The following is a 90,607-nucleotide window of genomic DNA, read 5'->3' as shown; positions in this document are numbered from 1 at the left end:
CTGGCTCTGGCTCTGGCTCTGGCTCTGGCTCTGGCTCTGGCTCTGGCTCTGGCTCTGGCTCTGGCTCTGGCTCTGGCGAAAGCGTAGCGGCGCTTTCTACTTCTTCAAGCGACCATGGCGGCGGCGCATCATTGTTCACTTCAGGGCCATACTGATCAGCCACCTCAACGGCATTATCGTCGGGTGGCGCTGCTGCCTGCACCTCAGCAGGCGCAGGAGGCTTAACCTCGGCGGCTACGGGTGCAGGCTCAGGCTTTTTTGCGCTTGATTCATCCACAGAAGCAGCGGTTTCTGCTGGAGTTTCAGGTGAGGCGTTTGCACCAGAGGCCGGTTCACGGCGCAACGGTAAAGGCGTTGCAGGCGGTTTTGGTACGCCCTGGGGGCGGAAGGCCAGCATACGCAGCAGCGTCATTTCCAAGGCGCTGCGTAAATCCGGCGCGTGGACCATATCGCCGCGCCCCTGAATGCCAATCTGGTAATAGAGCTGAATATCTTCGGCGGTAAATCGACTGGCCAGCTGCTGGATTTGCGCGCGGTCTCCATGGCTGTTATCCACGGCATCAGGCACCATTTGCGCAACGGCTAAGCGGTGCAGGATGGCCGTAAGCTCATCCAATACGGCAGCAAAATCCGGGCCCTGCTCGGCAAGCTGAGCCACTTCTGCCAACAGTGTTTGAACATCGACGTCTGCTAACGCTTCCACTAGGGCCAGCACATGACGATGGTCCAACGTGCCAAGCATGGCGGCCACATCAGCATGGCGAACGGCCCCTTGGCCAAACGCGATGGCTTGATCGGTCAAGCTCATCGCGTCACGCATGGAACCTTCGGCCGCTTTACCTAATAGCCACAGCGCGCTTTCATCATACTCAACGCCCTCTTGCCCCAGCACATAGGTCAAATGCTCCACCACACGCTCAGGTGGCATATGCTTCAAGGTGAACTGAAGGCAGCGAGAAAGCACCGTCGCGGGTAGTTTTTGCGGGTCGGTGGTCGCTAGCAGGAATTTTACGTGGGGAGGCGGCTCTTCCAGCGTTTTCAGCAGCGCATTAAAACTGCTGGTGGAGAGCATGTGCACCTCATCAATGAGATACACCTTATAGCGCCCTTGGGTGGGGGCGTACTGAACGTTATCAAGCAGCTCGCGGGTATCTTCTACTTTGGTACGCGAGGCGGCATCGACCTCAATGAGATCCACGAAGCGGCCTTCATCAATGGCTTGGCAGCTGTCGCACTGGCCGCAAGGGGTCGAGGTAATCCCCTCATCTCCACGCCCTTTGGCGGTGCAGTTAAGGCATTTTGCTAAAATACGCGCAAGCGTGGTTTTACCAACGCCGCGGGTACCGGTAAATAAGTAGGCATGGTGTAAGCGACCCTGATCGAGGGCGTTTACTAAGGCACGTTGAACATGGGCCTGGCCCACGAGCTCATGGAATGTACGTGGCCGCCATTTGCGGGCCAGAACCTGATAGCTCATTGAGCAAAACTTCCTTAGGCGGGCTGACAGTCGATGCTAAACGGCCAAACGATCACCGTTAATGCTAAGTGTTGGTGTTTAATCATGCACCATTCTAGCGGCTGCACCGCAGCCCGCCAACCGCCCGGCCACTGCCGGGCGGCACAAGGCGTTACGCTTAAGCGTTGTCGCCACCTTCAGCAGCAGCGGCACGCTGGGCAGCTTCTTTCACCAGCATTTCCAGTTCGCCGTTTTGATGCATTTCCATCACGATATCGCAACCGCCTACCAACTCGCCCTCTACCCACAGCTGGGGAAAGGTCGGCCAGTTAGCAATTTTCGGCAGCTCTGCGCGGATATCGGGATTATCCAGGATGTTGACGAACGCAAAACGCTCGCCACAGCTCATCAGCGCCTGAACCGTTTGCGAAGAAAATCCGCACTGAGGAAGCTGCGGCGTGCCTTTCATGTAAATCAAAATCGGGTTTTCGCTGATTTGGCGCTGAATATTTTCGGCAGTCGTGCTCATGATGTGCTCCTAAACAAGTGATGTGATCCAAGCCAGTTTACGCAATTCGTCAACTCGCTTTAACCCCACGACCCAGCAATGCCTTGGCATGGCGCTACACCAATACCTGAGCAAGTTACTCGGCCTTAACGCGTGGGCGCCATTCTACGCATGCTGCCCGCGTTGCGCATCCCCCGCCGCATCGCTAGGATGGTGTTTTTGCGCGGAGAGAAGTCATCATGGCGACACGCCATTTCCTTACCCTGCTGGATTTAAGCCCAGATGAGTTGGCGTACTTGATCCAACGTGCCATTAAGATCAAAACCGATCTAAAAGCCACTGGCCCGGTCTACACACCGCTACCCAACCGCACGCTGGCGATGATTTTTGAAAAATCCTCCACCCGAACCCGCGTCTCCTTTGAAACAGGCATGGCACAGTTTGGTGGTCACGCGCTGTTCCTTTCTCCTCGCGACACCCAGTTAGGCCGCGGCGAGCCCATTGAAGACACCGCACGCGTACTGTCTGAAATGGTCGATGCGGTGATGATTCGTACTTTCTCTCATCAGGGTTTGGAAACTTACGCCAGTGCCAGTAGCGTTCCGGTGATTAACGCCTTAAGCGACGACTACCACCCCTGCCAACTGCTGGCAGACGTGATGACCTGGACAGAACTACGCGGCAATATTAAAGGCCGTACCGCGGTGTGGATTGGCGATGGCAACAACATGTGCCACTCCTGGATTAACGCCGCACGCCAGTTTGGCTTCAACTTGCGGGTATGCTGCCCGAAAGGCTATGAGCCCCGCGAAGACATCATGGCCGCGGCGGGTGACTGCGTCAGCCTGCTCCACGACCCGCAAGAAGCCGCTAAAGGCGCTGACTTAATCACTACCGACGTATGGGCATCGATGGGTCAGGAAGAGGAACAGGCGAAGCGAGAAGCGGACTTTGCAGGCTTCCAGGTCACCGAGGCCATGCTGGATACCGCACAGCCTGATGCCTTATTCCTGCACTGCTTACCTGCGCACCGTGGTGAAGAGATCAGCCATACCTTGTTAGACGACCCACGATCAGTGGTGTGGCAAGAAGCAGGCAACCGCCTGCACGCCCAGAAAGCATTGATTGAGTTTTTGCTGCTAGGCAAAATCGACGCGTAACGCCGCAACCGCCCTGCGGGTTACTGCAGGGCGGAGCTTGACCTTAAAACTAGCGCGACCAAATTCCAAACAGCATAAAAAAACGCCACGTTACGAGTAACGTGGCGTTTTTGAAATAATGGTGGAGCCTAGCGGGATCGAACCGCTGACCTCAACACTGCCAGTGTTGCGCTCTCCCAGCTGAGCTAAGGCCCCACAGGCTGCATTTGCGTGCAGCGGTGCGAATACTAAGTGACAACGTGTATTAGGTCAAGGTTTAAAGCAAACAAGCAACTACTAATTCTCCTTCGCCAAGAGCTGTGGCACTCTATAGGTTCGCAGCGTGCGTATCGCCCGAGTCCACGATGATTACCTGCAGGAGCCAGACCTTTGATCAACGTTTTAATTGCCGATGATCACCACCTGGTGAGAACCAGTATCGCTCACCTGCTGAACGAAGAGTGCGACATTAAAATCGTAGGTGAAGTCGATGATGGGGAAAGTGCGGTAGCCCAATGTCGGCAGCTGAAACCCGACATCGTTCTTATGGATATTCGTATGCCCGGCATTGGAGGCCTGGAAGCCACTCGCCGCATCCATCGCACGCTGGCCGACGTTAAAGTCATTATCCTCACTGCCCACTTAGAAGACAGCGTCTTGAGGCGAATGCTGGAGGCGGGTGCATCAGGCTTTCTCAGCAAAGGGGCTGACGCAGTCGAAATGACTGAGGCGATCCGCCAGGTCTTTCATGGCCGTCGATATGTCAGCCAAGAAATTGCCCAACGCTTGGCGCTGGCGCACTTCACAGACGAAGATAACCCCTTTAGCCACCTCTCCCATCGAGAGCTACAAATTGCTTTGATGATTGTTAACTGTCAGCGCGTCCAGGATATCTCTGACCGTTTACACTTAAGTCCCAAAACGGTTAACACCTATCGTTATCGCCTGTTTGACAAGCTTCAAGTGGCCACGGATGTTGAGCTAACCCATCTCGCACTCCGCCATGGACTTGTCGAGGGCTTTGACGCCATCCTGGGATAGACCTACCATCGCAGCTTCTTGCCGTTTGAGAGCGCCGATGCCCAGCTATGACTTTTGATGCCAAGCAGTTTCTAAGCTCCGTAAGCTCTTCACCGGGCGTCTACCGCATGCTGGATGAAGAGCAAAACACGCTCTACGTCGGCAAAGCCAAACGTTTAAAGGCGCGGCTGGCAAGCTATTTCCGAGGCCAGCTCAACACCAAAACCCAGGCGATGGTGGCACGCATTGCCGATATTCAAATCACCGTCACCCGCAGCGAAACAGAAGCCCTGCTGCTTGAACAAACGCTGATTAAGGAGCTTCGTCCGCCTTACAATATTTTGCTGCGGGACGATAAATCCTATCCGTTTGTGTTTGTGACTGATCGGCACCCCTACCCCGCTTTGGAATATAAACGCGCTCGCCAGCGTCGCGATGACGGACGCTATTTAGGCCCCTATCCTAGCAGCGGCGCGGTGAAAGAGAGCCTAACGTTAATGCAGAAAATCTTTCGCATCCGCAACTGCGAAGATAGCGTTTTCGCCCACCGCTCTCGCCCCTGCTTGCAGTATCAAATCCAGCGCTGCAGCGCTCCTTGCGTCGACTACATCTCCGAAGAGGAGTACCGCCAGGATGTTGAGCATGCGGTGATGTGCTTAGAGGGCAAAAGCGAACACGTGACTCAACTCTTAACACAAGAGATGGAAACAGCCAGCCAAGCGCTAGACTTTGAAGAGGCCGCTCGCCTGCGCGACCAGGTTCAACAGCTGCGACAGCTCCAACAGCGCCAATTTGTAGACAACGAAAGCGGCGATGCCGATGTATTTGCCTTGGCCCAGCGCCCGGGGGCTATCGGCATATCCATTTTAAGTGTTCGAGATGGCCGTCTGCTGGGCGCTCGACACCACACCCCCAAAAACGATCTCGACTTGCCACTGGAACTGCTGCTGACCGAAGTGGTCAGCCAATACTATTTTGGCCAGCCCCACAACGTGCCTGGGGAAATCATTACCAGCCACCCGTTGGAAGACAGCTCGCTGATTGCCAGCGCACTGTCTCAGCAGGCAGGCAAAAAAGTCAGAGTGGCAAGCCAGGTGCGCGGGCATCGCGCTCAGTGGCAGCACCTCGCCGTGACCAATGCCGAGCAGCAGCTTGCCTCCCAACTGGCCAACAAAACCCAGCTCACTCAGCGCTTTGAAGCCCTGCAAAAAGCGCTTGGCCTGGAGAAAGTGCCAGAGCGCCTTGAGTGCTTTGACATCAGCCACAGCCAAGGTGAAGCCACAGTGGCCTCCTGCGTGGTTTTTGACCACCAAGGCCCGCGCAAAAGTGACTATCGACACTTTCGTATTGAAGGCGTCGCAGCAGGGGATGATTACGCGGCCATGCAACAAGCACTGACGCGTCGTCTGAAGCGGGTAAAAAGTGGAGAAGCGGTAGCGCCTGATATTTTGATTGTGGATGGCGGGAAAGGTCAGCTCAACATGGCACGCGGCGTATTAAACGATTTAGCCGTCACCAATATCATTTTATTGGGCGTTGCCAAAGGCACCACCCGCAAAGCAGGGCTGGAAACGCTGTTCTTAGAGACCAGCGATAATCCTCTGCCATTAGATCCGGCCTCTCCAGCACTGCACTTAATCCAGCACATACGCGATGAGTCTCACCGCTTTGCCATTGCTGGCCACCGCGCAGCACGAGACAAAGCGCGAAGAACGTCAACGCTGCAGGACATACCCGGCATAGGCCCCAAACGGCGACGTGAACTTTTACGCTTCTTTGGCGGCCTACAGGGCGTGCAAAAAGCCAGCCGCGACGAGCTAGCCAGAGTTCCGGGCATTAACGCGGCCCTAGCAGAGACCATTTATACGGCACTCAATCGATAAACCTGTTCTTAACATGGATGCAATGCGCTAAGGGGGATAGAATGACCCAGCACATTACACTCCGACTTTCATGATTCTCCGGCAAGGATCGCGCCCTGCGATGAACATACCCAACATACTCACACTGGCAAGAATCGTCTTTATCCCGCTATTGGTAGTGCTGTTTTACCTACCATTTAACTGGAGCATGCCAGTGGCTGCCGGGCTATTTGCCCTAGCATCAGTCACCGACTGGCTTGACGGCTATCTTGCTCGCCGCTGGAATCAGTCCACGCCTTTTGGCGCGTTCTTGGACCCCGTTGCCGATAAGCTAATGGTTGCTGTGGCACTGGCCCTGCTAATTGAGCGTTTCGACACACTCGTTCTTACCTTGCCTGCCCTAGTGATCATTGGTCGTGAGATTGTGATTTCGGCTCTTAGAGAGTGGATGGCCGAAATGGGAAAACGCGGCATGGTGGCAGTGTCTTGGGTTGGCAAACTTAAAACCACGCTGCAGATGATTGCCATTTTGGTGCTACTGGCCTTCCCGCCCGGGCATGAGATTGCGCTACTGGGCGTGGTGATTCTTTATGCGGCAGCGGCCCTTACGCTGTGGTCGATGATTCAGTACCTGAAAGCTGCCTGGCCGCACCTCAGCCGCTCCATGTAGTACAAGTAGAGAGCAAACCCAGAGTAAGTAAACAAAGCAAGACAGTGGGTATCACAGTAGCTTCTTGAACCCATTAGGAAATTGATTGTTTGACAAGCGCGAAACGATGCGTATAATTCGCCCTCGAGTCGAGCGGGAATAGCTCAGTGGTAGAGCATCGCCTTGCCAAGGCGAGGGTCGAGAGTTCGAATCTCTTTTCCCGCTCCATTTGGTTCACACCAATGACTTGTTAGGCTGGATGGCAGAGTGGTTATGCAGCGGACTGCAACTCCGTGTACGCCGGTTCGATTCCGACTCCAGCCTCCATTTTCAGTGTAGCGATCGCTAATACAGCGCCGATACACTGCCCGGATGGCGAAATTGGTAGACGCAAGAGACTTAAAATCTCTCGGAGGTAACTCCGTGCCGGTTCAAGTCCGGCTCCGGGCACCATTCAATCATTAATTATTTAATGATCACGCTGCGAGATGTCACCATCTACGCGGCTTTTTGTATGTGTATTTCCCTTCTTTAGCACCCTTCTCTACCCTTCCGATTTTTTGTCTGAACGCATCGCTTAGCATCAGCGGTCACGCTATGATGCCCTTCTTATTGTATTAACGGTTTGAAGGAGCGGGCTGAATGAGCACGCCAACATCTGACATTTTGATTATTGGCGGCGGCGTTGCTGGCCTCACCCTAGCGCTCGACGTTGCTGATCACCTGTCAGTTACCTTGGTACGCCCAGCGCTAGATGACCAGGGCGCCAGCCGCTGGGCTCAAGGCGGGATTGCTGCCGTGCTATCGCCAGACGACCATCTTGACGATCATGTGAATGACACTCTGATTGCGGGTGACGGCTTGTGTGACGAACAGGCGGTTCGCTTTACCGTTACCCATGGGCCTGAAGCCATTCAGTGGCTGATTGATAATGGCGTTCCCTTTACACCAGACCCCGACCCTAATGCTCGCTACCCATATCACTTAACGCGAGAAGGCGGTCACAACGCACGGCGTATTATTCACGCCGATGATGCAACAGGCCGCGCCGTGGTCGAAGCCCTAGTGAATAAGGTGGCTGCCCACCCTCGCATCACACAGCGCAGCGACCTCACGGTACTTACTCTCTTAGCCGACCCATCTGGCCGCTGCATTGGTGCGCAGGGTGTCGATAGAGAGCAACGCCTGCAAACACTTTTCGCCCATCACACGGTGGTCGCCACCGGGGGAGCTAGCGGGCTCTATCGGCATACCACCACCCCCGCGCCCAGCAGCGGAGAAGGCATGATGATGGCAGCCGAGCTAGGGGCAACGCTGTGCAATCTTGAATTTCAGCAGTTCCACCCTACTTGCCTCTTCGACCCAAACGGCCCCGCGTTTTTAATTAGCGAAGCCGTAAGAGGAGAAGGCGGACACCTGCTCAACGAAGCAGGTCAGCGTTTTATGCTCGACCTAGACCCACGTGGGGAGCTAGCACCTAGGGATATCGTCGCCAGAGCCATTGATGCGAACATCCAACAAGGCACTTTAGGGCATGTATGGTTGGATATTCGTCATTTGGGCGAAACCGCTATTCGTCACCACTTCCCCACTATCGAGGCTCACTGCGCCTCACGGGGAATAGACATTACGCGCCAGCCCATTCCCGTCGTACCAGCTGCTCATTACAGCTGTGGCGGGGTCGCCACCAATCATGTAGGCGCCACCGATGTGGCCAATCTCTATGTGATTGGAGAAACAGCCTATACCGGCTTGCACGGAGCGAATCGCATGGCCAGCAATTCGCTGCTGGAATGCTTGGTCTACGCCCGAAGCTGCGCTCAGTACCTGCTCTCGCTCCCCCAACCGCTGAACCAGCCGGCAAACGCAAACAACCACCCAGCGCTCGCTATTCAGCCGACCCTTCACGTTGATCTAGAAACACTCAGCGCACTGCGCCGTGACATGCGTCGCGTGATGAGCCAATACGTATCCATTGTCAGAAGTAATCAGGGACTTGCCGATGCCAGAGAAGCACTCATCGGCATTCGAGCAGAATTGAAGCGTGTCGATAACACGCTGTCACACCCAGAAAGCGTGCGACTCAAGCAGGCGATTACACTTGCTCAACTCACCGTGCTAGCGGCCGAGCAGCGCCATGAGTCACGAGGCCTGCACTACTCGATTGACTGGCCAAACCACCTTCCCTCTTCTAGCCCTTCTCGGCTAACGCTAAAAAACCTAGCCCAACCCGCCTAACGTTAGCGCCCTGGCCGATGGAAACATCGTCGCAGGGCGCGCTGGCTAGTAGTGGAAAGGCTGTCTGGCCACACCCACAGCCGCTGTGAACCGATACGTAACCCCACCAGCCACGGCCCAAGGTAGTCGCAGCCCACACCGAATGAAGGCCCACTCTCTCCCGTACTCAGCAGCCAGCCACCCTCAAACTGACTGCCCGTATCGGTAATCTGTAACACGCCGCATGGTTGGGCGCCATAAGCGCGATATACAAGCCACAACCCACCGATCAGTACAATCCCACCCACCCAGAGGCCCGCCACCCAACCAGTGGTGGCAGCCAGCCCCAGGGTCAACACACCTTGCAACCCACCGCTAAGCTTAGAGCGTGCGATAAGCAGAGTTATCGGTGGTTTCAGCATGCTCAACAATCATTTGTACAAGATGGCGTAGCTCAGGATCCTCAGGCCACTCCCTGTGCATGAGCCAAACAAACAGATCCTGATCCTCTTCTTCGATCAGGCGCTGATAGGACAACTGCTCCTGTTCGCTCAGCGTGTCGAAGCGTTTTTCTAGAAACGGAATTAACAGTAAATCCAGCTCCCACATACCGCGCCGGGAGTGCCAATAAAGCCGCTTACGAAGTACCGCAGCAGGGGAAGTATCGTCGTTCAACGTTAGCCTCTCCGAGTAAATGAAATGAAATGTCAGTATACCGAAGCTGTGGGGTCGCGCCAGCGCCGAGCTTCGCCTATGCTGTTACTCAGCTTCGTACTAACTTGCCTAGTACCTTGTTTTATCTGAATTGTTTTATGCGGTTATGCGCAGTATGCTGATTTCGAAGTTATCGAGGTCGCATGTGCGTTACGGCCTTTAAAGTTCGCAGGGAGCCAACCGATGACCAAATCTGAACTAATCGAACAAATCGCGATGCGTCAACCGGAGCTATCCGCCAAAGAAGTCGAAACGGCGGTGCGTATTATCTTAGATGATATGACGGACGCCCTGGCCAGTGGAGGGCGAGTGGAAATCCGTGGTTTTGGCAGTTTCTCGCTGCATTACCGTGAGCCGCGAACAGGGCGCAACCCTAAAACCGGCGACCCGGTAGACTTAGATGGCAAGTACGTGCCACATTTTAAACCGGGTAAAGAGCTACGCGAGCAGGTGGATGCAAGTCGCGCATTAGGTTATTAAATGCGTTAATAGCACCATCCGACCTTCTGCGGGATGACGTCGCGCCCAGACTCAGACACAATAGCATCACCGTGAACGTCACTGACTAGGAAACTCTCATGCGTTGGATCAAAGGGCTGATTCTGGCCGTCATTTTATTGGTAGTGCTGCTGGTCGGCATTCTGTTTGCTGTGAACAACCAGCAGGCGATTGCCTTGAACTTGATTTGGGCAGAACTGCCTGCCGCGTCACTCTCCGTATGGCTTCTGGCCACATTGACGGTAGGCGTCATCGTCGGAATGCTGGCCATGCTAGGTGTTTATGTTCGCCTGAAGGCCCGGCTGGCACGCAGCGAGCGCCACAATAAGCAGCAGCGCAAAGAGCTTGACCAGTTACGCACCCAGGGGTTGAAGGAACTGGCGTAAATGCATGACGCGGTACTGCTAGGCGTACTCATGGCAGCGATTGCCATCGGTTTTGGCCTGGGTGCGCGCTTCGCTTACCGTCGCCAGCAAAGCCTTCCCACAACGCGCTCTCCCGGCCCATCGCGAGAGTACTTCGTCGGGCTCAACTATTTACTGAATGAGCAGCCCGACGAAGCCATCAATACCTTTATTCATGCCCTAGATGTGAATAGCGACACTGTCGATACCCACATCGCCCTAGGCAAGCTCTTTCGTGCACGGGGAGAGGCTGATAAAGCGGTTAGCATTCATCAAAACCTGCTAGCGCGCCCGGCACTGTCTACCGCCACTAATGATACCGTTCAGCTTGAGCTCGCCCGCGACTTCATGGCGCTGGGCGTACATGACCGTGCGCAGCGACTGCTACGTAGCTTGCTTGAGAACGCAGCCGATGAAGCGCTGCGCTTAGAAGTAAAGCGACTGCTCATTGATCTGCTGGAGCGAGAAAAAGAGTGGCAGGACGCATTAGAGATTGTGCAACCGCTGATTAAACAGCAGCCCGCCATGCGTCGCCCTGCCTCTCACTGGCTGTGTGAGCTGGCACAGCAAGAGATTAACCAATCGAGTCGCGCACTGGCACGCAAACACCTTAAAAAAGCACTGCAATTAGATGAGCGCTGTGTCCGCGCCACCCTGATGCTGGCAGAGCTTGAAATGGATAATGGCCACTACGGCAAAGCCATTGAGCGACTTAGCCATATCCCACAGCAGGATGTCGCCCACGTCCCCACCATGCTACCCGCGCTACAGCGCGCTTATATGCGCAGTGACGATTTACCTGGTCTGGAAAACCATCTGCAAAACCTGCTGAGCCAAGCCCCCTACACCAGCGTGATTGTGGCGCTGGGGGCGCTCGTTCATCAAAGAGACGGCGTGGACAGCGCAATTGAACGAACGGGTGCCTGGCTAAGTGAAGCTCCAAGCCTCGGAGGGCTTGATTACTTAGTGGACCTTTACTTAGAAAGTGAGCGGCTGGCGGGTAAAACTACCCCTGACACCCGCCTGATGCTGCTCAAACATCATACGGGCGCACTGTTGACAGGCAGGCCTCGCCATCGCTGCCGTCGCTGCGGTTTCAGCAGCGACAATCTTGCATGGCAGTGCCCTAGCTGCCGCCGCTGGGGCACCATCAAACCCATTACCGGCGTGGAAGGCGAGTAGCGTCACACACCCGCTAATTCAGCCTCAATGGCCGCTAAAGCGACCATAGGGTCTTCTGCCTGAGTCACTGGGCGACCTATCACTAAGTGGGTGCTGCCCGCTAGCATCGCATCCGCCGGCGTCATAATACGCTGCTGGTCGTTTGCCGCTGCAAAGCTTGGGCGAATCCCCGGAGTCACCTTCAAAAAATCGCTGCCACAGTGCGCTCTGATCTGCCCGGCTTCCTGGGCAGAGCATACAACGCCGCCTAATCCACTTTGTTGAGTCAACGCTGCCAAACGCATCACCTGCTCAGCCGGGGTGGCGTTCACACCCGCTTCTTGAAGGTCCTCAGCCTGCATACTGGTTAACACGGTTACGGCTATTAGGTGGGTGGTCAGCTGATGGTCTGACAGACGCTTAGCGGCAGCTTCCATCATTTTACGCCCACCCGAGGCGTGAACATTCACCATCCACACGCCCTGCTCTGCGGCCGCCTGCACGGCACTCGCAACGGTATTGGGAATATCGTGAAATTTGAGATCAAGAAACACGTCGAAACCACGACCATGGAGCGCCTCTAACACCGCAGGACCGCTACGAGTAAAAAGCTCTTTACCCACTTTGACACGGCAACGTGCTGGATCAAGCTGGTCAGCCATGCATAGCGCTGCATCAAGCGAAGGGTAATCCAAAGCGATAATCAGAGGGGAATCGGGGGACACGCGCTTACTCCGTGTTCGTAAAGGCTTAAAAAGGCTCATGTAAGGGCCGGACAGCTCCGTGAAGAAGACTGCACCGCTGGTACCTCAAGGTCGCTAGTGTACCAGCCCTACTCGGCTTGCAGTGTAAGCGATTCACCATTTACCTATAGCCAAATGCTTACAAAAAGTATCGTTAATTGCTTACAGAACTTACGGTTTGAAACGATTAAGTTTACTAAGGCGCCGACCAAGAAGGTGGTCGCAACCATCAGCCACCACGCTGAGCAAACCGGTGGTTCAATAGAAATGCAGAAGGGATATTCACCATGCAGACAAAATTTAAATGTTTTGTAGCCGCTTTACTGATTAGCCTGAGCCTTGGTTTATCAGGCACAGCGATGGCTCAAGCCGTTGCGCCTATCAACGTCAACAGTGCAGACGCAGAGCTTCTTGCCGAACTGCCGGGTATTGGCCCCAGCCGCGCGGCAGCCATCATTGAAGAGCGTGAAACGAATGGCGCCTTTACAGATGCCGACGACATGACGCGTGTCAGCGGCATTGGGCCCGCTACCGTTGACCGCATGCGCGATCAGATCACATTTGACGAGTAAACGTCACAAGTAAACCCCAGCAGCACGATGTGTTCGGCCACCGCGCGACACACGCCGACGGTGGCCATTCCCATACACCGCTTACATTGTATCGCCAGGCACTCGTACTCGTCCTTCCATTAAGATGCGCGCACTGCGGCTCATCACTGCCTGATCAATCTGCCAGCGCCCGTCTACTAGGCTGGCTTTCGCCCCAACCCGAAGTGACCCTGAAGGATGCCCAAACGTCACCGCTTCACGCTCAATGCCACCGGCCGCTAAATTCACCAACGTGCCCTGAATCGCTGCAGCAGCACCAATCGCCACCGCCGCTGTGCCCATCATGGCGTGGTGTAGCTTGCCCATCGAGAGCGCCCGCACCACCAGGTCAATACTCTCTGCATTAACAGCTTTCCCACTCGATGCCGTATAGCTAGCCGCAGGGGCCACAAAGGCCACTTTGGGAGTATGCTGGCGGCTGGCGGCCTCATCCACGTGGTTAATCAACCCCATGCTGACGGCCCCGTGGGCGCGAATCGTTTCAAACATCTCCAGCACACGGGAATCCCCGTTAATCGCCTCTTGCAGCTCACACCCGGTGTAACCCAGCGCCTCAGCATTGACGAACACCGTTGGGATACCGGCGTTAATCAGCGTTGCTTTCAGCACACCAACGCCCGGCACATCCAGGTCATCGACCACGTTGCCGGTGGGAAAAATCGCGCCCTCGCCATCGGCGGGGTCCATAAACGCGACGGGGATTTCTGCTGCTGGAAAGGTCACGCCATCCAACTCAAAATCACCGGTTTCTTGCACCTCACCATCCGTAATGGGCACTTGGGCAACAATGGTTTTCTGAATATTGACCTGCCAAATACGCACTTCTGCGATGCCGTTGTGCGGCACCTTCGCGGGGTCCACTAAGCCGTTGGCGATAGCGTAAGGCCCTACCGCCGCAGATAGATTGCCGCAGTTACCGCTCCAGTCCACGAAGGGCTTATCGATGGAGACTTGGCCAAATAGGTAATCCACATCGTGATCGGGAGAGTCACTCTTCGAGAGGATCACCGTTTTGCTGGTGCTTGAGGTTGCTCCGCCCATACCGTCAATCTGCTTTTCATAGGGGTCGGGGCTACCAATTACCCGCAGCAGCAGCTTATCCCGCGCCTCACCGGGCACCTGAGCGGCGGGGGGTAGGTCGCCCAGAGTGAAAAACACCCCTTTACTGGTGCCGCCCCGCATATAGGTGGCGGGAATACTGATTTGTGCTTTATGAGCCATGACGCACCTCTTAAAAAATAGCCTGGCAACTGCCAGGCTATTCGCTATCAATCACACCCTTACCATTGCGCTGAGACCACTAGGCAACGGAGGATTCCAAAAAGTCCTGGGCAAACCGCTGCAGCACGCCACCGGCTGAATAGATGGTCACTTCTTCAGCCGTATCCAATCGGCAAACCACTGGCACGCGCTCGGTGCTGCCACTGGTGCGGTGAATGACCAGCGTGAGCATGGCGCGCGGATCGGGCGTGCCCTCCACATCGAAGACTTCCGTGCCGTCCAACCCAAGCGTTTGTCGCGTGGTGCCCGCTTCAAACTGCAGGGGCATCACACCCATGCCGATCAGGTTCGTGCGGTGGATGCGCTCAAAGCCTTCGGCGACAATGGCCTCTACACCTGCGAGCGCGACGCCTTTGGCCGCCCAGTCACGGGATGAGCCTTGGCCGTAATCCGCGCCGGCAATAATAATCAGCGGCTGCTTACGCGCCATATAGGTCTCGATGGCTTCCCACATGCGCGTCACTGTTCCCTCTGGCTCGATACGCGCTAGCGACCCCTGCAGCACCTTGCCCTGCTCGTCGTGGACCATTTCGTTGAACAGTTTCGGGTTCGCCAACGTTGCCCGCTGGGCGGTCAGGTGATCCCCGCGGTGGGTGGCGTAGGAGTTAAAGTCCTCCTCCGGCAGGCCCATTTTGTCTAGGTACTCCCCCGCCGCGCTATCGAGCATGATGGCGTTGGACGGCGAGAGGTGGTCGGTGGTGATGTTGTCCGGCAGAATCGCCAGCGGGCGCATGCCCTTCAGCCCGCGCTCTTTCGCCATGTTGCCTTCCCAGTAGGGCGGGCGGCGAATGTACGTGCTCTGGGGCCGCCATTCGTAAAGCGGGCTTACCTGCGTGCGCGCACTCTTATCCAGATCAAACATCGGGATATAAGTTTGGCGGAACTGCTCGGGCTTCACCGACGACTTCACGATGGCGTCGATTTCGCTATCGTCGGGCCAGATATCCTTAAGCGTGACCGGATTGCCCTGCTGGTCATACCCCAGCACGTCTTTTTCGATATCAAAGCGAATGGTGCCCGCGATGGCGTAAGCCACTACCAGCGGCGGTGAGGCTAGAAACGCCTGTTTGGCGTAGGGGTGAATACGGCCATCAAAGTTACGGTTGCCGGAGAGCACTGCCGTGGCATACAGGTCACGGTCAATAATTTCCTGCTGAATTTTTGGTTCCAGCGCGCCAGACATCCCGTTACAGGTGGTACAGGCGTAGGCCACCACACCAAAGCCGAGGTTTTCCAACTCATCCATCAAGTGTGCTTCTTCTAAGTACATCTTGACGGTTTTTGAGCCAGGGGCCAGCGACGACTTCACCCACGGTTTGCGGGTCAGCCCTAACCGGTTGGCGTTGCGAGCAATCAACCCAGCCGCCACCATATTGCGCGGGTTAGACGTGTTGGTGCAGCTGGTGATGGCGGCAATAATCACCGCACCATCCGGCATTCTGCCTGCCTGCTCATCGGCCCGGGCTTTATCCAAGTCGATGGCGATACCCCGCTTTGCCAGCTCGGAAGTAGGCAGATGGGCATGGGGGTTAGAGGGGCCAGCCAACGTGCGCGCCACGCTTGAGAGATCAAACGTTAGCACTCGCTCGTAGTAGGCACTCTTGAGATCATCTGCCCACAGCCCAGTATGCTTGGCGTACGCTTCCACCAGCGCGACTTGCTCATCTTCACGTCCAGTGAGCTTGAGATACTCAATGGTTTGGTTATCGATGTAGAACATCGCCGCCGTGGCACCATACTCCGGCGTCATATTGGAAATCGTGGCGCGGTCGCCCACGGTCAGCGCGTCAGCCCCCTCGCCGTAGAACTCTAAGTAAGCGCCCACTACCCGCTCTTTACGCAGAAACTCGGTAATCGCCAGCACCATATCTGTGCCGGTAATGCCCGGCTGCAGTTTGCCGGTAAGCTCGACTCCGACAATATCCGGCAGGCGCATCATGGAAGCGCGGCCAAGCATGACGCTTTCCGCTTCCAAGCCGCCGACCCCCACGGAGATTACCCCTAATGCATCCACCATCGGCGTATGGCTATCGGTGCCCACACAGGTGTCCGGGTAGGCGATGCGCATACCCTGCTCGTCGGGGCGGCACTGCACCACTGGGGACATCTTCTCCAGGTTGATCTGGTGCATGATGCCGTTGCCGGGGGGAATAACGTCGACGTTTTCAAACGCAAGCTTGGTCCAGTTAATAAAGTGGAAGCGGTCATCGTTACGACGATCCTCCACTTGGCGGTTTTTCTCGAAGGCATCCTTCTCGAACCCCGCATGTTCGACGGCCAACGAGTGGTCGACGATCAACTGAGTGGGCACGACCGGGTTGACTTTGGCCGGGTCACCGCCTTTGTCAGCAATGGCGTCACGCAGGCCGGCTAAATCTACCAGCGCGGTCTGGCCAAGAATGTCGTGACATACCACCCGCGCCGGGTACCAGGGAAAATCTAAATCCTGCTTGCGCTCAATGAGCTGTTTTAGAGCATCGGTGAGCAGCTCAGGGTCACAGCGACGCACCAGCTGTTCGGCCAATACGCGCGAGATGTAGGGCAGTTTGGCATAGGCGCCGTGCTGGATATCCTCGACCGCTTGGCGTGCATCGAAGAACTCTACCGGCTCGCCCTCTACCAGAACGCCCGGTAGCGGCTTGCGATAATTCGTGTTCATAACGCCTCTCACTTAGTCACCACGCAACCGATTAGTCACGCGCTTCGATGGGTACCCATTCGCTCTTCTCAGGACCGATGTAATCGGCGCTGGGGCGAATAATGCGGTTGTTGGCACGCTGCTCAAACACATGCGCAGCCCAGCCCGTCAGCCGAGACATCACAAAAATCGGCGTAAACAGCTTGGTCGGAATATCCATGAAGTGGTAGGCGCTGGCATGGAAGAAGTCTGCGTTGCAGAACAGCTTCTTCTCCCGCCACATTACCTCTTCACAGCGAACAGAGACGGGATAGAGCACGGTGTCACCGACGTCATCCGCCAACTTTTTCGACCACTCTTTAATAATGGCGTTGCGCGGGTCCGACTCCCGATAGATCGCGTGGCCAAAACCCATGATTTTCTCTTTACGCTCTAGCATGCCCAGCATTTCACGCTCTGCTTCCTCTGGCGATGCCCAGTTCTCGATCATCGCCATGGCCGCTTCGTTGGCACCGCCATGCAAAGGGCCACGCAGCGAACCGATCGCACCGGTGACGCAGGAGTGCATGTCGGACAACGTCGAAGCGCACACCCGGGCAGTAAAGGTCGAGGCGTTGAACTCATGCTCGGCATAGAGAATCAGCGAGACGTTCATCACGCGGGCATGCAGCTCGGAGGCTGGCTCGCCGCGCAGCATATGCAGGAAATGGCCGCCTACCGAGGCATCATCAGTTTCGGTATCAATACGCACGCCGTCATGGCTGAACCGGTACCAGTAGCAAATAATCGAGGGCAGCACGGCTAATAAGCGGTCCGCAACATCCTGCTGCTCGTCAAAGCTCTCTTCGGTTTCCAGGTTGCCTAGCATGGAGGCCCCCGTGCGCATCACATCCATCGGGTGAGCGTCTTTAGGAATCTGCTCCAGCACGGTTTTCAGCGCATCAGGCAGGCCACGCAGGCCTTTTAGCTTGGCAATGTAGTGGTCAAGCTCGGCTTGGTTAGGCAACTTACCTTTCAGCAGCAGGTAAGCGACTTCTTCAAATTTGGCCTTTTCAGCCAGCTCTTTGATATCGAAACCGCGATAGGTAAGGCCAGAACCGGTTTTACCCACCGTACATAGCGCGGTGGCTCCCGCGCTCTGCCCTCGTAATCCTGCACCTGCTAACGGTTTATCAGCCATGTGATGTCTCCTGACGTACTTATTTATAAGAGTTGTTGGTCAATGTCGTTGATCAATGTCATTACAAAGGAACGCGCGGCTTAAACGTCTTTCTGCTCGGCAAACAGCGCGTCGAGCTTCTGCTCAAAGTCGTGGTAGTTCAAAAAGTCATACAGCTCATCGCGGGTCTGCATGGTGTCGACCACGTCACGCTGATGGCCATTCTCTAGAATGCTCTGGTACACCTTCAGCGCGGCGGCGTTCATGGCGCGGAAAGCCGAAAGCGGGTAGAGCACCATGCGGCAGCCCACTTCACCCAGCTCTTGCTGAGTAAACAGCGGCGTCGCGCCGAACTCGGTAATGTTGGCCAGAATGGGGGCATTCACTCGCTGGCAGAACGCCTGATAGTCATCTAACGTATGTACCGCTTCAGCGAAGATAGCGTCGGCACCCGCTTCCACGCAGGCATTCGCCCGCTCAATGGCCGCATCCAGCCCCTCTTTTTGGAACGCATCGGTGCGGGCAATCAGGTAAAAATCCGGGTCTAGCTTGGCATCGGCAGCGGCTTTGATGCGGTCTACCATCTCTTGTTGCGAAACAATGGCTTTGTTCGGCCGGTGGCCGCAGCGCTTTTGCGCGACTTGGTCTTCCAGGTGAACGGCGGCCACACCCGCCCGCTGCATCTCTTTCACGGTTCGGGCAATGTTAAACGCACCGCCCCAGCCGGTATCGATATCTACCAGTAGCGGCAGGTCAGTGGCGCCGCAAATACGGTGCGCATCTTCCACCACATCGTTCATCGTGGTCATGCCCAGATCCGGTAGGCCAAACGACGCGTTCGCCACACCGCCACCTGACAGGTAAATGGCTTGATGCCCTACCCGCTCAGCCATCATGGCCGTATAGGCGTTGATGGTGCCTAAAATCGGCAGCGGGCGATTGGCTTCCAGCGCAGCACGAAACCGTGCCCCAGGGGTAAGCTTGGATGATGGTGTGGTAGACATGGGCGTTAGCTCCTTTAGTCGGCAGATGTTGTTGATTGTTGTTCGAGAATAGCGGCGTAGCGGTCAGCCACATTGGCACGGGAAGCGCTGACATGGCGGCGCATTAACAGCTCGGCCAGTTCGGCGTCACCGGCTTCAATGGCATCGACAATACGGTGGTGTTCGACAAACGCCCGCTGGGGGCGTGTGCCGCTGGCGCTAAACTGAGTTCGGTAGAGGCGCACCAGGTAGTAAAGGTCATCGCAAAGCAGGTTCATGAGCATTTTGTTGTGGCTGCCTTGAACAATGCGATAATGGAAGTCCAAGTCGCCTTCGCGCTGGTAGTAGGCTTCACCGCGTTTTAAATCGCCCTGGCTTTCATGCAGTGCCAGCACGTCGCGCAGCCCCTGTATCTCCTCTGGCGACATATGCTCGGCGGCCAATCGGGCAGCCATGCTTTCTAGCGCTTCGCGAACGTCAAACAGCTCCAATAGCTCTTTCATCGAGAGTTTGACCACCCGAGCTCCCACATGGGGCACGCGCTCAATAAGGCGATGAGCTTCAAGGCGACGCATGGCTTCACGCAGCGGTCCACGGGAAATACCGTAGGTTTTAGATAGCCCAGGCTCAGTGATTTTGCTGCCCGGCGCTAGCTCACCGCGCACAATGGCGCTTTGTAACTGATGAAAGACACGTTCAGCGAGCGTACGCACCTCAGGTGACACAGGCTCTTGAAGAGTTTCATCGGTAGGTGCGGAAGTTGTAGCAAGTAACGTCATGGCAAATTGTCGACAATTAGGGAATAGAGGAACTTTAGCCCGCCCTATTTCTCTAGTCAACCATGTAAAATAGGCGTTTTTATTCGCCTTTCGTTGCAATAGCGCTACCAACAACAAAGCAAGTGTCAACAATCAGCCGAGCGTGAGAAAGCCGTCGACGGCTTCTGCTGGTGTGATAGTGGCCAGACCTCTAAAATATGCCGCCCCCACTGGCTAGGCGTTTGCTTCATGACAACGGCGTTGACGATTACAGCCCTGCCCTACTCTTCTGATCCTTTGGCACTTTTTGCCAAACTTAGGCAACGCCCCGGCGCGGTGTTGCTCGATAGTGGCCGCCCTAAAGCCACCAACGGGCGCTATGACATCCTGACCAGCGACCCGCTCGCCACGTTGGAAATAGGGCCTAACGGTCAAACAACGTTTGAGTCTGAAACGCTCACGCTACCCGCTTCCCTTAAGAGCGACACAACGGCACAGCAGCAGTGGCTGCTCGAACAGCTACCCCGCGCAACTCTAGAGAGCGAGCTGCCTTTTCTCGGTGGCCTGATGGGCTACTGGAGCTATGATCTTGGCCGCAATCAGGCCTATATCCCAAGCCAGCACTCATCCGTCACTCAGCTCCCCTTAGCACGCTTAGGGCTATTTGATTGGTGCATCACCCTCGATCACATCAAAGAGCAGGCGTGGTTCATCGGCAGTGAGGCACGCCACCAGCAAGTAATGGCATGGTTAAGCGGCCCCTCTGCACCTAGGGTGCCGTTCAAACTCACTCAGCCATTTTCGGCAGAACTGAGCCAGGCAGCCTATACCGAGCGCTTTAACGCCGTTCAGCGCTACATTCGCGCGGGGGATTGCTATCAAATCAACCTCGCGCAGCGTTTTTCGGCGCGTTATGAAGGCGATGAGTGGCAGGCCTATCTCCAGCTTCGTGAAGCAACTCCTACGCCGTTTTCCGGCTTTATGGCCTGGGGCCATCAAGCCGTGCTGTCACTCTCTCCCGAGCGTTTCATCCAAAGCCGTGACGGCTTGGTGGAGACACGCCCCATCAAAGGCACCCGGCCACGGGGCAAAACGCCCGAAGAGGACCGCGCACTGGCCGATGACCTGCTCAGCAGCACCAAAGACCGGGCCGAAAACGTGATGATCGTGGATCTATTGCGTAACGATTTAGGGCGTGTGTGTGTACCTGGCTCCATTCGTGTGCCGCAGCTGTGCCAGCTTGAGAGCTACCCTAATGTGCATCACTTAGTCAGCGTGGTGCAGGGCCAGCTAGCCTCTCAACATACACCCCTCTCGCTACTCACCGCTGCCTTTCCCGGCGGCTCAATTACCGGCGCACCCAAAATTCGGGCGATGCAGATTATTGATGAGCTGGAACCCTGCCAGCGCAGCGTTTACTGCGGCAGCCTGGGTTATATCGATGTGCGTGGCAGCATGGATACGTCGATCGCCATACGCACGATGGTGGCTGACGGCGGCGACCTGCATGTATGGGGCGGCGGCGGGCTGGTGGCGGATTCCCAAGCAGACGAGGAGTACACCGAGACGCTGGATAAGATTCGCCATTTGATTGGTGCTTTGGAATAAGCGACCAGCGTTCTTACATCAAAAAGAAATATAAAAGCCTAACCAAACGGTATTGGGGAGAAGCCCCCCGCCTTTGGTAGCCTAGGGGCATTGCACGCTTTTTCACATAGGAGGCCGCATGCCCTCAACGCTGGAACAGATCAATCGCGACTTTGCCAACAACCCTCAAGCACTGATTGAGTGGGCGTTCAGTCAGGGTGAGCGCCCTATCTGCACCACCAACTTCCGCCCCTTCGAAGCGGTTATTCTGCACATGGTGACGCAGGTACGTCCTGACATCCCCATTGTATGGATGGATAGCGGCTATAACACTGAGGCAACTTACCAGTTTGCCGATGCGCTGATCCAGCGCCTCAACTTGAACATCGTCAGCTTTTTGCCAAAGCGTACTCGCGCCCATCGCGAAGCGCTGGAAGGCCCCATGCCCGGCATCGATGACCCGCGCCATGACGCCTTTACACAAGAGGTGAAACTGGAGCCTTTCGAGCGCGCTCTGCGTGAGATGAAGCCCGATGTATGGTTTACCGCGCTGCGCGCCGAAGATACGTCCGAACGGGCAAAAATGCAGGTAGTTAGCCGCAACAGCGACGGCTTACTGAAAGTGGCGCCACTGCTGCAGTGGACGGCCAAGGATATGTACTACTACTTAGAGGCTCACGACCTACCCAACAATTTCGACTACTTCGACCCCACCAAAGTGGAAGAGAAACGCGAATGTGGGCTGCATCTACAGCACTAATTCAGCCATGATGAACAAGCCACCTGCTCTGACGTAGCGTCAGAGCAGGTTTTTTTAGCTCAGTACTCAGGCAGTTCAACACCCTCAAACAGCGCCTGCTCAAAGCGTGGCCCGGCCATCAACGCTTCATCTACCCGATCGCGAGTCAAGTGCGGCGCAAAGCGCGCCAGGAAGTCGTACATGTAGCCGCGCATAAAGGTCCCGCGACGAATACCGATTTTCGTCGTCGAGCTGGCAAACAAATGACTGGCATCGAGCGCGACCAAATCACTGTCCAGCGCCGGGTCAACCGCCATGTGTGCGACGATTCCAACGCCCATACCCAAGCGCACGTAGGTTTTAATCACGTCGGCATCGGCGGCGGTCAGCACCACATTCGGTGTTAACCCTTTCGCTTTGAACGCATCATCCAGTTGGGAGCGCCCGGTAAAACCAAAGACATAAGTCACCAGCGGATGCTCGGCCAACGCCTCCAGAGTCAACGGCCCATCCAAGGTAGCCAGAGGGTGCTCTTTCGGCACTAATACACAGCGGTTCCAGCGGTAGCAGGGCAGCAATACCAAATCGGTAAATAGCTCCAATGACTCCGTCGCAATGGCAAAATCTGCCTGCCCTTCACTCACCATCTGGGCGATTTGCTTGGGTGTACCTTGCTGCATATGCAGCGCCACTTCAGGATACTTCAGCGTAAATTCACTGATGATGGGCGGTAGTGCGTAGCGAGCTTGGGTATGGGTAGTGGCAATCGCCAAGCTGCCGCGTCGCTCATCGCTGTGCTCTTGTGCTACCTGCTTGATATTTTCTGTCAGCTTAAGCACCTGCCCCGCTAACTCAATAATCGAGAGGCCAGCAGGCGTCACACGGGTGAGATGCTTGCCGCTTCGGGCAAAAATCTCAACGCCTAGCTCATCCTCCAGCAAACGGATCTGCTTTGAGATACCTGGCTGGGAGGTAAATAGACTCTGCGCCGTTGCCGAGACATTCAGGTTATGTCGATTGACTTCCCAGATATAGCGAAGTTGCTGTAGCTTCATATCCTCACCTTATTATCTATGCAGGAAGCACGTAAAAGCGCATCCTCGCGCTGCCACTGTATGCTTAACCAATTTGTGCTTAACCAAGCGCCCGGTTCTCATCGTTCAATGAGCACGTTTTTGAATAAAAAAACGTCTTATAATTCACTTATAGTATAAAAAATAGAGACTATGAGCATCTATTAATTTTTTCTATTTAAGGATAAATCGCATCAGGAATTTGCCAGCACCCGCCGCGCCCGCTAACATCTGGCAACTTGGCGCGGTGAAAGTGCGCTAGTATATCGCGTAATGACCGTTGCTCCATTTGAGGCAACGAAACAGCAAGAGCAACGCAAACGGGAGAAGCAAATGGCTACCAATGTTGATGTCACCAACGCCAATTTTGAGCAAGAAGTCCTCAACGCCGAACAGCCTGTCCTGCTGAAATTCTGGGCCCCTTGGTGCGGCCCATGTAAAGTCATGGCACCTGTTGTTGATGAAGTCGCTGCTGAGCGTGGCGACAACCTGAAAGTGGTCAGCGTGAATGTTGACGACGCTCCGGAAATCGCTGCTGAACAGGGCGTGCGCGGTGTTCCCACCGTGATGCTGTTCAAGTCTGGCACCAAAGTCGCTTCACTGGTAGGCGCGCAGTCTAAGTCGCAGCTGACTCAGTTTATCGACCAGAACGCTTAAGCTATATACGTTACCGCTGGTGCTGCCAGCGGTAACGCTCTTGTCAGTCCTTTCTGCTTCACTCCTTCCTGCCCTGCACTACCCTCTCTCTAAACGTCGCGCCCTTCCCGTTTTAACCACTCCCCGCGCTTCCATGGCGGTCGCCGCGCATCTCCAGAGCGTTTAAGCTGCACATTACGTTGCCTTCCTGGGCCTAATAAGTGGGCGATCCAACGGGTTTGAGGATGGCTATCCAACGCAATTTTAAGCGTCATGGTAAGAACCACCGAGAGCAGCATACCCGCCGCACCAAAAATCCACCCCCACACCACCAGTGAAAGAAACGCCACAAAGGTGGATAACCCCAGCGCCTGCCCCATCACCCTTGGCTCAATCAGATTGCCCAAAATAAAGTTGATGACCAAGTAGGCCGATGCCAGCAACAGCGCCTGTAACACTCCTCCATCTTGAGACACTAACAGCAGCAGTACCGGCGGAATGGCGGCCAACGCAGAGCCAATATTGGGAATAAAGTTAAGCGCAAAGGCCAAGACACCCCACAGCAGCGGAAACTCAACGCCGACCATCAGACACGAGAGCCACACCAGTACGCCGGTTGCCAGGCTAATGACTGTTTTAACCGCCAAGTAACGCTTGAGGGTCAGGCTAAACTCACTAAACCGCTTCAGGCTGGGCGCTGGATTTTCAAGCGCACGAGACACTTTATCGCGAAAATTTAGCGTCTCAAACAGCATGAAAATGACCAACAGCGCGACGATGCTGCCCTGCATAAACAGCGAACCAATCTCCCCCAGCAAAGTGGCTACCCAGGAGCCATCATCCTCCATGGCAAACATAGAGCTAAGCTGGTCGGGGTCGATGGCCAACCCACGAGAGGCTAGCGCATTGAGCAAGTCCCAATAGTGCTCGTAGAGCCTGGATTCAATATCCGGCAACGCTTCAACAAAGGTGCTGAAACTATTCACCACCAGCAAGCCAATCAGCGAAATAAACCCAACCAGTACCAGCAGGGTAATCAGAGCCGATATCCGTCTGCTCAAGCCACAATGATGCAGCCACTGCACAGGAGACGTGCACACTACCGCAATAAACACGGCCAGTAGCAGCGGCACCAGCAGGTCAGCCCCCACTTTCATGCCCGCAATAATGACGACCAGCGCGGCAAGCGCTAACGTGGCATTCAGCGGAATACTTCGATAATCCTCATCAGACAGCTTGGACATAGCCTTTTCCTTAGCATGGTATCTATACATGATGGCCGCTTGCTTGGTATTGCACAAACCATGCAAACATTAAGTAACTGTTTTTCGTCTACGCTTAGCCTGTGAACTTTATGACCAGGCTCCCTTCAAAGCAGCGACAACTAACCGTCGTCAGTTCATTTAACGCATGGCTCTCAGCAAGGAAGTGACCTATGAAGACAGCAACTCACCCTCTCAAACGACTGCGCCACGGCGTACTGGGCGGTGCATTACTTGCCCTGATGGTAGCGCCTAGCGTGCACGCAGCCCCTCCTGCTCCCCCTAGTTTGCATGTACAAGCGCAGTCATGGGTGGAAGTCGAACCCGATAAAGCCACACTCTCCGCACGCTTGTGGGAAAACACCCCGGCCGTTTCCACACTGGAAGAGACCGATAGCGAAGCGCTTAGTAGCGCCCGTGAGCGGCTGGAACAGCGCGCCAGCGAACTGATCGCTGCCATGGAAGAGATTGGCATTGAACAGCGTGCCATCAACGCCGGCTCACTCAACGTTTATCCTGAACACGTCGCGGGCCCGCGCAATGATAGCGGCGAGCAAGACACCCTGATGCGCACCCGTTTAGAGCGCCCCTTCAGCGTTGAACTCACTAATATAGACCAATTAGGCGATGTACTGGACGCGATGATTGGCGCTGGTGTGAATGCTTTGGATGGCGTGCAGTTTGACCTGCAAGATCGCGACGCCGCCACCGACGAAGCCTTGACCAAAGCATTAGAAAAAGCACGCCACAAAGCCGACCTGATGGCCAGTACGCTGGGCGTCACGCTGGGCACCGTTCAACGTATTGAAGAGACCCAGGCGCCGATTTTTCAGCCCCGCATGATGTCCATGCGTGCTGAAAGCAACGCCATGGGTAGCGGCTCAGCCAGCGACTACCGCCCCGGCACCATTCGCATTGATGCCGGAGTGAATGTTGAGTGGACGCTTAGAGGGCAAGACGCTCGAGGCCGCCCAGGTAGGGTTGCAGGGGAGCAGGAATAGTAATTGACCCATCTGCCTGCTGGTGGTTTTCAAGTACTGCCAGCAGGCAACGCCCTACCGCTAAGCCTGAACCGTTCAAGGTATGCAGCAGCTGCGGCTTTTTAGCATCCGGATGGCGATAACGAGCCTGCATCCGACGCGCCTGGAAATCTTCGCAGTTAGAGACAGACGAGATTTCCCGGAAGGTGTCTTGGCTTGGTAGCCACACTTCTAAGTCATAGGTTTTGGTAGCGCCAAAGCCCATATCACCGGTACACAGCGTGACCACCCGATACGGCAGCTCAAGCGCCTGCAGAATAGCTTCTGCATGGCCGCGCATCTCTTCTAGCGCTTCGTAGCTCTTCTCAGGCTCAACAATCTGCACCATTTCGACTTTATCGAACTGATGCTGACGAATCATGCCACGAGTATCGCGCCCATGTGAGCCGGCCTCAGAGCGGAAACACGGCGTGTGGGCGGTCAGCTTCATCGGCAGCGCCGCTAATTCCACAATCTCATCGCGCACAAAATTCGTCAGCGGGACTTCTGAGGTGGGAATCAGGTGATACTCACGCTCATCGTCCAGCTTGAAAAGGTCTTCACCAAACTTGGGCAGCTGGCCAGTGCCCATGAGCGAATCACGATTCACCATGTAAGGCACATAGCACTCTTCATAGCCGTGCTGCTGAGTTTGGGTATCCAGCATAAACTGCGCCAGCGCACGGTGCAGGCGGGCAATAGGACCACGCATCACTGCAAAGCGCGCGCCGGTCAGCTTGGCTGCTAGCTCGAAATCGAGATAACCAGACTTCTTACCCAAATCCACATGGTCCAGCACCTCGAAGTCGAATTCACGCGGCGTTCCCCAGCGGTGCAGCTCCACGTTATCGTCTTCGCTCTTGCCTTCCGGCACACTCTCATGGGGCAGATTGGGAATACCGCTAATCGCGTCATCCCACTCGGCCTGAACTTCCGCCAGCTCGCGCTTGGCAGCGTCCAAACGGTCGCCTAGGTCGCTCACCTCATCCAGCAGCGGCTGGATATCTTCGCCACTGGCTTTAGCCTTACCAATCGCCTTGGAGCGCGTCTTCCGCTCGTTCTGCAACTGCTCGGTTTGGATTTGCAACTCACGACGGCGCGACTCAAGCGCCTGCAGTGCCGCTTTATCGAGTACGAAGCCCCGCCGGGCCAGTTGTTGCGCAGTTGCATCAAGATCACCGCGCAGCAGTTTCGGATCGAGCATGAGTTATCCCTTGGCCAGAATTCTGTGAAACACGGCACGCAAAGGCCGTGGCAAAGGGGCCTATTGTAGGCAAAAGCGTGAGTTGGGGCTATGGCAGCGCACTACCATGCTGAACTTAACCGTTGGTAGGTATACACCATGACCCTTACGCATATCCCTCCCCGCTTATTAGCCAAAAGTGATAGAGTGCCCGCCGCTTCATAGCAAGAACCACTAATAACGGGTTTTAAAAAAGGAGAAAAGTTGTGCAGGAAACCGCAACGCAAGGAAAATTGGGTTGGTGGCGGCGCATTGCCCTGTGGAAGAAAATCCTGGCTGGTTTGGCACTGGGTGTCTTGGCAGGCGCACTGCTCGGCGAGACAGCGAGTGTATTTAAGCCACTGGGCGACATTTTCATCAACGCCATTATGATGCTGATTGTGCCACTGGTCTTTTCGACGCTGGTGGTGGGTATTACCTCCATGCGCGACCCACAGAAGATGGGCCGCATTGGCGCTCGCACCATCACCCTTTACTTAGTGACTACCGCCTTTGCCATCAGCATTGGCCTTGTGCTCTCTACCCTGCTGCAGCCTGGAGTGGGCGTCGGGCTAAGCTTTGACTCTGAAGTCTCGGCTAGCGAAGCGCCATCGCTGATGTCGATTCTAATTAATCTCGTGCCGCGCAACCCAATCGATGCCCTGGCTAATGGCAACATTATGCAGATCATTGTGTTTGCCATTGGCTTGGGCATCTCGCTAACGCTCATCGGTGAGAAGGGCGAGCCGGTGATGAAGGTCTTCGATAGCTTCGCGGAAGCCATGTACAAACTCACTGGCCTCGTAATGGCGTTTGCGCCATTCGGGGTGTTTGGTTTGATTGCCCATGTCTCGGGCCAGTACGGTTTGGAGATTTTGCTTCCACTCGCCAAGCTGATCGGCGTGGTCTATCTCGCCAGCATTTTGCATGTGCTCGTGGTCTATTCTGGCTTTATTTCCCTGATGGGACGTTTAAACCCGGTGCGCTACTTAAAAGGCAGCCTGGATGCCATTGTGGTGGCGTTTTCGTCTGCTTCCTCAGCAGGCACCCTGCCCGTCTCAATCCGCTGTGCGCAGAAAAACCTGGGCGTCTCAGAAGGGGTGTCCGGCTTTGTACTGCCCGTGGGCGCGACCATCAATATGGACGGCACCGCACTGTATCAAGGCGTGGTGGTGCTGTTTATAGCCCAGATGACCGGTACCGATTTAAGCATGATGGATTACGGCATGATTGTTGCCACCGGCACGCTGGCCTCAATTGGTACCGCAGGTGTTCCTGGTGCAGGCCTGATTATGCTCTCCATCGTGATGGCACAAATTGGCTTGCCCTTGGAAGCCATCGCCGTGGTGGCGGGTATTGACCGTATTCTGGACATGGCGCGCACCAGCGTTAACGTGGCGGGCGATCTGATGGTCACCACCCTGGTAGGTAAAAGCGAAGGTGAGCTTAACGAAGAGATTTATAACACCAGCCGCCCTTAATTGGTTAGCCATGCAGTTCCGCGCCCGCTGCCTCTGGCTGCGGGCGTTTTTTATGCGCATCGGCAAGCTGCTAGGATGCTCTTATCCTTCATTTATCATCCTGACTTTATCAAGCGAGCCATTATGCCTTCCGCCTTAGAAAACACTCTTGCCGATATCGATGAACTGCATGCCCAGGACCCGCAGCATGCCGACCTTGCGGATGGCACCTCTCAGCCCCAAGAGCTGGTGTATGCCCAGCGCATGAGCCACTGGCTGGAGCAGCTGCACAACGCTCCCAGCGATCTGCTGCGCATTGCCGTACGCGCCCAGCATCTGCAGCGCTGGCAACAGCCGCGAAGCGATTACCCAGAAGGCCGTATTGGCTATTTAACCTGGCGCCGTGACCAAAGTGCCCAGGCAGGTGATACCGCGGCGGCGATCATAGAAGAAGCGGGCTATTCCCAAGAGGAGGCCAAACGCGTCGCCAGCATGATTCGCAAGCAGGGCCTGGGCCGCGATAGCGATGTGCAAGCCCTGGAAGACTGCGCCTGCTTAGTGTTCTTGGAAAACTACTTCGCCGATTTCTCCCGCAAGGTGGAGCACGAGCACATGGTGCGTATTGTACAAAAGACCTGGGGCAAGATGTCGCCGCAGGCGCATGCGCTGGCCCTGACGCTGCCCATGAACGACGCCTGTTCAGCGCTCGTCAAAGAGGCGTTAGGCAGCCACTGAGACGCCACCTCAAGATGCACCGGCGCAGTAGCTGCGGTAAAGTAGCGCTATCCCCTATCCGCTTCCAGCAGTGACGGCTCAACCTCCTATGATTGCATCCTTGGATTCTCGCACGGCCCCTTTCGAACGTATTGGCAGCCACTACGTGCGTTTTATCGAAGCCCTCCGCGCGCGTGGGTTCGAAGGTGAAATAGCGCCGGATTACGCCAACCGCACCGTGCTGGCGACGGATAACTCGATTTACCAACGTCTGCCCCAGGCGGCGGTGTTTCCCAAACACGCCGAAGACCTAGAGCGCCTTGCCAAGCTCGCCTCCGAGCTGCCCCACCGGGATATCGTCCTGACCCCACGGGGCGGCGGCACCGGCACCAACGGCCAGTCGCTGACCGATGGCATCGTGGTGGATGTCTCCCGCCACATGAACCAAATTCTTGAGATCGATGTGGCTGCCCGCCGGGTGCGGGTACAGGCAGGCGTGGTCAAAGACCAGTTAAACGCCGCGCTAAAGCCCCATGGGCTGTTTTTCGCCCCTGAGCTTTCGACATCCAATCGCGCCACCATTGGCGGCATGATCTCCACCGATGCCAGCGGGCAAGGTAGCTGCCAGTTCGGCAAAACCCGCCACCACGTGTTAGAGCTGGATACGATTCTGCTCGGCGGGCAGCATTTACACAGCCGCTCACTCAGTGCGGAAGAGGAGCAGCAGGCGCTGGCTCAAGCAGGCGTGCTGGGTAAAGTACACCAAACCGCCGCTGCGATTATCGATCAGCAGCGCGAATTGATTGAGGCGACGTTCCCGCCGCTCAACCGTTGTCTGACCGGCTACGATCTGGCCCACCTGCGCGAGGATGGCCAGCTTAACCTGAATAGCCTGCTGTGCGGTTCGGAAGGCTCCCTGGGCTTTTTAAACGAAGCCGTGCTCAACGTCTTGCCGATCCCCAAGCACTCCACGCTGGTCAACGTGCGCTACCCGAGCTTTATGGATGCCTTGCGGGATGCCAAAGCGTTGATGGCCAGCAGCGCGAAGCCAACGTCCATTGAAACCGTGGACGACACCGTGCTGCAACTGGCGATGGAAGACTTCGTTTGGGACAGCGTGGCGGAATTTTTCCCGGCGGGCAGCACGCCCATTCAGGGCATCAACCTGATCGAGTTCAACGACGATGACCCCGAACAGCTGGCAGCGCGTGTAACGGCGTTTACCCAGCACCTGAGCCAGGATGCCACCGTAGAGCGATTGGGCTACACCCTGGCGGAAGGCCGCCCGCAGATCCAAAAAGTCTACGCCATGCGCAAACGCTCGGTAGGTCTGCTGGGTAACGTTCAGGGGGAGAAGCGTCCGCTGCCGTTCGTGGAGGACACCGCTGTTCCGCCGGAACACTTGGCCGACTTCATTACCGAGTTCCGCGCCGCGCTGGATGCGCGCCAGCTCTCCTACGGCATGTTTGGCCATGTGGATGCGGGGGTACTGCACGTGCGCCCGGCGCTGGATATGAAAGACCCCGCCCAGGAAGCGCTGATTCGCGAGATTTCTGATGAAGTCGCTGCGCTCACCCAGAAGTACGGCGGGCTGCTGTGGGGCGAACACGGTAAAGGCGTGCGCTCCGAGTACGGGCCTAAGTTCTTCGGTGAGCTTTACCCCTGCCTGCAGCAGGTCAAGGCGGCATTCGACCCGCACAACCAGCTCAACCCCGGCAAGATCGCGTCACCTTCTGAAAGTACCACGCTGATTGCGAAAGAGAGCGACCCGGAGCTGCTCACCGTTGACGGCGTGCCCATGCGCGGCCAACTAGACCGCACGATTGATGAGCGGGCCTGGCAGGCCTATGACGCAGCGGTGTACTGCAACGGCAACGGCGCTTGCTACAACTACGATGTGGACGACCCCATGTGCCCATCGTGGAAGGCCACCCGCGACCGCCGCCACTCCCCTAAAGGCCGCGCCAGCCTGATTCGTGAGTGGCTGCGCTTGCAGTCGCAAGCGGGCATCGACGTGGTGGAAGAGTCGCGCAAAAAGAAAGCCGAGCGCAGCTGGGGTTTTATCAAAAGCTTCCCCAAGCGGGTGATGAACACACTGAGCCGTCAGCAGCACCACGACTACTCCCACGAAGTCTACGACGCCATGGCGGGCTGCTTGGCGTGTAAATCCTGCGCGGGCCAGTGCCCGATCAAAGTCAACGTACCGCAGTTCCGCTCGCAGTTTTTAGAGGTGTATCACGGCCGCTACCTGCGCCCGCTGCGGGATTACGTGATTGGCGGCACCGAATTTATGCTGCCTGCGTTAACCAAGATGGCCCCGCTATATAACGCTGTCCTTGGCCAGCGCTGGGTCGAGCAGCTGATGCAGAAGGGGCTCGGTATTAGCGACTCCCCCGCGCTATCTCGCGCTAGCGTGAAAAAACAGCTGCGCGCCTGGGGCGTTGCGGAAGCCACGCCCACATCGCTTGCGCTACTCACCGAGCAGCAGCGGGCCAACAGCGTCGTGATTGTGCAAGATGCCTTCACCACCCACTTTGAAGCCAAGCTGGTGATGGATGTGGTAGAGCTGCTATCGCGGCTGAACCTGCGCGTGTTTGTCATGCTGTTTTCCGCCAACGGCAAGCCGCTGCACGTACAGGGCTTTTTAGGTGCTTTTGAGCGCACGGCAGAAAAGCAGGCCAAACGCCTTCGCGCGCTTAGTGAGTTCGAGGTACCCATGGTAGGCATCGACCCTGCCATGACGCTGACCTACCGCCAGGAGTACGTCAAAGCGCTGGGCCCTGAGCAAGTGCCGAACGTACTGATGCTGCAGGAGTGGCTAGCCACCCGCGTCAACACCCTCGCCCCCGGCCAGCTAACGCTCAAAGACCCAGGCTTTAAGCTGCTTTCCCACTGCACCGAAAAAACCAACGCGCCGGGCAGCCCAAAAGCGTGGCAGCAGGTATTTGCAGCGTTTGGTTTGCAGCTAGAGCTGGCCACCACGGGCTGCTGCGGCATGTCCGGCACCTACGGCCACGAGACCCGTAACGTCGCTACCTCGAAAACGATCTACGCTCAGTCGTGGCAGCCACAGGTGGAAGCCGAAGAGAACAGCGGTAAGCTACTGGCCACCGGCTACTCCTGCCGCAGCCAGGTGAAACGCTACTCGGCGCAAACCCTGCCCCACCCTCTGCAAGCTCTGCTGACCAGTATCAAACAGGCCAGCCGCTAACGCGGCTGGCCTGCTGGGGCTTGCTGATATCCGTGTGGGCGTTTAGAAAAACAGCCGCTTGAGGGCCAAACCAGGGTCCTCTTCGCGCATAAACGCTTCACCCACCAAAAAGCCATTGACCTCGTGGTCACGCATTAGCTCTACGTCATCACGCGTGTGAATGCCTGACTCGGTAATCACGGTCACGCCTTCAGGGATACGCGGCAGCAGGTCCAAGGTGGTATTCAGGCTGGTATCAAAGGTGTGTAGGTTGCGGTTGTTAATACCTACCAGCTTTAGATCCAGCGCCAGGGCGCGCTCTAGCTCCTCTGCATCGTGAACTTCCACCAGCACGTCCATCCCCAACGCGTTGGCCTGCTGGTGCAGGTCGCGCAGCTGAGCGTCATTGAGCGCCGCCACAATCAATAGGATGCAGTCCGCACCGATGGCGCGCGCTTCAGTGACCTGATAGCCGTGGGTAATAAAGTCTTTACGGATCACCGGCAGGTCGCAGGCATCGCGAGCGGCAATGAGGTAATCCTCATGGCCCTGGAAGAAGTCGGCATCGGTGAGCACGGAAAGGCAAGCTGCGCCGCCCTGGGCGTAGCTTTTGGCGATATCCGCTGGGTGAAACTCTTCACGCATCACGCCTTTAGAGGGCGAGGCTTTTTTCACCTCGGCGATGACTGCCGCGTCGCCTGCCGCAATACGCTGATTCAATGCATCAATAAAGCCACGGGGCGCACTCTGCTTCTCCGCTAGCGCTAGCAGATCCGCTTCAGAAACTGCTTGCTGACGCTCAGCGACTTCCTGGTCTTTACGGGCCAAAATGCGCGTTAAAATAGTCGGCGTTGCATGGTCACTCATTGGAAGTTTTACCCTTTAAAGACGCTAGTGAAGTGCGAAAGCTCTCTGAGCTTCTCAAGCGGTAGTTTGGAGGCCTGGGCATCCTGGGCCACCATCACGCCCTCTTTCAAACTATCGGCCACGCCCGCGCAGTAAAGCGCAGCCCCGGCGTTGAGTGCCACCATATCTGCCGCCGCTCCTTCACCGCTAAGTGCGGCTTTCACCAAACGCAGGCTATCTTCCGCGCTGGACGCTTTAAGGGTGGCGAGGCTTTGGCGCTCGATGCCCAGGGATTCCGGCGTAATGATGTACTGGGTAATCTCGCCCTCTTTTAGCTCTGCCACCAGAGTGGGTGCTGCCAGGGAGATTTCATCCAGGCCATCTTCAGAATGCACCACCAGGACATGGCGGCTACCCAGCTTGCGCAATACTTCGGCCATCAGCGGCACCAGCTCCGCAGAATACACGCCCAGCACTTGATTGGGCGCACTGGCGGGGTTGGTGAGCGGGCCAAGAATATTGAACAGCGTACGCACGCCCATTTCCCGCCGTGGCCCAATGGCATAGCGCATGGCTGGATGGTGGTTAGGTGCGAACATAAAGCCAACGCCTACCTGCTCAATGCAGCGCGCCACTTGTTCAGGCTTGAGGTCGAGATAGATGCCGGCAATATCGAATAAATCGGCGCTGCCAGAAGAAGAGGAGACGCTGCGATTGCCATGTTTAGCCACATGGGCACCGCCAGCGGCGGCCACAAAACTAGACGCCGTGGACACATTAAACAGGTTCGCGCCATCGCCGCCGGTGCCGACGATATCCACCACGTTCTCGGTGTGTAGCTCGACGCGTTTCATTAAATCGCGCATCACCTGGGCGGCGGCGCTGATCTCTTCAGCGCTTTCGCCTTTCATGGCCAGCCCCACCAGCAGGCCGCCAATTTGCGCGTCGGAAGCTTCGCCGGTCATGATCTGGCGCATCAGTGCGTGCATCGCATTGAAAGAGAGGTCTTCGCGGCGCATCACCGCGTTAATTGCGTCTCGCATTTGCATGAGCAGGAAAGCCCCTAAAGCGTATGAATTTGGCGATCAGCCGCGTTGTAAAAAATTGGCCAATAACGCATGGCCCTGGCGCGTGAGTATCGACTCAGGATGAAACTGCACGCCTTCTATATCAAAGGTTCGGTGCCTAAACCCCATAATGAGCCCAGGGGTAACATCGTCATCCGCCGTCCAGGCGGTCACTTCCAGGCAGTCGGGCAGGCTCTCCTGCTCAACGACTAATGAGTGATAGCGCGTCACTTCCAGCGGGTTTTCCAGCCCGCTGAACACCCCCTGCCCACGGTGTACAACGGCCGAGGTTTTGCCGTGCATCACCTGGGGTGCCCGCACCACTTTGCCGCCGTACACTTGGCCGATGGCCTGATGCCCCAGGCAAACGCCCAAAATAGGCAGTTTGCCCGCAAAGTACTCGATGGCCGCCAGCGAAATGCCCGCTTCGTTGGGCGTACACGGGCCGGGCGAAATCACCAGATGGGTAGGCGCCAGGGCGCACATCTGCTCCAGGGTAATCTCATCGTTGCGATAGGTCATCACCTCGGCATCCAGCTCACCCAGGTACTGGACGATGTTAAACGTGAAGCTGTCGTAGTTATCCAGCATCAATACCCGTTGCACTGCCTGCGCTTGCGCCATCGCCCCGCTTACTCCATTACATAAATAAAACCGCATTACCAGGATGATACCCCAACCGAGGGGCTCATTGCAGGGCTTGCCAGCGCTTAGGAAACTAAGGCTGGCTCTGCCTTGCTTAAGCGGCAAGCGGCGTACTTGAACTCGGGTATTTTGCCGTAGGGGTCCAGGGCCGGGTTGGTGAGCAGATTGGCGGCGGCCTCGGCGTAGGCAAACGGCACAAACACCATCCCATCGGGGATTTTATCGTCCACTCTGGCGGTCAGCGTAATCGTTCCACGCCGCGTGGTAATGGTGAGCTTCTCGCCCGGTGCTACCCCCAGGCGATGAAGTTCACCCGGTGAAAGGCTGGCGACCGCTTCTGGCTCAAGGGCGTCGAGCACCTGGGCACGCCGCGTCATCGAACCCGTATGCCAATGCTCCAACTGACGGCCCGTGGTGAGCACCGTCGGGTACGCGTCATCCACCGGCTCATCCGGCGGTAGCGGGCGCGTGGGGGCGAATTTCGCCAGCCCGCCAGCGCGCGGAAAGGCGTCGCTAAAGACCACGTCCTGGCCGGGGGCATCCTCGGCTGGGCAGGGGTACGTGACGGAGTTCTCTCGCGCCAGCCGCTCCCAGCTAATGTGGTTGAACGAGTGCATGCCCCGCTGCATTTCGGCAAACACTTCTTGCGGGTGCTGATAGCGCCAGCCCAGCCCAAAGCGATTAGCGATCTCTTGGATGATCCACCAGTCCGGCTTAGCTTCTCCTGGCAGCGGTAAGGCCGCCCTGCCCAGCTGTACTTGGCGGTTAGTGTTGATCACGGTGCCGTCTTTTTCGGGCCACGCGGATGCAGGCAGAATCACGTCCGCGAACTGAGCGGTTTCGGTGATAAACAGATCCTGCACCACCAAATGCTCAAGCTTACCCAGCGCGGCGCGGGCGTGGGTAAGATCCGGGTCAGACATCGCTGGGTTTTCACCCAAAATGTACATACCGCGCACCTCGCCTGCGTGAATCGCATTCATCACTTCCACCACCGTCAGCCCAGGCTCATCGCTCAGCGGTGTGTTCCATAGCTCTTCAAACGCGGCGCGCAGCTGGTTATCGCCCACAGGCTGGTAGTCCGGCAGCACCATAGGAATCAGCCCCGCATCCGAGGCACCCTGCACGTTATTCTGGCCGCGCAGCGGGTGCAGGCCCGTGCCGGGGCGACCGGTATGGCCGCAGGCCAGTGCCAGCGAAATCAGGCAGCGGGCGTTGTCGGTGCCATGGGTATGCTGAGAAATACCCATGCCCCAGAAAATCATCGCTTTCTCGGCGTTGGCGTAGCGGCGCGCCACCTCACAGATGGTGTCGGGGGCTACGCCGCACAGCGTGCTCATGGCGTCCGGTGTACTGTGAGCCACGCTCTGCTTGAGCGCTTCAAAGCCTTCGGTATGGGCGTCGATGTAGGTTTGGTTATACAGGCCTTCCGCAATGATCACGTGGAGCAGCGCGTTGAACAGCGATACATCTGCCCCCGGTGTAAAGCGCACGCTCATGCTGGCATAAGCATCCAACGCCTGCCCGCGAGGGTCGAGAATAATGATCTCGGTACCCCGCTTGGCTGCCTGCTTGAAGAATGTTGCCGCTACGGGGTGATTCACCGCCGGGTTGCAGCCGGTGAGGATCACCACGTCAGCTTCCAGCGCCTGCATAAACGAAGCGGTCACCGCGCCAGAGCCTAAGCACTCCATCAGCGCCGCGACGGAGCTGGCATGGCAAAGCCGCGTGCAGTGGTCCACGTTATTGCTGCCAAAGCCGGTACGCACCAGCTTCTGAAACAGCCACGCCTCTTCGTTAGAGCACTTGGCACTGCCAAAGCCCGCCAGCGCTTTTGGGCCTTGCGCCTGCTTAACTGCCATCAGGCCGCCCGCCGCGATTTCCAGCGCTTCGTCCCAGTTGGCCTCACGGAAGTGGCTGAAAGGATTGGCGGGGTCAAAGGTAGGGTCGAGCGCCTTGGGAATCCCAGGCAAGCGTATCAGTGGCTTGGTCAGGCGTGCGGGATGGCTCACGTAATCAAACCCAAACCGGCCTTTCACGCACAGGCGGTTCTGGTTAGCGGGGCCGTTGCGCCCTTCCACATAGGCCAGGGCATCGTCGTTAATATGGTACGTCAGCTGGCAGCCCACCCCGCAGTAGGGGCACACGGAATCCACCTGCCGCTGGCTTTGAGAATCGCCCTGACCTTGGGTATTGACCACGGTGGCAGGCATTAGCGCGCCGGTGGGGCACGCCTGCACGCACTCGCCGCAGCCCACGCAGGTGCTCTGGCCCATCGGGTCGGCAAAATCAAACACGACGGTGGCGGCAGCGCCCCGCTGCGCCATGCCGATCACATCGTTACTCTGCACCTCGCGGCAAGCGCGCACGCACAGGTTGCAGGTAATGCAGGCGTCCAAGTTGACATGCATCGCTGGGTGGCTGATGTCTGGCTGTTGCACCTGTGGTGCAGCCGCCGCATGGCTGACGGCTGCTTTGCGGCGTGGTGGTAGCCACGTTTTGACAGCAGCCTCATCCACCGCCAACTGCTCGGCTACTTCCCAGAAGTGGCTGGAGCGGTCAGGGCTTTGGGCGCGGCTGGGCTGGTCGGCCATCAGCAGTTCCAATACCGTTTCACGCGCTTGTATGGCGCGAGGCGAATGGGCGCTGCGTACCACCATGCCGGGTTTGGCCTCGCGGATACAGCTTGCCGCCAGCACTCGCTCGCCTTCCACTTCCACCATACAGGCCCGGCAGTTGCCGTCGGCGCGGTAGCCGGGGGCGTCTTTAAAACAGAGGTGGGGAATGGTCTCTCCAGCGCGCTTGGCCACCTGCCAAAGGGATTCTCCGGGGTAGGCAGTGACTTCTTTATCATCCAAGACAATAGTGAACGAAGCGGTCATGGTGCACTCCCTTCAGCGGCATCGCTGACGATAATCTGCTGCTGGGCGAGCGCAGGGCGGAAATCCTTGAGTAGTCCTAACACGGGGTTCGGTGCCGCTTGCCCCAGGCCGCAAATCGAGGCGTCCTGCATCACCTGTGCCAGTCGAGTGAGCGCCTGCACATCCCATGTGGGTTGCTCTAGCAAGCTGAGCATTTTCTCGGTGCCTACCCGGCAAGGCGTGCACTGCCCACAGGATTCATCGGCAAAAAAAGCCAGCAGGTTGGTGGCCACCGCCTGAAGATTGTCTTGCTCAGAGAGCACGATAATCGCCGCTGACCCAATAAAACTGCCGTACGCCTGCAGCGTGTCAAAATCCAGCGGCACATCGGCTTTGCTGGCGGGCAGAATGCCACCCGAGGCGCCGCCGGGCAGGTAAGCGGCAAGCTTATGCCCTTCCGCCATGCCGCCGGCATACTCCTCTATCAACTCGCGCAGCGTGATGCCTGCTGGCGCCAAGTACACGCCGGGCTTTTTCACTCGCCCGGAGACGGAAAAACTGCGTAAACCGCGCCTACCGTTGCGCCCATGTCCGGCAAACCATTCAGCGCCTTTATGCCAAATGGGCGCAATCCAATAGACGGTTTCAACGTTATTGACCAGCGTGGGGCGGCCAAAAAGCCCTTGTTGGGCTACGTAAGGCGGGCGGTGGCGCGGCTTACCCGGCTGGCCTTCCAAGGATTCAATCAGCGCCGACTCCTCGCCACAGATATAAGCGCCCGCGCCCCGGCGCATGATGATGAATCCAGGTGCGACGATGCCCGCCTGCTCAAGCTCCGCAATCGCCTCATGGAGCACGCGGTGCAGGCCGGGGTATTCGTCGCGCAGATAGATATAGAGCGCCTCGGCCTCTATCGCCCAAGCGCTAATCAGCGCGCCCTCAAGAAACTGATGCGGCGCACGCTCTAAGTGATAGCGGTCTTTAAACGTCCCCGGCTCGCCCTCATCAGCGTTAATCACACAGTAGCGCGGCCCGGCGGCTTGGCGCACCGCCTGCCACTTTTTAAACGTAGGGAAGCCCGCGCCCCCCAAGCCTCGCAGGCCTGAGACTTCAAGCGCCTGCAGCACATCATCAATGCTGACCTTACCGCTGCGGACATTGGCCAGTAACTGGTAACCGCCAGCCTGCTGATAGGCGTCAAGCCGCTGCCACAAAATCGCTTCAGGATGAAAGTGGCCGGTATCCACTACGGCTTCGACGCCTTCTGCGGTGGCATACAGCACATGGTGATGGCCCACCTCGGCCACCGGCGCGGTATCGCAGCGCCCCATACAGGGTGCACGGATCACCCGCACACAGTCAGGATCGACGCGGTCCTCTAATGCTTTGTGCAGCGCACTGGCCCCCGCTAATTGGCAGGAAAGAGAATCACAGACGCGAATCGTGGTATCCGGCGGGGGCGCTTGGTGGTCGTGCACCACATCGAAATGGGCATAGAACGTCGCCGTCTCGTACACCGCTGCCATGGGCAGGTTCATATAGGCTGCCAGGGCGCGCAGTTCCACAAGCGATAAGTAGCCATGGGCATCCTGAATAGCGTGTAGATGCTCAATCAGTAGATCACGCTGTTGCAAACGTGCATTAAGGCGTTCATCGCCTAATAGACTGCGCAGTGCCGCCAGCGCAACAGGAGCCACATCGCGCCCTTTCGGGTAACCGCGACGACGGCGAGAGGACGTACCAGTTTGAGAGGTCATGACGCGCTATCCAGAGCTAGGCCAAAGAACGTTACAAGCACCGTCGTCAAAGCCGCTATGCTCAATTAAGCGTCTAAACGTTGAGATAGCGACTTAATGAAGCAGACCGCCACGAGCGATGCCTGCGTTGACGGCTTTTTCATAGCATAGAGGTTAAGCGTCAGCGGGGAAACCATCGCGCCCTTCAGTCTCTTGCCACTTGCCACAGCAGCTCGCCCAGCAGAGCAAGACTGGCAACGGGACCAGACTCTCTTTATGATTTGCCGTCATTTTAATAGGTTAGGAGTGTGGCATGGATAAGCGAACACCCTGGATAATCACGCTCTTGTTAGCAGCAATACTTACCTCTTCCCAAGCGTTGGCCGCCTCGTCACTGAAGGTCATCGCTTCTTTTTCAGTGATTGAAGACCTAGTTAAGCGTGTTGCGGGCGACGATATCAGTATTACGACCATTGTACCGGTGGGCCAGGACGTTCACCGCTGGGAGCTCACGCCGCCTAACGTGCTGGCCGTAGAAGAAGCCGACATCGTATTTTTTAACGGCCACGGGTTAGAGCCCTGGATTAGACACTTAGAAGCGATGGCCAGCGATACGTTGACATTGATGGCACTGGCCGAAACCGCCAATTACGCGCCGCTTACCATTCCAGTGGGCCAACATAAAGGCAACCCTGACCCGCATATGTGGATGGACCCTAAAGGGGCGTCTGCCTATATCGACGTGATTGCCCGAACGCTGAGCGCCCGCTACCCCGATAAAGCCTCTTTATTTCAAGCACGGGCAGCGGACACTAAAGAAGCCCTAGCGCTACTAGATCAGCAGCTTAAAGAGCGCCTAGAGGGGGTTCCGCAAACCAATCGCCTGCTCACCACCAGCGAGGCTTCTTTTAGCTACTTTGCCCACGCTTACGGCTTTGACGTCGCCGCTATTTGGGGGCTAAACAGCGAAACGTTGGGCAGTGCCCAAGCCATGGAAACCATGAGCAAGCACTTAGCCGACAAGCGCCCGCCTGCGCTGTTTTATGAGAGCACGACACCTTATATCCATATGGATGCCTTAGCGCGAGAAACCGGCCTGACACTGGCAGGCCCGCTCTATGTCGATACGCTCAGTGATACTGATGGCCCTGCCTACAACTACCCCGCCATGCTGCGCCATAATGCTGAGCTGTTGCATGAAGCGCTGGGGGGCGCGAGGGCCGAAGAGTAGTGTTAGCTCACCAGCTCGCGAAGAGATGCCACTAGCAGGTCAGGGTGGCTCTGTTCGATGGGGTCGCCGTGGTTATAGCCATACGGCAGCGCCACCGTTGTAAAGCCTGCCGCCTTACCTGCCGCGATATCATGGCGAGAGTCCCCCACCATCACGCTCGCCGAGGGGGCAATATCCAACGTATGGGCAACATGTAAAAGCGGCAGCGGGCTGGGCTTTTTCTCGGCCAGCGAGTCGCCGCCCACGGTAGACGTAAACAGCGCCAGCACACCAAAGTGGCTTAAAATAGGCGCAATAAACCGCTCAGGTTTATTAGTAATCAAGGCCAACACAAACCCCGCCTTATGCAGTGCATGCAGCGCTTCAGACGCGCCCGGGTAGAGTTTGGTTAATGCATTGGGCGCGGCCCCGTAATGGCGCATAAACGCTTCGTAGGCGTTTTGTTGCAACGCTGCCTCGGGTGCGGCATTGAGTGCCCAGTTCAGCGCTCGCTCCACCAGCACCTGCGCGCCATTGCCCACCCAATCGCGTACTTGCACTTCACTCGGCTGAGCCAGCCCAACCTCTTGCAGCGCCCGCTGCACGCCAACGGCCAAATCCGGCACTGAGTCGATTAACGTGCCGTCTAAATCAAAGGCGATTAACCGCTTTCCTTGCAAAATGGTATGCACGCTGTGCCCTCACTGGTTCCGTTAATACTGTTGTCTAGCCACAATAGTGATGGATTTGATTATCTTACCTGCTTAGACCTTCGTCAGACACCGCAGAAAGTTCTATGCTGTGGCTATATTTGCCAAGGAGAGAGTAATGGCCATTCCCCGAATTGTGATTGTGGGCGGCGGCGCGGGCGGGCTAGCCCTAGCCACGCGTCTTGGACATACGCTAGGTAAAAAAAAGCGCGCCGAGATCGTGTTGCTTGACCGCAACGCCACCCACGTATGGAAGCCGCTGCTGCATGAGCTAGCCACCGGGGTGCTGAACTCCAGCATGGATGAAGTGGATTATCGTGGGCACTCCTCGGCCCACTACTACCGCTACCAGCGCGGCTCCCTCAACGGCCTGGATAGGGAACAAAAGGTCATTCACCTGGCGCCCATTGAAGACGAAGATGGCGTGGAGGTGCTGCCCGCCCGCCAGCTCACCTACGACTACTTGGTGATATCGCTGGGCAGTGTTTCCAATGATTTTGGCACCCAAGGCGTTGCAGAGCACTGCCACTTTATTGACTCGCCCCAGCAGGCCAAAGCCTTCCAGCGGGACATGATCAATACCTTTCTGCGCTATACCGACCCCAAGCTGCGTCAGAATACCCAGCTCACCATTGGGATTGTCGGCGGCGGTGCCACAGGAGTGGAGCTTTCGGCGGAATTGTTAGACGCCTCGCGCCTGCTCAATGCCTATGGCGTCACGGCTGTTGATCACCAAACAATCAGCGTTCATTTGATTGAAGCGGCACCGCGTCTGCTCCCCGGTTTATCTGAGCGCATCAGCCAAACCGTTCAGCAAGAGCTGGAGAGCATGGGGGTCACCGTGCATGTAGGCACGGCCATTCAAGAAGCCCAGGAGTACCAGCTGGTGACAGGCGATGGGGAGGTGATTGAAACCGATCTCAACGTATGGGCCGCAGGCATTAAAGCGCCGCCGTTTTTGACCGAGCTGGGCTTAAGCACCAACAAGCGCAACCAGATCAACGTCAAGCAGACGCTGCAAAGCGTGGACGACCCGCATATTTTTGCGATGGGCGACTGCGCTTGCTGCCCCCAAGGCGATGATGCAACGGTGCCGCCTCGTGCTCAGGCCGCCCATCAGCAGGCCAAGCTATTGGCGAAGAACCTTGAGCGCTGTCTGACCAAAAAGCCGCTGCAAGACTTCATTTACCATGACCACGGCTCACTGGTGTCGCTAGCCCGCTACGATGCCGTAGGGAATTTGATGCGCAGCTCAGCATCGCGGGGTCTGTTTTTGGAGGGCTGGTTGGCGCGCCAAGCCTATGCATCGCTCTACCGCATGCATCAGCTCTCGATTCACGGTGCGCCAAAAACCGGGCTTGCATGGCTAGTGGATAAATTAAACCGCTACCTCAAGCCACGTATGAAACTGCACTAAAGACATGCAAAGGGCGGGAGATCTACCCTAATACCATTCAGTTAAGCATAGTTAGCGGTTATGGGAGGGAGCTTCAGCTCGCGACGGGGGCTCGCTAAGGCGCCTAGCGGCGCCATTCGCCCGCTAAAGCGGCCTCCCACTCAGGCTTACTCAGCATAATGGGTAGGTAAACCCGTTAACTATCAGCGAACCTTGGCCAGCTCCGCGCGCATCTGCTGAATTACGCTGTCGTAGCCGTGGGGGTCGCTTGCCTGGTGGGCGTTAAAGATCGCTGAACCCGCTACAAAGGTATCGGCACCGGCGGCGGCGATATCCGCGATATTGTCGACTTTCACGCCACCATCGATCTCCAAGCGAATGGGCAAGCCTGAAGCGTCGATACGCGCACGTGCCTCACGCAGCTTGTTCAGCGTGCCGGGGATAAACGACTGGCCGCCAAAGCCGGGGTTGACGCTCATCAGCAGCACCATATCGACCTTATCCATCACGTAATCAAGATACGAAAGCGGCGTTGCCGGGTTAAACACCAGCCCCGCTTTACAACCACCATCACGAATCAGCTGCAGCGAGCGGTCGACATGCTCAGAGGCTTCAGGGTGGAAAGTAATATAGCTGGCACCCGCCTCAATAAAGTCGCTAATCATGCGATCCACCGGCTTCACCATCAGGTGCACATCAATGGGTGCCGTCACGCCGTGGTCGCGCAGCGCCTTACATACCATCGGCCCAATGGTCAGGTTCGGCACGTAATGGTTGTCCATAACGTCGAAATGAACCACATCGGCGCCGGCCGCCAGCACGTTGTCGACCTCCTCACCCAGCCGCGCAAAGTTAGCGGAGAGTATCGAAGGGGCAATCAAGAAATCCTGTGCAGCGCTCATGAAGGGGTCCTCAGGTAATAAAAATAAAGGCGCCATCTTACCAGAGCCACACACGAAGCCCTATTACACGTGACGGTCATGCAGCACGCTTGCCGTCAATGCATATCCTTAAACAGATATTTCCAAATAGAATATAAAACACAATTGTAATTCCACAATCCTAGGTTTAACCTTAGCGTCATCGCGACTAAATCGCCCCCAGAATCAAGGAGTCTATAATGACGCTATCCTCTTCTTTCCGCACCGGCCTGCGCCGCAGCCTGCTTGCTGTTGCCGTTGGCACCGCCGTTTCTGGCATGACCTTCTCCAGCGCCGCCGTCGCTCAAGAGCGCGAGCTGCTGAACTCCTCTTACGACATCGCCCGCGAGCTGTTCGCCGCGATTAACCCGGAATTCCAGGCGTGGTGGGAAGAGGAGCATGGCGAAGAGATTGCTATCAGCCAGTCCCACGGCGGCTCCTCTGCTCAAGCGCGCGCCATTATGCAGGGCCTGCGAGCGGACGTAGTGACGTTTAACCAAGTGACCGACGTTCAGGTACTGGCCGATGCTGGCTTGGTGGCAGAAGATTGGCAGGATGCGTTTGAGAACAACGCTTCGCCCTACTACTCCACCACGGCCTTCTTGGTACGCAAGGGCAACCCGAAAGGCATCGAAAGCTGGGATGACCTCGTTAAAGAAGACGTGCAGATGGTCTTCCCGAACCCGAAAACCTCCGGTAACGGCCGCTACACCTATCTCGCCGCCTGGGGCTTCGCTGATAATGAGTTCGACGGCGATGAAGAGCAGATTCAAGACTTTATGCGCACCTTCCTGCGCAACGTAGCGGTGTTCGACACCGGCGGTCGCGGTGCCACGACCAGCTTTATCGAGCGCGGCATTGGCGATGTGCTGATTAGCTTTGAGTCTGAAGTGAACAACATCCGCAGCGAATACGGCAGCGATGACTACGAAGTGATCGTGCCGCCGGTCAGCATTCTGGCCGAGTTCCCGGTCGCGGTAGTGGGTGAAAACGCCGAACGTAACGGCAACAGCGACCTAGCCCAAAGCTACTTAGAGTACCTCTACAGCGAAGATGCCCAGCGTCAACTGGCAGGCTTTAACTACCGTGTCCATAACGACACCGTGGTAGAAGAGTTTGCCGACCAGTTCCCCGACACCGAGCTGTTTGAAGTAGAAGAGGTGTTCGGCAGCTGGGAAGAAGCGATGGAGAACCACTTCGAAGGCGGTGCTCTGCTTGATCAACTGCAACGTCGTTAACGGAACCCCATGAGCCAATTAGCATTTTGGCGATCCGGCAGCACGCGCGTGCTGCCGGGTTTTGGCCTATCTATGGGTATCAGCGTGCTATTTATTTCGCTGGTATTGCTTCTCCCCATTACCGGGCTGTTTGGCCAGCTTTCTGAACTAAGCCTGGCCGAGTACTTTGCCATCATCACCGAAGGCCGCGTCGTCGCCAGCTATATGGTCACCATCGGCGCGGCAGCAGTGGCGGCGCTGGTGAACGCAGTGTTTGGCCTACTGCTGGCGTGGGTACTAGTGCGCTATGAATTCCCTGGCAAACGCCTGCTCGATGCTTTGATGGATCTGCCTTTTGCCCTGCCCACCGCCGTTGCGGGCATCACCCTAGCAACGCTCTATGCAGGCAACGGCTGGGTGGGCAACATCATTGAGCCCATGGGGTTTCAAGTGGCTTACACCTGGGTAGGCATTGCCCTGGCGATGGCCTTCACCAGTATTCCCTTTGTGGTACGCACGGTGCAGCCGGTGCTAGAAGATTTGCCTGCCGAGGTGGACGAAGCCGCGATGTCCCTGGGCGCCACCGATGGCGTGGCGTTTCGCCGAGTGATCATGCCGCATCTTTGGCCCGCGCTCGTCACCGGTACCGGGCTTGCCTTCGTGCGCTCATTAGGTGAGTTCGGCGCGATCATTTTTATCGCCGGCAATATGCCCTACGAAACCGAAATCACCGCGCTGATGATCTTCGTCAAACTGCAGGAGTATGACTACGCGGGGGCGTCTGCCATTGCCTCGGTAGTGCTGTTTGTCTCGCTGGCGCTGCTGCTCGCCATCAATATCTGGCAGGGCCGCTTTGTGCGTCGTCTGCATGGAGGTAAAGGATAATGCGCCGGATTGGTGATGCGCCTTTAATGCGGCGCTTATTAATTGGCGCAGCTCTAATGCTGTCTGCGCTATTTTTGCTGCTGCCGCTGGTGGCTATTTTTGCTCAGGCGTTCTCCCAGGGCGTCATGGTATTTTGGGAGAACGTGAGCAATACGTTCACCCTGCACGCCATTGGTCTCACGCTGGTCATAGCGTTAATGACCATCCCCATCTGCTTGGTGTTTGGCGTCGCGCTGGCATGGCTAGTAACGCGCTTTAGCTTTCCTGGGCGGCGCATTCTGCAAACGCTGATTGATATTCCGTTCGCCGTCTCCCCTGTCGTCGCTGGCTTAATTTATCTACTGCTGTATGGCCGCAACGGCTGGATTGGCGGATGGTTAGATAGCCACGATATTCAGCTGATGTTTGCCTGGCCGGGCATTTTGATGGTCACCATCTTCGTCACCTGCCCGTTTGTGGCGCGTGAATTAATCCCGCTTATGCAGGCCCAAGGCTCAAGGGAAGAAGAAGCCGCCGTGACGCTGGGCGCTTCTGGCTGGACAACGTTTTGGCGGGTCACGCTGCCCAACATTCGCTGGGCACTGCTCTACGGCATCATCCTTACCAACGCCCGCGCGGTGGGTGAATTTGGCGCGGTCTCGGTTGTCTCAGGGGCCATTCGTGGGCAAACCAACACGCTACCGCTGCACCTTGAGCAGCTCTATCAGGATTACAACGCCGTGGGCGCGTTTGCGAGCGCCGCCCTGCTGGCCCTGATTGCCCTGTTAACTCTTGCGGCCAAGGCAGGCCTGGAATGGCGCGCATCGCGCCGGGAGGCATACTCATGAGTATTCGCTTACAGAATATTGCCAAGCACTTTGCCAACACCCAGGCGCTTGAACCCATCAACCTGGATATTCACGAAGGTGAATTGGTGGGCTTGCTAGGTCCTTCCGGTTCGGGCAAAACCACCCTGCTGCGTATCATTGCTGGCTTAGAGAACGCCGATAGCTCGCCACAGCCGGGTAAAATTCTTTTTGGCGACCGCGACGTGACCAATGTGCATGTGCGCGACCGCCGCATCGGCTTTGTCTTTCAGCACTACGCCCTGTTTCGTCATATGAGCGTTTATGACAACGTGGCGTTTGGCCTTACGGTGATGCCGAAAAAGCGCCGCCCCTCCAACGGTGAAATTCGGGCGCGCGTCTTCAGGCTGCTTGAGATGGTGCAGCTACAGCACTTAGCCAACCGCTTGCCTGCCCAGCTCTCAGGTGGGCAACAGCAGCGCGTATCGCTGGCGCGCGCGCTTGCTGTAGAGCCTGACGTCCTGCTGTTAGACGAGCCGTTTGGCGCCCTGGATGCCAAGGTTCGCCAAGACCTTCGCCGCTGGCTGCGCCGCTTGCATGACGAACTGAACTTTACCAGCGTGTTCGTCACCCACGACCAGGAAGAAGCGCTGGAGCTTTCCGACCGTGTGGTGGTGATGAGCAACGGCCGGATCGAGCAAATCGACACACCAGACAGCCTCTACCGCGCGCCGAAGAACCGCTTTGTATTTGAGTTTTTGGGTGATGTGAACCACTTAGAGGGCCGCGTGCGCAATGGCGTGCTGACCTGCGGCGATGCGCATCTCAACGTGGACTTACCCGATGGCGATGAAGAGCTGCTGCTGCGCCCGCATGAAGTGCGGCTGTCGGAAGAGCCTAGCGCTGAAAGCCACCTGCCGGTGACGATTACCGCTATTTCCCCGGTCGGTGCCGAAGTGCGTGTGGAGCTAGAGGCCGACTGGCTGGCAAAACCGTGGCTGGCCACCGTTCGCCACGCTGATTTCGAACGCCTGCACATGCGCCGGGGGCAGCGCTTGTTTGCTCATCCGCGCCAATGGCACCGCTTTAACGATGACGCCAAAACCCTTGAACAGCAGGCACGCGTGGCTTAGCCGTTGCTGGCTTCACGCGTCAGCACAAGGCTATACTGGTGCTTTAACCCACAGGGCTACCACCCTTAATGCCTTGTTGCGACAGGTATTTATCCCGTTCAACCACGATGATTGCGGAGAGTTTTATGCGTCGGCGTCACTTTTTACGCGCGTCTGGTGCGCTGCTAGCTACGGTGCTACTGGCAGGCTGCGCAAGCCCCCAATATTTACAGTTAAACCCCACCCGTAGTGCCAACGTGCCGCAAACAGGCTCAGGCCAACAGGTCACCGTGGTGGCCGTTGATGCTCGGCCGAGCGAAGTGATTGGTACGCGCACAGGCGGCAACATGTCGACCGCGCAAATCACCGTTAGCAGCCATGAGCTAATCCCCCGCCTGCAAGAGGAAGCTGAGCGTGCCGCACGGGATATGGGCTTTACTCCCACTCGTGAAGCCGCCCAAGGCCGCCCAAGCCTGACGTTAGAGCTTGCCAGCCTGGATTACGGCCGTGGTGATAGCGGGCAGCCACTGATTGACGAAGCGCGTATTGAAGGGGTTTTCCGGGCCATCGCTCAGAACCAGGGCACGACGTATACCGGTACTTATACATCTCGCCGCACCCAAGGCTATGCGCTCAAACCAGGTGAAGATGCCAATACACGCATGCTGAACGATCTACTGAGCGATGGCTTAAATCGGGCGTTCAACGACCCAGAGCTTGGTCGACTACTCGCTCGTTAAACTCGTGGCCCGCGGCGCTCAAGCGCCCAAATGCTCTCACTGCGGCCACGGGAGTCAGCAGGTAAATACGCCAAACGCTCTATGCGAAAATTGGGCGCCATCAGGCGCTCAATTTCGCTATCCGGCACGCAAAAGGGTGGGCCTGCCTCGCCATCGCCGTGAGTCAGCCCCACCAAAAGCCCTTTTGCCCCCGGCGGCACTAGCTGCGCCAAGTGGAACGCATAGCGTTCACGCGTCGCTGGCGGCAGGGCAATCAACGATGCACGATCGTAAAAAGCCTCTACTTCCGCCGCCTGCTGAATATGCAGATGAAAGAAGTCACCGCACCATAGCTCTACGCTGCCTTGGCGGGACACATCGAAGCCCGCCTGGGTATAACGAGACACGCCGCCGCTGCGCTGGGCTAAAAACTGCTCAATGGCTTCTGGCGCAAGCTCAATACCCAGCACCGGATGCCCTTGATCCGCTAGCCAGCGCATATCCAGGCTTTTCCCACACAGCGGCACCAGCACTTTAGTGCCAACGGCTACCTCCAGCGTTGGCCAGTACTTCACCAATGCAGGGTGGGTCTCTTGCAGGTGGAAGCCGATCCGGCCCTCCTGCCAACGCTGTCGCCAGGGATTATCCATCGTTAAAACCAGCGATCGCGTTTTTTACGGCGACGCGGCAAATGCGGCACGATTAAACCCACCAGCAGGCCTGCGCCCGCCACGCCACCGCCATACATAAAGTAGCGCATCAGCAGATCTTCCTCTTGGGTATCTAAGCGTGCCTGCAACGCACGAACCTGCTGGCGAGACTGCTCTGCCTCGTTATCCAACTCGAGATTTCTCGCTTCTAGGTCGGCGATACGCTGCTCGCGAACATCGAGCGTTTCGGTCATGGAAGAGACCCGCTGTTCCCAGGTATCGTTGATACCGTCAAGCTCTTGGGTCAGCTCTTCCACCTGAGCCTGAAGCTCAGGTAACTGCTGACGGGCGCTGGGGGTTTGCTGAATCTCATTACTCAGCACCCAGACGGTATCACCGCTATTACTGCGTACCCGAGTGTAGTCACCGCTGGTTTCCAGCACGTCTACCTGCTCGCCTGCGTTCAGCGTACCCACAATGCGATAGCCATCTGTCGGCCCGCTGCGCACGTAGGTGCTTAGCTCATCGCTGACCCAGGCTTGACTATCGGATTGAGCAAACGCCGCTTGCCCACTCACACTTAACAGCACACCAAAAGCGGCGGCGTAACAATTACTGCGAATTTTTTCTGCTTGCATGACGTCATGTCCTGATCGTAAAAACGCGCGTGGCCGACGAAGCCACCGCGCGTATCGCTCAAAGCGTTGCGCATGTCTAGGCGCTTACCCTTCCCCACGGGGCGGTAACGGGAAGGGACGAGGAAACTCTGCGACGCGGGCATCACTTTTAACAGCCTTTAATGGGCCTTCACGCTCCACCTCATCAATCCGCACAATGGCATTAAGAGGCAGGTAGCTGCGCTTGACGCCTTCAAAGGTTCGCTGCAGTTTTTCCGCACCTGGATCCACCACCAACCGCGACGCATCGTCAAAGACAAACTCCTCGACTTCAATAAAGCCCCAGAGTTCGCTTTGAAAGATCTCACGAACGTATAAATCCCAAATTTCACCCTGCTGGTGAACCACCACACGGTAGATCGGCTTGGCCGCCATCTTGGCCTATTCCTCTTGCCATTTGAACGTAACGTTAAGAAGCAAGCCTACCATATTCGCGGGTTGCCCTTTAGCAGACATCGCCAAAGCGAGCGAATTCCCGCTATTTTCGGTTCAGAAGCTGCTAATTAGCCCAGGATGGCCCGGGTCGTGTATGGTAAAGAGAGTATTTGGCAAGACCATTCATCACCCCATAGGAGTCAACACCATGCAAAAGGATCCCAATAAGGGTTATATCGCCCTCTTAGGCTGGAGCCTCAATGCGATCGAAGCGGCGGAAAATTTTGACCGTCGATATATCGTGGTGGCACCCGACTGGGCAGAAGAGTACTGCCAAAAGCACGACATCCCCTACGTTCCCTGGAACTTCGAGCGTCTCAATGACCGCTCCATAGAGATCGCTGAAACGCTGAAAGAGAAAGGCGTCGATGTGGCGATCCCCCTATTTGAGGAAACCGTTGAGTGGGCCGGTGCGATTAACTCGGTACTACTGGACAATCCGCGCCTATACGGCCAATCACTGTTACTGCGTGATAAGGCGTTAATGAAGCGCCGCGCCCAGCTAGGCGGTATTCGTGTCGGCATTTTTGAAGAAGCTCACGATAAAGAAGATGTCGTTCGCTTCCTCAAACGGGTAAACCAAACGCTGCTGAAGTTAGATGGCGACCCCAACGACCCGATTCACCTCAAAGCGTTTGATAAAGCAGGCTGCCTGGGCCACCGGGTTATTCGTACGCCCGATGAAGTCGATACCATCCCGGATGAGGAGTTTCCGGTACTGATGGAGTCGCACCTGGATGGCTGGGAGTTCGCGGTAGAAGCGTGGATTCACGATGGCAAAATCGCCTTCCTGAACATTTCAGAGTACGTCACGCTGGGCTACTCGGTATTTGTGCCTGCCTCGCCAGAGCTTGAAAAGTACCGCGAGCAGATCACCGCACAGATCGAAAAACTGATTAAAGCGTTCGATATCGAGTTTGGCCTGATCCACCCCGAGTACTTCGTCACTAGCGACGGTGAGATGTACTTCGGTGAGGTTGCCTATCGTCCGCCGGGCTTCAAGGTCTTTGAACTACTAGAGCGCGTTTACGGCTTCAATGCCTATCAGGCCTCTATGCTAGTGTTCGACCCGAAAAGCACCAAAGAAGAAGTGGCCGAGTTCTTCCCGAAAGAGATCGTTGATGCCAACGGCTTCGCTGGCTGCTTTGGCGTGTACCCGCGTCGCCGAGTGGTAAGCCGCCTGGAAATTCCAGAAGAGACCGAAGACCATCCGTACTTCGAGTCCCACGAGCTGACCTCGCCCGTCGAAGAAACGGTCACAAAACGGACAGCGTTTGGTACTCACTGGGGGTTGATTTACTTTAAAGGCGAGGATGCGCATACCATTCGCGATCTGCTGAAACGCCAAGAAGATCTCGACTTCTATGTATAATCCCTGCCAAGGCTGGGATAAGGAGTCACCGTGACGACCAAGCAAGAGGCCTCTTCCACTGAAGACGGCAAGCTCAATGGATTACTGAGCAAATTTGATGATGCTGTGCGCCTGCTTTCGCAGGCGCCCGCCTTTTCTAAACCCGCAAAGCTGCCCCGCGTATTTGATACCGCTAGGCGCGTACTCATGCAAGCGGGCGGCTGCGCCGCTCTTGAGGCGCGGGCGGCGGATTTTGAATCCGCTGGCATCTTTGCCGGATCGGATTGGGAGACTCCACAATACCTAATCCCCACATTGACGACCTACTCGCTTAAAAGCGCCGATGCCAATGTGGTCGTCATTGAAGCATTGAGCGAGCTGCGACTACTGGCCGTAGCCAAAGGCGATTACCCCCACACCCTTATTTCCCAAGAGCAGGCTCACCACTACCTCACCCAGGTAATGGCAATCAATCTGTGGCTGCTCTTTAATGCGCCCAGCGAAGCCGAGCGAGAAACTCAGGGGCGCCTGGCCAACATATCCCGACAGCTGTTCCAACATCTGGCCGAGCGCATCGGCTATGAGTACGTAATCGACCAGCTGATCGATGAGATTTGGCGCATCCTCAAGCAGCGCCCTATCCAAGTCGATGCCATTAAACAAATGATCACACAGATCGCCCTGTGCCAAGCCAACCCGGATATTGACCTGGGTGCTAGCGGCCACGGCGCCGACAGGCTGGTCAGCTCGCTTTATGGCCCTACTCAGGCCTGCCGGGAAGACCCAGGCATTGATGTATACCGCGCGCGCCTTGAGCGGATGGATAACGCCACCCTACAGGCAGAATCCACCGGCTTTGCCCGCGCCATGCACGACACTGGTTTAGTCTCCCCGTATCACGCAGTGCTGCTGCGCTACTTACTAGAGGAAGGCGACCATCTTCTTTCAGAAGCCCTGGGGCTCTCCTCCACTGGCCGCGACTGCCTGCTGTGCTACCGCGAGCTGGTACATGCGCTGATCCGCAGCGGTGTCTACCCGGCCACCGCTCAAGCGGTGTATGGGCTGGCTCTGCTGTTGGAGCGAGGTATCCTCTATCAGCCGCCGGTGGCACCGGCCATGTGGCGTCAGCTCAATCTTCAGCTCTCCGAGTGGGCGGAAGACCGTCTTACGTTAGCCTATGGCGACGTTGCCTCCCCCCGCGCCCGGCTCATTGAAGGCGTGCTGTGCATGCTGGGTCTGCCGCTGGGCGTTGGCCAGGGCAACAACCCTACTTGCCAATCGGCACGGGCGCTCTCCATGTGGGCCTACAACGACCCAGACTACCTGCTGCAGATGGTCACCTGGGCGGCGCGAGATGACGAAATCATCATGCATTTTGAGGGCCAGCCGATCTCCTCTAACGAGAGCGTATCTGGCGTGGCCGCCCACCTGCCAATGGACCTTGATCCGGTATCGCTGATCGTGGTGCCTCACCTGGACCGCATTTACGCAGAGATGGGCAGACGCTGTATCGGCCGGGAAGGCGACCCCCACCGCTGGGTGAACCCCGAATTTCACGGCTGGTGGTCTGGCCGCGGGTTCAGTATTAACGTGGATGTCGCCACCGGTAAGCTCTGCGAAGTGGATACGTTTATTCGCCACTTCTACGCCAGCTACCACCCCTACTACAACGGCAACCAGCCGCTGATTCATCCCCAGCCTGCTGGAATCGCGGTAACCGATAGCGCCGCGCGGTTTATTGGCTGGCACGCGATTACGATTTTGCGCGCCTCCCTAGATCCTAACGACGTGATGAGGGTCTACTTCTACAACCCCAATAACGACAGCGGTCAGGATTGGGGCGATGGCGTCAAGGTCAGCACCTCCGGCAACGGTGAGCGCTTTGGCGAGGCCTCGCTGCCTTTTGAGCAGTTCACCTCCCGGCTCTATATCTATCACTATGATCCACTGGAAAGTGGCGAACTCGCCACGGTGACCGATGAAGAGCTAGAGCGCGTCAAAGGCTTTCTCCATCGCAGCTGGGGGGCCACACGCCTACCTCCTACCGAACTACAGGCCGATCAAGGGCCCCAGTAATACGGGGCCTTCCAATCACTACAGACACGACCCAGATGATACGACTCGATCAACTGCTGGTCAGCCAAGGGCTGGCCAGTTCTCGTACCCGTGCCCAACGGCTGATTAAAAACGGGCGCGTTTTTTTAAACGACGGTACGCTCCTGAGCAAACCCTCTGAAAAATGGCCGCCCGATGCCCCGCTCCGCGTGGAAGAGGACCCAGAAGAGCGCTACGCCTCACGCGCTGGGCTGAAGCTAGAAGGTGTGCTGCAGGCGTTAACGATGCGCTTAGAGGATAAAGGCGTATTGGACATTGGCCAATCCACCGGCGGGTTTACCGACTGCGCGCTACAGTTTGGCGCGCGTCACGTGGTCGGCGTGGAAGTTGGTCACGACCAGCTTGCCAGCCACTTACGCAGCGACCCACGGGTGACCTGTCTGGAAGGGCTCAATGCTCGCCATATGAGCACCTCAGAGGCACTGTTGAGCACGCTGGCCGAACGGCCGATTGATTTTGCCGTGATGGATGTATCGTTTATCTCCCAGACGCTGATTCTGCCTGAGATTGCTGCCCTACTGCCGCCTAGCGGGCAGCTGCTGTCACTGGTGAAACCGCAGTTTGAGCTCGACCCCGGTGCGCTGGATAAGCGCGGTGTCGTGCGAGACCCTCGTCGCTACGCAGAGGTCGAGCAAAAAATACGCACAGCATGCGAGCAGTGCGGGCTCGCCATCAGCCACTGGCAGGAGAGCCCGATTACCGGCAGCGACGGTAATCGGGAGTTTCTTCTTCTCGCTAGCAAGCGCTAAGCGGTCAGCTCAAGGTAGCAGGCGGGAGAGTGGGGTTGGACTGCACTTTCACTGACTCCCCCTGTTCAGGATGCAGCCACACATCCAACTGCTCGAAGGCAATCCGCACGCCCGCCTCTTTAAACAGCTCATCCACGCGGCAATTCACCTCATCGGCCGCAAACAGACGGTCTAACAAGTCGTTGACGAAAATACGCAGCTCGAAGTTCAAGCTATGAGGCCCGTAACTTAGGCAGAACACCTGAGGTTCAGGGTCATCCAGCACCCGGGCATTTTCGTCGGCGGCTTGACGCAGAAGCCTGTGCACCAACGGCAAGTCTGAGCCATGGGAGACCCCGTAAGTGAGCACCACGCGGGTCACATTATCGGAGAGCGACCAGTTAATGAGCTGATCCGTGACGAAGGTCTTGTTGGGAATAATGATCTCTTTACGGTCGAAATCGGTCACCGTGGTGGCCCGAATACGAATCTGGCTCACCGTGCCGTGCAGGTTGCCTATGGTAATGGTGTCACCAATACGAATAGGCCGCTCAAACAGAATAATCAGGCCGGAAATAAAGTTGGCAAAAATTTCCTGCAAACCAAAGCCTAACCCGACGCTCAACGCTGCCACCAGCCACTGCAACTTATCCCAGGACACGCCTAAGGTCGCCAGCGACATCACGATACCGGTTCCCACAATGGTGTAGGAGAGCAGCGAGCTAATCGCATAGGCACTCCCCTGCTTGAGCGCCAGGCGCGATAACACCATCACCTCCAGCAGGCCCGGCAGGTTGCGCGCCGAAATAAAGGTGATGGCTACCACCAGTAGCGCCGTGACAAAGTCCGAGATCGATAGCGCGTTGTCGACCAAATCGCCTTCAGCCGCATTCCAAAGCGACACCTGATCTAAATACCCCAATACAGCGAGCAGGTCCGACCACACCAAATAGAGCAGCGCGCTAAAACCGATCAGCAAAATGAGCTTGGAAAGGCGCAGCGACTGGGCGTTGATTTTTTCCATATCCAACGGCGGCTCTTCGACCACTTCCAGCCCACCTTCTGCGCCTTCTTGTACCTGGGCGCGGCGGCGGGCTAGCGCACGGCGATAAGCTAACCGACGTGCCGCCACCGCCAAGCTGCGCACCACGGTGGCTTCCACAACTACCCAAAGCCCCAATAAATAGAGCGTAATGGCAAAACGAGCCACCAGCCTGAGCGCCGTATACTCGTACCCCCAGGCCACCAGCCCCAGCAGTACCAGGGGCACTGAGGCCATGGCGAGCCCCAGTACTAACCTGAAAAGCCGCACACCAAAAATTGGCACATGAGCGAGAATAAGCTGCGCCAGCCACCAGGCCATCGCAAGCAGCCCACCCATGAACAGCGCCATCGCCACCGGGCGCTGAGCCAGCGGTGTTTCCATCTGCTCGGACATGGCAGCAATGGCAACCACTGGCACCAGGGCAATACCCAGGCCGATCAACAGGTGGCGCAGCCGAGCATTGTAAGCGGGCGCCCAGGTGAAGTGGCGCTCTGCGACACCATCAGGCACCAGTAACCGCCGCCCTAGCGCAATCACGAACCAGCTAAGCCCAAGTTGCAATAGTGCAGGCGCAAGCCCCAGCGCTAGGCCGCCTTCCGCAGTGCGCAGGGCGACCCCCGTCCCTGCCAGCGCCAGCGGCCCGGGCAGCGCCAGCAGCGCATTGTGCAGGACCGCTTTGGGGGTGTGTAGCTGGGTATCGCTCTTCAAGCGACCAATTTGCGAATGAATCAGCGCTAGTTGCTTCTTAATACGCCCGCGCAGCGCAACCAATGCCACGCTAAGCAGCAGCAGCGGCGCGCCCACTAGCATATCCCAAGAGAGCCCCTGCCAGCGGGTAGGCAGCACCGCGCGCCACTCCCCTTCATACCACTCCTGCTTTAAGTAATTGGGCAGTTGACGTAGCCAGTTCACGTCCAACGGGCGGCTGTTGGCTACCCAAAACAGCTGCTCATCAATGGTGGCGCGTAGGTCGTGGGTAGTAGTGAGCAGCTGCTGCTGATTGAGCTGTAGTTCTATGGCTGAACTCAACAGGTTACCGTAGGCCTGCTCAAGTTGCTCCACCAGCTCGCGGCGGGACTGGTAAAGGCGCGTTAGCGAGTCCACCAGCCCAGGGGTTACATCGACCCCCGCCTCCTCAAGGCGCTGAGCGGCCAGCCGCTCTCCTTGGCGGAGTTGATCGCGCTGGCGAATCAGATCGAACTGCTTCAAACGCAGGTCGGCAATCTCATCCTGCAAATCGCGCCGGGGCACCACGGCAGGCAGCGACTGGCGCTGCTCGCGGAGAATACGAGAGAGCAACTGGCTGCCGCGAATGGCTTCCATCTGCTCATTAAGGCTACGCTGAAGCTGGCGTACATGCTCTAACTGGCGCTGGGCTTCGATGTTCTCCCGCACGATGCCATTGGCACGGTCCGTCGCCCGCAGCAGCTCCAAGCTTAGCGTTTGATTAAGCTGCTGAGCATTCAGTACGACGGGATGACCTTCGGCGATCAGCGGGTCATTTTTGGCGGCGTCGGCGATGGCCTGCTCAGACTGAAGACGTCGCTGGCGGTCGATCACGCCCTGCAACAAGCTAAGCTGCTGCTCCTGCTGATCGATCTGCAAAGCCAATAAGTCACGACGCTGTTGAGCCAGCTCGCGCAGGCGGCTGTTGGCACTCAACTCGCGCTGGTTCAAGCTGACTTCCTGCTCAGCAAGCGCTCGCTCAAGCCGCCACTGGATCAGTTGGGCATCTTCACGGGCCGAGATCTGGCGATCTGCTAGTAGCGCCGCTCGGGTATCGTGCTCGCGGCGCAGCGTTTCAGCACGCTGCAGTGCATCGGAAATCGCTTGCTGCGCCCGCTCTGGCAACGTTTGGGCAGCCAGCAGTTGGGAGTTCACTTCCGCCATCTGGCTCTGCAATTGCTGGAGCTCAATCACAGCGTCACCCTGCTCGGCTTCTAGTGCCTCTAGCGGCATATCGCTAAGATTGTCTACTGACAGCTGTAAGCTTTCCTCTTCTGCCTCGTTCAGCTCACGCTCTAAACGCAGCAGCAGCTCAGGGGCTTGGCTTACCCGCTGCTCCAACGCCTGCTGACGCTCTTCAATGGCCTTCAGACGGTCATAAGCTTCCAACGCAGCAGACAACGCCGCCTGGTCACGCTGCTGTTCAGCCGTTAATTCAGTCTCTAACGACTCAATGGCCGCTAAACGTTCGCTCAGCTCAGATTGGGGAGGGACGCGCTCAACCGGTGTACTTTGCGCAGCGGCGGTTCCGGCCAACATCGTGACCAGCCACAGGCAGCAGAGGGCGGCTTTAAGGGCATTTCTAACCACGTGACTTATGCCTCATTGACATGTCAGCCCGCTAAGCCGGGCAGGATGCCTATTGTCATGGGTAAGACATCGTTACGCAATCTGGTAAGCGTCTACTGACATCGACAGTTGACTTACACCTGCCGCATGTATAGAAACAACGCTGGTACCCTTACTCTTAATTTGCGAGCCACGTTGATGGTTACCCGAAAACTGCTGTTCACCGGTTTGGCGGCCTTGATAGGCGCTAATATTCTCAGCACAACGGCCATGGCCGAGACCCGAGACGAGATTGAAGCGCGGATTCAAGCGCTCAATACCGAACTCTATCAACTGCGCCAGCAACTGCAGCAAATTGAGGCGCCTGAAGAAGCGGCACAAGGCGTTGAACCTGCACCACTGCCGGTCGAAGTTGCCCTTGAAGACTTAAGTGAACGGCGACAGCTAGAACAAGAGTCCTCTCGTAACCCGTTTGCGATTACCACACACCGCACCAATTACTTGTTCCCTATCAGCTACAACACCAATCAAAATGCTGAAAATTTCCGCAGCATTTCTGAAGAGGTTGAGCCTGATAACGGGGAAGTCAAATTCCAGTTTTCTGCCAAATTCAATTTGGCAGAAAACGTCTTTGGTGATATCGGCGACGTCTACTTCGCCTACACTCAGAAAAGTTGGTGGCAGGCCTACAACACCGATGCCTCCTCCCCTTTCCGGGAAACCAACTACGAGCCTGAAGTCTTTATCGACTTCGACAACGCCTGGAGCGCGCTTGGCTGGGTGAATACCCGTAACCGTTTCTCCTTTATCCACCAGTCAAACGGTCGCTCAGATCCGCTGTCGCGCAGCTGGAACCGGGTATATTTAGAAAGCACGTTCCAAAGTGGCGACTGGGCACTCACCCTAGCACCTCACTGGCGTGTTCCCGAGTCTGAGGGCGACGACGATAACCCTGATATCGAGCGCTTTATGGGCTACGGCGATATTCGCCTTGCCAAGCGTCTGCAAAACAACCATGAGTTTGCTGGGCAACTGCGTGGCAATCCCAGTGCAGGCAACTACGGCACACAAATTGATTACAGCTGGCCTGCGTTTAACGGTGTCCGAGCGCACGTGCAGTATTACTACGGCTACGGGGAAAGCATGATTGACTACAACAATCGCGTACATCGCCTAAGCCTTGGTTTTAGTCTCAACCCGCTATTCAGTGCCACCGGGCTGAACCGTTAACCCGACAGGGTTGTCTATATGGTGGCGGCTGCTATGCTGAAGCCGTCACTTATCTACTCGTCAAAGGAAGACATCATGGCAAAACGTAATACAGATACCTCCGCACGCGCTGACCAACTGAAAGAAGATCTGCGTCACTTGAGCGAAACGGTCGAAGAGCTGATGAACGCGACGTCAAAAGACGCCAGCGGTGAAATGCGCGACCTGCGTGAGCGTGCCGAACGACGTTTGAAGGATACTCGTGCCCGCCTAGAGGCTCGCGGTGAACGTTTTTACGAAGACACCCGTGAAACGCTTTCCGAGCAGGTTGACTGCTGCGATCGTTACGTCCGTGAAAACCCCTGGACCAGCATTGGCATTGGTGCCGCTGCCGGCCTAGTTGTGGGTATGCTGTTCGGACGTCGCTAATGGCTTTGGGTCCTACCCAACGCGTCTTTTCTGCCGCCAAACGCCTGCTGAAATCACTGGTTGCTAACAGTGAAACCCGCCTGCGTTTGGCGGTTTTAGAGTTAGAAGAGGAACGCGCACGTTTATTGGTGCTGCTGCTACTGGCAGGTGCCAGCTTACTGCTTCTACTGCTAGGCGTTGCAACGCTGACTGCCTTAGTAGTGGTGCTCTTCTGGGATACGTACCGATTAACGGCCATTAGTGTCAGCGCGGGTGTACTGATAGCTCTCAGTATTCTGCTGGCAGTTATTGCCCTGCGTCAGGCCAAGCGCCACACGCTGCTGAAAGAGACGTTAAAGCAGCTGGCCGCCGACCGCGCACTGCTAGAGGTGAATGAGGATGACTCGTCACAACAGCGTCGTTAAGCCGCCTAGCCGAGCAGAGCGAAAAGCCGCCCTGCTAGCGGAATTAGAGCAACAGCGGATCGATATCCTAGTCGATAGCGACACGCTACAACGAGCATCATCACCGCTGGATAACAGCTGGCGAAGCTTTAAGCTGCCCATTTATGCCATCGGTGGCGTTGCTGCCCTGCGTATTCTGCGCCATCCAGGCGGAGCCATGGCAGTAGGCAGAAAGGCCCTGGCAGGGTACATGCTGTTCCGTAAGCTAAAACTGCTGGCTAAGGTCGCTACCTAGCACCCCGATTCAACTGCTATTCGCCGTTAATGTGCATTAGAAATGTAAGCACTAGGATTAGGCGTTAGCCATTGAAAAAGCCGTTACGGGATCACCGTAACGGCTTTTTTGGCGATGCTTGTTGTGTGGTGCTTGTTGTGAGGTGCTTATTCAGTAGCGCTTACTCAGCGCTCTAGCACGCCTGACCACAGGCCACACCGCTGGCCCACGCCCACTGAAAGTTATAGCCGCCAAGCTGCCCTGTCACATCCAACACCTCACCAATGAAGCGCAGTTGCGGCAGATCTTTGACCTCGAAGGTTTTCGATGAGATGGCATCGGTGTTAATACCGCCCATGGTCACTTCTGCTGTACGCCAACCTTCCGTGCCCGCCGGTTTTAGCTGCCACTGATTGAGTCGCTGCGCCCAAGCATCGAGCGCCTCGTTACTGTATTGCGCCAGCGGGCTAGTTAAATGCTGATCGGGATACCACTCTAATAGCGCCTGAGCAAAGCGCTTGGGGAAACGCTCGCCTAGCCAGGTCGACAGCAGCCGCTTAGGGGTTTCCTGGCGAGCATGGCGCAACGCGCCAGCCGCGTCTTCACCCGGCAAGAGGTCGATGGAGATTGCGCTGCCCGGCTCCCACACGCTGGAAATTTGTAGCATAGAAGGGCCGGATAGACCCCGATGGGTAAACAGCATCGGCTCGACAAAGCGCTTCTCTTTACAGCTCACCGCCGTGGGCACGCTGACCCCAGACAGCCCAGCCGCCCGCTCTTTCCAGCTATCGCTTAGGGTAAACGGCACCAAGCCTGGGCGAGTGGGCAGTACTTCTAAGCCAAACTGGCGGGCAATATCGTACCCAAAGCCTGTCGCCCCCATGGTAGGAATAGAGAGCCCGCCTGTCGCCACCACCACCACGCCTGCATCAATCGTGCCTAGGGAGGTGGTCAGCCGCATGCCTTCGCCCTGCCGCTCTAGCCGCGAAATGGAGGTATTCAGTTTCACCTCTGCCCCGGCCCACTCACACTCGGTCAAGAGTACCCGTACGATCTCTTTGGCGGAGTCGGCGCAAAATAGCTGCCCAGGGGCTTTCTCCACATACTCAACGCCGTGGGTCTCCACCAGCGATACAAAATGTTCCGGGCGGTAACGTTTTAATGCAGAAATGCAAAAATAAGGATTTTCAGAGTAAAAGTGTCCAGGTGCTGTATCAAGATTGGTAAAGTTACAGCGGCCTCCCCCAGACATGAGGATTTTCTTGCCTGCTTTGTTTGCATGGTCGACCACCAGGACGCGTCGCCCGGCATAGCCAGCCTGTGCCGCGCACATTAAACCAGCGGCACCTGCGCCAATGACCACGACGTCGTAGACCATAACTGAGGCTCCCAAGATGAAAAGTCGGGCATTTTAACAGGTAAGAAGCACCAAACTACTGTACATTTTAAAAACTCGTGTACAAGAAATGCACAAGATAACGCCTGTTCGCCTCAACACCGCTGCGCGTAATGGCTTACTATCACCCCCATTGCGGAACACTGCGCACCCTATTCAATAACATAGAGACACCTATGCTCGCTTTTAAACGCTCCTTTTGCTGCCTCTTGCTACTTCTTGGATGGGCCTCTTTTGCCAGCGCGCAATCACAGCCGCCGGTCATTGGTTACCAGGTAAAGACCGAAACATGGTCCGATCCACTGGAAGCGCTGGGCACCCTGAGCGCAGATGAAAGCGTCACATTATCCGCCACCGTGACCGACACCATCGCTGAGATCAACTTTGATGACGGTGAACAGGTAGAGCGCGGCCGTTTGCTAATTCGTTTAGAAGATGCCGAAGAGCAGGCGCTATTAAGAGCTGCCCAGGCGATTACCGATGAGCGGAGCAATGCTTCTGGCCGCGCGTCGCAATTACAGCAGCGCAATTTAGCCGCACGGGCCGACGTAGAAGACACCCAATCCCGGCTGCGCCAAGCACAAGCCGATGCCCAAGCCTTAGAAGCGCGGCTGGAGAATTATCGCGTGCATGCGCCGTTCAGCGGCCGAGTCGGCTTTCGCAACGTGAGTATCGGCACCCTCGTCACTCCAGGAATGGCGCTGGTCACTTTGGATAAGCTCGATGTCATGAAGCTAGACTTCACCGTTCCCGAGGTGTTTTTGGGTCGGCTATCGGCAGGCTTAAACCTGAGCGCTACCACGGCGGCCTATCCCGACGACGTATTTCGCGGAGAGATATCCAGCATTGGCACCCGCATCGACCCTGTCTCCCGCAGCGTTAACGTGCGCGCCGAGCTGGCCAACCCTGATTTAAAGCTGCGCCCTGGTATGCTGATGGAAGTCATTGTTCAGCAGCGCGTGCGCGATGCGTTAGTGCTGCCCGAAGCGGCGATTCAACCTAGCGGCAACCGCCACTTTGTGATGGTGATTCAGCAACAGGAGGAAACCCCACGCTTAGAGCGCCGTGAAGTCGCTATTGGCGAGCGGCGCATCGGCGAGGTTGAAGTGCTGGAAGGTATTAGTGAAGGCGATTTGGTGGTTATTCACGGCTTACAGCTCGCTCGCGAAGGCCAGGAAGTGCGCATATTAGGCATTGCCGACGACAGCACGGACATTCGCTCGCTGTTGGAGGCTGACCGCTAATGCGTTTATCCGATATTTCCGTTCAGCGGCCAGTGCTGGCCATGGTCATCGCCGCGCTGATTATTGCTTTTGGCTTGCTGGCCCTTAACCGCTTGCCGCTGCAAGAGTACCCCACGGTTGACCCACCTATTGTCAGTATTGATACCCGCTACCCCGGTGCCTCTGCCAGCGTAGTAGAAACACGCATCACACAAGTATTAGAAGACCGCATTGCCGGGGTAGAAGGCATCGAGCTGATCACTTCGCAAAGCGAAGATGGCCGCTCGCGTATCGAGATTGAGTTCGCCATCACCATGGATATCAACGCTGCGGCGAACGATATTCGTGATCGCATTTCAGGCGCACTGCGCAACCTGCCAGACGATGCCGACAATCCGGAAGTGACCAAAGCCGACAGCAGCGAAGAGATTGTGGTTTGGCTCAGCCTGTCCGGCGCAGATTACTCGATTGCAGAACTCACCGATTACGCCAACCGCTTTCTCGTCGATAGCCTCTCGGTACAGCCTGGCGTTGCGCGGGTGCGCGTGGGCGGCGGTCAGGATTACGCCATGCGCGTCTGGCTTGACCGTAACGCCTTGGCGGCCCGCGGCCTTACTGTCGGCGATGTGGAAGACGCCCTGCGCGCCGAAAACGTGGAGTTACCGGCAGGCTCGATTGAATCTGATGACCGTCAGTTTATTGTTCGTCTGCCCCGCAGCTTTGCCACCGCCGATGATTTTCAGCGCCTAGCCATCACCCAAAGCGACAACGGCTACCTGATTCGCCTCTCCGATGTTGCTCGGGTGGAAGTTGGCTCAGTGGAAGACCGCTCTGTTTTCCGCGCCAACGGCGTACCCATGGTGGGGCTGGGGATGATCATGCAGTCCACCGCCAACGTGATTGAGCTTTCTGAGGCGGTTCAAGAAGAGTTGGGGCGGCTTCAGGGCACTCTGCCTGAAGGCATGTCGCTTGCCCTGAATTACGATGCCTCGGTGTTCGTGTCCGGGGCCATTGAGCAGGTGGTGATGACCCTCTTTATCGCCATGGGGCTCGTAGTGGTGGTGATTTTCCTGTTCCTGGGCAATCTGCGCACCACCATTGTGCCCGCCGTGACGGTGCCGATTGCCGTGATTGGTGCTTTTACAGCACTGGCAGCCATGAACTTCTCGATCAACCTATTGACACTACTGGCACTCGTGCTGGCGATTGGGTTGATTGTCGATGATGCCATTGTGGTGCTTGAAAACATCAACCGACGCATGCACGACTACGGCGAAACGCCGCTGGTTGCCGCCTTTCGCGGCACGCGGCAAATCGCCTTTGCGGTCATTGCCACTACCCTAGTGCTGGTCGCCGTGTTTGTACCGCTCAGCATGCTGCAAGGCGATATCGGCCGGCTATTCTCTGAATTTGCCCTGACCATGGCCGCTGCCGTCATTGTGTCTACGCTACTGGCACTCACCTTAACGCCTATGATGGCGTCTAAAATCCTCAAGCCCGGCATGCACGACAGCCGCATTGGGCAAGGCGTGCAGTGGCTGCTAGACGGCACCAAACGCCGGTACCAGAGAGCCCTGGAAGCCGTACTGGCGGCCAAGTGGCTGGTGGTCGCCCTGTTTGCCCTGCTGATCGCCGGTACGGCCTGGCTGGCGTCAGAGCTGCCCAATGAATACACCCCGCAGGAAGATCGCGGTAACTTTATCGTGCTGGTCAACGGCCCGGAAGGAGCCACTTTCGACTACATGATGGACTACATGGATGAGATCGAAGCGCGGCTAACGCCCTTTGTAGAGAGCGGTGAGCTGGAGCGCGTGGTGGTGCGTGCCCCGCGTGGCTTCGGCAATATCGAAAACTTCAACAGCGGTTTCATCATCGTCAATATGGCGGACTGGGGTAGCCGCCGCAGCGCCTGGGAGATTATGGCCGACGTGCGCCAGCAGCTCAGCTCGCTCCCTGGCGTGCAGGCCTTCCCGGTGATGCGCCAGGGCTTCGGTCAGCGCACCCAAAAGCCGGTGCAGTTTGTGTTAGGTGGCGGCACCTACGAAGACCTAGCCCGCTGGCGCGACCGGTTGATTAACCACGTGAGGGAAAACAACCCACGCCTAACCGCCATTGAGAGCAACTACGACGAAACTCAGCCGCAGCTGCGTGTGGACATCAACTACGAACGCGCCGCCTCGTTAGGCGTTACCGTGACCGAGATTGGCCGCACGCTGGAAGTGCTGCTGGGTGGCCGTAACGTTACCCGCTATGTGGACGACGGCGAAGAGTACGACGTGATTGTGGAAGGCGACCGTAGCCGCCAAAACAGCCCGCGAGCGCTGGATAATATCCAGGTACGCTCAGCACGTACGGGAGAGCTGATTCCGCTGGCAAGCCTGGTGACGCTGTCTGATTTTGCCGGTGCCAGCACGCTGAACCGCTTTGACCGTGTGCGCGCCATTACCATTGAAGCCAACCTCGCCGACGGCTATCCGCTGGGCGAGGCGCTGGCCTACCTGCAAGACACCGCCGACACCATCCTGCCGGAAGAGGTGCAAACCAACGTGGCGGGGCCATCTCGGGATTTCCAGCAGGCAAGCGGCGCGACGATGTTCCTGCTAGTGCTGGGTGCCGTCGTAGTATTCCTGGTACTGGCCGCCCAGTTCGAAAGCCTCATCCACCCGTTTGTGATTATGCTCACGGTGCCGCTGGCCATGAGTGGTGCACTGCTCGCGCTGCTGCTTAGCGGTCAGTCGCTGAATATTTATAGCCAGGTGGGCTTGGTACTGCTGATTGGTTTGGCGGCGAAAAACGGTATTTTGATCGTCGAGTTTGCCAACCAGCTGCGCGATGAGGGGCAAGCATTTCGCTCAGCGCTGATTGAGGCCTCGGTGACCCGCCTAAGGCCCATTTTGATGACCGCCGTGACCACCATGGCCGGTGCTATTCCGCTGATCATCTCCAGCGGCCCCGGGGCGGAATCGCGGTTGGTGATTGGTACGGTCATTATGGCCGGGGTTGGGGCTGCCACCGTCTTTACGCTGTTTGTGGTACCGGTGGCATACGACCTGCTGGCCCGCTACTCCGGCTCGCCTGGAGCGGTGAAGCGCCAGTTAGAAGAAGAGATCGCCAACGCGCCCACAGCTCAACACACGCCGCTTGATACGCCAGAGCGATAAAGTATCGCGATAAAGCATCACCACCAGAAACACTCAGGGCGCCCATTAGGCGCCCTGAGTGTTTAAACGTCACTACGGCTGTGCTTATTCGCAGTCGCCGATACGCTCGCCTTCAATCGCGGTGTTCATGGTCAGCTCACCCATGGGAGACTGAGTCAGAATATCCACGGTGCCTTCAATCTGCTCGCCCATAAAGCGCATTTCACCGTCGATCGTGGCTTCGCCACCTTCAGCGCGGCATACCATGCTGTAGGAGAGGCCGTCGGCATTCATATCCTGGTTGAGCAGCTCGCAGCCCTCTTCCTCTTCGATGAAGCCAAAGTCAGCGCCTTCCAGCTCTTCCTGAGTGATGCACTGACGCTCGGTTTCCGTTTGATCCGGAATCTGCATATCGCCGCTAACGCTGGTCACGCTGACGAATTCCCACTCGCCGGGCGCCACGTTGGGTGTTTCCGCCTGGGCGACCATCGGGAAGGCCGCAAGGGCCGCAACTGCCATGTATCGTTTCATCATCGCTTTCATCTCGCTTGGTAATTCAGGGAAATCCGCCATTATCCTACCTGATTCATTCATCAGGTGCCTGCTTGCAAACAGCACTGCTACACTAAGAAGCCATCATGCTGATGGCGACATTGAGTGTAACGCTAAAAAGGGCAAACACCATGCACGACGACGCGCTAGTCAATCACGATTTCCACTGCCCTTACTGTGACACACCGCTCACCTTTGTGATCGACACTTCCCAGGGTAGCCACGACACCTGGGAAGATTGCCACCAGTGCTGCGCGCCCATTCAGCTCCAGGTCATTGTGTCGCCCATCACCGGTGAGCTAGACGCCGTCATCACAGGGCGTGACGACGACGTGCTATAGCGTAGGGCTTCTGATTAAGCGCCTTCGACTTGCTGAATCGCCGCCAAACGCTTGGACTCACTACGGCGCATGAAGTACCACGCCAACAGCGTCGCTAGCGAAACGGTCAGTATAATCAATGTCGCCAGCGCATTGATTTTTGGTGATACGCCCATGCGCACCGATGAGAACACCACCATCGGTAGCGTGTTAGCACCCGGCCCCGAGACAAAGCTGGCGATCACCAAGTCATCCAGCGATAGGGTAAACGCCAGCAGCCAGCCAGCGGCCAGCGCGGGCGAGATCACCGGCAGCGTCACAAAGAAGAAGGTTTTGACCGGCGGTGAGCCTAAATCCATCGCCGCCTCTTCAATCGAGCGGTCCACTTCCCGCAACCTAGCCGCCACCACAACCGCCACGTAGGCGCTACAGAACGTGGTGTGGGCAATCCAAATCGTGGCCATCCCCCGGTCGGCAGGCCAGCCGATCAGCTGCGCCATTTGCACAAACAGCAGCAGCAGCGAAAGGCCGGTGATCACTTCCGGCATTACCAACGGTGCTGTCACCATGCTGGAAAGCGCCGTTTTGCCACGGAAATGGCCATAGCGCGTCATTACAAACGCAGCCACCGTCCCTAGACACACCGCCATACTGGCGGCAAAGAAGGCGATCTCCAGACTGGTCCATACCGCCGACAGAATCTGCTGGTCGCGGAACAGCTCGCCATACCACTGGGTGGAGAACCCGGCCCACACCGTTACCAGTCGAGATTCGTTAAACGAATACACCACCAGCACCACCATGGGCAGGTACAAAAACAGCAGTCCCAGCACCAGCATCACGGTGGTAAAACTTGGGCGTCGACGCGATCTCATCATTCTTCAAGCTCCCGTGACTGGTAACGGTGAAACCACACAATGGGGACAAGCAACAGCAGCAGCATGACCATGGCAAGTGCCGAGGCCACGGGCCAATCCCGGTTCAGGAAGAACTCTTCCCACAACACCTTACCAATCATCAAGGTATCCGGGCCGCCCAGCAGATCAGGAATGACAAACTCCCCAACCGCAGGAATAAACACCAGCATCGAACCTGCGATGATGCCCCCCATGGAGAGCGGAAGCGTCACCTTCAAGAAAGTGTTGAGTTTGCGTGACCCGAGATCCGATGCTGCTTCCAGCAGCGAGTTATCCAGCCGCGTTAAATGGGCATACAGCGGCAGCACCATAAACGGCAGATAGGCGTAAACAATACCTATCGTTACCGAGAACTGGGTATTCATCATCCGCAGCGGTGAATCAATCACGCCTAACCCCAGCAGCAGGTTATTGATCAGCCCACTATTGCTGAGAATGCCCATCCAGGCGTACACCCGAATCAGGAATGACGTCCACGACGGCAACATGACTAACAGCAGTAGAATCAGCTGCCAGCGGCCCGGCGCACGCGCCATGGCATAAGCCATTGGGTAGCCAATCAGTAAACACACCGATGTAGCGACAAACGCGGTTTTAATCGACCCCCAGTACGCCGCCACATAGAGTGAATCGGACAACAGAAACAGATAGTTGCCCAGATTCAGAAAAATATTCAGCGTTTGGTCGGCATACTCTACCAGTGGCCCATAGGGCGGTATGGCAATCGCTGACTCCGACAGACTGATTTTCAGCACCAGCGCAAACGGGAGCAGGAAAAACAGCGTGAGCCATACCAGCGGAAATGCAATCACAGCGCGTCGGCCTAACTGCATCCGCTTGATCACGCCTGCAATGCGAGATGGCATCATAATAGGCAATCTCCTCTCAGCCGCCCGGGCATTAGCGGTTCAGCACGATAGCGCTATGGTCTTCCCAATAAACGTACACGCTATCCTCCCAGGTGGGGCGGTCGCCGCGACGCTCGGTGTTGGCCATGCTCACCTTGATCATCTTTCCGGAGGCAGTGCGCACGTAGTAAAGCGAATAGCCGCCCAAGTAGGCGATATCGTCCACTTTGCCCGCTTCCCAGTTGTACTCACACGTCGGCTGCTCACGAGTCAGCCAGATTTTTTCAGGCCGCAGCGCCGCCCACACGCGGCGGTCGACCGCTTGAGTGGTGATACCGTGATCAATGTAGATCGGCCGCGACAGCGACGGTGATTCGATACGGCAGTGGTCAGCGGCATCTTCGATGATTTCACCTTCAAACAGGTTCACCGTGCCCACGAACTCAGCCACCATACGGCTGGCGGGGCTTTCGTAGATATCCACGGGCGAACCCACCTGCTCGATCCAGCCGTCAGCCATGATCGCCACGCGGTCGGCCATGGTCATGGCCTCTTCCTGGTCGTGGGTCACCATGATGCAGGTTACGCCTACCTGCTCGATGATCTCGACCACTTCCAGCTGCATTTCGGTGCGCAGCTTTTTATCCAGCGCGCCCATGGGCTCATCAAGCAATAACAGCTTGGGCCGCTTAGCGAGGGAACGCGCCAAGGCCACACGCTGGCGCTGGCCGCCAGAGAGCTGATGGGGCTTACGCTTGGCAAAACGCTCCATGTGCACCAGCTTAAGCATCTGGGCAACCCGCGCTTCAATTTCAGCTTTCGGCAGCTTGTCCTGCTTCAGGCCGAAGGCAATATTTTGTGCCACGGTCATATGCGGAAAAAGCGCATAGGACTGAAACATCATGTTAATGGGGCGTTTGTGCGGCGGCATCTCGGTAATATTTTCGCCGCTCAGCAAAATGCTCCCTTCGCTGGGCGTTTCAAACCCGGCGAGCATGCGTAGCAAGGTAGACTTACCTGAGCCAGACCCGCCTAACAGCGCAAAAATCTCGCCGCGCTTCACCTGTAAATTTACGTCATCCACAGCAAGCGCATCGTCGAAACGCTTGCTCAAGCGCTTAACCTCTAAAACGATATCTTCAGCAAATCGAGGTGCTTTCCCCTGCGCCCGTGCAGACGGAGGAATAGCAGACGAAGCCGTTGAGGAATCGTTCGACAGGGGCGTAGTGACCATTCGCCACTCCCATCAAAAGGCCCGGTTAACCGGGCGATAAAAGACAAACAGCGAGCCGGGCAGTGCCCGGCTCGCTGTCAGGCGATGAGTAGAATTAACGGCCAGATTTGACGCGGTTCCACGTACGCGTACGGGCACGCAGCAGTTCCTGGGGCTTTTCTACTTGGACATACAGGTTCTGCATCACCTCGGTCTCTGGGTAGATGGCCGGATCATTGATCAGCTCATCAGAGAGGTATTCGTTCGCCGCCAAGTTGGGGTTGGCGTAACGCACGTACTCGCTGATCTCAGCAGCAATTTCAGGGTCGAGGATGAAGTTGATAAACGCGTGGGCGTTTTCAGCATTCGGCGCATCCGCCGGCACTGCCATCATATCGAACCACAGCGCAGCGCCCTCTTTCGGGATGCTGTAGCCAATGGTGAAGTCGCGGTCTGCTTCCTCGGCGCGTGCTGCGGCCTGGAAGATATCGCCTGAGTAACCTGCCGCTACGCAAATATCGCCGTTCGCAAGGTCAGAGACATAGCGTGAGGAGTGGAAGTAAGTGATGTTATCGCGAACGTTGGCAATCAGCTCGCCGGCGGCTTCAATGTCTTCGACGGTCTCGTTCAGCGGGTCCAAACCAAGGTAGACCATGGCCGGCGACAGCATTTCATCGCCCGAATCCATCATCGCCAAGCCACAGCCTGCTTCGCTCAGTTTGGTGGTAATTTCCGGGTCAAACAGCAGCGCCCAGCTATCTAACGGTGCGTCGTCACCTAGAATTTCAGTCACGCGCTCAACGTTATAGCCGATGCCGTTGGTGCCCCACATATAAGGAACAGAGTATTCGCTACCTGGATCGATGGACTCAAGGTTGGCCATCAGCTCAGGATCAAGGTTGCCTAAATTGGGCAGCAGCTCATGGTTCAGCGGCTGAAACACGCCTGCTTTCATTTGGCGAGTAAGGTAATAAGTGGACGGCACCACCACGTCGTAGCCAGAACGGCCCGACAGCAGCGCTGCATCCAGAATTTCGTTACTATCGTAAACATCGTAGGTCACTTCAATGCCGGTACGCTCAGTAAATTTTTCCAGCGTTTCCGGGGCAATATAGTCAGACCAGTTATATACCCGCACTTCATCAGCGTGGGCAGCAGCGGCCGCTACGGCAAAAGAGATGGCCGTAACGGCCCCTGAAAGTTTTTGGATGTTCCCCATTTACCTACTCCTTAAATGTAAAGTCCACATCACCAAAAAGCCCATGTGCTACCACCGGCTGCCGCTGGCGGATTCACCGTTTGTGCAAACCCTATCCAGCTGAAAACAGCTTAGGCGATTATCTCAACCGTGCGAATTTTGCGGTGCAGTGCCGTCTATCGCAAGAGTATGTGAAAAATTCTTGTATTAAATCTTAAATGCCCCCACCTCATAGGTCGCTGACGGTAGCAAAACCAACCAATAGCCAAAATGCATTGGAAAGATTCATTTTTCCAATTTTAGCTATTAGTCGTAGTCCGCTACCATTGGTAACAACTTTTTCAACTACCATTCACCTTTTATGGAGACGTTCTGAATGTCTTTGATCAACACCGAAGTAAAACCGTTTAAAGCCACTGCCTACTTAAATGGCGAGTTTGTTGATGTAACTGAAGCGGATATGAAAGGCCAGTGGTCTATCTTCTTCTTCTACCCGGCCGACTTCACCTTTGTTTGCCCGACTGAGCTGGGCGACCTGGCAGACAACTACGAAGCCTTCAAGAAGCTGGGCGTCGAGATTTACAGCGTATCTACCGACACTCACTTCACTCACAAAGCATGGCACGACAGCTCTGAAACCATCGGCAAACTGCAGTATCCGATGATTGCTGACCCGACCCTGAAAATTTCTCGCAACTTCGAAGTACTGATCGAAGAAGCAGGCTTGGCTGAGCGCGGCACGTTCGTCGTTGACCCGGATGGCAAAATCCAGATCGTCGAAATCAACGCTGGCAACATCGGCCGTAACGCTGAAGAGCTGCTGCGTAAAGTGAAGGCTGCTCAGTACGTTCGTGAAAACCCGAACGAAGTATGCCCGGCGAAATGGAAAGAAGGCGAAGAGACTCTAGCTCCGTCTCTGGACCTCGTAGGCAAAATCTAAATCGCCTACTGCTGCCGTCTGAGGTTCAAATTGCTTCAAGTTGAATCTCAATAGGCAGCACAACACCCGGGCACTTTTGGCCCGGGTGTTTCGTTTAAGCACCCGTGTAACCGCATACCGGTTTTCCCTAGCGCTTTTACCGCCTGCCCTACTGACTCGGCAGCGGGCGTTTTAGGTTGAGAACAATTTACTGCTGACTGCGAGGAAACCACTGTCATGCTGGACGCCAATTTAAAAAATCAGTTGAAAGCTTACCTGGAAAAAGTGACTCAACCGTTCGAGATCGTTGCGTCCCTCGATGACGGTGCCAAGTCACGTGAATTGCTGGGCCTGCTGGAAGATATCAGCAGCCTCACCGATAAAATCACCCTGCACAGCGACGGACAAGACAGCCGTACCCCGTCGTTTGCGATTAACCGCCCCGGCGAAGAGACCGGCGTGGTGTTTGCAGGCATCCCCATGGGCCACGAGTTCACCTCGCTGGTACTGGCGCTGCTGCAAGTGGGTGGCCATCCGCCCAAGACCTCCCAAGAGCTGCTGGATCAAATTAAAGACCTCGACGGCGAGATGCTATTTGAGACCTACTACTCGCTCTCCTGCCAGAACTGCCCGGATGTAGTTCAGGCTCTGAACCTGATGGCGATCTTCAACCCGAACGTGCGTCACGTCGCCATCGACGGCGCGCTGTTCCAGGATGAAGTCGAATCGCGTGAAATCATGTCAGTGCCCAGCATCTACTTGAACGGCAAGCCGTTCGACCAGGGCCGCATGACCCTGGAACAGATTCTGGCCAAAGTGGACACCGGCGCTGCCGAGCGCGAAGCGAAGAAGCTGAGCGAAAAAGCCGCCTTCGATACGCTGGTGATTGGTGGTGGTCCAGCAGGCGCGTCAGCCGCTATCTACTCTGCCCGTAAAGGCATCAACACAGGCGTTGCCGCCGAGCGCTTTGGCGGCCAAGTAGCCGACACCATGGGCATTGAGAACTTTATCTCCGTGTCTCATACCGAAGGCCCCAAGCTGGTCAGCGCCCTTGAAGAGCACGTCAAAGAGTACGAAGTCGACGTGATGAACCTGCAGCTTGCGACGTCGTTCAAGGCAGCGGAAGCCGAAGGCGGCCTGCATGAAGTGACGTTTGAGTCCGGCGCGAAGCTAAAGAGCAAAACCCTGGTGCTGGCCACCGGTGCCCGCTGGCGTGAAATGAACGTGCCCGGCGAGCAGCAGTACCGCAACAAGGGCGTTGCCTACTGCCCCCACTGCGACGGCCCGCTGTTTAAAGGCAAGCGCGTTGCGGTAATTGGTGGCGGTAACTCCGGCGTTGAAGCGGCTATCGACCTGGCTGGTATCGTCGGCCACGTCACGCTGGTTGAGTTTATGGGTGAAATGCGCGCCGACGCAGTGCTGCAGAAGAAGCTGAAGAGCCTGCCCAACGTGGATATCGTGCTGAATGCTCAAACCACGGAAGTGACTGGCGACGGCAGCCGCGTAAACGGCCTGACCTACAAAGACCGCAACACCGATGAGATTAAAAATATCGCGTTGGAAGGCATCTTTGTACAGATTGGCCTGGTGCCCAACACCGAGTGGCTAAAAGGCTCGCCCATTGAAATGACACCCCGTGGCGAGATCATCGTCGATGCCCACGGCATGACCTCGGTGCCCGGCGTGTTCGCCGCTGGCGATGTCACTACCGTGCCCTACAAGCAAATCATCATTGCTATGGGTGAAGGTGCCAAGGCGTCGCTGGGTGCTTTCGATTACCTGATTCGTAACTAACCGAATGACTGGCTAATAGGGCGGCAGCGCCGCCCTACTGAGTTCGTTCCCTTTGACGTGAAGACCGTGACGTCGCGCCCGCCTCCCTGCGGGCGTTTTTTTATGCGCGAGCGTTGCACACCGAGCAGGCGGGGTCTCTAGGCACCTGAAAATGGCGCCACTGGCCGCTCAAGCCATCAAAGGTAGATAAGCCCTGATGCGTCGTCCCCGCGCCGCTTAAAAGCTTAAACGCCTCCACCGCCTGAAAGCAGCCAATCAGCCCCACCAGCGGTGCCATGACACCGCTCTCTGCACAGCTCAGCGCCTCATCTTCACTATCCCCTGGCGGGTATAGGCAGGCGTAGCAGGGGCAAGCCTCATCACGCGGGTCAAACACCGCCAGCTGGCCCGAAAAGCGAATCGCCGCGCCGGAAATCAGCGGTACACCTGCCTGCTGGGAGGCGGCATTGATGGCATAGCGGCTGGAAAAACGGTCGGTGCAGTCCAGCACCACATCCGCCGAGTCCACCAGGGCGGTGAGCGCTTCGCCTTCTGCGTGCTGCTCTACCGCCACAACATGGCACTCTGGGTTGAGCGCCTGCATGCGCTCCTTGGCTGAACGCGCTTTGTTCACCCCCAGGCTTGCCTGCTGATGGGCAATTTGGCGCTGCAAATTGGTTAGCTCAACATGGTCAGCATCGGCGATGGTAATGGTGCCTACGCCCGCCGCCGCCAGATAGAGCGCCACCGGCGAGCCCAGCCCACCGGCACCGATAATCAGCGCATGGGCAGCGCGCAAGCGCTCCTGCCCTTCAATGTCCACTTCAGGCAGCATGATTTGGCGGCTATAGCGCAGCAGCGCCTGATCGTCCATCATCGCGTCACTTATCCTCAAATTCCTCAAAGTCGGGGATGTGCAGGCTAAAGCTCTCCTTCACCTCCTCCATCACCACGTAGCTTTTCGACTCTTTCACGCCCGGCAGGGTCAGCACCACATCGCCTAATAGCTGACGATACGCGGCCATCTCCGGAATGCGGCACTTCAAGATGTAGTCAAACTGCCCGGAGACCAGATGGCACTCCTGAATCTGCGGCAGCTTCTCCACCGCACGGCGGAACTCGTCGAACACGGCGGGCGACTGGGTTTCCAGGCTAATTTCGACAAACACCAGCAAATTCGCCTTGAGCGCCCTGGGGTCAAGAATGGCTTGGTAGCCGCGGATAATACCCGCACGCTCTAAGCGCTTCACCCGCTCTAGGCAAGGGGTTGTGGATAAACCAACTTCAGAGGCAAGGTCTACATAGGAGATACGCGCGTTCTCTTGCAAGCAGCGCAATATCTTTAGGTCGATACGGTCCAGCGTTCTATTTTTTGGTTTCATGGCAGGATCCAATACTGATGAATCAGGCAGTTATTCGAGGTGCCCCAGGGTAACCCGTTCATGGCCGCCCATGTCTTGTACGCTTTCAACGCTTAAATAACCCGCTTTTTCCAGCGCTTGGCGAACGCCAGGGGCCTGCTGGTAACCGTGCTCCAGCGCCAGCCAGCCGCCGGGCATGAGATAAGCTTTTGCCTGGGTAATCAAATGCAGCAGATCCGCCATACCGTCGGCCTCGGCCACTAGCGCCGAGCGTGGCTCAAAGCGTACATCGCCTTGGCCTAAATGCGGGTCATCGGCGGCAATATAGGGCGGATTACTAACAATGATCTCAAACGTTGAACCAAGCGAAGGTGAACCAGGCAAAGATGAACCAGGTGAAGACGTACTAGGTGAAGACGCACTAGAAGAAGATGTACTAAGAGAAGAAAGCGTGAAGGCGCTGAACCAATCGCTGACCAGGAACGTGGCGTTAGTGATATTAAGCGTGCGGGCATTGTGAGCCGCCAGCGCCACCGCCTCTGGGCGAACATCCACCCCGACCACCTGCCAGTCCGGTTTTTCACTGGCAAAGGCCAGCGCGATGGCCCCGGTGCCCGTACCCAGGTCAAGCAGCCTGCCGGTTGGCGTGCCTGCACGCGCTAATGCGGCCTCTACTAGGGTTTCGGTATCGGGTCGAGGAATCAGCGTGGTCGGCGAGGTCGCGAGCGGCAGCCCCCAAAACTCACGCTCTCCGGTTAAATAGGCCACCGGCTGGCCCTGGGCGCGGGCGGCAATTAGCGCGTCAAAGCGGGCATGCTCCCAGGTGGGGCATTCGCTATCGCCCCAGGTATAGAGCCATGTGCGGCTGCGGCCAGTAGCGAACTCCATCAGCACCTCGGCATCTATGCGAGGCGACGGCGAACCTGCCAGCTGCAGCCGCTGGGCGGCGCTCTTCAGCAACGCGTCGAACGTCATTACGCGTCCTGCAGCGCCGAGAGCTGTTCCGCTTGGTACTCGTGAATCAGCGGTTCAATCACATCATCCAACTGCTCGCCGCTCACCACTTCGGTCAGCTTGTATAGCGTCAGGTTAATGCGGTGATCGGTAATACGACCCTGAGGGAAGTTGTAGGTGCGAATACGCTCACTGCGGTCACCAGACCCTACCAGCGAGCGGCGGGCATCGGCCTGCTCCTGGCGCTGGGAATCCACCGCGTTACGCTTGAGCTTGGCGGCCAGCAGCGACATCGCTTTAGCGCGGTTCTTATGCTGGCTACGCTCTTCCTGACACTCCACCACCACGCCAGTAGGCAGGTGGGTAATACGAATCGCTGAGTCGGTGGTGTTAACGTGCTGGCCACCGGCACCGCTGGAGCGGTAGGTATCGACCCGCAAATCCGCCGGGTTGATATCGATATCCCCCACTTCATCCACTTCAGGCATCACCGCCACGGTACAGGCGGAAGTGTGAATACGGCCCTGGGATTCGGTGGCCGGTACGCGCTGCACCCGATGCGCACCCGACTCAAATTTGAGCCGCGCATACACGCCATCGCCCTTCACCCGGGAGATAACTTCTTTATAACCGCCCTGCTCGCCGTGGCTGGCACTGACGATTTCGACGCGCCAGCCGCGCTTTTCCGCATAGCGGGAGTACATGCGGAAGAGATCACCTGCAAAAATCGCGGCCTCATCGCCACCGGTGCCTGCACGCACTTCTAAAAAGACGCCACGACCGTCGTCTGGGTCTTTCGGAATCAGCAGGCGTTTCAGTTCAACGTCGAGCGCTTCCAGCTGCTCGCGGCCGTCGAAGACTTCCATCTCCGCCAGCTCGCGCATTTCCGGGTCACTGTCGCGGCTTAGCAGCTCGGCTTCGGCAATGCTGTTTTCCACCTCAAGGTAGCGCTTCCAAGCGGCGACCAGTTCTTCCAGCTCTGAATACTCCCGAGAGTAGTCGCGAAAGCGCTGCTGGTTGTTGATCACCTCAGGATCGGACAGCAGCATGGCCAGCTCTTCAAACCGGTCGGAGAAGCTGTCTAAACGTTGGCGCAAAGTCTCTTTCATGCGGGCGTATCATCCTTCTGGCGTTTTGCCGGGGGCGCAGGCTGCTCAAAGGCGGGCTTCGGAGGCAGTAACAGGCGCGGCGCGGCGCTAAGCAAATCGTGGTTTTCCTGAGAGGCCGCTTCGCGAATGGTGAGCGTTGGCTGATGCATTAGGCGGCTGGCCAGCTGATGCGCTAGGCGCTCAACCACTTTGGCCGGGTCTTCGCCTTTTGCCAAACGCTCAAGCGCCTGATCCCGCGCTTGGTCGCGCAGCGCCTCACCGTGGCGGCGATAGTCACGAATCACCTCACCGCCGTTACGAATACGCCGCTCATGCTGCCAGCTACCGACGCCGTGCTCAATGAGCGACTCGGCTTGGTCGGCTGCCACCTGCCGGTGGCGACGATTCTCTTCGATCACCTCTTCCAGGTCATCGACGGTATACAGGAACACATCCGCCAGTTCACCCACTTCCGGCTCGATATCCCGGGGCACGGCGATATCGACCATAAACACGGGGCGATGGCGACGCTTTTTCAGCGCCCGCTCGACCATCCCTTTGCCCAAGATAGGCAGCGGCGATGCGGTAGAGGAGATCACGATATCGGCATGCTCTAAGGCATCCGGAATCTCCGGCAGCGTAATCGCTGTACCGCCCAGCGAGGAAGAGACCTGTTCGGCGCGCTCGCGGGTACGGTTTGCCACGGTGAGCTGACGCACCCCGGCTTCATGCAGGTGGCGGGCCACTAGCTCGATGGTCTCACCGGCTCCAATCAGTAGCGCGTTGGCGCGGCTGAAATCATCGAAAATGCGGCTGGCCATGCTGACGGCAGCATAGGCGACGGACACCGGGTTTTTACCGATGCCAGTTTCGGTGCGTACCTGCTTGGCCACGGCGAAGGTGTGCTGAAAAAGACGCTCCAGCTCGCCACCCAGGCCTTTCGCCTGACGCGCTTGCTGATAAGCATCTTTTAACTGGCCCAGTATTTGCGGCTCACCCAACACCATGGAGTCCAGCCCCACAGCCACGCGCATCAGATGACGAGCGGCCTCGTTATCGTGGTAGTGATAGGCACAGCGGGAAAGCTCATCAACACGCAAATTGTGAAAACGCCCCAGCCAGTCCAGAACCGTCTGCTCACCGGCGGCATCCGTCACACAGTAAAGCTCCGTGCGGTTACACGTCGAAAGCACGGCCGCTTCGCTAATATGTGGCAGGCTACGCAGTTCGGCCAACGCGCTATCCAGCTGCGTTGGCGTAAAGGCCACCTGTTCACGCACAGCTACGCTGGCGGTACGATGATTGATTCCCAGGGCAAGAAGCGTCATGGGTTAGGCGTCTTCGCTAGTGGATCGGTCGTCACGTCACTGTCGGTCATTATTTCTTGGCTTGCTGATACAAGTCTAAGAGAGCAGCTCATCAAGTGAATTGCGCTGACTCGGCTCTTTTTCAAGGTGAAACATTCTATCACAGCAGAGCATGTTCTGGCGCACACCACTTTGCCGCAGGCAGCCAAGCCGCTATGCTGAACACTCGGCCACTTGATCGAGACATGCATGCCCCATCGCGCGACACTACTGGGTATTCCCCTTCCGTTTTCGGGTTTCACTCTACTACCCTTGGCCGCCACGCTGATGCTGAGCGGCTGCCAGCTCTCGCCGCCGTTTTCGAACGGCGACTCAAACGCTCGCCTGGAAGACCCCATGGCGTCGGCACCGCCGATCACCAAAGGCCTGGATGCCGCCGGGCTAAGCACGCTGCTTGCCGCCGAGCTAGCCGGGCAGCGCGGCGACTACCGCTACGCAGGGCAAGGCTATCTTGAAGCCGCGCAGCGCTATACCGCACCGGGGCTTGCTGAACGAGCCACCTTTGCGGCCCGCTTCGGCAATGACGCCGCGCTAATGGAAGCCGCCGCCCTGCGCTGGCGTGAGCTGGACCCACGCGCTGAAACCCCCAACCGCCTGCTGGCATCGCTATCGCTCCAACGGGGCGATTGGCTCGATAGCCTAGAGCAGCGGCTAGCCATTGCTGAAGCAGGTGGCAACGGCGAAATTGCCACCTTTGCCGAAATTGCGGTGGCCGAAGAGGCACCGCTGCGGCTGCTGGCACAGCAGCTGCGCAGCTATCTGGCCCAGCCCGGAATATCTGAACGCGAGTTTCATAGCGATGTACTGCTCGGCACGGCACTGGTTGAGGCCGCGTTGGGCGAAACGCAAACGGCCCAGCGCTATTTAGATGAAGTAGAGCAGCAGGAGCCCGAGTCCGCCGCCCTGTGGCTGGCAAAAGCCCGCTTAGCGCTGGAAACCGGCGACCATCGCGGTGCTCAGCAGGCAGCCCAGCAGGGGCTTAGCCTCGCGCCTGACGATGTGCGCTTTATCCTGATGCTGGCCCAAGCGGAAATCCGCCTCAACAACATTGATGCCGCTGAAGTGCAAACCAACGCGCTGCTCGATAGCCACGGTGGCAATCAGGATTTACGCATCGCCCTGGCACAGCTTTATCTAGAAGAGGGACACAGCGAGCCTGCCTACCGGCTGCTGCAACCGCTGATGGGCCAAGAGAGCATTCCTAACATTGCCTACTTCTTGATGGGCGCGATTGCACAGTCCCAAGGCGAAGTGGATAACGCGCTTCTTTATTACCGCCAAGTGCACGAAGGCGACGAGTTCCTACCTGCCAGGGCCGCTGCCGCCAGCATGCTGATTGAAGACGACCGCCTGCTGGATGCGCGCGCTTTTCTGCGCATTGAGCGTATGCGCCACGACGCCTATTTTGGCGACTTGGTCCGTTTAGAAGTACAGCTGCTGGACGAACTCTCGCTGCAAGAAGATGCCACGGCACTGCTGGACCGCGAATTAACCCGCACCCCCGATGACACCAGCCTGCTCTATCTTCGCGCCATGCGCGCTTGGGAAATGGGCGACTTGGCTGGCATGGAGCGGGACTTACGGCAAATCCTGCGCACCGAGCCCAACAACGCGGATGCACTGAACGCGCTGGGTTACACGCTGGCCGACCTCAATATTGCAGGCAGGCTAGAAGAGGCCCGCGAGCTGATTGAGCGCGCCTACGAAGCAGACCCGGACAACCCCGCCGTGCTAGACAGCATTGGCTGGGTGTATTTCCGCCTGGGCAAACCCGACGATGCACTGGCCTGGCTAGAAAGCGCCTACGCGCAGATGCCTGATCAGGAAATTGCCGCTCACTTGGCCGAAGTGCTGCATTCATTAGGACGCAGTGACGAAGCGCGCCAACTGATTGCGCGCATTTTGCAGCGGGCCACGTATCATCCTCAAATTGATGATCTTCTTGAGCGCTATCCTGAACTAACGCCGACAGACACGCCCTAAGGCTTACTTTGTATCGCGGCACGGCATTGCCGTGACCGCGAATAAACGCTTTATCGCGAATAGACAGCACTGACATGGAGCCAGTTATGTTGACCCCCTCTTTAAATAGCGCCCGGGGCCATGCCCCGCATATTGCCTTTCCTCGTTCTGCAAGCCTGTGGGTAGTAGCCCTGGCACTATTGACACTTGCCGGTTGCGCCAGCCAAGCGCCAGTCGATGAAGGCGGCCGCCAAGCAGGCCAGTGGGAAAGCCAGCAGGCAGAGGTAGAAGCGTTCGAAGACTGGACGCTGATCGGCAAAGCGGGCCTACGCACCCCCCAAGAGAACACCAGCGCCAACCTAGACTGGAACCAAACCCCCCACTACTTCCGCATGCTGATTAGCGGGCCCTTTGGCGGCGGTCGCAGCGTCCTGGAAGGCCGCGAGGGCCGCTTTTCGCTGACCACTAGCGAAGGCCGTTTTGAAGCGGAAACTCCCGAAGCCTTAATGGAAGAGCAGTTGGGCTGGTCGTTGCCTGTACGCGCCATGCCCGACTGGGTGCGTGGCCTGCCCGGCGACCACGCCAGCTACCAGCTTGAAACTGACGAGCTCGGCTTCCCGAGCCACCTCCAACAGGATGGCTGGGAAATTGACTACCGCGACTGGGAGCAGGCGGAAGGCATGTGGCTACCGCGCCGTTTGGTGATGAACTACGGCGACGTGCGTATCACGCTGGTTGTGAACCAGTGGCAGGCCTCCGAATAGAGCACTCGGGCTGGCAAACGCCAGCCCTCTCTCTTACGTTTACCTACGTTTAGCCAATAGAGAAACGGCATGCCCGCAACACCCCGCACACTCACCCTACCCGCCCCGGCCAAGCTAAATCGCATGCTGCATATTGTGGGACGCCGCCAAGACGGCTACCACGAACTGCAGACCCTGTTCCAGATCATCGACCTGTGCGACTCCCTAAGCTTCACCCTCCGCCAAGATGGCGTTATCCAACTAACCACCCCCATAGACGGCGTTGCCCACGACGATAATCTGATTGTGCGCGCCGCGAAGCTATTGCAGCAGCACAGCAGCACTTCTCTAGGCGCATCAATCACCATTGATAAACACCTGCCCATGGGCGGCGGCCTGGGCGGCGGCAGCTCCAACGCGGCCACGGTGTTAGTCGGTTTGAATCAGCTCTGGCAGTTGGGGCATCGCCCAACCACCCTGGCAGCGCTTGGCTTAACGCTGGGGGCGGATGTTCCTGTGTTTGTGAAGGGCCACAGCGCCTGGGCAGAAGGCGTGGGTGAGCAGTTAACGCAAGCCACCCTGGATACCCCCTGGTTTGTGGTGATTCACCCCGGCGTTAGCGTCTCGACGCCTGCAATCTTCCAAGACCCAGAATTGACACGCGACAGCCTCCCCATTACTATGGCGCGCGCACTGCAGGGGGGAGTGGTCGAGTGGCGTAATGACTGCGAAGCAATTGTCAGAAAACGCTACCCGCCTATTGCGGAAGCACTTGACTGGCTCGCGCAGTATGCACCTAGTCGGCTGACCGGTACCGGCGCTTGTTTGTTTGCAGCTTTCGATTCACAAGAGGCTGCGCAAACAGTAGCTGAACAGGCCAATCAACGCTGGCAAGCATGGGTGGCGCGCGGACTTAACACCTCTCCCCTACAAGATGCTCTGGGCTGCTGAAAGCGCCCGGTCATCGCATTAGGTTATTGCTGGGGTATCGCCAAGTGGTAAGGCACCGGTTTTTGGTATCGGCATTCCCAGGTTCGAATCCTGGTACCCCAGCCAATCCTAATTATGATCTGCGTTTTCTCCCCTGATCCCCAACACTGCAAAGGTGGCTGCGCGTGTCAAAATTGATGGTTTTCACCGGGAACGCCAATCCCGAACTCGCTCAAAAGATTGCCGAGAGCTTAGACAGCCGTATGGGTAACGCAACGGTTGGTCAATTTAGCGACGGCGAAATCGCGGTCGAGATCAATGAGAACGTGCGTGGTAAGGATGTATTCATCCTGCAATCCACCTGTGCCCCCACGAACGACAACCTGATGGAACTGATCCTGATGGTCGACGCCCTGCGTCGCGCCTCAGCTGCCCGTATTACGGCAGTGGTTCCTTACTTTGGTTATGCCCGCCAGGACCGTCGTGTACGCTCCGCCCGCGTTCCCATCTCAGCAAAAGTTGTCGCTGATATGATGGTGAAAGCAGGCGTTGACCGCGTCATGACCATGGACCTGCACGCTGACCAAATCCAAGGTTTCTTCGACGTACCGGTTGATAACGTATACGGCTCACCGATTCTGCTGGACGACATCGAGCGTCAAAACTACGACGACCTCGTGGTTGTTTCCCCCGATGTTGGCGGCGTTGTGCGTGCACGCGCCATTGCCAAACAGCTGAATGCGGATCTGGCCATTATTGATAAGCGCCGCCCCCAGGCTAACCAAGCGCAGGTCATGCATATCATTGGTGAAATCGAAGGCCGCACCTGTGTGGTCGTCGATGACATGATTGATACCGCGGGCACGCTGTGTAAAGCCGGTGAAGCGCTGAAAGACCACGGTGCTGCGCGCGTTGTTGCGTATGCTACCCACCCGATCTTGTCTGGCCCTGCGGTCGACAACATCACCAACTCTGTACTGGATGAAGTGGTCGTGACCGACACCATTCCGCTTGCCGACCATGCGCGTCGCAGCGGAAAGATTCGCCAGTTGAGCGTTGCTGGCCTGATTGCGGAGGCGATTCGCCGCGTCAGCAACGAAGAATCCGTCAGCGCGATGTTCCACTAACGCCTGACGTTATAAGCCCCCATCTGGGGCCCTGGAAGCGTCGTCGTCTGGTCGCGGGCGGCGGCGTTTCCTTACTTAAACTAAGAGGCAAATTCCATGTCTGATTTTATCCTGAAAGCCAGCGTTCGTAACGACCTGGGGAAAGGTGCGAGCCGCCGCCTGCGTCGTGCGAACCAACAAGTACCGGCCGTTGTATACGGCGGTGAGAAAGGCGCTCAGTCTATCTCTGTAGAAAAAACTGCATTCTACAAAGCGATCGAAGACGAGTCCTTCTTCTCCTCAGTCATCAAACTGATGATCGACGGTAAAGAAGAGCAAGTAGTGGTACGTGACCTTCAGCGTCACCCCTACAAGCCGCTTCTGACCCACGCTGACTTCATGCGTGTTGACGCTACTCACGAAATCACCATGAACGTGCCGCTGCACGTGGTGAACGAAGAGAAGTGTGTAGGCATCAAAGACCAAGGCGGCGAACTGCACGTCCTGGCCAACGAAGTGGCCATCAGCTGCTTGCCGAAAGATCTTCCGGACTTCCTGGAAATCGACATCAGCAACGTTGAGCTGGGCACTACCCTGCACCTGTCTGACCTGAACCTGCCGGCTGGCGTCACTTCTGTTGACCTGTCCCACGGTGAAGAGCACGACAACGCCATTCTGAGCATCACTAAAGTAAAAGTACGTAGTGATGACGAAGAAGAAGGCGAAGGTGAAGGCGACGCAGAAGCCAGCGCTGAGTAAGCCTTGCTAAAGGCGCTGCCAGCGACGGCTGCCCAGCGCCACCTGGGCCATGCCTGCATGGCCCAGGGATATGAAAATCAAGCGCTTCGGCGCTTGATTTTTTTTTGCCGCTTAACACTCTCGCCCTTTGCTGCAGCACAAGCTGCATATTGGGGCTGATATAGTAAGCACAGAATATCTTCCAGAACCGTTGGAGGTGGGAAAATGAGCCAGGTAACGGCCATTATAGGACTGGGCAACCCAGGCGCAGAATACGACGCCACCCGACACAACGCGGGCTTTTGGCTAGTGGACGCCATTGCACGCAGCGCCCACACCGAACTGCGTCCTGAGAAAAAGTTTTTAGGCCTGTATGCCAAAGCACGCCTGGGTGATCATGAGCTGCATCTGCTCAACCCCACCACCTTTATGAACCGCAGCGGCGCTTCCGTGGCTGCGCTCGCCCAGTTTTTCAAGCTGACCCCAGACAACCTGCTGGTCGCTCATGATGAGCTTGACCTCCCCCCTGGGCAGTCACGCTATAAAACCGGCGGCGGGCACGGCGGCCATAACGGGCTGCGGGATATTATTAGCGCGCTGGGCAATCAAAAAGAGTTCCACCGCGTACGGATTGGCATTGGCCACCCCGGCGAAGCGAAACAAGTGGTCAATTACGTATTGGGCCGCCCCGGCAAAGCCGAGCAAGAAGCCATTGAACGCTCGCTGGACGAATGCCTTGCCACGCTTCCCCTCGCCCTTTCGGGCGATTGGGCTAAAGCCATGAACCGTCTACATAGCGTAAAATAGCAGCACGTTATCAGCACACATTCAGTTCGCGTTAAGTACGCGCTTTTTTCACTATCGGCAGACGCTTCATCTTGAGCGCTGCCCTAGCGGCCAGGAAGTTATTTATGGGCTTTAACTGCGGTATTGTCGGCCTACCCAACGTAGGCAAATCCACGCTGTTCAATGCGTTGACGAAGTCAGGGATTGATGCAGAGAACTTCCCGTTCTGCACCATCGAACCCAACGTTGGCATCGTCCCGATGCCAGACCCACGCCTGGATGCGCTGGCAGCCATCGTTAAGCCTGAAAAAGTGCTGCCCACCACCATGGAGTTTGTGGATATCGCTGGCCTCGTGGCGGGTGCCTCCAAAGGCGAAGGCCTGGGCAACAAGTTCCTGGCGAACATTCGCGAAACCCAAGCCATTGCCCACGTAGTGCGCTGCTTCGATAACGACAACGTGATCCACGTTGCCAACCAGGTCGACCCCCGCGCCGATATCGAGACCATCAATCTTGAGCTGGCCCTGGCCGACCTAGACACCGTCGAGAAAGCCAGCCAGCGCCTGCTGCGCTCGGTGAAAGGCGGCGACAAAGACGCCATTGCCACCAAAACGATTCTAGACAAAATTCTGCCGCACCTTGCCGAAGGCCAGCCGCTGCGCAGCTTTGGGCTAGATGACGACGAAAAGCGTCAGGTGAAAAGCTTTGGCTTCTTGACCCTCAAACCCACCATGTACATTGCGAACGTCAATGAAGATGGCTTTGAGAACAACCCCTACCTGGATATCGTCAACGAGATCGCCGCCGAAGAAGGCGCGGTGGTGGTGCCGGTGTGCAACCAGCTAGAAGCGGAAATTGCCGAACTCGAAGATGAAGAGCGCAGCATGTTCCTCTCCGAAATGGGCATGGAAGAGCCGGGCCTAGACCGCGTCATTCGCGCGGGCTACTCGCTGCTTGGCCTGCAAACCTACTTCACCGCAGGCGTGAAAGAAGTACGCGCCTGGACGGTAAGAGAAGGTGCCAGCGCCCCCGAAGCCGCCGGTGTGATTCACACCGATTTCCAAAAAGGCTTTATCCGCGCTGAAGTAATCGCCTATGACGACTACGTCTCTCTAGGCGGCGAGCAAGGTGCCAAAGATAACGGAAAATGGCGCTTGGAAGGCAAAGAGTACACCGTCAAAGATGGCGATGTGATCCACTTCCGCTTCAACGTATAAGCAAGAAAAGAAATAAATGCTTGACGGGTGGCGTCTCTCTGAGTAATATTCGCCCCCGTTGAACGGCTACGTAGCTCAGCTGGTTAGAGCACATCACTCATAATGATGGGGTCCCCTGTTCAAATCAGGGCGTAGCCACCAACACCGAATTACGCTAGCAATAGCAAAGGCCCGCTGACTCAGTCAGCGGGCCTTTTTCGTTTCTATTTTGCGTTTCTAACCGGGCAGTTGGATCAGGAGAGCGTTGGGCGATTCAGGAACACCGTCAGCGCACGCGTCAGGTAATCCACATCCCGCGTACCGGACGTTTCACGAATCGAGTGCATCGCCCATTGGGGCAATCCTACGTCGATGGTCGGCACGCCCACTTCTGTAGCGGTAATCGGCCCGATGGTGCTGCCACAGCCCATATCCGCCCGCGTAACGAACGACTGCACGGGTACATCGGCCTCACGGCACACATCCCGGAACAGCGCGCCGGTCACGCTATTGGTAGCGTAGCGCTGGCTAGCGTTCACCTTGATCACCGGGCCGCCGTTAATGGCCGGGCCGTGGCGCTCATCGTGCTTATCACGGAAGTTCGGGTGCAGCGCGTGGGCGTTGTCGCAGGAGATCATCAGCGACGACTGAATCAGCTGAATCAACGACTCCTCGCTACCACCGCCTACTTGGGCATTCAGACGCTTCAGTACATCGCCCAAGAACGGCCCCTGAGCGCCGCAGGCGCTTGCGCTGCCCACTTCCTCATGGTCGTTCGCCACCAGCAGCGCTCCCTGGCTTGCGTCGCACTCCAGCAGCGCCTCTAGGCCCACAAAGCACGACAGCAGGTTATCCAGCCGTGCGCTGGCCACCAGCTCTTTGCGCAGGCCAATCAGTGAAGGCGGCTGCACGTCGTAAAAGCCCAGCTCAAAATCCACCACTTCTACGGCACGCAGGCCGTGCTGCTCTTCTAGCCACTGGGCTAGCAGATCATTCAGCTTGGCGGTATCGCTCTGCATCAGCACCGGCGACATCTGCGTTTGCGGATTAATCGAGCGCCCACCGTTCACATCGCGGTCCATATGGATCGCCAGGCTCGGAATCATCGCGATGGGGCGGTCTACGTTCAGCAGCACGCTCTCCAGGCGGCCATCGGCATGGCGCACGTGTACACGCCCCGCCAAGCCCAAATCACGATCAAACCAGGGCGCTAACAGCACACCGCCGTACACCTGCACGCCCAGCTGCAGCCAGCCAGCAGAGTACTGCGTGGCGTTGGGCTTCAAGCGCAGCCCGGGGCTGTCGGTATGCGCCCCCAGCATGCGCAGGCTGGTTAGTTTGCCAGCGGGCAGTTGAAAAGCGATCACAGACGAATCGTTACGCGTCACGTAGTAGCGCTTTCCTGGCACAAGCTGCCAGTTCGCGGTCTCTTCCAGGCGCGTAAAGCCCGCCTGCTCCAAACGCTGAGCCATGCTGCGCGTGGCATGCCATGGCGTAGGCGACTGCTGCAAAAAATCGCACAGCCGCGTTAAACGTTCCGCGTTGAAAGCCTCGGACATGGAATTCCTCATAACAGTAATGATTGAGTCTCACAGGGGAAATGACCTGCTACAATGCTCCCTCGGCCTACGCAACTCATAGGCTAACTGCGGGTCTAGGGAAGAATGAGTGTACACAAATCCGGGAGAGCTTGACTGATGAGCTTGTTTGCAACGCTTTCGCGCTCGGTCGCCCTTGCCGTGATGCTGGTGATCGCCAGCCCGGCAGCACTAGCGCAAATCGCGCCGACCGACGAACAACGCCAAGCGGCTGTGGAAATTGCGGACTCGCTCCGCTATGGCCACTATGCTGATATTAATTTTAACGAGCAGTGGTCTCAGGAAGCTTTCCAGCGCTATCTAGATATTCTAGATGGACAGCGCTCCTATCTGCTAAACCGCGACATCGAACCCTACCGTCATCTTGAAGACGATATGGCCGAGGCGCTCTTTAACGGCGACCTGGACGACGCTTTTGCTCTCTACAACCGCTTAAGTGAACGCCACACCGCTCGCCTTGAATGGCTGCTGGCTCGCCTGGATGAAGGGCTCTCGCTGGAGTTTGATAGCGACGAACGCCTGGAAGTCGACCGCGAAGACGCCCCCTGGGCCACCCGTGAAAGCGAGCTGGACGAGCTGTGGCGCAAGCGGTTGAAAAACGACGCCCTGACCCTCGCCCTTACCGATCAAGACAACGAGCAGATCGAAGACAACCTGCGTCAGCGTTACGAAGGCCAGCTATCTCGGTTACGCCAAGCAGAATCAGAAGATGTCTTCGGCTTAGTGATGGCCGCCGTTTCCGGCACCATCGACCCGCACACCGGCTACCTCTCCCCTCGCCAGGGTGAATCCTTTGATATCCAGATGAGCCTCTCGCTGGAAGGCATTGGTGCCCTGCTGCAAGCCGACGGCGAGTACGTCAAGGTATCTAGCCTAGTGCCCGGCGGCCCCGCTGAGCGCGCAGGCGTACTAGAGCCTGCCGACCGCATTATCGCCGTCGGCCAGGAAGAGGGCGAGATGGTCAACGTCGTGGGCATGCGCCTAGACAACGTGGTGGACCTGATTCGTGGCCCCAAAGGCTCCGTGGTGCGCTTAGATGTGGTGCCCGCCCAAGCCGTGGACATGACCCGCTCGCAAATCGTGGAAATTACCCGCGACACGGTGAGCCTGGAAGATCAGGCGGCTGACAGCGAAGTGATTGAAGTGATGCGTGACGGCGCGCCCCACCGCATTGGCGTAATTAACGTCCCCACCTTCTACGTGGATTTCGACGCCTGGCAGGCAGGTGAAGAAGAGTACCGCAGCACCACCCGCGATGTGGCCCGTGAAATCGACAACCTCAAAAAAGAGGGTGTAGAAGGCATCGTGCTGGACCTGCGCAATAACGGCGGCGGCGCGCTGCAAGAAGCCAACTCGCTGATCGGCCTGTTTATCGACCGTGGCCCCACCGTACAAGTACGCGACGCCCAGGGCCGCATTCAGCTCTACGGCGACACCGAAGCAGGCACCGTGTACGACGGCCCGCTCACCGTACTGGTGAACCGCCTCTCGGCCTCCGCCTCTGAAATCTTTGCCGGTGCCATTCAAGATTATGGCCGGGGCATTGTGGTGGGCGCATCGACCTTCGGCAAAGGCACCGTTCAAACCCTGAACGAGCTTAGCCACGGCCAGATCAAGCTTACTCGCGCCAAGTTCTACCGTATCTCTGGCGACAGCACCCAGAACCGCGGCGTAGAGCCAGACATCACCTTCCCCAGCCTGATTGACCCGGAGCGGATTGGTGAGAGCAGCCTGGACAACGCCCTGGCCTGGGACACCGTGCAGAACGTTCAGTACCGCCGCTACGGCGAGCCGGAACGCGCCCTGCCAACGCTGATTGCCCGCCATGAAGAGCGCGCCAAAGAGAACCCCAACTTCCGCTACCTGGAACGCCAGTCCACGCTGGCTCGCCAGCTGCGTGAACAGCACACCAGCGTCAGCCTGAACCGGGAACAGCGCCAACGCGAGCTAGAAGCCCAAGAAGCCGAACAGCTCTCGCTGGAAAACCAGCGCCGCCGCGCCCTGGGGCTGCCTGAACTGGAAGAGTGGATGGACGCGCGTAGCGACGGCACCACCCCGACAGAAGACGCTGAAGTAGAAAGCGAAGGCGAAACGGAAGGCGACGAAGAAGAAGTACCGGTCGACCGTGCGCACGTACTCGAAGCCGCTGAAGTGCTGCTTGACTATGTACACCTGCAAGACCAACAGCGCATGGCTAAGCGCTAAGGCCTAGCCTAGCCTAAATACGAAGACGCCAGCCCTCGGGCTGGCGTTTTTGTATGTGCTTACTAACCCGTCACCGCTAGCAAAGAGCCGCACGCCGCGCTGGGCGGTCTCCCATACGCGCCAAACGCTGCGTCAGCGCTTCTAGCTGCACCACACTCCCCTGCGCACCGGATTCAATAATCGACTGCGCCCAGGCAGGTAGCTGCGGCGCTAAACGGTAGTAGACCCACTGCCCTTCCCGCTGATCCATCAGCAGGCCGCACTGGCGCAGCTGCGCCAAATGGCGAGACACCTTCGGCTGAGACTCCTCCAGCGCATAGGTCATCTCACACACGCACAGCGACTGCTCCTGGGCAATCAGCAGCACCAGCATCAGCCGCGTTTCATCGCTCAAACACTTAAAGACCTGCAGCGCCTGCAGGCTAGCCGCTTTCCCCACGACACCTTCCTACGCCATGAATTGAGGAGGCTAGTTTACGTCATGCTGGGGGGGTAAGGCTAAGGGATTGGGTGGGGGGCGGCAGCAGATGTTCGCGTATGGATAAATGCTTAAGCTGAAAAGTTATATAAATCGCGAAATAAATTTTTAATTAGGGCGGATGCAGACTCTGAGTGCAACACACTCATTGGATGGTTGATGGGCTTGCATGGTACTTGGCCATCAGCTCGCT

At 57.1% G+C, this 90,607-nt stretch carries 80 protein-coding genes and 6 tRNA genes; 48 read left to right on the top strand and 38 right to left on the bottom strand.

Annotated features, from left to right (window positions below; genetic code table 11):
- Both dnaX and grxD read right to left on the bottom strand, forming a co-directional pair.
- A partial coding sequence (gene dnaX, locus R0J87_RS14255) for a DNA polymerase III subunit gamma/tau (protein ID WP_498886928.1) occupies positions 1-1,477 on the bottom strand: 1,477 nt, incomplete at its 3' end.
- A 157-nt stretch (positions 1,478-1,634) separates the two neighbouring features.
- The gene (gene grxD / locus R0J87_RS14250; protein ID WP_498886926.1) at positions 1,635-1,985 is read right to left on the bottom strand and encodes a Grx4 family monothiol glutaredoxin; all 351 of its coding nucleotides are present in this window, start codon (positions 1,983-1,985) and stop codon (positions 1,635-1,637) included.
- A 218-nt stretch (positions 1,986-2,203) separates the two neighbouring features.
- Between grxD and argF the strand changes: the two genes are divergently transcribed.
- Positions 2,204-3,124 carry an ornithine carbamoyltransferase gene (argF, locus tag R0J87_RS14245; RefSeq protein ID WP_498886924.1) on the top strand — a complete coding sequence of 307 codons (921 nt, stop codon included), beginning with the start codon at positions 2,204-2,206 and terminating at the stop codon, positions 3,122-3,124.
- 119 nt (positions 3,125-3,243) lie between these two features.
- Here the strand turns inward: argF and R0J87_RS14240 are convergent.
- Positions 3,244-3,319, bottom strand: a tRNA-Ala gene (locus tag R0J87_RS14240).
- A 174-nt stretch (positions 3,320-3,493) separates the two neighbouring features.
- Here R0J87_RS14240 and uvrY point away from each other — a divergent pair.
- From uvrY to nadB, 7 genes are all read left to right on the top strand, one after another.
- The gene (uvrY, locus tag R0J87_RS14235) at positions 3,494-4,144 is read left to right on the top strand and encodes a UvrY/SirA/GacA family response regulator transcription factor (protein WP_404465789.1); all 651 of its coding nucleotides are present in this window, start codon (positions 3,494-3,496) and stop codon (positions 4,142-4,144) included.
- A gap of 47 nt (positions 4,145-4,191) precedes the next feature.
- Positions 4,192-6,006 (top strand): excinuclease ABC subunit UvrC, encoded by a 1,815-nt coding sequence (gene uvrC / locus R0J87_RS14230; protein ID WP_498886922.1) that lies wholly within the window; start codon positions 4,192-4,194, stop codon positions 6,004-6,006.
- A gap of 100 nt (positions 6,007-6,106) precedes the next feature.
- Positions 6,107-6,655 (top strand): CDP-diacylglycerol--glycerol-3-phosphate 3-phosphatidyltransferase, encoded by a 549-nt coding sequence (gene pgsA, locus R0J87_RS14225; protein ID WP_404342435.1) that lies wholly within the window; start codon positions 6,107-6,109, stop codon positions 6,653-6,655.
- A 132-nt stretch (positions 6,656-6,787) separates the two neighbouring features.
- Positions 6,788-6,862 (top strand) — tRNA-Gly (locus R0J87_RS14220).
- Positions 6,863-6,887: 25 nt separating this feature from the next.
- Positions 6,888-6,961 (top strand) — tRNA-Cys (locus tag R0J87_RS14215).
- 39 nt (positions 6,962-7,000) lie between these two features.
- A tRNA-Leu gene (locus tag R0J87_RS14210) sits at positions 7,001-7,087 on the top strand.
- A 189-nt stretch (positions 7,088-7,276) separates the two neighbouring features.
- Entirely contained in the window at positions 7,277-8,872 is a 1,596-nt protein-coding gene (gene nadB / locus R0J87_RS14205) for an L-aspartate oxidase (protein WP_498886919.1), read from the top strand.
- Between the two features lie 2 nt (positions 8,873-8,874).
- On the opposite strand, the gene R0J87_RS14200 is transcribed toward nadB, so the two are convergent.
- Both R0J87_RS14200 and R0J87_RS14195 read right to left on the bottom strand, forming a co-directional pair.
- Positions 8,875-9,273: a hypothetical protein gene (locus R0J87_RS14200; RefSeq protein ID WP_498886918.1), complete on the bottom strand. Its 399-nt coding sequence runs from the start codon at positions 9,271-9,273 to the stop codon at positions 8,875-8,877.
- On the bottom strand, positions 9,233-9,526 hold the full coding sequence (locus R0J87_RS14195) for an FAD assembly factor SdhE (RefSeq protein ID WP_311062775.1): 294 nt from the start codon (positions 9,524-9,526) through the stop codon (positions 9,233-9,235). Before R0J87_RS14195 ends, R0J87_RS14200 begins: the two co-directional genes overlap by 41 nt.
- A 222-nt stretch (positions 9,527-9,748) precedes the next feature.
- Here R0J87_RS14195 and R0J87_RS14190 point away from each other — a divergent pair, with 222 nt between their 5' ends.
- The 3 genes from R0J87_RS14190 (at position 9,749) to lapB (ending at position 11,649) form a co-directional block, all read left to right on the top strand.
- Positions 9,749-10,045, top strand: a complete 297-nt coding sequence (locus tag R0J87_RS14190) for an integration host factor subunit beta (protein ID WP_030070297.1) — start codon at positions 9,749-9,751, stop codon at positions 10,043-10,045.
- A 98-nt stretch (positions 10,046-10,143) separates the two neighbouring features.
- A complete protein-coding gene (locus R0J87_RS14185; RefSeq protein WP_404342443.1) occupies positions 10,144-10,449 on the top strand; it encodes a lipopolysaccharide assembly protein LapA domain-containing protein in 306 nt (101 codons plus the stop codon).
- Positions 10,450-11,649, top strand: a complete 1,200-nt coding sequence (lapB, locus tag R0J87_RS14180; RefSeq protein WP_498886916.1) for a lipopolysaccharide assembly protein LapB — start codon at positions 10,450-10,452, stop codon at positions 11,647-11,649.
- Between the two features lie 2 nt (positions 11,650-11,651).
- On the opposite strand, the gene pyrF is transcribed toward lapB, so the two are convergent.
- Positions 11,652-12,353: an orotidine-5'-phosphate decarboxylase gene (gene pyrF, locus R0J87_RS14175; RefSeq protein ID WP_498886914.1), complete on the bottom strand. Its 702-nt coding sequence runs from the start codon at positions 12,351-12,353 to the stop codon at positions 11,652-11,654.
- A 305-nt stretch (positions 12,354-12,658) separates the two neighbouring features.
- Here pyrF and R0J87_RS14170 point away from each other — a divergent pair, with 305 nt between their 5' ends.
- Positions 12,659-12,943, top strand: a complete 285-nt coding sequence (locus R0J87_RS14170) for a ComEA family DNA-binding protein (protein WP_498886912.1) — start codon at positions 12,659-12,661, stop codon at positions 12,941-12,943.
- Between the two features lie 81 nt (positions 12,944-13,024).
- On the opposite strand, the gene prpF is transcribed toward R0J87_RS14170, so the two are convergent.
- The 5 genes from prpF to R0J87_RS14145 all read right to left on the bottom strand — a co-directional run bounded on the left by prpF (position 13,025) and on the right by R0J87_RS14145 (position 19,822).
- The gene (gene prpF, locus R0J87_RS14165) at positions 13,025-14,203 is read right to left on the bottom strand and encodes a 2-methylaconitate cis-trans isomerase PrpF (protein ID WP_498886910.1); all 1,179 of its coding nucleotides are present in this window, start codon (positions 14,201-14,203) and stop codon (positions 13,025-13,027) included.
- A gap of 79 nt (positions 14,204-14,282) precedes the next feature.
- Positions 14,283-16,922: a Fe/S-dependent 2-methylisocitrate dehydratase AcnD gene (gene acnD / locus R0J87_RS14160; protein ID WP_498886908.1), complete on the bottom strand. Its 2,640-nt coding sequence runs from the start codon at positions 16,920-16,922 to the stop codon at positions 14,283-14,285.
- A 31-nt stretch (positions 16,923-16,953) separates the two neighbouring features.
- Positions 16,954-18,081, bottom strand: a complete 1,128-nt coding sequence (gene prpC / locus R0J87_RS14155; RefSeq protein ID WP_404342455.1) for a bifunctional 2-methylcitrate synthase/citrate synthase — start codon at positions 18,079-18,081, stop codon at positions 16,954-16,956.
- A gap of 80 nt (positions 18,082-18,161) precedes the next feature.
- On the bottom strand, positions 18,162-19,064 hold the full coding sequence (gene prpB / locus R0J87_RS14150) for a methylisocitrate lyase (RefSeq protein WP_498886907.1): 903 nt from the start codon (positions 19,062-19,064) through the stop codon (positions 18,162-18,164).
- A 14-nt stretch (positions 19,065-19,078) separates the two neighbouring features.
- Entirely contained in the window at positions 19,079-19,822 is a 744-nt protein-coding gene (locus tag R0J87_RS14145; protein ID WP_498886906.1) for a GntR family transcriptional regulator, read from the bottom strand.
- A gap of 228 nt (positions 19,823-20,050) precedes the next feature.
- Between R0J87_RS14145 and pabB the strand changes: the two genes are divergently transcribed.
- Together pabB and R0J87_RS14135 are read left to right on the top strand one after the other, a co-directional pair.
- Positions 20,051-21,409 carry an aminodeoxychorismate synthase component I gene (pabB, locus tag R0J87_RS14140; RefSeq protein WP_498886904.1) on the top strand — a complete coding sequence of 453 codons (1,359 nt, stop codon included), beginning with the start codon at positions 20,051-20,053 and terminating at the stop codon, positions 21,407-21,409.
- Between the two features lie 118 nt (positions 21,410-21,527).
- Positions 21,528-22,148: a phosphoadenosine phosphosulfate reductase domain-containing protein gene (locus R0J87_RS14135; protein WP_498886903.1), complete on the top strand. Its 621-nt coding sequence runs from the start codon at positions 21,528-21,530 to the stop codon at positions 22,146-22,148.
- Positions 22,149-22,207: 59 nt separating this feature from the next.
- On the opposite strand, the gene cysB is transcribed toward R0J87_RS14135, so the two are convergent.
- Positions 22,208-23,182, bottom strand: coding sequence for an HTH-type transcriptional regulator CysB (gene cysB / locus R0J87_RS14130; RefSeq protein ID WP_404465769.1), 975 nt, complete (start codon positions 23,180-23,182; stop codon positions 22,208-22,210).
- A gap of 291 nt (positions 23,183-23,473) precedes the next feature.
- Here cysB and trxA point away from each other — a divergent pair, with 291 nt between their 5' ends.
- The gene (gene trxA, locus R0J87_RS14125; RefSeq protein ID WP_159341700.1) at positions 23,474-23,857 is read left to right on the top strand and encodes a thioredoxin; all 384 of its coding nucleotides are present in this window, start codon (positions 23,474-23,476) and stop codon (positions 23,855-23,857) included.
- An 89-nt stretch (positions 23,858-23,946) separates the two neighbouring features.
- On the opposite strand, the gene R0J87_RS14120 is transcribed toward trxA, so the two are convergent.
- Positions 23,947-25,080, bottom strand: coding sequence for an AI-2E family transporter (locus R0J87_RS14120; RefSeq protein WP_404465767.1), 1,134 nt, complete (start codon positions 25,078-25,080; stop codon positions 23,947-23,949).
- A 191-nt stretch (positions 25,081-25,271) separates the two neighbouring features.
- On the opposite strand from R0J87_RS14120, the gene R0J87_RS14115 reads away from it, so the two are divergent.
- The gene (locus R0J87_RS14115; protein ID WP_498886902.1) at positions 25,272-26,099 is read left to right on the top strand and encodes an SIMPL domain-containing protein; all 828 of its coding nucleotides are present in this window, start codon (positions 25,272-25,274) and stop codon (positions 26,097-26,099) included.
- Here the strand turns inward: R0J87_RS14115 and serS are convergent.
- Positions 26,044-27,321 (bottom strand): serine--tRNA ligase, encoded by a 1,278-nt coding sequence (serS, locus tag R0J87_RS14110; RefSeq protein ID WP_498886901.1) that lies wholly within the window; start codon positions 27,319-27,321, stop codon positions 26,044-26,046. The genes R0J87_RS14115 and serS overlap by 56 nt on opposite strands.
- Before the next feature lie 245 nt (positions 27,322-27,566).
- On the opposite strand from serS, the gene R0J87_RS14105 reads away from it, so the two are divergent.
- From R0J87_RS14105 to ydiJ, 3 genes are all read left to right on the top strand, one after another.
- Entirely contained in the window at positions 27,567-28,820 is a 1,254-nt protein-coding gene (locus R0J87_RS14105; protein WP_498886899.1) for a dicarboxylate/amino acid:cation symporter, read from the top strand.
- A 123-nt stretch (positions 28,821-28,943) separates the two neighbouring features.
- Positions 28,944-29,534, top strand: coding sequence for a DUF4202 domain-containing protein (locus R0J87_RS14100; protein ID WP_498886930.1), 591 nt, complete (start codon positions 28,944-28,946; stop codon positions 29,532-29,534).
- 88 nt (positions 29,535-29,622) lie between these two features.
- On the top strand, positions 29,623-32,724 hold the full coding sequence (gene ydiJ / locus R0J87_RS14095) for a D-2-hydroxyglutarate dehydrogenase YdiJ (protein ID WP_498886897.1): 3,102 nt from the start codon (positions 29,623-29,625) through the stop codon (positions 32,722-32,724).
- 42 nt (positions 32,725-32,766) lie between these two features.
- Here the strand turns inward: ydiJ and trpC are convergent, their stop codons facing one another.
- The 5 genes from trpC to R0J87_RS14070 form a co-directional block, all read right to left on the bottom strand.
- The gene (trpC, locus tag R0J87_RS14090) at positions 32,767-33,570 is read right to left on the bottom strand and encodes an indole-3-glycerol phosphate synthase TrpC (RefSeq protein WP_498886895.1); all 804 of its coding nucleotides are present in this window, start codon (positions 33,568-33,570) and stop codon (positions 32,767-32,769) included.
- 8 nt (positions 33,571-33,578) lie between these two features.
- Positions 33,579-34,598: an anthranilate phosphoribosyltransferase gene (gene trpD / locus R0J87_RS14085; RefSeq protein ID WP_498886893.1), complete on the bottom strand. Its 1,020-nt coding sequence runs from the start codon at positions 34,596-34,598 to the stop codon at positions 33,579-33,581.
- Positions 34,599-34,634: 36 nt separating this feature from the next.
- Positions 34,635-35,240, bottom strand: coding sequence for an anthranilate synthase component II (locus R0J87_RS14080; RefSeq protein WP_498886891.1), 606 nt, complete (start codon positions 35,238-35,240; stop codon positions 34,635-34,637).
- 86 nt (positions 35,241-35,326) lie between these two features.
- On the bottom strand, positions 35,327-38,143 hold the full coding sequence (gene fdhF, locus R0J87_RS14075) for a formate dehydrogenase subunit alpha (RefSeq protein WP_498886889.1): 2,817 nt from the start codon (positions 38,141-38,143) through the stop codon (positions 35,327-35,329).
- On the bottom strand, positions 38,140-39,879 hold the full coding sequence (locus R0J87_RS14070; RefSeq protein WP_498886887.1) for an NAD(P)H-dependent oxidoreductase subunit E: 1,740 nt from the start codon (positions 39,877-39,879) through the stop codon (positions 38,140-38,142). Before R0J87_RS14070 ends, fdhF begins: the two co-directional genes overlap by 4 nt.
- 292 nt (positions 39,880-40,171) lie before the next feature.
- On the opposite strand from R0J87_RS14070, the gene R0J87_RS14065 reads away from it, so the two are divergent.
- Positions 40,172-41,089, top strand: a complete 918-nt coding sequence (locus R0J87_RS14065; protein ID WP_498886885.1) for a metal ABC transporter solute-binding protein, Zn/Mn family — start codon at positions 40,172-40,174, stop codon at positions 41,087-41,089.
- Between the two features lie 2 nt (positions 41,090-41,091).
- On the opposite strand, the gene R0J87_RS14060 is transcribed toward R0J87_RS14065, so the two are convergent.
- Positions 41,092-41,760 carry a phosphoglycolate phosphatase gene (locus tag R0J87_RS14060; RefSeq protein WP_498886884.1) on the bottom strand — a complete coding sequence of 223 codons (669 nt, stop codon included), beginning with the start codon at positions 41,758-41,760 and terminating at the stop codon, positions 41,092-41,094.
- Between the two features lie 136 nt (positions 41,761-41,896).
- Here R0J87_RS14060 and R0J87_RS14055 point away from each other — a divergent pair, with 136 nt between their 5' ends.
- Positions 41,897-43,195 (top strand): NAD(P)/FAD-dependent oxidoreductase, encoded by a 1,299-nt coding sequence (locus R0J87_RS14055; protein ID WP_498886882.1) that lies wholly within the window; start codon positions 41,897-41,899, stop codon positions 43,193-43,195.
- Between the two features lie 182 nt (positions 43,196-43,377).
- Here the strand turns inward: R0J87_RS14055 and rpe are convergent, their stop codons facing one another.
- Positions 43,378-44,076 (bottom strand): ribulose-phosphate 3-epimerase, encoded by a 699-nt coding sequence (gene rpe, locus R0J87_RS14050; protein ID WP_498886881.1) that lies wholly within the window; start codon positions 44,074-44,076, stop codon positions 43,378-43,380.
- Between the two features lie 218 nt (positions 44,077-44,294).
- On the opposite strand from rpe, the gene cysP reads away from it, so the two are divergent.
- The 5 genes from cysP to R0J87_RS14025 all read left to right on the top strand — a co-directional run bounded on the left by cysP (position 44,295) and on the right by R0J87_RS14025 (position 48,833).
- The gene (gene cysP / locus R0J87_RS14045; RefSeq protein ID WP_498886879.1) at positions 44,295-45,332 is read left to right on the top strand and encodes a thiosulfate ABC transporter substrate-binding protein CysP; all 1,038 of its coding nucleotides are present in this window, start codon (positions 44,295-44,297) and stop codon (positions 45,330-45,332) included.
- A gap of 9 nt (positions 45,333-45,341) precedes the next feature.
- On the top strand, positions 45,342-46,196 hold the full coding sequence (gene cysT, locus R0J87_RS14040) for a sulfate ABC transporter permease subunit CysT (protein WP_399842523.1): 855 nt from the start codon (positions 45,342-45,344) through the stop codon (positions 46,194-46,196).
- Positions 46,196-47,023, top strand: coding sequence for a sulfate ABC transporter permease subunit CysW (gene cysW / locus R0J87_RS14035; RefSeq protein WP_498886877.1), 828 nt, complete (start codon positions 46,196-46,198; stop codon positions 47,021-47,023). Before cysT ends, cysW begins: the two co-directional genes overlap by 1 nt.
- Positions 47,020-48,114: a sulfate/molybdate ABC transporter ATP-binding protein gene (locus R0J87_RS14030; RefSeq protein WP_498886876.1), complete on the top strand. Its 1,095-nt coding sequence runs from the start codon at positions 47,020-47,022 to the stop codon at positions 48,112-48,114. The genes cysW and R0J87_RS14030 overlap by 4 nt, the downstream gene beginning before the upstream one ends.
- 125 nt (positions 48,115-48,239) lie before the next feature.
- Positions 48,240-48,833 (top strand): YajG family lipoprotein, encoded by a 594-nt coding sequence (locus tag R0J87_RS14025; RefSeq protein WP_404465743.1) that lies wholly within the window; start codon positions 48,240-48,242, stop codon positions 48,831-48,833.
- Here R0J87_RS14025 and R0J87_RS14020 read toward each other — a convergent pair.
- From R0J87_RS14020 to R0J87_RS14010, 3 genes are all read right to left on the bottom strand, one after another.
- Positions 48,830-49,462 carry a thiopurine S-methyltransferase gene (locus R0J87_RS14020; RefSeq protein ID WP_498886874.1) on the bottom strand — a complete coding sequence of 211 codons (633 nt, stop codon included), beginning with the start codon at positions 49,460-49,462 and terminating at the stop codon, positions 48,830-48,832. The two genes, R0J87_RS14025 and R0J87_RS14020, sit on opposite strands and share 4 nt — an antisense overlap.
- 2 nt (positions 49,463-49,464) lie before the next feature.
- Complete coding sequence (locus tag R0J87_RS14015; protein ID WP_404345285.1) at positions 49,465-50,100, bottom strand: TIGR04211 family SH3 domain-containing protein; 636 nt, start codon at positions 50,098-50,100, stop codon at positions 49,465-49,467.
- Positions 50,101-50,184: 84 nt separating this feature from the next.
- On the bottom strand, positions 50,185-50,514 hold the full coding sequence (locus tag R0J87_RS14010) for a DUF1820 family protein (RefSeq protein WP_498886872.1): 330 nt from the start codon (positions 50,512-50,514) through the stop codon (positions 50,185-50,187).
- Between the two features lie 208 nt (positions 50,515-50,722).
- Here R0J87_RS14010 and R0J87_RS14005 point away from each other — a divergent pair, with 208 nt between their 5' ends.
- From R0J87_RS14005 to R0J87_RS13995, 3 genes are read left to right on the top strand one after another with little or no spacing between them, the layout of a single operon-like run.
- Positions 50,723-51,946, top strand: coding sequence for an ATP-grasp domain-containing protein (locus R0J87_RS14005; protein ID WP_404345284.1), 1,224 nt, complete (start codon positions 50,723-50,725; stop codon positions 51,944-51,946).
- Positions 51,947-51,976: 30 nt separating this feature from the next.
- Positions 51,977-54,001 carry a hypothetical protein gene (locus tag R0J87_RS14000; protein WP_498886870.1) on the top strand — a complete coding sequence of 675 codons (2,025 nt, stop codon included), beginning with the start codon at positions 51,977-51,979 and terminating at the stop codon, positions 53,999-54,001.
- Positions 54,002-54,036: 35 nt separating this feature from the next.
- The gene (locus tag R0J87_RS13995) at positions 54,037-54,789 is read left to right on the top strand and encodes a TlyA family RNA methyltransferase (protein ID WP_498886869.1); all 753 of its coding nucleotides are present in this window, start codon (positions 54,037-54,039) and stop codon (positions 54,787-54,789) included.
- A gap of 4 nt (positions 54,790-54,793) precedes the next feature.
- On the opposite strand, the gene mscK is transcribed toward R0J87_RS13995, so the two are convergent.
- On the bottom strand, positions 54,794-58,129 hold the full coding sequence (gene mscK / locus R0J87_RS13990; RefSeq protein WP_498886867.1) for a mechanosensitive channel MscK: 3,336 nt from the start codon (positions 58,127-58,129) through the stop codon (positions 54,794-54,796).
- 177 nt (positions 58,130-58,306) lie between these two features.
- Here mscK and R0J87_RS13985 point away from each other — a divergent pair, with 177 nt between their 5' ends.
- From R0J87_RS13985 to R0J87_RS13970, 4 genes are all read left to right on the top strand, one after another.
- Positions 58,307-59,338 carry a phospholipase A gene (locus tag R0J87_RS13985; protein WP_498886866.1) on the top strand — a complete coding sequence of 344 codons (1,032 nt, stop codon included), beginning with the start codon at positions 58,307-58,309 and terminating at the stop codon, positions 59,336-59,338.
- Between the two features lie 75 nt (positions 59,339-59,413).
- Positions 59,414-59,746: an ElaB/YgaM/YqjD family protein gene (locus R0J87_RS13980; protein WP_404465738.1), complete on the top strand. Its 333-nt coding sequence runs from the start codon at positions 59,414-59,416 to the stop codon at positions 59,744-59,746.
- On the top strand, positions 59,746-60,150 hold the full coding sequence (locus R0J87_RS13975) for a phage holin family protein (protein ID WP_404345279.1): 405 nt from the start codon (positions 59,746-59,748) through the stop codon (positions 60,148-60,150). Before R0J87_RS13980 ends, R0J87_RS13975 begins: the two co-directional genes overlap by 1 nt.
- Entirely contained in the window at positions 60,125-60,424 is a 300-nt protein-coding gene (locus R0J87_RS13970) for a YqjK family protein (protein ID WP_404345278.1), read from the top strand. The genes R0J87_RS13975 and R0J87_RS13970 overlap by 26 nt, the downstream gene beginning before the upstream one ends.
- 172 nt (positions 60,425-60,596) lie before the next feature.
- Here R0J87_RS13970 and R0J87_RS13965 read toward each other — a convergent pair whose 3' ends face one another.
- Complete coding sequence (locus R0J87_RS13965) at positions 60,597-61,781, bottom strand: BaiN/RdsA family NAD(P)/FAD-dependent oxidoreductase (RefSeq protein ID WP_498886864.1); 1,185 nt, start codon at positions 61,779-61,781, stop codon at positions 60,597-60,599.
- A 194-nt stretch (positions 61,782-61,975) separates the two neighbouring features.
- Between R0J87_RS13965 and R0J87_RS13960 the strand changes: the two genes are divergently transcribed.
- Positions 61,976-63,043, top strand: a complete 1,068-nt coding sequence (locus R0J87_RS13960; protein ID WP_498886863.1) for an efflux RND transporter periplasmic adaptor subunit — start codon at positions 61,976-61,978, stop codon at positions 63,041-63,043.
- On the top strand, positions 63,043-66,183 hold the full coding sequence (locus R0J87_RS13955) for an efflux RND transporter permease subunit (RefSeq protein ID WP_498886861.1): 3,141 nt from the start codon (positions 63,043-63,045) through the stop codon (positions 66,181-66,183). The genes R0J87_RS13960 and R0J87_RS13955 overlap by 1 nt, the downstream gene beginning before the upstream one ends.
- An 84-nt stretch (positions 66,184-66,267) precedes the next feature.
- Here R0J87_RS13955 and R0J87_RS13950 read toward each other — a convergent pair whose 3' ends face one another.
- Positions 66,268-66,681, bottom strand: a complete 414-nt coding sequence (locus R0J87_RS13950) for a DUF3617 domain-containing protein (protein ID WP_404465730.1) — start codon at positions 66,679-66,681, stop codon at positions 66,268-66,270.
- Between the two features lie 164 nt (positions 66,682-66,845).
- Here R0J87_RS13950 and R0J87_RS13945 point away from each other — a divergent pair, with 164 nt between their 5' ends.
- Positions 66,846-67,055 carry a zinc ribbon domain-containing protein gene (locus R0J87_RS13945; protein ID WP_311062821.1) on the top strand — a complete coding sequence of 70 codons (210 nt, stop codon included), beginning with the start codon at positions 66,846-66,848 and terminating at the stop codon, positions 67,053-67,055.
- Between the two features lie 14 nt (positions 67,056-67,069).
- Here the strand turns inward: R0J87_RS13945 and R0J87_RS13940 are convergent, their stop codons facing one another.
- The 4 genes from R0J87_RS13940 to R0J87_RS13925 all read right to left on the bottom strand — a co-directional run bounded on the left by R0J87_RS13940 (position 67,070) and on the right by R0J87_RS13925 (position 71,231).
- Complete coding sequence (locus R0J87_RS13940) at positions 67,070-67,912, bottom strand: ABC transporter permease subunit (protein WP_404465729.1); 843 nt, start codon at positions 67,910-67,912, stop codon at positions 67,070-67,072.
- A complete protein-coding gene (locus tag R0J87_RS13935; protein ID WP_498886859.1) occupies positions 67,909-68,820 on the bottom strand; it encodes an ABC transporter permease subunit in 912 nt (303 codons plus the stop codon). Before R0J87_RS13935 ends, R0J87_RS13940 begins: the two co-directional genes overlap by 4 nt.
- Before the next feature lie 31 nt (positions 68,821-68,851).
- Positions 68,852-70,033 carry an ABC transporter ATP-binding protein gene (locus R0J87_RS13930; protein ID WP_498886858.1) on the bottom strand — a complete coding sequence of 394 codons (1,182 nt, stop codon included), beginning with the start codon at positions 70,031-70,033 and terminating at the stop codon, positions 68,852-68,854.
- Between the two features lie 94 nt (positions 70,034-70,127).
- Positions 70,128-71,231 carry a polyamine ABC transporter substrate-binding protein gene (locus tag R0J87_RS13925; protein ID WP_498886856.1) on the bottom strand — a complete coding sequence of 368 codons (1,104 nt, stop codon included), beginning with the start codon at positions 71,229-71,231 and terminating at the stop codon, positions 70,128-70,130.
- A gap of 355 nt (positions 71,232-71,586) precedes the next feature.
- Between R0J87_RS13925 and ahpC the strand changes: the two genes are divergently transcribed.
- Both ahpC and ahpF read left to right on the top strand, forming a co-directional pair.
- Entirely contained in the window at positions 71,587-72,150 is a 564-nt protein-coding gene (ahpC, locus tag R0J87_RS13920) for an alkyl hydroperoxide reductase subunit C (RefSeq protein WP_498886854.1), read from the top strand.
- A gap of 216 nt (positions 72,151-72,366) precedes the next feature.
- Complete coding sequence (gene ahpF, locus R0J87_RS13915) at positions 72,367-73,923, top strand: alkyl hydroperoxide reductase subunit F (RefSeq protein WP_498886852.1); 1,557 nt, start codon at positions 72,367-72,369, stop codon at positions 73,921-73,923.
- Between the two features lie 100 nt (positions 73,924-74,023).
- On the opposite strand, the gene R0J87_RS13910 is transcribed toward ahpF, so the two are convergent.
- Genes R0J87_RS13910 through hemA form a run of 5 tightly spaced genes read right to left on the bottom strand, consistent with a single transcriptional unit; the run spans position 74,024 to position 78,633 of the window.
- Complete coding sequence (locus R0J87_RS13910) at positions 74,024-74,779, bottom strand: HesA/MoeB/ThiF family protein (protein WP_498886850.1); 756 nt, start codon at positions 74,777-74,779, stop codon at positions 74,024-74,026.
- 4 nt (positions 74,780-74,783) lie between these two features.
- Positions 74,784-75,284 (bottom strand): Lrp/AsnC ligand binding domain-containing protein, encoded by a 501-nt coding sequence (locus R0J87_RS13905; RefSeq protein WP_044628221.1) that lies wholly within the window; start codon positions 75,282-75,284, stop codon positions 74,784-74,786.
- Positions 75,285-75,314: 30 nt separating this feature from the next.
- Positions 75,315-76,238, bottom strand: a complete 924-nt coding sequence (gene prmC / locus R0J87_RS13900; RefSeq protein WP_498886848.1) for a peptide chain release factor N(5)-glutamine methyltransferase — start codon at positions 76,236-76,238, stop codon at positions 75,315-75,317.
- Complete coding sequence (gene prfA, locus R0J87_RS13895; protein WP_498886847.1) at positions 76,238-77,326, bottom strand: peptide chain release factor 1; 1,089 nt, start codon at positions 77,324-77,326, stop codon at positions 76,238-76,240. Before prfA ends, prmC begins: the two co-directional genes overlap by 1 nt.
- Positions 77,323-78,633, bottom strand: a complete 1,311-nt coding sequence (gene hemA, locus R0J87_RS13890) for a glutamyl-tRNA reductase (RefSeq protein WP_498886845.1) — start codon at positions 78,631-78,633, stop codon at positions 77,323-77,325. Before hemA ends, prfA begins: the two co-directional genes overlap by 4 nt.
- Before the next feature lie 228 nt (positions 78,634-78,861).
- Here hemA and R0J87_RS13885 point away from each other — a divergent pair, with 228 nt between their 5' ends.
- From R0J87_RS13885 to R0J87_RS13845, 9 genes are all read left to right on the top strand, one after another.
- On the top strand, positions 78,862-80,655 hold the full coding sequence (locus R0J87_RS13885) for a tetratricopeptide repeat protein (RefSeq protein WP_498886844.1): 1,794 nt from the start codon (positions 78,862-78,864) through the stop codon (positions 80,653-80,655).
- Between the two features lie 86 nt (positions 80,656-80,741).
- Positions 80,742-81,398, top strand: a complete 657-nt coding sequence (gene lolB, locus R0J87_RS13880; protein WP_498886843.1) for a lipoprotein insertase outer membrane protein LolB — start codon at positions 80,742-80,744, stop codon at positions 81,396-81,398.
- Positions 81,399-81,467: 69 nt separating this feature from the next.
- A complete protein-coding gene (gene ispE, locus R0J87_RS13875; protein ID WP_498886842.1) occupies positions 81,468-82,328 on the top strand; it encodes a 4-(cytidine 5'-diphospho)-2-C-methyl-D-erythritol kinase in 861 nt (286 codons plus the stop codon).
- A 30-nt stretch (positions 82,329-82,358) separates the two neighbouring features.
- Positions 82,359-82,433, top strand: a tRNA-Gln gene (locus tag R0J87_RS13870).
- A gap of 59 nt (positions 82,434-82,492) precedes the next feature.
- Complete coding sequence (locus R0J87_RS13865) at positions 82,493-83,434, top strand: ribose-phosphate pyrophosphokinase (RefSeq protein ID WP_172416021.1); 942 nt, start codon at positions 82,493-82,495, stop codon at positions 83,432-83,434.
- Positions 83,435-83,530: 96 nt separating this feature from the next.
- The gene (locus tag R0J87_RS13860; protein ID WP_498886841.1) at positions 83,531-84,172 is read left to right on the top strand and encodes a 50S ribosomal protein L25/general stress protein Ctc; all 642 of its coding nucleotides are present in this window, start codon (positions 83,531-83,533) and stop codon (positions 84,170-84,172) included.
- A 204-nt stretch (positions 84,173-84,376) separates the two neighbouring features.
- A complete protein-coding gene (gene pth / locus R0J87_RS13855; RefSeq protein ID WP_188638136.1) occupies positions 84,377-84,958 on the top strand; it encodes an aminoacyl-tRNA hydrolase in 582 nt (193 codons plus the stop codon).
- Positions 84,959-85,062: 104 nt separating this feature from the next.
- Entirely contained in the window at positions 85,063-86,154 is a 1,092-nt protein-coding gene (gene ychF / locus R0J87_RS13850; RefSeq protein ID WP_498886840.1) for a redox-regulated ATPase YchF, read from the top strand.
- A 64-nt stretch (positions 86,155-86,218) separates the two neighbouring features.
- Positions 86,219-86,295, top strand: a tRNA-Met gene (locus R0J87_RS13845).
- A 92-nt stretch (positions 86,296-86,387) separates the two neighbouring features.
- On the opposite strand, the gene R0J87_RS13840 is transcribed toward R0J87_RS13845, so the two are convergent.
- Positions 86,388-87,692, bottom strand: a complete 1,305-nt coding sequence (locus tag R0J87_RS13840; RefSeq protein WP_498886839.1) for a M18 family aminopeptidase — start codon at positions 87,690-87,692, stop codon at positions 86,388-86,390.
- Between the two features lie 138 nt (positions 87,693-87,830).
- Here R0J87_RS13840 and R0J87_RS13835 point away from each other — a divergent pair, with 138 nt between their 5' ends.
- Complete coding sequence (locus tag R0J87_RS13835; RefSeq protein WP_498886837.1) at positions 87,831-89,936, top strand: carboxy terminal-processing peptidase; 2,106 nt, start codon at positions 87,831-87,833, stop codon at positions 89,934-89,936.
- 76 nt (positions 89,937-90,012) lie between these two features.
- Here the strand turns inward: R0J87_RS13835 and R0J87_RS13830 are convergent, their stop codons facing one another.
- Positions 90,013-90,375, bottom strand: coding sequence for a metalloregulator ArsR/SmtB family transcription factor (locus R0J87_RS13830; protein ID WP_498886835.1), 363 nt, complete (start codon positions 90,373-90,375; stop codon positions 90,013-90,015).
- Positions 90,376-90,607 lie beyond the last annotated feature (232 nt).

The sequence above is a fragment of the Halomonas sp. SIMBA_159 genome (genome assembly GCF_046536035.1).
Classification (GTDB): domain Bacteria; phylum Pseudomonadota; class Gammaproteobacteria; order Pseudomonadales; family Halomonadaceae; genus Vreelandella; species Vreelandella venusta_A.
This window is presented reverse-complemented; position numbering and strand designations above follow the sequence as displayed.

Excerpts from the sequence above, each read along its gene's own strand:
- prpF (WP_498886910.1), bottom strand. The coding sequence starts at position 14,203 with ATGGCTCATAAAGCACAAATCAGTATTCCCGCCACCTATATGCGGGGC.
- hemA (WP_498886845.1), bottom strand. The coding sequence starts at position 78,633 with ATGACGCTTCTTGCCCTGGGAATCAATCATCGTACCGCCAGCGTAGCT.
- nadB (WP_498886919.1), top strand. The coding sequence starts at position 7,277 with ATGAGCACGCCAACATCTGACATTTTGATTATTGGCGGCGGCGTTGCT.
- prpC (WP_404342455.1), bottom strand. The coding sequence starts at position 18,081 with ATGGCTGATAAACCGTTAGCAGGTGCAGGATTACGAGGGCAGAGCGCG.
- R0J87_RS14070 (WP_498886887.1), bottom strand. The coding sequence starts at position 39,879 with ATGACCTCTCAAACTGGTACGTCCTCTCGCCGTCGTCGCGGTTACCCG.
- R0J87_RS14055 (WP_498886882.1), top strand. The coding sequence starts at position 41,897 with ATGGCCATTCCCCGAATTGTGATTGTGGGCGGCGGCGCGGGCGGGCTA.
- R0J87_RS13930 (WP_498886858.1), bottom strand. The coding sequence starts at position 70,033 with ATGGTCACTACGCCCCTGTCGAACGATTCCTCAACGGCTTCGTCTGCT.
- R0J87_RS14080 (WP_498886891.1), bottom strand. The coding sequence starts at position 35,240 with ATGGCGCAAGCGCAGGCAGTGCAACGGGTATTGATGCTGGATAACTAC.
- R0J87_RS13905 (WP_044628221.1), bottom strand. The coding sequence starts at position 75,284 with ATGAAACCAAAAAATAGAACGCTGGACCGTATCGACCTAAAGATATTG.
- R0J87_RS13885 (WP_498886844.1), top strand. The coding sequence starts at position 78,862 with ATGCCCCATCGCGCGACACTACTGGGTATTCCCCTTCCGTTTTCGGGT.
- R0J87_RS13935 (WP_498886859.1), bottom strand. The coding sequence starts at position 68,820 with ATGATGCCATCTCGCATTGCAGGCGTGATCAAGCGGATGCAGTTAGGC.
- R0J87_RS14030 (WP_498886876.1), top strand. The coding sequence starts at position 47,020 with ATGAGTATTCGCTTACAGAATATTGCCAAGCACTTTGCCAACACCCAG.
- pgsA (WP_404342435.1), top strand. The coding sequence starts at position 6,107 with ATGAACATACCCAACATACTCACACTGGCAAGAATCGTCTTTATCCCG.
- fdhF (WP_498886889.1), bottom strand. The coding sequence starts at position 38,143 with ATGACCGCTTCGTTCACTATTGTCTTGGATGATAAAGAAGTCACTGCC.
- lapB (WP_498886916.1), top strand. The coding sequence starts at position 10,450 with ATGCATGACGCGGTACTGCTAGGCGTACTCATGGCAGCGATTGCCATC.
- serS (WP_498886901.1), bottom strand. The coding sequence starts at position 27,321 with ATGCTCGATCCGAAACTGCTGCGCGGTGATCTTGATGCAACTGCGCAA.
- R0J87_RS14100 (WP_498886930.1), top strand. The coding sequence starts at position 28,944 with ATGCCTTCCGCCTTAGAAAACACTCTTGCCGATATCGATGAACTGCAT.
- R0J87_RS14170 (WP_498886912.1), top strand. The coding sequence starts at position 12,659 with ATGCAGACAAAATTTAAATGTTTTGTAGCCGCTTTACTGATTAGCCTG.
- ahpC (WP_498886854.1), top strand. The coding sequence starts at position 71,587 with ATGTCTTTGATCAACACCGAAGTAAAACCGTTTAAAGCCACTGCCTAC.
- R0J87_RS13995 (WP_498886869.1), top strand. The coding sequence starts at position 54,037 with ATGATACGACTCGATCAACTGCTGGTCAGCCAAGGGCTGGCCAGTTCT.
- trpC (WP_498886895.1), bottom strand. The coding sequence starts at position 33,570 with ATGAGTGACCATGCAACGCCGACTATTTTAACGCGCATTTTGGCCCGT.
- trxA (WP_159341700.1), top strand. The coding sequence starts at position 23,474 with ATGACCGTTGCTCCATTTGAGGCAACGAAACAGCAAGAGCAACGCAAA.
- R0J87_RS13940 (WP_404465729.1), bottom strand. The coding sequence starts at position 67,912 with ATGATGAGATCGCGTCGACGCCCAAGTTTTACCACCGTGATGCTGGTG.
- ychF (WP_498886840.1), top strand. The coding sequence starts at position 85,063 with ATGGGCTTTAACTGCGGTATTGTCGGCCTACCCAACGTAGGCAAATCC.
- R0J87_RS13835 (WP_498886837.1), top strand. The coding sequence starts at position 87,831 with ATGAGCTTGTTTGCAACGCTTTCGCGCTCGGTCGCCCTTGCCGTGATG.
- R0J87_RS14115 (WP_498886902.1), top strand. The coding sequence starts at position 25,272 with ATGAAGACAGCAACTCACCCTCTCAAACGACTGCGCCACGGCGTACTG.
- R0J87_RS13965 (WP_498886864.1), bottom strand. The coding sequence starts at position 61,781 with ATGGTCTACGACGTCGTGGTCATTGGCGCAGGTGCCGCTGGTTTAATG.
- pabB (WP_498886904.1), top strand. The coding sequence starts at position 20,051 with ATGACAACGGCGTTGACGATTACAGCCCTGCCCTACTCTTCTGATCCT.
- R0J87_RS13910 (WP_498886850.1), bottom strand. The coding sequence starts at position 74,779 with ATGATGGACGATCAGGCGCTGCTGCGCTATAGCCGCCAAATCATGCTG.
- R0J87_RS13975 (WP_404345279.1), top strand. The coding sequence starts at position 59,746 with ATGGCTTTGGGTCCTACCCAACGCGTCTTTTCTGCCGCCAAACGCCTG.
- prpB (WP_498886907.1), bottom strand. The coding sequence starts at position 19,064 with ATGTCTACCACACCATCATCCAAGCTTACCCCTGGGGCACGGTTTCGT.
- R0J87_RS14135 (WP_498886903.1), top strand. The coding sequence starts at position 21,528 with ATGCCCTCAACGCTGGAACAGATCAATCGCGACTTTGCCAACAACCCT.
- cysP (WP_498886879.1), top strand. The coding sequence starts at position 44,295 with ATGACGCTATCCTCTTCTTTCCGCACCGGCCTGCGCCGCAGCCTGCTT.
- R0J87_RS13960 (WP_498886863.1), top strand. The coding sequence starts at position 61,976 with ATGCTCGCTTTTAAACGCTCCTTTTGCTGCCTCTTGCTACTTCTTGGA.
- ispE (WP_498886842.1), top strand. The coding sequence starts at position 81,468 with ATGCCCGCAACACCCCGCACACTCACCCTACCCGCCCCGGCCAAGCTA.
- acnD (WP_498886908.1), bottom strand. The coding sequence starts at position 16,922 with ATGAACACGAATTATCGCAAGCCGCTACCGGGCGTTCTGGTAGAGGGC.
- R0J87_RS14065 (WP_498886885.1), top strand. The coding sequence starts at position 40,172 with ATGGATAAGCGAACACCCTGGATAATCACGCTCTTGTTAGCAGCAATA.
- ahpF (WP_498886852.1), top strand. The coding sequence starts at position 72,367 with ATGCTGGACGCCAATTTAAAAAATCAGTTGAAAGCTTACCTGGAAAAA.
- cysB (WP_404465769.1), bottom strand. The coding sequence starts at position 23,182 with ATGAAGCTACAGCAACTTCGCTATATCTGGGAAGTCAATCGACATAAC.
- lolB (WP_498886843.1), top strand. The coding sequence starts at position 80,742 with ATGTTGACCCCCTCTTTAAATAGCGCCCGGGGCCATGCCCCGCATATT.
- R0J87_RS14025 (WP_404465743.1), top strand. The coding sequence starts at position 48,240 with ATGCGTCGGCGTCACTTTTTACGCGCGTCTGGTGCGCTGCTAGCTACG.
- grxD (WP_498886926.1), bottom strand. The coding sequence starts at position 1,985 with ATGAGCACGACTGCCGAAAATATTCAGCGCCAAATCAGCGAAAACCCG.
- R0J87_RS14200 (WP_498886918.1), bottom strand. The coding sequence starts at position 9,273 with ATGCTGAAACCACCGATAACTCTGCTTATCGCACGCTCTAAGCTTAGC.
- R0J87_RS14190 (WP_030070297.1), top strand. The coding sequence starts at position 9,749 with ATGACCAAATCTGAACTAATCGAACAAATCGCGATGCGTCAACCGGAG.
- R0J87_RS13955 (WP_498886861.1), top strand. The coding sequence starts at position 63,043 with ATGCGTTTATCCGATATTTCCGTTCAGCGGCCAGTGCTGGCCATGGTC.
- R0J87_RS14145 (WP_498886906.1), bottom strand. The coding sequence starts at position 19,822 with ATGACGTTACTTGCTACAACTTCCGCACCTACCGATGAAACTCTTCAA.
- R0J87_RS13860 (WP_498886841.1), top strand. The coding sequence starts at position 83,531 with ATGTCTGATTTTATCCTGAAAGCCAGCGTTCGTAACGACCTGGGGAAA.
- R0J87_RS13925 (WP_498886856.1), bottom strand. The coding sequence starts at position 71,231 with ATGGGGAACATCCAAAAACTTTCAGGGGCCGTTACGGCCATCTCTTTT.
- cysW (WP_498886877.1), top strand. The coding sequence starts at position 46,196 with ATGCGCCGGATTGGTGATGCGCCTTTAATGCGGCGCTTATTAATTGGC.
- trpD (WP_498886893.1), bottom strand. The coding sequence starts at position 34,598 with ATGCAAATGCGAGACGCAATTAACGCGGTGATGCGCCGCGAAGACCTC.
- R0J87_RS14005 (WP_404345284.1), top strand. The coding sequence starts at position 50,723 with ATGCAAAAGGATCCCAATAAGGGTTATATCGCCCTCTTAGGCTGGAGC.
- R0J87_RS13950 (WP_404465730.1), bottom strand. The coding sequence starts at position 66,681 with ATGGCAGTTGCGGCCCTTGCGGCCTTCCCGATGGTCGCCCAGGCGGAA.
- cysT (WP_399842523.1), top strand. The coding sequence starts at position 45,342 with ATGAGCCAATTAGCATTTTGGCGATCCGGCAGCACGCGCGTGCTGCCG.
- prfA (WP_498886847.1), bottom strand. The coding sequence starts at position 77,326 with ATGAAAGAGACTTTGCGCCAACGTTTAGACAGCTTCTCCGACCGGTTT.
- ydiJ (WP_498886897.1), top strand. The coding sequence starts at position 29,623 with ATGATTGCATCCTTGGATTCTCGCACGGCCCCTTTCGAACGTATTGGC.
- R0J87_RS14020 (WP_498886874.1), bottom strand. The coding sequence starts at position 49,462 with ATGGATAATCCCTGGCGACAGCGTTGGCAGGAGGGCCGGATCGGCTTC.
- R0J87_RS14015 (WP_404345285.1), bottom strand. The coding sequence starts at position 50,100 with ATGCAAGCAGAAAAAATTCGCAGTAATTGTTACGCCGCCGCTTTTGGT.
- R0J87_RS14185 (WP_404342443.1), top strand. The coding sequence starts at position 10,144 with ATGCGTTGGATCAAAGGGCTGATTCTGGCCGTCATTTTATTGGTAGTG.
- R0J87_RS13840 (WP_498886839.1), bottom strand. The coding sequence starts at position 87,692 with ATGTCCGAGGCTTTCAACGCGGAACGTTTAACGCGGCTGTGCGATTTT.
- pth (WP_188638136.1), top strand. The coding sequence starts at position 84,377 with ATGAGCCAGGTAACGGCCATTATAGGACTGGGCAACCCAGGCGCAGAA.
- R0J87_RS14010 (WP_498886872.1), bottom strand. The coding sequence starts at position 50,514 with ATGGCGGCCAAGCCGATCTACCGTGTGGTGGTTCACCAGCAGGGTGAA.
- rpe (WP_498886881.1), bottom strand. The coding sequence starts at position 44,076 with ATGAGCGCTGCACAGGATTTCTTGATTGCCCCTTCGATACTCTCCGCT.
- R0J87_RS13985 (WP_498886866.1), top strand. The coding sequence starts at position 58,307 with ATGGTTACCCGAAAACTGCTGTTCACCGGTTTGGCGGCCTTGATAGGC.
- R0J87_RS13945 (WP_311062821.1), top strand. The coding sequence starts at position 66,846 with ATGCACGACGACGCGCTAGTCAATCACGATTTCCACTGCCCTTACTGT.
- R0J87_RS14120 (WP_404465767.1), bottom strand. The coding sequence starts at position 25,080 with ATGTCCAAGCTGTCTGATGAGGATTATCGAAGTATTCCGCTGAATGCC.
- argF (WP_498886924.1), top strand. The coding sequence starts at position 2,204 with ATGGCGACACGCCATTTCCTTACCCTGCTGGATTTAAGCCCAGATGAG.
- uvrC (WP_498886922.1), top strand. The coding sequence starts at position 4,192 with ATGACTTTTGATGCCAAGCAGTTTCTAAGCTCCGTAAGCTCTTCACCG.
- R0J87_RS13970 (WP_404345278.1), top strand. The coding sequence starts at position 60,125 with ATGACTCGTCACAACAGCGTCGTTAAGCCGCCTAGCCGAGCAGAGCGA.
- prmC (WP_498886848.1), bottom strand. The coding sequence starts at position 76,238 with ATGACGTTCGACGCGTTGCTGAAGAGCGCCGCCCAGCGGCTGCAGCTG.
- R0J87_RS13980 (WP_404465738.1), top strand. The coding sequence starts at position 59,414 with ATGGCAAAACGTAATACAGATACCTCCGCACGCGCTGACCAACTGAAA.